The organism is Bacillus paramycoides, from assembly GCF_038971285.1.
Classification (GTDB): Bacteria; Bacillota; Bacilli; order Bacillales; family Bacillaceae_G; genus Bacillus_A.
In genome coordinates this window covers 173015-288357 of sequence record NZ_CP152429.1, presented here as the reverse complement: position 1 = coordinate 288357, position 115343 = coordinate 173015, and the positions used below count along the sequence as shown (strand labels likewise).

Here is a 115343-nt window from a genome sequence, read left to right as displayed (position 1 = left end):
TTTTTCTACAATTTCACAGCCTACATTCCTTGTTTGGGCAGATCCTGGTAGTTTACCAAATAGTGCAACTCGTTTTTATCGACCTGGGACAGCTGCCGTTTCAACTACAGAAGTCTTTCTACGATTAGGCCAAAAAGCAGTAATAAAATCTTTAGCAATTCAAGCCTTAACTGGACCTGGGGGTACAAACACGGTCACTTTGACAATTCGAAAAAATGGTGTAGATACACCTCTTACTGTTTCGCTAACTGGTAATCAAACTTCCAATGTAAATAATGATATTTCAGTGACATTTCTAGCAGGGGATCGTATTTCACTAAAAGTAACTACAGGAGGCGCAAGTGCTACAACGGATACTGTAGCTCAAGTTGAAATTTTTTAATATACAAGGAAACGCAGAAAAAAATTGTTGTTGTAAAATTGTACTTTTCCTATCTTAAACAGGGGAAGAAAAGTGTGAACAATATATTTATCGAGTTATGAGGTTTACATTCTCATTTAACGAATATTTTATAAGTTTATAATGTCGTAGCGAAAACCATTCTTGAATACTCAGTAAAAAAAGACCTGACGTCTTATATCAGGTCTTATTCTATACCAACTGCATCATAAGCCTTCGCTACAGCTTGTACTTCTTTTGAATTTTTACCATATAAATCTTCTGCGGATTGAAGTGCAGCTTGGCGCATCATTTTAAAATCAGATTTTGCCGTTAAATATTTTGTAAGAGCACGATAGTAAATTTTTTCTGTAGCTTCGCGCCCTACGCCATTTACTTCCACACCGTAATGCCAGCCACCTTCCGACAATAAATATGCTGCTTTATTATTGATACTACTGTTAATATGAACACCGCCATTATCATATGGTCCAGGATAATATTTTCTATATTAACAATGTTTTTATGATCAATTCGTGTTAGTGTCTATTAATTGATTATGGCTATTATTGAAGATGGTATATCAGCGATAATTTATGTCTATTTCGTATAAGTGTTAGCAAGTTCGTTTGCAAACTTGTTAGCACTTTTTTATTTCTTCTATTATACTTATTTTTTGTAATGCAAAGTAAATTTCATATAACACTGGTACCCTTTTACTATTCATGCCAATTTTCTGTATACAATCTAATATCAATTATGTAATTTTTACTCGTACTTCCTGTTCCTGCAATACGTTTCCATAAACATTTAAATCCTTTCTTACATTACTGCTTATAAAATCAAAAGGCGTACTTCCAATAGCGGAAGTAATAGTTCGACCAGCGAAATAATCTAAACATTTTGGACAGATATAAATTTGTATCACCACTTTCTTTTAAAATAAACCTTTCATTAAGTTCTATTCCCATATAACTCTTCCAATTCTGTTTATACTCTAACTGTACCTTGAAGTTACATACCACTTATATTAAAAGAATTATTTTATATAGACTACTATAAGCATCCATAAAGCCAAAGCACCAATGCTAGCGAGCACTATACGTGTAGATAGTACCCTTACTTCAAAGTCTGTTTTCTTGGAGGGTTCTGGATATGCAATTATGTAAATTCCCTTTAATAATGCAAGCCATGCAATAACCGTTAGGAATCCCTGCCAGTTGAATACCCATACATTATGTAGAATTACAGTGCCTAATCCTAGGAAAATCGATAGAAAACCATACATAATACCAAATCCTCTGTCTTCAAACACTAATTTTTTCAAGTCACGTAGCACCGATGGACGGACGAAAAGTATTCCCGATACGATAACCGTCATCCATCCCCAGAACAGCCCTAAAAAAGTACTAGTTTCCATTATTATTTCACTCCCCTCAATTATATTTATATTTCAAATATTCCTTTCTTCAGAACAATTCCAGCACTTTTATGTGTAGATTAAAGTCTGCTCTTTTTTAATACAAACATTCCGTATTCAATGCCCATACTTAATCACCCCATTTCCGGACCCTTTAAATCTAACTAAACGTTATGCTATCTCTATTGGACCTGGCAACTATATCGAACCATTAATTCATTTAAAAGCTAACGTTCAATTAGTAGGAACAAGTACTTTATTAACTAGATTACAAATTCCTTTCGATATAAATGATCCGTCTTGGTTTGATTTGAACTTTTCCCAGGATCCTAGATCTGGGTTTGTTAATCTGACATTACTAAGTGGGCCTCTTGATTTTAACTTTCAAACGGCGCAAAGTGTTTCAGGTAAATTATTTTTTGTTAGTGTTAATATCACCCCTACTCCTATATTCACAGCTTTATCGACTTCTGTGAATCAAGTGAATATCCGTGATTCAATGTTATCCGCTGGTTATACTCAAAATGGAATTAACATGGCGATGTTTGCTTCGTTCGTTTCTAGTGGCAATATTACTATTAATTCGCAAGCAACCACTGATACCCACGTCAATTTAGTTGGTGGAGGAATAAATGGTAATGTCATTATAAATGTACTACCTGGTCATATTCCAATTGACCCCTTAAATTTAACCAGCTTTGCTATTACAGAAAACATCTTCAATCCCAGCCCTAATTCAGGAAATTTATTTGTCAACGGCGCTAATAACGTTATTACAAGAGTTAGAGCGACAGTTGATTCATTACCTATTCGTTCTCGAATAAATCTTATAGGAACAAATACATCTTTAATTAGAGTTGATGATGCTTTCGATTTAGCTTATACACCTATTAATCCAGCAAACTGGGCTCCTCTTCCTCCTACAACAGTTCAGGAAGCTTTAGATAGAATTGCAGCATTGCTAGCAGTAACTATCGGTACGCCATAAACACCTTAGAAAGAACTCAAATCCTATTTTAATAAGAGCTAAATTGTATGACATGTGAAAGAAAAGTCTCTTCAAATCTTATGAAGTGCACCCCCATTGTTAGACACGGTTTAACAATGGGAGGTGCATTTTTTATGGCTAAATTTTCTTCAACAGAGAAAATCCAAGCAGTGAAACGATATTTAGATGGTACAGAAAGCGGAAAAACAATTGCTAAATCTATAGAAGTTACTCCTAGCTTACTTCGTGAGTGGATTAGACGATATGACTCTTCAGGTGAAAATGCTTTTGAAAAACGCTATACATCCTACTCTATCCAGTATAAACTAGACGTACTTAATTATATGAATGAACACGGGACATCTATCAGAGAAACAGCGGCACTTTTCAATATTCCGTCTTATGAAACACTCCGGAAATGGAAAATAGCTTATGAAACAGGAGGATTGGATTCCCTACATTCAAAGAAAAAGGGGCGTCCAACCATGAAAGATAAAAAAATAAAACCAGTAGTAGAGGGCTCAATAGAAGCACTACAAGCGGAAAATGAGCGTTTACGTATGGAAAATGCATATTTAAAAAAGTTGAATGCCTTAGTTCAAAACAAGAAACAATCACCAAACAAGACAAAGCCCAAGTAATCTATGAGTTAAGGCATGAATTTCCTGTCAAAGAGTTACTTCAACTCGCAAACATTCCACGTAGTACGTACTATTACTGGATCAAACGGTTCAATCGTCCTGATTCAAATGCGGAGGTAAAAGAACTGATTCAAGCTATTTATGATGAACATGGTGAGTGTTATGGGTATCGTCGTATTCGCGATGAACTGATGAATCGTGGGCACAAAGTGAATCATAAAAAGGTGTATCATCTTATGAAAGAATTAGGGTTAAAATGTCTGGTTCGTATAAAAAAATATCGCTCTTACAAAGGGACAGTTGGGAAAATTGCACCGAATATTTTAAATGGCAACTTCCAAGCTAAAAAACCAAATGAGAAGTGGGTTACAGATATTACGGAGTTTAAGTTATTTGGGGAGAATTTATACCTATCACCAATGTTAGATTTATTTAATGGTGAAATTATCACGTATACAATTGGTTCAAGACCGACCTATTCCCTTGTTTCAACGATGTTAGACCGAGCCTTTGAACGTGTAACAGATCAAGACAAACTCCTCATTCATTCTGATCAAGGGTGGCACTATCAAATGAAAAAATATCGTCATTCTCTTAAGAAATGTGGTATAACACAAAGTATGTCTCGCAAAGGAAATTGTTATGACAATGCCGTTATTGAAAATTTTTTAGGTATCATGAAATCCGAATTTCTGTATCGAAAAGAATTTGAAAGTATAGCACATTTCAAACAAGAATTAGCAAAGTACATAGACTACTATAATCATAAAAGAATTAAGGCAAAATTAAAGGGTATGAGCCCGATACAATACCGGACTCATACCCTAGAGGCTGCCTACTGAAACAACCTGTCTAACTTTCGGGGTCACTTCATTTTCTGAAGAGACTTTTACTTAAATAAAGTTTAATAAAAGCCGTGGGAGTTTAATGCCTACAACTTTGTAAAAGGATTTTGATTTACTATAAAAAATCCTCTAAAGGTTTATTCTTAAAATTTACTTTTAACTTGATGTTGATATGACATAACCTTAAATATTTCGAAATTTAAAAAGCTCCCTAATAATGTTAAAGGGGCTTTGCTCATACAAATGATCTGTATATCAAAGATGAATTGATTTACAGATCATTTGTATGATAATTTTTATAAATAATTGCTAAATAGTCAATTTACATAAATGCTTTTAGAAGTTCTTGAACTAATGGGATTGCTCCACCAATAAATTTTAAAACTGCCATTGCGATTTCCATATTATTTCCTCCTCTTTTGTTAGTACTGGAATGTGATTAATCTTTATGCCCTTATTATAGTAAGCGTTTACATATATAACAATACATTTCTTTATGCAATATTGCATATTTATACGTTTAGACAATATTTGACCTCTATTAGTCATCATTTAATGGTACCATAACGAGGTGAGAGTCTTTAAGGGCTCTCCTTAATAGGAGGAAATATGGAAAAAGCGCAAGATATTTACAGTAATCTAAAATTTAAGAGTTGGTTTAATCAAGTATTAGCTGTAGGAGGAATATTAGGATTCTGCTACTTGGTGTTATATGGTTTCTGTTTCTTAGTTGATATGTAAATATTATACAACTATACTAGTGGAGTCTTGCCTACAGAAGTAAGACTCTTTTATTGTACTCGGGATGAACAAACTACATACAATAGTTCGCAGGTTCTTCAGATTACTCTGTATGGTTCCTTGTTCCTCTATGTTCTAGAACCACTATCTCCTATCATTGGAAGTAAATAAACTTCTATTTAAAAATTTCCATTTATTTCAAAATACAATTGTATTGATAAAAAATGCTTTTTTACTAGACACATATTAAAAAGACAAGCATAAGTTGTATTACATTTTGGTACAACCTTTTTATCTTTAAAAAGGACTTAAATCTTATTAATAGATTTGAGTCTTTTTTTGCATACATATATATATGACAATATAAATATAATATATTAAAAACAATTTAAATGCAAGAATACTTGTAGGGGAACCGCCAGCACTTCGGAAAAAAACAAGCTAAGCCAAAAAATACAATAAGCTGCCCATATGGACAGCTTATTCACATAATTTTCTTTATTGGACGTACACTTAAGGTCATCTTTAACTTAATAGGAGTCTAATATCTCAAGTTTCTTAGCTAATACCCAACTATTTAGACCTAAAGATGCATAAATATTGTAATAAAAATAATTCCCGTTTATCAATGTTTCCTATAACTCTTTAATATCTTCATAGAATATAGGCCAACCTTGCGTTAACATATTTTTCATATATTACTTACTACAAATATAGACGGTATTATCCTTGTTGCAGTTTTAATTTTAATCAAGCCTATTGTAATTACACAGATTGAAATATCTATTCAATTTCAAAAATAGTACAGGGAATGTATATAAAAAAATCACTTGTCTTGGAAACAAGTGATCTTTTCATTAGATAAACTGCTACTTGCCAACAGCAGGTAATTGTTATCCTATTCATATGTTCAATAGATATTATAACACATTTTTTAGTTATATAGACGGAATAGTTTCTAATGAAATGAGGCCAAAAATATTTCAAAAGGTACCATTAATTATTTAGTATTTTAAAAATGCAATTTTGAATCTTTCGAAGCACTAAATCAGGTAGATTTTAATAAACTTCAAACTTTGTCAGCATCAGGATCTAACAATTGAGTCCTAGCAATTAATGCTGGTAACATAATAAAAAGAGTCCTGATTGAAACGAACTCTTTTATGAGTTTTTACAAGAGTAAACTTTTAAACACATAATTACATTTCTATTATTTATTTTACCACTTGTACAGATGCTGGTTTCCACCCCTGATTCTCTACCCAATCAATATCAACCTTATATTTTTTGTTACTTTGCTTATCTCGCACATTACCGTAGGCTTTATTATTACCATTATTCCCAATAAAATCGAAAATCAATTGGCTCTCTGGAACATCAACAGCATAAGAAATTGCTTTTTTCATCTCATTCCAATCTACTGTTCCTTCTTTAAATTTCATTTCAGGTTTAGCCCCTTGCTTTGTACCAATTGGCTTCCAAGAAGGATTAGTTTGAGAACCCTTTTCTTGAGATACCGATTTTTCTGCTTTTTGTTTCTCTTCTAACTGTGCTGCTTCTTTCTCTTCACGTTTCTTCTCTTCTAACTGTACCGCTTCTTTCTCTTCACGTTTCTTCTCTTCTAACTGTGCCGCTTCTTTCTCTTTACGTTTCTTCTCTTCTAACTGTGCCGCTTCTTTCTCTTTACGTTTCTTCTCTTCTAACTGTGCCGCTTCTTTCTCTTCACGTTTCTTCTCCTCTAACTGTGCTGCTTTCTTTTCTTGAGCAATTGCTTTCTTTGATGTATTAGAAGGGGTAAACAACTGGTATGTCACTATACCAACTGTCACTAAAATTAAAGTAAATGCAATATTAAAAATTGCCTTTTGACGACGATTCTGTTGTTTTTCTTGAAATCTGCTTACTTGTCCCATTCTTCAAACCTCCGTGTTTACTTTCTCCTCTACTCTTTATGTATTATCCCTATAATTCTTAATATTTTTATTAAATAATAGAAATAAACTACACTTTTCATACAGGATTTCATATCATAATAAAATTTTTGTTTTTTCAAGCATCTGACATATGTTATTCAAAATAGTTTAATACATTAAAAATTAATAAGTTTCTGCACTTAAGCAACCTTCAATTTTATTCAAAGTTGATTCCAATTACGTCCACTTTAGATCTCCTGTAGAAAGCTTTTTAACAATTAAACCTCTTCTTCCCTTATTTATAATTTTTAAATTAAATTTCCCTCTATAGTATAATAAAGATGTTTCATTTTCTAATGGGGTATGCCGTAAAATCAATAGGGATTTTATCTCTTTTACCTTCTTTTCAGAGTAAATTTCACCACTAGGAAATTCTATTATTCCTAATGTAATTTTTAATTCACTCTCATCAAAAGACCACTCCTTATTAAGTTCCCTTATCTTTTGTATAAAGCTTCTTTTGGTTTGTCCTATATAGAGCAATGTTACATTCTTAGCATATACTCTAGAAATTACAAATATCCCCTTCTTAGAAGCTTCTTCCCTATTATAAAAATCATTTATACTATACATTCCATACCATTTAATATGTACTGTTTCTATGAATCACACCTCATTTTCAGACAATATTATAATTTCTGAATGTTCAAATTATAATGAGTACATGGTCTTGATGACTTGAATTATAAATTGTGCTTTTCAATAATACATTTTATTATTACTAATTTCAATAATGAAGAAAAAATACAATATTATAGTTTAATTACAAAACTATATAAAAACAAAGTGATGTCGTACCAAATATTTTATTTTTTTCAATTTCAGACTATCGTGAACAAAAGTTAGAGAGTTATAGAATAAAATATAATGTGTATTTACATGCATTTCTTTTTAAAAGATGTTTTGAAGTTTGCAACTGAATTAAAAATATAGATTTTTATGACTCTTTCCGAGGGATATAGCAAAGTGGGATCTTTTATATGCACATTACTATATCAAACTAGATTTCGGTATAGTAATTTTTTGTATCTCATTGATTTTTTACCAAACACGTATAAAAATCAATAGTATGAAAATAAAAAAGAACCTGCAAACCTGCAGATTCTCCTGATAATGATTTATATAAGTAAGACTCGAAAATATAATACAATGATTCAAAAATAAGTTCAAGTAAATCAAAAGAACCCGCTGGAGTTCGGGTTCTTTCAGAAGTGATGATGTTTTCTCAGCTTCGCAAAGTGAGAAAATACAAGAATATAATACATCGAGATTTAGAGAATTTCAATAGTTAATAGATAAGGAATATTTTATTTATTATGCAATGCGTATACAATATGTATACGCATTGCATACGAGGTGTGTTGAATTTGCAAGTATTAATTTTGAAGTACAAAATTAATTGGTATTGTTTAAAAATTTATATTAAAGCTACCCTTAATTTTCTGCTTCTAATTTATCTGATGAATTTACGGTTCTGGTGCAAAGATAAAATAAAAGAGAATATAGCGCATATATTTCGAGCGGAATTGTATTTTATGCTGTTAGCCCAAACAATTGATGGATGAATTCTTTCTGATTTTGGACAGACTGGTCCCGTAAATCAATCTGTTCTTTTTTAATCATATGCATGGCTTCAACACCACTCAATATAGAAGTTGCAGTTTTAAATGACTTAAACCCCAACATAGGATGCACACGTTTCTTAATAAAACGATGATCTTGTTCCACTATATTATTGAGATATCTAACTTGTCTTAGCTTTATGCCTTCAGGCATATGTTTTTCTTCTTTCAACGCTTGAATTGCTACAGGATAGGCAGGGTTCTTATCTATTGTTATCACGCGAGGTTTAGAAACGTACGAAAAAGTCAGGGCTTTCTTGAAAAAACACTTGGCGGCTTGTTTATCTCTTGATTTACTTAGATAAAAATCAATGGTATTCCCTTCTGAATCAACGGCACGATATAAATACATCCATTGCCCTTTTACTTTAATATAGGTTTCATCGACTCTCCATGAATCATTTGTTGATTTTAGATGATGTCGTACTTTCTCTTCTAGTTGAGGTCCATATTGATGAACCCAGCGCATAATCGTTGTGTGAGCAATGGATAATCCTCTTTCCTCCATCATTTCCACCAGGTTACGGAAGCTCAAATTGTACCTTAGGTACCACCTTACTGTTAATAAGATTAGTTCCGGCTGATAATGCTTCCATTTGAACAAATTTCTCTTTTCCATACCGATCACACACCTTTTTTAGAGTAATACTATCAGTATGTCCAAGTTTAGGAGATTACTGGCAAGAGCTTTAGAGTTTTTGCACCAGAACCTATTTTGGTTCTGGTGCAAAAAATAATGTCATTGTGTACACTGAAATTATGCATAAAAAGTACGTCACTCTTTCTCGTTAATATAAAAGAATAGTAACGTGCTTTTAACTTTAAAAATAGCCTAAATGCTTAAGTTGATGGCGATGGGGTACCGCCACACATCCATCAACTTAAACTATATGTTTATATAAAAACTGATCTTTCCATGTAGTTTTTTATTATCTTTTATAGATATCATAAAAGTAGGCATATCAAATAAACCCTGACGGGTTTCAATTTTTTTACTATAACTATGCTACCTGATGGATTGAAGTGGTATACTCATAAACAACGCCCAAAATATCAAAGACCGTTTTTTTCTCATATCTGTGGGATTTTCGTCCGTTTCGCTGTAGGAGGTTAAACAGACGAAGAAGAATCTTTGATAATTCTTGGGTGTTCTTATGTAATGCTTGATAAAAAAGTAAGAAATAATCTTTAATCATGTACATCGCTTTATATTCACTTAGCTCTTTCTGTTTCTTACGTAACAGAAGTTCTCTCATTTTAAACATAGTAGAAGAACATAATAGGATACTAATGAGTTGTCCATAAAGGTGACATTCTAGTCGCTCTTGTTTAATAGATTTACAACGATGAATTTGAAACCAAGATTTCCATATTTTAAATAACAGCTCAATTTGCCAACGCAATGAATATAAATCATAGATTTTCTCTTTTGGCACCCATTCCGTAGGAATGTTTGTCATATATACCGTAATTCCTTGTAAGAGTTTCGTACGCTCTGTATATGTAATCCCTTTTTTCTTTTCGCGAATAGCTCGATCACGTAAGCGTTTCTGTTTTTGCTCCTCCGTACACCTATAAACCACAATGCGAGTAGGCAACTTGCCTTTACTCCCTACATATACATCATGTAACTCATACACTTGACCAGGTTGTAATTGTTTCATGATATCTTCTAAATGAATTTGTATATATACGGGTCTCAATTGAGCAGGTTTTGTTTTAAATACCACTGTTTCGAATTCTTTCCTATATATTTTAGTTGGTAATTTAAGACGTGATAAATAATATCCTTGCTTATCTTGGATAGACTTAAAGTCCTGTAAACGAAAGTATCCTAAGTCACGAATATATAGTTCATTCTTTTGTATCATGCCTGTTCGAGTTGCACCATATGCCTGATCACTTCGTTTTCCTGGTTCAATTTTCACATCAGGAAATTCTCCGCTCAACAAGTCATACTCTAATTGAATTTTTATACCAGCTTTATGACTACATCCTCCGGCACCAGGATAAGTAGATGCGAATCGATCTGGAACTTGAAAGGTTGTAGAATCAAGGATGCGAATGCGCTCAAAGTAAGCAGAAAGAGAATGAGAAATCTTAGATAACCCTCCAATCTTAGCTTGTAGAAGTGTAGTAAATACAGTTCGAAAGAAGGCTACCGAAGCTGAGTTAAAGCGTCGATTAAGTCCCTCTGGACTTAACAAAACCCCTGTTGAGGTTTCTAATTGACTACAAAGTTGAGTAAGAGAGGTAGTAGCGATTTGTTGATTTAACCATACACACAAAGATAGAAAATGGTGCCCATGGCACTTACGTTTTCGTTTCATTCCGCCAGCTTCTATAGCTAATCGATTAAGTGTAGCGGGAGACATATATCTATACAACTCTTCGGCAAATAAAGACAATTCTTGTTTTTGATGCATATTCATAAAAAGCACGTCACCCTTTCTCATTAATATAAGAAAATAGTAACGCACTTTCAATTTCAAGAATAGTCAAAATCCTTAAATTGATGGATGTGGGGTACCGCCACATGCCCATCAACCTAAGAAAACAAATCAACCCCAAAACAAAAAAATTCTTCAAATAATATATGAAAGAAAAGGATAGATAAAGGCATTTTAGCCTTATCTATCCTTTTCTGTACTACAAATGATTACGTTTACTACTCAAAAACTTCTATTACTATTTTTTATACACCATACAAATTTAATTAGGTTGTTGTGTACTTTAAAGGCGGTAAACTATCATATCTTAATAGTTCAGAATGTCTTCTAATAAAAGGAATAATCCACATTAATCCAATTGCTATCAGCACAACAGACATTAAAAGAATGATAGTTAATTCAGGTTGCGCTGAAGGTGTGCTTGTAGTTGTAGACTTTAATGCAGAAAAGATATCTCTTGAAGCTACAATTATATTATTAACCATGTGAGCTACTATAGAAGGGAATAAACTTTTCGTTTTCAAGTACATTAAACAAGAAATAATCCCAAATATTGTGGTTCCAAATACATTGTTTAGATGTAAAACACCGAAGCAGATGGAAGAGAATATAACTGCTTTTTTTATTCCGAATTTATATGTAAAACGACTAAGAATAAAGCCTCTAAACAAAATTTCTTCACAGATAGGAGCGACGAAAGAAAGAGTTATAGCTTTCATTAAAACAAACCATATGCTTTGTGTTTTAACTATTTCGTTTGTACCCTCTAGCGAAGTGCTCTTGGGTATTAATGAGAATACCATTACGATTAGCAATAACATACCTAACCCGAAAATCATAGTCATAATTGCTGATGCAAAAATTTTTCTGAAAGAAAAGGAAGATGGTTTTGACAAGTAAGTTTTAAACGAGATATTATATCTTTTAAATTTAAAACCAATCCAAAACATAGGAATAGCATAAATTGAAATAATAAGAGCAATATTCAACTGTACATCTTTAGGAATTTCTGTGAATATTAAAGGTAAAATAAACATCATTATTACAAAAGAGATAATGGCCCACATTAAAATGAACCTGGTTTTCATATGTTCAAAAATTTTATCCATTAATAGCCTCCTGTAGTTTTATGTATAGTATTCTATATTTTATTATATCATTTTAAAGGTATATTTTGGTATTTTATCTGATGTAGATTGTCCGCTATTTTGGGTCACGTTACATCGATATCAAGCTAAGATTTTACACTATCCATACAGCAAAAATGAAGTTATCCTTTCTGTAGAATTATAAGAAAGGATGGCGTTTTTTTATGAATCTTTCGATTCTTGATGAACTTCAACTGATTGCTGAAGAATTACAACGACATATGTCTTCTCATGTTCTAGAACACTTAGCCAAAGAAAAAGGATTCGTTCAGCGAAAGAGTAAATATCAAGCACAGGAGTTAGTTGCTTTATGTGTATGGCTTAGTCAACAGGTTGCAAGTACATCCCTCACGCAATTATGTAGCTGTCTTGAAGTATCTACAGGTGTTCTTATAAGTCCTGAAGGACTTAACCAACGATTTAATGCTTCCGCAGTAAAGTTTCTTGAACAAGTTCTAGCTAACCTTCTAACCCAAAGAATCCATTCAACACAAGAAATAATTCATCAATATACCACGATTTTTAAGCATATTCGGATTCTAGATTCTACAACATTTCAGCTTCCAGATCAGTTTTCTTCACATTATCAAGGTTCAGGTGGAAGCAGCCATACTGCAGGAGTTAAAATTCAATTGGAGTATGACCTATTGAGTGGAAAGTTTCTGCACGTTTATGTAGGAGAATGATAAAACTTTTAGTTCAACAAGCCTACAATCCATGCAACCAAAGGACTTGTGCATAAGAGATTTAGGTTATTTCGACTTACTTGATTTACAGAAGATCCATGATAAAGGAGCTTACTATATCTCACGTTTGAAATTAAATTCTCGAATCTATTGTAAGAATGATAATCCAGATTATTTTCGAAATGGGACCGTGAAGAAAGGAACAATATATATTCAGTTAGATATGGAAGAACTCATGAATCAATTGACCCCTGGTCAAACAATAGAGATTTCAGAAGCATACATTGGGCAGTATCAAAAACTACCAGCTCGTGTTATTATTCATCGATTAACAAAAGAACAAACAGAGAAAAGATTGAAGGAACAAGTCAAAAAAGAAAAGAAGAAAGGTATTACCTACAAAGAACGAAGTAAAAGGTTGAGTGGAATCAACGTGTATATAACGAATCTTTCTGCAGAAAATGTTCCAACGGAACATATCCACGACCTGTATTCATTACGCTGGCAAATTGAAATCTTGTTCAAAACATGGAAATCTTTCTTTCAAATTGACAAATGCAAAGAAATCAAGAAAGAGCGCTTAGAATGCCATTTATATGGACAACTTATTAGTATTTTACTTTGTTCATCAACGATGTTCAAAATGCGTCAGTTACTCTTGGATAAGAAAAAGAAAGAGCTAAGTGAATACAAATCCATCTATATGATAAAAAATTATTATCTATTGTTTTATGAAGGATTACAGCAGGGCATCTATGAATTATCAAAAGTTTTACTGCGTTTGTTTTATCTTTTAGAGAAAAACGGGAGAAAATCTCACCGGTATAAGAAGAAAACAGTCTTTGATATTTTAGGTGTCGTATATGACTTTACTATGTCTTACAATCCTGTAGCATAATCAAAAAAATTGAAACCCAATAGGGCTTATTTAGTATGCAAATCTTTAAAGAACTTGCAATGGATTTTTAGAAAAAAGAAAAAATCTCACATGAAATTAAACTTATATAAGCTTAGCTTGATGGCGATGTGGTGCCACCCCATTAATAAGAAAAATCGTAGGAATTGAATATTTCTACGATTTTTAAAATATTCAATTTAAATATTCATTTCCATGAAATAACCACATGCACTATCAACTTAATAGAAATTTATATTATTATTTTAAATACACACAATCTTTGCAGAAAAACATTAAATTCTATATGAATTTATATAGAAAACATAATTAAAGGAGAGCAGAACATGGTAAAACATATACTCAGTTTCATACTTGGAACATTTGTTATGATAATTGGTTCCTTTTGGGTTATTCCCTACATCCTCAAAACCATTGACAGTAATGTAAGCTATATTACTCAAGACAAAAAGTATTTTAGTAAGCTATATGACTATGACATTAACCTTTGGATGATTGCAATGCTTATATTCTGCATTTTTACTGCGATTTCTGTTCTTATATTTAAGTTACCTAATTATAATAGGGGCAAAAGCACTCATATAAAAAAATATAGTCAAACAAATCAGCAGAAAAAAGCGAAGAGAAGGCGTCGTAAATAATTGTTTTCTTATATTAAGTGATAATAAATTTGGTGCTCAATTCTTTTTAAACTAACTGTGCAAGATAGTTTAATAGGGGTGATGATATAATTAAGGGGAATGTACTTTATATTATAATTTATGAGGTGGAAAATGGACTCTTTAGAATTAAACAAATCTAAATATATTGTCTCTAACATCAAAGATATTTTGCGTAAAAGGCTTATTCTTGATAAACCACTAACTAAAGATGAGGTAAAAAATTTAAACCTGGTTAATCCTACTATATACGAATATGAGAAGTATCTCATTAAAGAACGGTGGTTTTGTAGTATCAATATCGGAGAATGGGAAGATGTAGATATTATTATTGAAGGAAATAATAAAAATCCAAATGTTGAGATTGTCGATATGGCAGAAAAAATATTCGATGAACTCTATCTCCATATAAGCTGTGCATTAAAATATTTACAGAAATTCTTCCCTAATCAAGAAATGAAGAATTACTACCTATCCACAATATCTTTTGGAAAGATTGCTAATATTGACGATTATATATTGCCAGGTTTTAGTTTAGCGTTTATTTATGAAGGTACCTATGAGTTTCAGTATAAAGTAAAATTTAAAGACAATGGATGGCCGATTGGTTTTGAAGGTGGGCCACTTTAATAATCATAGATAATTTTTCTTATTATGGGGATTTAAAATAAAGGTTAACTGTTTATAAAAAAGTTGCAATGCTTTTTCTCTTACAAAATAAAAAGTGTCCAATATATGAACACTTCATGTTATTATAGGTAAGCCATATTAATTCAGATTGATATGTAGGTGAGACAACGGAAAATAAAGATCCTAAACAAAAATACGATCTAAGCAAAATATACACATACATAGAGTTTCCTGATAAGATTAGCGGTCGCTGTCATAATTGTGGTAATACTTTATTTAAAAGTTCTGTTTAAGATTTATCTTTTTGCGAGAATGTCGTCAATATGGAATGAAGAAAATCATATAGCCCTAGCCAGGGCTTTTTTCATTTTATTTTATATGCTCATTTATAATATTCCTTTAATGATAAGATTGTTTAAATTGATCATCTCATTCAACTTGATGACAACTTGGTACTAAGCTTAAATTAATTCATATAACTTTAAAAAATATAAAATAGTTTCTTCTATTTGATTATTGGTCTCACTATAAGGAATATCTATAACTGGCAACCCAATGCCCCAACAAAAATTCCGCTTTATTTTGTCACGTAACATTCGCTTTCTCGAACCCTTAAAACCCCAAAAGTACTCAGATTTCATATATTTATAATGTTGTATACCATTATATTCTATAACAAATAAAGGATATTCCCCTTGGCAAACAACAAAATCCATTCGATAATCAAATTCAAATCCAAGTTTTTTAAGAGATAGTTCTTTAATAAAAACTATATTGTGTTTAATTAGAAATTGTGTAATAAATTCCGCTCCATTAGACTCTTTATACTTTCTGTTGCAGCTAGGACAATTTTCACCATCCTTTTTGATCTTAATGGGGGCTACCTTCCATTCATGCCCACGAAAGCATACATGTACCCCCTTAGTCCTCATTGATTTATAGGGCCCAATAAAAGTGATATCGGATCTATTCTTTGCTAAATAGTCTATATATTTTTGATGATTAGGTGATATATTTTCATTTATCTCTTTTCTTATTAAGTGAGAACACCATACATATTTACTATCATTATTCTCTTTATTAATGACATAAGACTGTATTAAATGTATGTCTTTATTCTTTTCAAGATTTTGAAGATACTCTCTGTATTGAGTTAATTCTGCAGGTCCTCTAGACTTTTTTTTATAAAAATGTATACAATCATAACGATCCTTTACTAAAAGAATTATTTTTTCCTCTAAACACCATAACTTTCATCCTTTTATTAAAAGTTGTATTAATTAAATGAAAGTTCATCATTAAATAATCAGTACTTGAATCTTTGCATAATCCTTACCCTATTCACTCCAACTTGCAACACGTTTGCGGTATCTTTGCCCTATTCCATCTAACTTACAACATGTTTGCGGTATTCTTACTCAAATCATAATAATCATGATATATCCAGCAGCTTAAGTCTTTTAATATATTATTAAAAAAAGGATATACTTAATTGCATATCCAGTATTAAGAATAGTATACATTTCACCTATTCCACACTTTCTTCTTATTTATATACTTCCCTTCGCTTCTCCAATATCCTGTTTTTTAATTAAATCTAAGTAAAAATGTGAGACAGTTGTGTTGTAATAAGGAGAAATAAAAATATATGATAGATTAAATGTAAACATTCCGATAAATGCAGCTAATAAAAACCAACCAATAAATGATAACCAAAGAACAAATAACTTTAGCTTTTGTCCTTTCATTATTCTTTTACTTTCTCTCAATGCTTCACTTGCTGTATAATCAGGATTCTCTACTAATATGTAATACGACATGGAATAAGAAAAATATTTAATAATACCTGGAATAATTAATAAGAGACTCCATAAAAAGAGAAAAATAGCTTGCAGTAGCCCCAATTTCATTGATTTAAACAAATTCTTCTTTTTAAATCCCGAAAATACATCGTCTACCTTAGCATCTTCTTTTTTCCCTAAGTGTAAAGTAAAAACAGAATATCCATAATTAAAGATACCTTGTATGACACTATAAATTAGGAAACAAACCCCACCTAAACCAATATAACTTAGAATAAGTACAGCAAGTGCTGTTGGATCTACTTGTGGTTGCCCACCAATTGAATAAATAAATAATGCATCAGGGCCAATTATACCGATAAACAGTACAAATATTAAATACATAAAAGTGGCGATTGCTGATGCACTTAAGGTTGGTACAAAATAGAATAAAGCTGATACTCCTATACCTACTCCCCATTTCCCATCTAACGAATTAAGTGCTGCTTTCTTAAAATTTCTTGTCATACTTGTATTCCCTCCTTTTTTCTTATTTTTCTTTACTAAAAAATAAAAGAACTTGTAGCAGGCCCCGCTACAAGTTCTTTTAGCCAAATACTTTAGCTCATCGAAAAATTATTTATTCTACACAATCGGAGGTAATGCCTAAAATATGGTTTGTTAACATCATTATATAACATAATTATGAATTTCCGTTAAAAATTCTATATATTCAGACAAATACCCCTCCACTTTTTTACTTATTTTCATGTAGTTTTATCTATTGAAAATAAGTAAAAAACTTCTGCACTATTTCAATCAAAAGATTATTTAATAAACATTAAAAGACCACCTATAAAATTTAACAGGTGATCTTTTTGTGATTTTGCACTTGTGCACTACTTTAAAAATATATCATAAGTTCATCTTTTTTGTTAAATATTTAATTCTATCAATTCTACAACAATTTTGGGAACTTAAAGTAATACTGCAATCATATAAACACTTCGATTATTAAATCACCCCTTATTTCTTAAATAAAGGTGCTATTTTATCAATGCGATTTGTCCAAATTCCACCTGTATATTCCTCGGGAAGACGTTTTATATCTTCAGGTGAGTCAAATCCACTTGAAAATCCAAATCCATTTCCTCCTACAATGATAACTCGAGTATCCGCTTTATCCATTCGATTAAGAAAACGATTTGGCCATCCCCAAAGCCAAGGAGCTACTTTGTCTGGTATATGCAACTCACCATGCTTCAGGCTTGAAGGCATGTAACCAGTCCATCCTAACGCAATATAAGTAAGAAGATCCTTTTTCATAGTTGCTTTTGACATTGTTCGTAAACTAGGGATACGCTCTTCAATCGCAGCTATTGGTTTATCACCACCATATACAGTTAGTTGCTCAAGGCGTTTTGCTGGTAGTTTCTTAAAATAAGCAGCCAATTGGATTCCTTCATTTTCATCATCACTTTTAATATGAATAAGAAAAGAACGATCCGGAAAATGGGTAAGTACTTCATCAAGTGTTGGCATAAGATTAGTCCCTTTACCACGAAACGGAAATGTTTTCCCCCCATCAGCTGTATAACCGTAACCAATATCTAGTGCTTGTAATTCTTTTGTTGTAAAATCTCTTGTAACACCTTTACCATTAGTACGACAATCAAGAGTCCAGTCATGAAAAATAACAAAATTATTATCTTTAGTTGGTTGAACATCAAATTCTACTAAATCAGCTCCAGCTTTAAATGCCGCTTCCATAGATGGAATTGTATTTTCTAAATAGGAATATTCAGGTTCATTTATACGTTCTGCTGTACATGTATCACCCTCAATCCCTTCCATACTAAATGTTTGCGAAAGTCCTCGGTGAGCAAGAAGAATTGGAGCCCCCTCGTCCCTCTTAGCAAAAAAAGAACTGTTATTTACATAAATAAATACGAAAAGGAAAAGAATTATCCAAGTCGTTTTACGTTTCAGTAACCTTTTTATTTTATTCATTGTATTCTCCTCTTAACTACTTATTGAGATTATTTAAATACTGATAAATGTTACAAGTTATCTTGCTACATTGCAATGGATTTCATTGGAAATTATAGGTTAGTACTTTGATATGAAGCGGGAGAAATTAAAAAATAATATATTGTGATACTTTTTCTATTAGGTAATTGTATGTCTTATGCATGGATTTGAAAAAAATCGTAGTGTTTTCTTCTCTTTCGATTAATGAAATTCAATTGATTTTTAATGAAACTATTTAAATTACGTTTTTTATTTGCTCTGACATCTGGATAGAAGTGTTTTTAAACAACATTATTTTCAAGCATTCATTTATTTGGAACAAAACAAAATATTTTATGTATTATGTGAAGAACAATAATTTTCAATTAAAAAAAGGGAGGAATAAGAATGAAAAAATTAAAAATGAGTATGATGGCATTTGTAACGACGTTGTTAGTATTGTTGGTCCCTTCTTCTACATTTGCAAACACAATAGAGCTTTTTAGTTCTGGATGGGATTACTTAGGAGAAGAAACGTTATATTCAAATGGTGCTGAAAGTTATGTATATGCCTCGACTGGTGGAGATTACAAGATTTGCCGAGCTGCTGAAGTAGGTTCAACTAGTAAGTTAAAAGTTGAATTATGGGAGTACGATCCTGATAGCTATAATGATTATGTAGGCGTACGATATTTAGGACCCGGTGAATGTGGCGTTTTCAGAAATATTGGTGGCTTTGTGGATGGAGGAAATGAAGCGGAATTTTTTGCGAAATCAAGATCTAGCAGTAAAATGCATTTAATCTTTTTTGATTAATTCACTAACAAAATGGTAAATAATCCGAGTCTAATACGTAAAAGTCAAAACGACAGATGGGCAAGATTAGGTTGATAGGTCACAATTCAACTTGCTTTAGATTTTTTTGGGGTCTATTGTTGATAATTTTTTCGAGTTAAGGTAAATGCATAGGTTACAGTATTATTAAATATAGTCGTAATGTGTACAAATCAGTTGCGACATTTTGATGTTTTTAACGAATTCTAAGGGAATTAAAATCAAACGGAAATTGTCAACTGGTGGACTGCTGTACCCTCTACTTGTTGCGCTTATTCTTTCGTTGTTATCTTCTTTTTCCTCAATATATGTCTTTGCACCTGTGCAGCAAGCTTTATCCTGTCCTATGATGTTTGAATCCCTAATTGGGTTTCTTTTCCCATCCCCTTAAAAAGGCTAAACTTTAAACAAACTTAATTGAGTTTTTACACTTTCTCAATATTACAGTATCAAATTTCTTATATAATTGAATTATTCTTTTTATTTATTTTCTGTATCTGTTCCCATTGAACCCTACTATTATAGGGTTTCTTTTTTTATAATCATATATTTATTAATTAATTTATCAATTTCCTGACTTAAATAGAGGACTTTCGTATGACTAAAGCCATATTTATTTACCAGTTCTACTAATTCTAATTTTTTATTTTCTATTAGATTATCTAACTTTGCCACTAACATAAACTTTTTTCTTTCACACTCCCTCTGAACAAAATAAAAAGAGCTGCTCCCAGCTCTTTTATACTAAAAATCTTTATTATTGCATTGTAAAACTTTCCATATCCTATTATAAATGAATATACATAAAGCCAACAACAATAATTTTAGTCTATTAAGAAATAAAAAAGCAGCAATATTTTATTACTGCTACAACTTCTATATAAATTCATTATTAATAAAAACATATTCTTCTGGTTCATCAACTTCACCATACCAAACTTCCAGCTTTATAATATGTTCTGCTACTTCTTTTAATATCAAATTCATAAATAATGAAATAGGTGTCACATTATATTCTGTATCTCTGTAATTCTTTAGATTGTCTATAAATGACCATTCATAACCTTTTAAATTTGTATAATAGTCATTCTCTTCTTCCCAGTTTCCTGTATTTATTAATTCCACCAATTCTTTATATTCATCCTTTATAATTACTTTACCTCGAAAGGCTGTATACATTTCAAAAGACAATTTTTTCACCCTCTTAAATTCATTATGAATTTAATTAACATATATACTTAACTACACAATAGAAGGTTTTAGAAATCGTAATACGTTTCCCTTTTCGCTAAATTCACTCTCATTGTTACAATTATTTGAGGTAAGGTCCACTATATAACTCTCTGAAATTTTAAAAGTTCTTTCCTCATTAAACATTGTCAAAGGAACTGATACTCCAACATTATTATCTAAATGACTTAGTACCATTACAGGGATAGTTTCTCCTTTTAATAAATCAACATATGAGGTCTTAACTTTATAATAATGCCCTTCTAAAAAATGCATTTTTCCATTTATTAAATCCACTGCAACTCCATTATTACAGTACGCTAAGCTTTGATTTGAAAAATGGATGTCATCCGATACTTTAATAAATTTCATTGTTTTATTATCAAATATATAGTAACCCTCTCTTACTACAAAGAGATTATGCGGATTGATAAACTCTAGCAAATAATGCGTGACTTCAAAGCTAGTATCTCCCTCAATCATTTCTCTGTATTCTACATAAAGTTTCTCTAATTTTTTAAATGTACTTAATTTGATCTCCTGATTTGGTCTTGATGCAAGTGTTAAGTCATCTAATACCCATTTAGCCACGTATGTTGACGTTGGAATCATTTACAATATACCCCTTCAAAATTCTATATATGAACATATAAACTATTTAAATTAAATAAATTAGGCTCTACTTAAAGTATAGGCAGAATCTATTTAATAACTAAGATAATTCTCTAACTTTTTCATATTTACTTCTTTTGAACTACCCCCACTTTCACTTCGTTTAGAAGAGGGGGATTCCTAAGTAAAGAGTTCTATCGAACTCTAATTTATTAGGCTAACCCCACAGTCCTTGCGGTTAGAAGCCTTATTGCTTCATTCTTTAGATTGATACTTGCGTTAATATCCCTATCATGATGTGCATGACAAGAAGGGCAATCCCATTTACGTAGGTTTAGATTTTTAACGTCTTTGTTTTGATATCCACAACAGGAACATAATTGGCTTGAAGCAAATGTTTTTGATACGACAATGACTTGTTTGCCATACCATTTTACTTTGTATTCCAACATGGTTCGAAACTGTGACCATGATACCTCACTAATCGCTTTTGCTAACTTATGATTCTTTAACATATTCGATACTTGCAAATCCTCTATACCGATAACATCGTGGTTTTTGATGATTTCGGTTGAGATTTTGTCCAAGTAATCTTTTCTAGCATTTGATATGTATTCATGAATTCTAGCTACTTTTACTCGTTGTTTATTCCAACGAGAAGATCCTTTCATTCTTCTAGAAAGAACACGCTGTGCTTTTGCCAACTTCTCTTCTAACGACCGAAAAAACTTCGGGTTTTCATAGGGTGTTCCATCTGACAAAATGGCGAAATTTTTTAGTCCCACATCCATTCCAATGTAAGAATTTGTTTTCGGAAGTTCTTGCACTTCTGTTTCAACTAACAATGACACAAAGTATCTACCAGAAGGGTTGCGTCTAACCGTAGCATTTAAAATACGTCCCTTTACTTCACGACTTTTGGCAAATCGAACAAGACCTAGTTTTGGCAATTTCATTTTGTTTCCTACAACGGCAATGTTTTCATTTGTTTGTTTTGTGGTGTAAGATTGTACGTTGTTCTTCTTAGATTTGAAACGCGGGGCATTGTTTTGTTTTTTGAGAAGGCGTGTATAAGCATCCGCAAGGTTGCGAACAGACGACTGAATCGCAATACTATCCACTTCTTTTAGCCAAACAAACTCTTTCTTCATGGCAGGGAGCTTGGCAGAGCATGTACCATATGTTAAACCTTTTCCTGTTTCTTTGTATGCATTATTCCATAGAGATAGGAAGTGGTTGAATACAAAACGAGAGCAACCAATCGTTTTATTCATTAGGGGCGCTTGTGCTTTATTTGGATAGATACGAAATTTATATGCTTTATTGATCATCATTCCTTTCACCCCCATATCGATATGTGTCTATTATACAACGAACATACATTCCATATGTAGTGAAGTAACAGTTTATGAATGTAGAACAATTAAGGTGGCTTCCTGCCATCCCTTGTCTGAAGCCAATTCATCTCCCACCTACTCACTTCGCGTTCCTTGAGGAAGGAGTCTTCTTGCCTAAAATGATAAATTATAATTATCAAACTCCTACTATGAAATTTTCAAGAATCAAAAAACTAAAACAATTTGATGTAGCTATTTGGCTGTATAAAAATAAATTAACTACCGTTTAACTGGATTTACACTTTAAAAAATATACAAGTTGTTCCTATTATGTCGAGACAATTGAACCATTTGAAAAGAAAACCATACACAGTAAATCATATAAGGATATATGTAGCAATTGTGATTATGTTTTACGTAATTACGTGTGAAATTCTAAATGATATTTCCGTCCTTTCAGGGACAGTATTCCCTTGATTACCTGATGTATAAAAATGTATTAAACATATGGTACGTGAAATTTTACAAAGAACACTTTAGGAGGTATTAAGCACATGGCAAATGTTGTGTTAATTATAAGGAATTCAGATTTATTAAGATCTATGAATAAAATATTAACTAATTCTGAATCAGTAGAAAAAGTGCAAGAATCACTGAATAAGGCAAAGACAAAAATACACTGCCACACGGTCTGTTATGGCATTGGACGGATTTTAAGTGGGATATGCCAGAGGAACTAGGAGAAAACATAAACAATACTAAAAATAGCGAATCTATTTTACTTTTATTTTATTGGCTAAATTGCATTGGAAGTGAAAACTATTATTTAGCAAGAATTGAGGAAAGATATGTTATAGATGAGCATGATCCATTAGATACATAGAGTAATTTACATGTACCATCATTAGATTTATCCTTAAATGTTTCAATCTCCTTTGGTTTTGAAAAGGAGGATACAATATGAAAATACGTAATATTTATCGTCATAGTTATGGAACTGCAAGTATAGATAAAATTCTTCCTTCAATAATAACTAAAAGTATTTGGGATTTTTTTAAAACACAAATACTTCTAAAAAACAATTCCTTATTAAGCTATAAACACATCTTTGATTTAAAATTGGAAGATAATTATTTGGTATTAAATTATCAACCAGAAAGTCCAGGTTTTGAGATACGTTCCAAAACAAATGTAAAAGTGGATTAACTTCCATTAGCACATCGTATATGGATTATTGATAACGGTAAAAGTTTTATTATGATGTTACCTACGGATTATTGATAGGAATTAGACTATACACTTATTTTACTTAGTAAAATAGGTGCTTCAAAATAACACCATTTAAAATACCGGTTCTTATTAGAACCAGTATTTTATTATGTATTAAGCTTTAGTATCCATTAATTATAGGATAGCCTATAGATATAACACACTCCCCTATAGTTAGGTTACTTAGATTTTTTCAATTCTTCGTTTGCTTTATCTATTAACTTAGAAGCAGTCTCTAATCTTTCAACCCCAGCATCAACTTCATATTCTTTACCCTTATCTAAACCTTCTTGTATGATTTCCACTCCATCTTTTACATGAATCATCGCTAAACCTACATTATGTTGTACTGGGTAATCTTTTACTTCATACTCTAACTTACTTATTTTGTCCGCTAACTCTAAATAAGGTTTAGATACTTCTTTTAACTCTTCTGACTTTTTCTTCATTGACTTGCTACTTTTTACAATACCGTCTATTTCTTTAGATTGTTCGGAGAAATCTTTCATTAAATATTCTAGGTTCTTACTGAAGTCTTCTTTTTTATTCTGTTTAACAGAAGCTTCCATTGCTTCATCTTTCTTAACCTTTGTCTCACATCCAACCCCAGTTAACATTAACATTGGAACTACTAAAAAAGATAAAATCTTACGTTTCATTGACATATACCCCTTTGTTTTAAAATGCTTTTTCTATTCTTTCCACTTTTTTATTTGTTTCCATTTTATTCGCCACTATGAATATCGTTTATTTTACCTATTTTCCTAATGTTTCAGCAATATCTTCAATCTCTTTTAAATATATATCGTTCACATCACTTATCCCCTCTAAATACTTGTCAAATGGTTCATTCATACTGTCTGTAGCTTCTTTAAGTTTAGTTGAATCTTCTTGTTTAATAGCGTCTAATTGCTTATTAAAAGATTTATCTATCGCTGTAGTTGCTTGAGATACCTTTTTATGGGCATCTTTATATTTTGAGCTTGGTGCTAATCTTCTCATTTGTGCTGTAACTGACTTTGCTTGTTTAAATTTCTCTTCAAACTCAGCTTTGGATGATTCAGAACTATACCCCTTTTCCTCAGCTATAGCTAGATCTTCAATAATAGTGTTAAACTCTTTATTTAATTGGAGTAGATTTCCTGCATAAATGTCTTCCTTTTTTGCATCTTCTTTCGAAACAATAGCGTGCTCTTCATCTATTGCATTACTTCCACAACCAACTCCTCCTATTAATAGCATGAAGGGTAAAGCAAGTTTTAGTGCCTTTTGTTTCATATCTTTTCCTACTTTCTTAAAGCTCATTTTCTAGTAGTTCAGAAGCTAACTAAATTACCAACTATTTAATGTCTTTCATCATCTCGTTTGCTTCGTTTATCTTCTTAGAAGCTTTGACTACTGCATCATTACCTAGTTCTATTAATTTCCTATCTTTTAATTCTAGACCGTCTCCAATTAATTTAATTGACATATCTAGTAAACCCATAGCAGTATCTATTGTAAACTGCACATCTTTATACTTTTCGTCATGCTTTAATTTTTTAACCTTTTCAGATGTTTCAAGTAAGTCCTTAGAAGCTAAATCAAATTCTTTTTTCTTCTCTTCTACTGATTTTTGGCTTGTTAATATGTCACTTACGACCTTGGACTGTTCAGAAACATCTTTCATCAGATAAGCCAGGTTTTCCTCATAGTCTTCTTTCTTATTTTGCTCAATAGAAATTTTACTATCTACTTGTTTTTCTTTTGTAGTACACCCTGCTGCTCCCCCTGCTACAAACATAAGTGAAAATGCTAATAATATTAGTCCCTTTACCTTCAAACTCCCATACCCCTTCTGAGAAATTGTAAGTAATTAACATATGAAACCATAACATAAATTACGTAAATAGACTATAAAAAATAGCAATTCTTACGGTGAATTTTGAGTGTTCTAACAACCTTAAAATATGCATTACAATTATAGAATATCTCACTCCATATACTTTTTTAATTTTCCTTTATTTAGCTTCTAAAGTTTAGTATTTTGTTGTTTTTTATGCTCCCTGGGATACCGTCAGCGTTTTTCAAAATAATCTATGCTATACGGAAAAATAAAATAAGCTGCCCGTGTGGGCAACTTATTTACATAATTATCGTTATTGGAAGTTAATTAATTTTTTCTATGTACCAAAGAAAGGAAATAACCTAGTAAAAAGAGAGGTTATCAATGCACTCACATTCAAGAATAATTGACCTTTCCTTATAAAAAATCCTTTTTATATTGGATAGCCATGTAAGTTCCAGCAGCTAAAATTGCTAGCGCATATTTGAATAAGAAAAAAATGTTCCACATGTAGTCTTTTGGAAAAATCATGTCACATAGTATAATTGCACACAGCATAAAGTAACTGCTTTTCAAAAAGATTGTATTTGTTCGTTCGTCGTCTTTTCCAATCTTCTTATAAAATACACAAGCAAAAATCAAACTACCCATGAGCAGTAAAAAACCAACTCCAACGAGAATATTCCAATTTCCTGTAGATTGTTCAGCCCAGGACTTTAAAGGGTAAAAAATTGCATTAGGGATATCTGAGATTGACTTAATTTCCATTTTTATCATTTCCTTTCAGATAAGTAAAAATATCGTTTACATCAACATTAAAAAATTCGGCAATTCGAAAAGCTAACAGCAGAGTCGGAACATAATTTCCTTTTTCCATTACGAAGATGGTTTGTTTGGAAACTCCGACTTTTTCTGCTAATTCTTGCTGAGACATTCTGGCAAGTACACGATATTCATAAACCTTATTTGATATCGAATCACCAAAATCTTTCTTCATGACCATCACCTCTTGAATTAAATTATAAACCTATTTTTTACAAAAAGTAAATTAAACTTATATAAAAGTATAAAATATTTTCATTTTTAATTAGATTACTTTAATTTAACAAGAGCCAGAACGCAGAAATAACCTGATAAAATTCATGATTTCGTCAGGTTCACATGCTTTTTATTTTGACTTATGAATAAAGATTCATGTGTAGTTCACATAACGTCTTATTATCGGTAGCAAGGTCAAGGAGGCATCTCTCCCTTACAAGGGAACCTCCTTTCTTTGTTCTATCGACCTATGCATTTTTTATACATTCCTATCCTGGCACGGTTTTAGTGTTCTTTTTTGTTGTTGGATAAATAAAAAACTGTATTAAATCTTGCATGCTCCTAGATGTCACTATATATGAACACTACGTATTTGATTTTCTCAATGACCAACATTACTTAACGTGGTAAAATAGTATTCGGATGGGAATCCAATGTTATTAAAATTAAAGTGGTTATCAAGTCGGAGGAAGGCACCTTAGGGTGTCTTTTCTTTTTAAAATATATAAACGTAACTAACCCTTTCCTAATAGAGGCCTTCCTCATGCCTCCTTACAGGGAGAATGATAAGGCTTTTTTTATTTACCCAATTACTGATTTCTCAAATGTTTTAAATAGTTACAATACATGTATTGCTTCAATAACATATGATCATTCTTAAGCATATCATTGAAATGTACCAATAGATGTTAGTGCAGTAAAATAAATTGTGTTATGATGTGAGCAAATATAAAGCTATCTAACGGAGGGATTCATATGCCACATGTTGTATTTCGTGGAATTACTACTGAACAATTAAAACGCATAAGCAAGCCATTAGTAGAAGAGCTCGCAGAGATTTGTGAGTGTGGTACGGATAATTTTACGTTGGAACTACCAAGTTCTACGTTTGTATTCAATGGAGAAGAAATAGAAGCGTTTCCTCTTATTGAAGTGAAATGGTTCGAGCGTGGACAGGAAATTCGTGATCGATTTGCCAAGTCAATTACTACATATGTAATGGATTTTGGACTTCCAGAAGTAGAGGTTGTATTTACGGTTTTCACAGAATCAGCGTATTATATTAACGGGAAGCATTGTGCAAGTTAGAGCTATTTGAAAGATTTTTGTAACATTTATAAGGGGTAGAACCACACATCCATCAACTTAAACTATATGTTTATATAAAAACTGATCTTTCCATGTAGTTTTTTATTATCTTTTATAGATATCATAAAAGTAGGCATATCAAATAAACCCTGACGGGTTTCAATTTTTTTACTATAACTATGCTACCTGATGGATTGAAGTGGTATACTCATAAACAACGCCCAAAATATCAAAGACCGTTTTTTTCTCATATCTGTGGGATTTTCGTCCGTTTCGCTGTAGGAGGTTGAACAGGCGAATTAGAATCTTTGATAGCTCTTGGGTGTCTTTCTGTATAGCTTGGAAAAGAAGAAGAAAGTAATCTTTAATCATATATATGGCCTTATATTCGCTCAGTTCTCGTTTCTTTTTCATAAGAAGTAATTGCCGCATTTGAAACATAGTAGAAGAATAGAGTAGAATGGCAATCAGTTGCCCATACAAATGGCATTCTAATCGTTCTCGTTTTATTTTTTTACAATGGTGAATATGAAAGAATGATTTCCAAGTTTTAAATAAAATCTCGATTTGCCAACGTAAAGAATACCAATCATGCACTTGTCCCATCGGGACAATCTCTATAGGCGTGTTTGTCATATATACATTGATACCACTAAGTCGTTTGCTACGGGGAGAATACTTCATTCCTTTCTTTTTTTCTCGTATAGCTTGATCCCGCAATCTTTTTTGTTGCTGTTCTTCTGTAAGTCGATGAACAATGACACGAGCTGGTACTTTATCGACCATTCCTACATAAGCATCATATATTTCATATGTTTGTCCTGGTTGAAGAGAATTCATTACTACCTCCATATCTACCTGTTTATATTCTGTTCCCTTCTTTAGTTTTCCATTTTAATAATAAGTAGGATTGGGATTTTTTTGATAAATACGTGTATTAGATTTAATGCGAGAAATATAGTAAGCCTTTTTATCCTGTATATATTGAAGATCCTTCAGATGAAAATAGCCTAAATCCCGAATACACAAATCATCTTCTTTTACAGTGGGTACGCAAAGGGAACCGTAAGTTCGATCATGTTGTTTCCCTGGTCCTGTATGAATATGTAGAAAATGCCCACTTAAAAGATCATACTCAAGTTGAATTTTCATTCCTGCAGTATGGCTGCAACCTCCCGCACCAGGATAAACGGAAGAAAATATATTTGGAAGTTGAAAAGCCGTAGAATCTAGAATACGAATACGCTTAAAAATTGAAGTACATGGAGAAGCAATTGACATAGATGAAGTTAATTTTTTGTTTAAGAGCTCAGCTAATATATGTTGTAAAAGTTGTACAGCTGCTGGATTAAATCGTTGATTCAGTCCCTCAGGACTGATAAGTATTTCTGTTGATGCCTCTAAACAACTAGATAGCTGAGCTAAAGAAGTTGTCGCGACATTTTGACTCATCCATACACATAAAGCGACTAAATCTTGTGCTTGATATTTACTAATCCGCTTTACAAAACCAACACTTCGCGCAACAGACCGTAAGGTGTTTGGAGATAGGGAACTTTGAATCTCTTGAGCAAATAGTTGCAATTCGTCAGACACAGAAACAGACATAAAAAACGCCATCCTTTCCTATGATTCTACAGAAAGAATAGCGTATTTTATCTTTTTATGGATACATTTTTTTGCTCGATGGTGATGTGGTGTTACCTCAAATATAATTATTTTATTTGAAGGTCTCTTTTAAATTTTTATCAAATCTTTTCATAGGTTGATATACAAGGACGTGTAGTGATAAACCTATCACTGCAGTAATGTTTAAAATAATACTTATAATCATTAAAGACCATTCTATAACTGGAGAAAAGTATCCGTTCGTACTTAATGTAGAAGAACTTACACCTAGTATTAAAATCACTATTAGTAAAGGTAAGTTTTTAACCAATTTGAATCCCCCCCCCTTAAATATAAGATAGTTATCTATGGGAATTTAACATATTTTCTCGTTTTGGGGTATTTGTTTTTCTTAGCCTGATTGTGATGGGTCTGTACCCCAGTTTATTAGGTACTAAACCTAAAAAGAATTTTTAATGTAAAGGAAGTTAAATTATGAAAATACACATTACAGGATCTACAGGGAGTGGCAAAACAACATATTCTAAAAAAATAGCTAAGGAATTGAATATTCCTCGATATGAACTAGATGATATCCATTGGATTCGTGATCAAAAAGGAGATACACGTCGTCCTATGGATGAGAAGCTAGCCTTGTTAACAAAAATTGTTAATCAAAATAATTGGGTTATTGAAGGTGTACAGTTTAAATGGTCTGATAATAGCTTTGAAGAAGCAGATGTAATTATTGTACTAGACGTTTCTCAACTGAAAAATCGTTACCAAATCATCAAGCGATTTCTTAAACAAAAGTTAGGGCTTGAGAAGTCTAAATATAAACCATCTTTAAAAGCACTAAAAAATATGTTTGAATGGGAAAAAGATTATCGAACATACGAGCGAGAACAATTACTTATAAAGTTGGAACCGTATAAAGATAAAGTATGTTTTATCAAATCTCAAAAAGATAAAGAAGAGTTAATACAAAAATTAATAAAAGGGTAGCACTTCGCTAAGAATGTCCAAAGAAATTCAATATAAAGATCGAAATAAAGATCGAAAACGATGGTTTTTTTGTAATCTGGCATATTTAAGTTTGTTTTTTATAAAAAAATCAATGTAAAATACACACTAATAGGGGTCACCATACATACCCATCAAGCTAAAATTTTATAGTACCCTCAGAACGAAATTTTGTACTAACTTGTAACAGGGATCTCGCCACATATAGCAATGGGATCATGTAGCTACAATCCTTACAAAATTGTAATACTAATGTCATGTAATTAGATAATTAAAAGCTGAAATACCTTTTATAATAAAAAAGAAATAGATGGGAATAGCGACACGCCTAATATAAGCTTTGATTTTTTACATGCTAATATCAGTATCAAAACAGATATTAAAAAATTGAAAATTAAAGGTGAATATTATGAATAGGCTTTCTCAAATTCGATAGGAGAAAGATAATCTGAGGTGAAGAATTTGTAATATAAAAAATTTGAATGTTTTAAGATTTCAGTAAAAACAAAAATGAAGAGTGGAGAATTTTCTAATAATATTGTAGGACTAGCATCACTAAATGGAATAATAAAGAGACAAAAACCACTGAAATTTGAATGTAGGAGCATAGAAAATAAGCATGAAAACTGAAATTACTAACAACAGAATAGATATATTAGATTATTTAAGAGGATTTGCTTTGATAGGGATTTTGCTAGTGAATGTTCCCTTTTTTCTTTTAAAAGTAGATTCTCCATCATCAAACTCTATTGATGCATCATATCACCGTTTTTTATATTTATTTGTAGAAGGACGATTTATGCCAATTTTCACTTTTTTATTTGGTATAGGATTTTATATCTTTATTACACGTGCAAAAGCAAAAAATGATAATGCATATCTCCTATTTATAAGAAGACTGGTTGTATTATTTGCAATGAGTTGGATCCTTGAGAGGTTTGACCATGGTGAAGCATTAATGGCATATTCAATATTCGGAATTTTCATGATCCCTTTTTATAGAGTAAACAAACATATAAATTTGATGCTAGCACTATTAGGGCTAATGTGCACAAGTTATCTAGGGGATAAAGCTTTATCAATAATCCCCTTATTTTTATTAGGACTTACAGCAGGACAATATCGTATATTTGAGAATATATCAAAAAATAAATGTAAATATAAAGTTTTTACAATCATAGCATCTGTTTTAAGTATAATTGGATTATGGATTCAATATACTCATGCACCTTCAACTATAGTCGATATGCCAACGAAGGGAGCAATTGACTCAAAAACTTTCATAAAAATTGGTATTATAATTGGTCCTATTGTTTCTGCAAGCTATGTAGGAATATTAATATTATTATTACAATATTCGTGGATACAAAAGCTATTGTGTCCCTTAAAAAACTATGGTCGTCTGGCATTAACAAACTATCTTTCTCAAGCTGCTTTAGTAATGATATTTGACTATTATCTTCAATTAACAGGAAATATCACTTATTCTCAGACTCTTGTTCTCTGTATTGGGATTTATGTGATTCAATTACTATTCAGTATGTTGTGGCTTCAATTCTTTAGAATGGGACCATTTGAATGGCTATGGAGAATATGCACGTATTGGAAAGTAGTTCCTAATAAAAAATAAAATGTAACTTTCACTAAAAGGAACTGTCCCATAAGTCGAATTTTTGACTATGTGACAGTTCTTATTATTTTAGAAACGTTGATATATCAATGTTTTTATTTTTCCATTTTGGAGGAGTTTACCCTTTGGGGACAGCTCCTTATTGTCGAAAAATTTTGGTTTAGGTGTAAATAATATCTGCCTGATAATGCTTCATTTGAATACATTTTCTTTTTCTATATCGATCACACACTTTTTATAGAGTAGTACTATCAGTATGTCCAAGTTTACTAGACCAGTTTCACATATTTTAAAATTTTTGCACCAGAACCAATTTTACAAACCTTAATATATGTTAAAAGTAAAAACACATAACAGATCTTTCTTGTAATATGCTTTTTTGTTTTTGCTAGGTAACTTCTATTGTCATAAAGTAAACAGTATAGTTATTTGTGGTCTTTTGACACTTTCATTTGATACGGTGCTGAATGTGTACTAATGTTTGCTGCGTGATTTGGTTATATTGCTATACTGATTACAAATTCAAAAAGACCTTTGAGTTCTACCTATTGTTTTGTGAGTGGCCCCAAAAAGAATAATGTTTTCTATGAATTATGGTATAAATTCATCTTAGATTGATAGAAATGTATGGTGGCCCCTTATAGATTATTTTTTCTCACAACATATGTGATTGCATTTGTTTTTAATAAAACAGACTTTTCATTTCGAATAATTTTATATTCGAGCGGTTTTACTATGATACTCAATACTTCCCAACCATCATATATTTGTCTTAATTTATTCATCATTTCTTCCGTTGGAATGTTTATCTCCATTAGTGCATCTAATTTTTTATTGGTATCCATATCAATTTCTTCAACTTCAGAATTTACAATAATACAATTTATTCCGTTGTACTTCGTTCCGTCTGCCATTCGTTGAACAACTTTTTCAAATATCTCTTCGGATCGGGCATGTTCTAAACTTGAAACTGCAACAATGAGGTCGAAGTTATTAGACTTAATGTCATAGTTTCCTATATCAGCTTTTTCAGTTTGAATTACTTCTTTAACTTTATATTCCTCACTATATTGATTTAATTTTTGCAAAGCAGAGTCTAATAAATCAACACACACAACTGTACCGCGATTTTCTTTTATAGCTTGAGCCAATGGGATACTATTTCTACCCACTCCAGAACCTAAATCAAGCACACTAAGATCGTCTTTTCCTTCAAACAATGGAATTTTTTACAGGTTTATGTAGCCACGAACCTTCTTCAAACAGTTTATAATTATCGTAATAATAGTCGTGATATTTTTTCTCCTCTTTTCTTATAAATTCAATTCTATTCATTGTTTTTCCTCATTTCTCAAATTATGTATTCTATAAATTACTGTAACAGATTTAATATAAATTTTTGAACTATCTTATCTTGTTACTTGAAGAAAGAATGATGAATAATATATACATGTGAAGTTGACATAACCATTCATTATGGATGTATCCAAAAAAATGAGCTGAATTCTTATAAATAACTGTAGAAGTATAAAATTTTCGTTTTGGGGGACATTCTGCTTTACTAGCTTGATGGCGATGGGGTATCGCCACACATCCATCAACTTAAACTATATGTTTATATAAAAACTGATCTTTCCATGTAGTTTTTTATTATCTTTTATAGATATCATAAAAGTAGGCATATCAAATAAACCCTGACGGGTTTCAATTTTTTTACTATAACTATGCTACCTGATGGATTGAAGTGGTATACTCATAAACAACGCCCAAAATATCAAAGACCGTTTTTTTCTCATATCTGTGGGATTTTCGTCCGTTTCGCTGTAGGAGGTTAAACAGACGAAGAAGAATCTTTGATAATTCTTGGGTGTTCTTATGTAATGCTTGATAAAAAAGTAAGAAATAATCTTTAATCATGTACATCGCTTTATATTCACTTAGCTCTTTCTGTTTCTTACGTAACAGAAGTTCTCTCATTTTAAACATAGTAGAAGAACATAATAGGATACTAATGAGTTGTCCATAAAGGTGACATTCTAGTCGCTCTTGTTTAATAGATTTACAACGATGAATTTGAAACCAAGATTTCCATATTTTAAATAACAGCTCAATTTGCCAACGCAATGAATATAAATCATAGATTTTCTCTTTTGGCACCCATTCCGTAGGAATGTTTGTCATATATACCGTAATTCCTTGTAAGAGTTTCGTACGCTCTGTATATGTAATCCCTTTTTTCTTTTCGCGAATAGCTCGATCACGTAAGCGTTTCTGTTTTTGCTCCTCCGTACACCTATAAACCACAATGCGAGTAGGCAACTTGCCTTTACTCCCTACATATACATCATGTAACTCATACACTTGACCAGGTTGTAATTGTTTCATGATATCTTCTAAATGAATTTGTATATATACGGGTCTCAATTGAGCAGGTTTTGTTTTAAATACCACTGTTTCGAATTCTTTCCTATATATTTTAGTTGGTAATTTAAGACGTGATAAATAATATCCTTGCTTATCTTGGATAGACTTAAAGTCCTGTAAACGAAAGTATCCTAAGTCACGAATATATAGTTCATTCTTTTGTATCATGCCTGTTCGAGTTGCACCATATGCCTGATCACTTCGTTTTCCTGGTTCAATTTTCACATCAGGAAATTCTCCGCTCAACAAGTCATACTCTAATTGAATTTTTATACCAGCTTTATGACTACATCCTCCGGCACCAGGATAAGTAGATGCGAATCGATCTGGAACTTGAAAGGTTGTAGAATCAAGGATGCGAATGCGCTCAAAGTAAGCAGAAAGAGAATGAGAAATCTTAGATAACCCTCCAATCTTAGCTTGTAGAAGTGTAGTAAATACAGTTCGAAAGAAGGCTACCGAAGCTGAGTTAAAGCGTCGATTAAGTCCCTCTGGACTTAACAAAACCCCTGTTGAGGTTTCTAATTGACTACAAAGTTGAGTAAGAGAGGTAGTAGCGATTTGTTGATTTAACCATACACACAAAGATAGAAAATGGTGCCCATGGCACTTACGTTTTCGTTTCATTCCGCCAGCTTCTATAGCTAATCGATTAAGTGTAGCGGGAGACATATATCTATACAACTCTTCGGCAAATAAAGACAATTCTTGTTTTTGATGCATATTCATAAAAAGCACGTCACCCTTTCTCATTAATATAAGAAAATAGTAACGCACTTTCAATTTCAAGAATAGTCAAAATCCTTAAGTTGATGGATGTGGGGTATCGCCACATACCTATCAAGCTAAAATTTTATAGTACCCCCAGAACGAAATTTTGTGCTAACTTGTAACATAAAATTTCGTTCTGGGTTAATTCCGAATTCTTAAGTTGATGGCATAAGGGCGAGCCCCTAAAATACAATTCCGCTAGAAATTTTCGCGCTATATTCTCTTTTATTTATGATAGTTGATTAACAACGCTTTCTAAAAATTTGTCTACCTTTTCTTTTGATGTATCCGGCGTATGATAACCAATTGTAAATGTAAGTCTTCCATTGTAAAAGCTTGCACCCATTGAAAAGAATGGCGCATACATAATGGGTGATGTCATATACCCGTCCTCAGCTTGAACTTCACCAAACTGAATAGGTTCATCAGCGATCACCCCGAAGTTTGTCAGTAATGGCAAAGCCATTCCCATCTGTAAAGCCTGTTCGTATTGCTGATTATACATTTCCTTCACTACAGATAGCTTCATACCTGCCAATAGCTCCATTCCTGCTGCTGAAGAAAGACCTGGATTTTGAGACTTTATTTTATCCATTGATTGTTTAATTCGAACGAGAGTCTGATTAAATGATTCATCATTTTCCATTTTTATCACTGGCATTTCCATGCCGGATAAGTTGCAAATAGCACCAGTTGTATAATTAGGCAGATATCGACGTAAATCAATTGTTAAACCAATCATTTTTTCTGCGGTGCGAGGTTCTGCATACACAGTGAAATGTGATAAAGCTCGGAAGTATGCAGTCATGATTACATCATTTAAGGTAGCCTGTTGTACTTTTGTCCAATGGATTAGTTGTAAAGTTTGCTTATGGCTCAACCGACGTACAGATATTTTTGGGTGTGTATTTTTGTTCGGGTGAGATGGAAAAGACCATAACGATACCTGTTGTTCTTTGTTAGGACGATACGCACTTTTTACGTCCGATATTCCAGCATATTTGAATACAGGTGATTGATCTCGAAAACTCTCATTTCCATCACCAAATTCCTTTATAATTTGATCCTTAGATCGTCCCAAGGAACGTTGAGTATAAATTGCTCCCAGCAAATTAATATATTCCTTGACTCCTGCACCATCTGAACATAGATGAGATAATTTCACAACTAACATATCTGTTGTATTGCCTCGTAATAATTTTGCTTGAACCATAGGCCCCTGGATACGATCTCCAGGTTCCTTAATAAAATCTATTGCCATCATTTCAAGTTCTTGATCATTTCCTTCTGCAAAAAGACAAATAGGTGTGTTAGTACCAGATGAATGTTCCTCCCAGTAAGGAATATCATTTTCTACAAAACGGCTGTTCAAAACCGGCTGCAATTGTAACGTTATCCTTATTGATTGTTCAAGTATTTTCTTTGATATACCTACAGGAAAATAAAGAACTGCATTAATTTGTTGATCTGCAGAATAAAGACCTAATAAATAATTCATTCGATCTTGAGGTGTTACTGAATACTTTCTTTTTTCCATAATTTTGTCCTCCTTTTAGGACTTTTTTGTATAACCTTATTCTCCATATGGTTGTAACTTTTCTGTACTAGTTCTATTCTTTTCACAGCTCTTTGTAGGTGATATGCCCATTATTTTATTGTTATTAATCCTTCCTTTCTTTTCCCGAAAAACAAACGTAAATAAATTTCGTTTACGTATATACAAACATATTATGATAAAGTTTGGTAATTATCAATAGAATAAACAAATCATTTTTATGTCTGTTAATAAAAAACAATAATAAAATACGTTAAGGAGTTACTTTATAATATTAGGGTGATTGTGATGGAGTCTTACCCCTATTAAGTAGACAATAAGAAAAAAGACTGCGTTATCAGTGTGTTTCGATATTCAATTGGGGCACACTGGTTTGCTTTTTTTGTAAATGTGGAACAAATTTATTACTTAGATTGTCTATTAATTGTAATCCTAAAAATATAGTCGAACAGTATAATGGGGTGATTTTTGCTAAAAGTAATGTGATAAGAACAATATTTGAAGTTAAATTACCTAAATAAAAGAGTTCAAAAATTTAATAAAAATTTAAAGTTTACCCTACTTTTTATTTTAAAAGTTCCTTCTATCCTATACGTATATATGTACAATTCTCCCGCTACACTAGTATAGCGGCCTTTATTAACAGTAAAATCTACAATTTACAAGGAGAAGACTTTATGAGTAAAAGAATAAAAGAATTAGATTCTATAAGGGGATTAGCAGCTATTACAGTCGTAATTGGACATTTTTGTTTGATGCTACCATCGTTGCCTAATTCTATTAAATTATCCCCTCTTAGGTTTTTATGGGCTGGCGGGGAAGCTGTAATCATTTTTTATGTGCTCAGTGGTTTTGTGCTATCTATGGCACTTTATCACTCAAAAACAAATTATTGGGGATATTTAATTAAACGATTTTTACGAATCTATATCCCTTATTATTTCTGGATATTCATCACCTTTGCTTTATTTATGTTATTTTCATCATATGAAGTTACGGGATTACGAGATTGGTTCTATGATAAATGGCAAGGGCCTATAACAAAATTAGATATTATCAATCACCTTGTACTTCTTAATAACTTTTTTACGGATAATTATAATCCGGTTATCTGGTCATTAGCTCAAGAAATGCGTATATCTATCGTGTTTCCCATGTTCTTCCTTCTGTTTTATAAACAGAGTTGGAAGAAAACGATACTCTTTGCTATAAGCTTTTCTTTAATTAGTATTTTTCTTAATATGTTCCATATTGGAAAAGCTGAGGGATTTTATAATGGTTATGCTGATACATTGCATTTCACATCCATGTTTATGATTGGAATGTTACTTTTTAAATATCAGGAAGAAATTACTCACTTATATAGAAGTATGAAAAACTTAAACAGAAAACTTCTTATCGCATTAGGGGTCTTTCTATATTTATATTCTACTGGAATTTTATTGATTTCACGTAGTGATACTGCTTTCCTATTAAAAGATTGGGGTGTGGTAATTGGCGTTAGTTTTCTTATTATTGTGGCTATGAATAACTTAAAGGTAAAAGCTATTTTAAATAAGAGTGTGTTTGTATACTTAGGAGAAATTTCATATAGTATTTATTTATGTCATTTTCCAATCATGATGGTACTCTTTAAAATTTTGTATGCAAAGGTACCTATCTTTTTCCTTTTTATCTTATGTATTACAATGACAATACTTTGTTCTATAGTATCGTATCATTTAATCGAAAAGAAATGTATCAATTGGGCGAAACAAAGAACAACAAAGTTTCAAAAGAAACTGTAATGTTTGGTGGATCTTACTTGTTTAGTAAATATAAGAATTCCAAGTTGTAAATATGACCTAGTTGTTAGAAAAGTAATCCTAAGCTATGTAAGACTTATCAGTACATTAGTCGAAACTTCGATTCGTAAAATCGCGTTGTACAAAATTTAACTGTATTTGATTCAACTTTTTCTTTGTTAAGAAATCTTGCAATAGAACCGCGAAAATATACATTATTCTAAAGAGGTGAAAAATGAATTTTATTAATGAACAAGAAAAGAAATTTACTAAACGACAGGTTATATTACTTATATTAATAATAGGCTATTATTCCCTTTTAATAATAGCTACCACATTTGGTCGTCCAGCTGAGAATATCTTTGTAAGAACAATTGATTTCGATGTACTGAGCCAGTATCAACAAGCATGGAATCAATTTTCATTTAATTCTTTTTTTCATATCATTGTTAATATCAGTATGCTGTTTCCGCTAGGAATTTTATTACCTTTATTTAGTGAAGTTTTTTTAAAAGCAAAATGGATGTTAATCAGTTCAATTACAACGTCTTTATTTATTGAAACTCTCCAATTTATAACACTTCGTGGAAGTGCGGAACTAGACGATTTACTTCATAATACCATAGGAATGATGCTAGGGTATTGTATAGTAAATATAGGTCGTATTTTTTTCGAAAAAAAGAAATCACACACAAAAATAGTCAAATATTTAATCTTACCCACTGCAGTAAGCTTCGTCGCGCTTGGAATAATTATTTCGTATCAAATGAAGGAATTTGGTAATATGCCATTTGATCCCTATGGAAAAATGGATATGTCTCATGTCACTATAAAAACATCACTGGAGTTAAGTAAAGAAGGTAAAAAAATGCCTGTTTATGATTCCGAAGGTCAAAAGGTGCGAGACGTCGAAATTATTTCTCCAAAAGAAGCATTTCAAAAACTGAAACAAGGAGACATTTATCCTATGGGACCTTTTGGGGCGGGTGAAGAATTTGAAGGTGAGACATTAGTCATTACAGAGTGTAATTTAGAGTACGCCACTGATACAAAAGGGTTTTCTCAACCTGTATATATTTTTCGCGTACAGTTAAAAGATAATGACGTAGTACTTATGACTCCACCTATTTCCGCAAAAAAATAATAGGAGGCGTTTAAGTGAACTTATCTCAAGAAAAAAAACTAAAATTAATGATGCATACTATTACTTTTGTATCTTTCATCATTCTCACTTTTTTTAGCATTACAATTTTTTATGTATCGTTTATTTTTTATTTCGTATTCAAATCAAAAGAACTTCGCATAATAGCTATTGAAACAGCTGTTTATCAGCTATTAACTTGGATTATTGTATTGATTTGGAATACTTTTGTAATGAGGATTTTAATGTTTTCTATGTTCCATTTCGATATGAATGCAAGTAATATGTCAATGATATTGTGGACAGCCCCATTATATATAACCCTAACTATTTTATTAGTTTTCGGGCCCCTTAAAGGAATTTTATATGTATTACAAGGAAAAGATTCTTATTATCCGATTATCTCCAAATGGATTAGCAAGTAAAAAATAAATAAAGAAGAATCCAGCAAATTATGGATTCTTCTTTATTTTGTATTTATTGTCTATTTAAGAAATATAAACTCATATTTTATGTTTATATGCTAGTTGTATTTATAATTTCATTATATATCTATTAAATATAGACTCTATCTTCCCATTGATTTTATAGGTCACATCTATAGTATTGGGTTGCTCAATAACTTCTGCCTTAAAGCTTGGTTTATGATTTTTTACAACTGTCATATATTCAGGATTATCAATTCTACATTGAAAACCGCATATCTGATTATATATATTTCTCTGCGGTATTAATAAAGAATCTCTCCTTCCTGCAAACGTGAAATATCTTCCATCCTTTGTTTCTTTTGCATAAAATCCTGGAATTCCAACAATATAGCTTGTTTTCCCCCTACTTTTTTTATTAGCTCTTTCGTAGTATCCCAAGGTTTAATAGGAAAACTTTTGTAATTTCTAACATTTATTACTTCTCTTGTAATCCTACGTTTTGATCCCATTAACATTTTAATATGTTCATCTCGTACGTCTAAAAATTCTAGGAATAAAGTGTAAATAATATTAAGGGTATAATCATTTTTCTTCCTATGTTCCTTAATCATCTGATCTTGAGAAAAGTCATATCCCCTTTTTTGATCTTCAGCTATTATATGTAAATAGCCTGCTTCCCCGAATACTGCTTCTGATGAAATTCGTCCACATATTATTTTAGTTTCAGAATCATTAACCATGCACCATCCTTGCTTACCACATATAGGGCACGTTGTTCTATAATATTCAAACCATCTCTCATTACTCCCCTTATTCATGCTTCTCACTGGCCTTAATATTCTACTTGCTACTAACTTTTCAATTGACATCACATATCCCCTTTTCCCTTGATCAAATAAAAAAGCCCTTTGGAATACGGAGGTTAAATACCACACAAACGTGTAATTTAATCCGTAACCCGAAGGGCTTTATGTAATCACTAGAAAATAAAAAAAATAACAAGTTATAATAAGAATATACTAAAAATTCTTTATTTAATCAAATAATCTTCTAATATTATTAAACTCCACACTATAATTATACATGGGCATCTCACTGCTTAACCCCTTTTGGACCTTTTGAAGCGAGAACTTCTTCGGAATTAGATACTATTTTAGCAATCTATATTTACTAATCTATAAGGACCCCCGTTATTAACGGTTCACTCATGTTTCTCTGCTAAATTTTTTTTGGTACAGTATATATACCCTACTAACCAATTAATGGCACTATCAAGCGTATTCTTGTTAACCATAAAATTAATTAATCCTACTTTTTAAAAATTTAGATGACGGACTATAAAACACTCATATAATTATCAATCTCATGTTGATATTAACAAAAAATCAATACATCTCATCCATATTTGACATTGACATATCAACTGAGATTAACATATCGACTATAGCACATCAACTTTATCACTAGTATTCACAGATTAACATTAACATGACATTAACAAACGGAAACTTTCAAAAAATGTTTGCACCTATCTAAACTTCAAGATTTATATTAATTGAACAATAGTCCATTGCGACAAATTGTACAGAAGTGGGTTAATTAACAAATAAACTTCTAAATTTTCCTAATGCTAGTAAGACATAAAAAGAAACATCATGAAACTATCAATCGTATATTAATACCAATGAAAAGATAAATGTTTTTCAATGTTTTATTTGTTATTAACATGTCAACTGAGATTAACATGTTAATTGATTATTTTCTTTTGCCATTGATATCACACCATTTAAGATTGACATAACATTAACAACCCGATGTTAATAAGAAGAAATGTTTATAACTTTCACGATCTCAAAGTCTATATCGGCTGATTTTTTCTTTTGAGGTAGTTTGCTCAAAGTGAATCTAGTGACGATTTATCCAAAAAAATGTTTCGGTGCTATCAAAACGTAGCTAAAAATTCAATTGAGTAATAAATGATGGCAGCAATTCAATGATTTTTACCCTTTATTTATCATTGACATATAGTTAAAAAACAACACATAGAAAGGAACACTATCTGTATTGTTAATGTTATATCAACAATTTTTTTTAACATTAATATAACATTAACAATTAAGTAGTTGAAATACGCAAAAATACAGATCTCGAAGACCTAAGATCAGTATTGGTTAAAAATTTATCTACCACAACAGATTTCTATCGAAATATCAAAAAACACTCTAACAGTACTATAATCGTGATTAGGGACTAACGAAAATTCCATACAATAGATAGTTTCTTATTAGTAACATCAAAAAAATAAATAGTTTTCCCTTTATTTATCATTGACATATAACCTGAGATTGACATGTTAAGCACTTATTTTATTTTGCAATCAATATTATTCTAATTCATATTGATATAACATTAACAATAAGGCGTCAAAAAAGAAGAAGTGTTTATGGTCTTCAAGATTTCAAAATCTATATTGGTGAAAATTTTCTTCTGTGATGGTTTGCTCGAAGCGAATCTAGTGATGATCTATCCTAAAAAATGTTTTCACACTATCAAAACATAGTTAAAATTTAATCGTAATAATAAGTGATGACAGGAATTCAATGTTTTTCACCCTTTGTTTATCATTTACATATAGTCTAAAAGTAAAGCGTAGAGAGAAATGCCATCTAAATTGTTAATGTTATATCAACAATTTTCGTTTAACATTAATATGACATTAACAATTTAAAAGTTGAAATGCGCATAAAAGCAGCTCTGGGGATTTCAAAACCCGTATTAGTTAAAGATTTATCTACCACAACAGATTTCTATTAAAAAATTAAAAAACACTTTAAAAGAACTATAGTTATGGTTAGAAACTAGCAAGAACTTCATACAATCGATAGTTTCTTATTAGCATCAGAAAATAACAGTTTTCTCTTTATTTATCATTGATATATAACCTGAGATTGACATGTTAATAGAGTTTGTTGTCCGTTAATAGTAGTGTCATATCAATTATCACTAACGCGTATTGACATAACGTTAACAATTGTTGATTCTACCGTTCAGAATATACATACAAATAGAGTTTTAGATTCTATATCTAGTAAGAGGTCTTTTTTATCGCAAAGTCCCCTGGATAAGTCGGGGAAGATATCATTCTTGAAGGCATTTTGATAGTAGCCAAAAATAATAAATCGCTTTTTATTACTTCCGATCTAAAAGTAGCAATTGTATGAATCAATTTTGATTATATAGAAATCCCTTGTAAAGGGCGGTGCCTCCTATAAAAAATGAGTTTATATTAAAAGTAATTCAATAACCTATAATAACCTTCATGTGCATTCTAAAGACCTACTGGAGCCAATAAACCATACATTTCTTAGCTTTCTACTACCGAGTATCATAAATCATTATAAATATAGCCCTTTATTCATTATTAGTATGGGCTTTTCGTTCTACATTTATACATATTTTATAGCTTTTAAATCTTTAAGTTTAATGCTATATCCTTATAATTTATTTACAAATCACTAATATTTTCTTATCATTAATATATTGTAGACTAATTTGTTAATTTCATAGCAACAATAATTATTAATAACTAACGGATTATTAACAGGACATTAACAATAGTTAATTTAAAAGCCTAATTTATCAACTTTATGTTAACAAGTGATGCTTTATATATCAATGACACCTTTCATGTGAATGTCAATCGATAAAGGTATTGAGGTTTATATCGTCGAAAGACACTTAACATGTTAATCTCACTTTATATGTTAATTACATTTTGCTATGGCCATTATATTTCAAGGAGGTATAACGATGATTGAACAAGATAACAAAAATACAACTGAACATATGGAGTCCAATAATACAAACTCTAGTCATGAAGATACTTTTGAAAAAGCTTGGCGAATAACAGAGTTTTCTAAATTAGTAGGCCGACATCATAACACTGTATACAATTGGTTCAATATCCTAGAGGAAAAGGGGTTACACGGAACATTAAGAACCAATAATACAAACGAAAAGTTATATAACACACTGGATTTAGACATAGCTTTATTTATCAAACTAAAAAGGGATGAAAAGTGGTCGCTAGATGCAATTATTGAGCTTTTACCACATCAATTTGAACTAAGACCAGTTTCTCCAGAAAATCAAACCAGTGAAGTCTCATCCCAATTAAACATGCAGGAAGCTGCAGCAACTATTGAAAAAATAGTAGAGCAAAAAATTCAAATGCATTTACAAAACATTGAATTAGAGTATCAAGGAAAGTTTGAAGATGCTATACGTGCGGTGCTACCTGAACCAGAAGACCCTGAGAGGTTAAAAGAGCGCCAAAGACAAGAAAGACTAGATAATATAATTATTCAACATAGAGCGCGTACAGAGTTAAGAAAACAAGCTGAAAAAGAGTGGAATACACAGCCAGAAGAAACTCGTATTAAAAAAGTTGGTTGGTTTAAAAAAGAGGAAGATCTTGCGAGAAAACAACTTTTCATAGAAAACTATATTGATGAGAACATGATTGAATACATGCAAAATGTAATGAAAACAGAAAAATAAGCCTGGAAAATTCCAGGCTTATTTTTTATTTTGTTCCGAACATCTTATCAGGATCCATAAATGCCGCTAATTCTTCATCATTTAGCGTTTGTGGTTCTTCACCTTTTTCTGGTTCTAATTCAAAGTAATCACCAAAGTTAATATTGAAATCATCGTCCGAGTCTTGCGCTTCAATAGTATTAATTTGAGACTTTGTATATTGAATTTGACTTTGTTTTTCCTTGAATTCATTATATTCTTCTACTAATCCTTTAGATAATCGAGATGGTAGTGCATCTGTCTTATAGAAAGTATACACGCTACCCATAAAGTCATTTTTGCTAACTAAATAACCATTAAAAACAGTTCCATTGATTGGTAGTTTATTTGTCACTTCTACTTTTGCATCATCCATAAATGAATCATCAAGGTTCTTCTGTTCATCTAAAATTGCCAACATCCCAAAATGATGTACCTTTGATGCCTCTAAATCTCCATTTTCATTTGTCTTCATCAGGTCAATAGGGTGATGGAATGAGCTTCCTTTCAATGATTCTGAGAACATATCTACAATTTCTTTACTGTTTTCAATTTGATTCATATTACGTGAAACCTTATTAATTACTAAACAGCCTGTTCTTTCTAGTAAAATTCGTTTAAAGTCCTGAGAATCTAGAATTACTGATGTTCCTGAACCGTTTGCAGCTGTATTTAACTCATGAATAATATCTCCAATACGCTGATTTGCATAGTCTCGTGAGTTTCCAATGCCTTTTTTCTCATTCTCGTTTAATCCCTTAAACTCATCATAGAAATGTTGGTTATCTGCAAATACAACAAATGCAACGCCTTTCGCTGGATCATTAGCTAACTTCCAAATTTCTTGTGAAAATTTATTCACCTGTCTTAGCACATCCGGCCCATCTGCTCTAACTGGAAGTGTAACCACAATACCCATTTTAATAAAATCTTTACGTTCAATTGCATTATTGAAAGCAATTCTTGCATACTTTTGTTGATTTTTGATTAATTCTTCTCTAGGAATTTTCATTGCCATACTTTTAAGTTCTTCAGCAATTACAGGTTTATTATGAAAAGCAGAGAATTCTTCAATTGCTTGAATAATTGTAGATGTACCTGTACCACCACCTAAACCTGCAAAAAATAGCACTAACTCATCAGTTGGTCTAACACGTTCCGTTATAAATTCTTTTAGTTTATCCTTAGCTTCTTCATTAGATTCTAACACCTTTACAGCACGCTCAGGATTCTTACCCAAACCACCTAATTTTAGTGAAACTTGGTTGCTTTTTGGCACGTTTTTCAGTTCTGCTAAATCCCCATCATTACTATTCAATGCTAGGCAATTATAAACTGCTGTACCGTCTGTATGCTTATACTCAGCAAACTTATCTACCATTCTAGTTCCAGCTTGACCAAAACCAACCATAGTCATTTTCACTGCTACTTCGTTTTTCAGAAAGTTTTTTGCCATTATTTTATCTCTCCCTTATTCTCATTACTTTTTTTACGTTTCCCTAATTCAACTAATACTTGTTGTCCCCTAATAGTTGAAATTAAAAACTTATACGGATGCATAATTTTTTCTGTTATTAATGACATTGAAGCTAAAGTAGCAACATTACCTTCTGCCGATCTTCTTGAAATGTTAGTTCTTTCAAGTTCTAATGAATAGGATTTACCCTTAGGTTTCTTTACTCTCCTATCAATAACAACACTTTCTACTATTTCATTTATTGAGATTCCTCTCATATACTTTGTTTCTTGGTATTGTTTGTTTACTTGAGATCCTATGTAATGAAATACATTGTAGAGTATTTCGTCTTCTTCAATAATGTCTGCAAACATTTCCACAACTTCTTCAGTGAATTTGTTTTGTTTATATTTTTCACTTAATACCTCGTTCAAGTTGTCCCCCCCCTTAAAACGTTGGTTAATTATTCCTAAAAACATATTACATCATTGTAAGACGTATATCAAGTCATTATATATAAGTCTTATATTAAGTTTTTATATACAAGACTTATATAATATTTACAAAATGTAAATTCGAAATAATGTCCTATATATCAACGTTAAATATATAAGACGTACATGAAAGTCGTTCATATAAGTAGTAAATAAAACATGTTAATATCAGGTTTCATATAACTAACAATAACTATTAAATAATAAATATGAATGCAGTATTTATGTATATTTTTATCTAGAATTATAATTACAATATATAATACTCCTAAAATAACGTACTATTATCATGTTCATTTTATTTATACGTCTTATATATACAAACTACATATAAGACGTATATACAAACACTTATTATTAAAGCTCTTATATGCTTTTATATTAATTTCATGTCAATAGAATGTTACCACGAATTATTACACGCCCTATTTAAAGGTCTTATATGAAAGACTTATCAATAAAAAGTGTATATAACCCTATAAAAAAAGAGTAATACTTCTTAAGTATTACTCTTTTAACTATATAGTTGTATATAAAACACTTAGTTTATTAAACAGATCTTTATGATCCTGCTTCTTTTTCAACAACTCATTTTTCTGTTGGTTGTCTACAGAAAGGAAAGGGGATGTCAATGTCATGTTATATTTCGTTATTTCTTTTATTAATTCCGTAGTTATTTCTGAGATTTGCAGAAATAACACATAAAATTGTGATTCATTTTCATTCATTTGTTTTTCTCTGAAATTAAGTTCTACAAACTTGTCAGTATAACTTGTCAACTTCATATCAATATAACTCACATGTAAAGCCATAAAACGATTAAACTCAGATAAACTAATTAATTTCTTTGTTAAACATAGATGTACTAAATAAATCTTGTATACAGCTTTAAATGAAATAATATATTTAGTTTCTTTTTTTATTAATTGGATGTATTCACCGTATCTGTTAATTAAATACCTTAATTTATTAGGTTTTAGTCAAAATATTCTACTAACTTGTGAAGTATTGTAGATTTTATAAGGATCTAGAGCCGCAAACTGTAATGGAATTATCTCATATTCGTTATTTAATGTGTTAATTACCTTGTTATAAAGAACGTCTGTTTCAAATTCACTTTGTATAATTGTTTTTATTAGCCCATATTCTGTGTTCAAATTCCGCATTTTTTCACCCCTTAAATCAGATTGTAACATGCAAAATATTAAATATACACAATTTTCATTTACTTTATCATATTTATTTACTTATTTCTTTTATGATGTGATTTTTCCTCCTGACAAACAGTTACATCTAAAAAAAGTCATAAGATTCATTTCAATATTTAACTTCATCTATGCAAAATTATATTCACTGTATATTTTATGTAGTTTAAGGACTCCACACAGATATGATGTAATACATATGACGTACTCTATTTTTATCTTTGGATTTCGTCACATGTCTTCTTATTTATGTCGAAGGATATATGACGAACTCTAATAATAAATAAATCCTTATTACATTTGGTTTTTATAACACATACCTAAAGATGTATTACATGTTTTTAAACCCAGAGTTTTTGCAGATAATACGTTGTTTTTTTGCAAATTTCAGTTAAAATATTTTTAAAATGATTTTATGTTCTCAAATATTTTATTTACCTAATCAGTCTCAGTTGACTTTTTGACAGTCGCAATCGATTTTATGCAAGTTTCCGTATTTTATTTCCATATCAGGGGAGTGTTTAAAATTGAAGAAATCATTTAATCATACAGTTAAATATATCGTCGGGGAAAATGAGCGTGGAGTTTATTTTAATCGTTCTGATATTTTTACAGTTTTATTTTTATATGAACAGCGAACAGTTTCTCAAATTCAATTACGTAAATTTTATGAATTGATAAATGGGGAGCCTATAAGCCGAACTACATTTTCATCAAAGTTAACTAAGTGGGCAAAAATGAAATTAATAAAAAAGGAAAATATAAGTGTGAGAAAAAAGCGAGGCTTCACACTGGATTTCGTTTCTATCTCTTTAAAAGGAGCTGAAATATTATATAAATTAAAATTGATTTCTGATCGTAATACTTCATTTGTTACTAAGAGGCAATCTGAACACAATATAGCTATTACACAATTTGTTTTAAATTTACTTGAAGCAGAAGCAAACAATGAACATACTGGTGCAATTGTAGGCGGTAATGGAGATTATCTCTTTCCACTAAGCCAAATTGTAAAGCAAAACTTACAGTTGCCCAACCTGATGTATTCCGATTCAAAAGATGTCTACTATTTATATGAAGATGAAGAATACCGTGAAGTGTTTCAGCCAGAACTTCAACCCGTTTCTTTCCTACCAGATTTACCTCAACTTGTATATTCATTTCGTCCATCTAAAGAATTTTATCCTGACTCAAAGGGAAACCCATTACTAATTCCTGATTGGATTATTACTTGTAACAATTCTATTATCAATATTGAAGTTGATACAGGATCGGAAAATATTCCGTTTTTAGAAAATAAATTAAAAAAATATCTCGATGTCGCTGCTGCTAACCCATCTAAGCAATATTACGTGTTATTTTCCATTATTGATGACTCCTACCATACCATTTCTACTTACAAAAAACGGACCACACGTGTTACCAATTTAAAAAAAGCTTTTGGTAATATTCCACGTTTAAGTGTGGTAAACAACCTCAATGTTTACGTATGCAATATGGGTAGTTCTGCACTTGTAGTAAATAATATTCTTCAAGAAATTCGCGAAACTAATAGTTTAAGCAAAAGTCACCTAATCAAAAAAATCACTGAACGTTTAAACATAAATTCTTCTTTCCCTTATTCGGTAGAGTGGGTATCTAATAAAAATGAAATGCAAGCAAAAGGGGTTCAGCATTCTAAACTACTTGAGCTAACAGATGACATTTTGGTATTACGAAAAAAAACATCTGATGAAGAAAAAAAATCTTTAGATTACTTAGAAATATTATGTATATCAACAATACTTAAGGTAGGGGAGGTTAACGCACACTTTAAATTACAACAATTATCAGGATTGTTGGCCATGCAAAATCAACACCGAACACTAAACCCAATTAAGATCTTGGGGATATATGAAGCGGATGAATTAGAGCGTGGGCAGCAAGCCATTTTTACTGATTTGTTTCACAATTCCATAGCACCAGAGAATATATTATTGGCTACTTCTGCTGAATTGCTTAATTTCACCGCTTCTTTTTATTCGTTAAAAGAGAGGGTGAAACAAGAATTTGGAGAATGCAGTTCAAAAGAATGCTGAACTCAATAATGCACCAGGTAACGGGGAGGATCCAAAAGCCGGAAAGAGCAAAAAAAATTCCTATACAGTTACAATCGACATTACAAAAAGCTGGAAATATCGTTTAGCAGCCCGCTCATCTTACTATGTTGTGACATTACTACTTTTGCTAGCTTGGTATTTTGCTTTTAGAGGAATTTATAAATACGCTTCTTTCTGGTTCATACAAATGGGGGCTCCATTACCTACTTTAAGTATCTTCGGTAATCCGTTTGAAACTAATTATTACATTGAAACCTTTTTTAGCTTTTAGATTTTAATTTATACTTGGCAGCTATCAACCAAAATTAAAACCTATCAGGAGATAAAACGTAGATGGTTTATTTTCTCGATAATGTTAATCGGTATAGTTGCCCAGTACTTATGGGCGTTTAGTGTTCCGTTAGCTAAGATATTTATTCCATTCTTAAATTCGAAAGCAGGAGAAGTTTCACTAAATGATAAAGGATTAGAAGATACTATACTTTCAAATTTTAGTAATATCATGCACCTTGTATTTGCAATACCTGTAATTATTATTATTCTCGTACTCTTATGGCTCTTTAAGATTTTTTATGAACATAAAAAAGAGCTTTTAGATGAATTTGGAAAATGGGAATATGTGTTTAAAATACCTGGTTGGATGCTTTCCTTTTTGAATGATGATCGTCAACGAAAACTTGCTACTTCATTACACAGATTTTTCACTGAAAAAAATCCATCAAAATTGCCAGAACCCGATATCTTTCTTGGTCCTAACAGTGCTACACGGGAAATGGCAGTAATACAGGGCAAGTCTTTAACACTTAATATTATGATCATTGGTAACATTGGTACAGGTAAATCAGCTGCACTTGGATTACCAATTGCTAATCAAATTCTTGACTATATGGTTTCCATGATTAATAACTTTAAAACCTTATATGCAAGAAAAGATTATCATTCAGAGGATGTAAAAGGAACGCAGGTTAATGGTCTTACAGTTATCGAGCCATCTAATGATTTCTGCGAAAAAGTATATAAATTGGTATTAGCACACAAGATTCCCGAAAGTGTTATTTTCTATTTAGACCCAACAAATCCTGATACCCCTTCAATAAATTTTGTACGTGGTCCAGTTGATAAAGTTGCTGAGATGTTATGTTCAGTATTAACGGGTCTCTCTGATAATGGAGCAGGAAATCCGTTCTTCGTTCAATCTGAGCGTTCCCATCTTAAACAACATATTTATTTGTTAAAACTCCATGATTCTAATTTTGAAGCTAGATTTGAGCATTTAATTGATATGTATAATGATGCTAATCTCGTTTTTGAGATGCATCTCAAATTAAAAGAACGACTTCCAAATGATATTGAATCTATTCCAGATAGAGATGAACGAAACCATTGGCGCATAATGAAACAGGTAGATGAATGGTTTGATTTAAAATTATGTTCCTGAAATTTCTGGTGGTCGTGGGGGAGGGGAAGTTGTTTATCATACTGAAGGGAAATACTATGGTCAACCAAAGATAATTGATAAACAAGAAACCTTTGTTCGCGGTTTACGCAACACATTAAATGATATTTCTGCTCAACCTCTGCTCCGACGTGTTTTATGTGGCCCATCGGATTTTGATTTTGAGAAACACCTGGAATTTGGAGGTATCCTTTTAATCAATACAGCAAAAGGGGAACTTTCTGATCTATCTGATGTATTCGGTAAATTATGTTTATATGCCGTGCAGAATGCTGTTTTCCGTCGTAAACCTAACGTATCTCCTTACCATCCTGTTTTAGTCGATGAGTTTGCGATTACATTTATAAAGCATTTAAAAGTTTTCCTGCTCAATCACGTAAATATAAAGCACCTTTAATTGTTATTGCACAAACAATTAGCCAATTAGCAATTGAACATGGACCAAGATTTATGGATATCCTATTAGGGACATTTCGTAACAAACTTGTTTATGGTGATGTTACTAATGAAGACGCAAAATTGTTTAGTAAGCTAATGGGTACGAAAACAATTTATGAAGCACGTGAAGGTGATCAAGAAATTGATATGGTAACAGCAGAAACGAAAACACAAAGTACACGTAGAACATCCTACTCTTATTCGAAAACAGAGGTACCCATTCTTTCTGAAAATGATATCTTAATTCAAAAAGCATTCCAGTGTGCTGCTAAAATTGTAAAAGGTAATGCTCCTCAAGGAGGAATACAAGTAAATGCAAACTTTGTTCCTGCCACTGAGTTTAAAACAGCTAAGATTCAAGTTGATGCAGAGGCAGCTGCTTATTGGCTAAAAATTCGTGAAGAGTCATTGAATACAGAAATTAAATATGATGATTATGTCACAGATACAGATGTTGATAGTGAAGAAACTGTAATTGAAGAATTGAGTACGCCTAAAACAGCGCCTACTGCAATAGAAGGTTGGTTACAAACGTTAAATCCTGATACTTACGATTTTTATAATAATGATGATACTGACAGTGAAGGTGAGTTAACAAATAATCAGTCTGTGCAAGATTACACAAGAAATTCTGCTTCTAAGCTAGAGAAGGCGAACGCTACAGTATCAATTGCTACTTCTACTACAACAGAACCCGCAAAAATTAATGAAGTAATCAATGTTCAAAAAGAAAATGTACCAGACACAAGTAAACATAGAGAACCTATTGAAATTAACAACAAAGCATCAGTTATTACTGAAACTCCAATAGAAGTGCCAAGGGCGAAGCATACACCACAATATAGAGAGTCTGCTTACACATCGACTGTAACTCATAATCAGCAGGAACAGGAAATTCAACGAACTGCAGAAATTAATGGTAAAAATACAACATCTAACTTAACAATGCAATGGTTACAGCAACAAATGGCTGCAACTGTATCTGAAGAAGGTTCTCGACTTCAAAATCGAAAAGTGGCAGAAGTAACTCCAGAAAGTGCAGCAATTAAGGATAAACTCATTCAATATATCGAAGGTGACATTGATCATGATTGATACACTAAGCATATAACTAATATTTCTACTGGTAAAAAGGTGTGGGGCGTAAACTCATACCTTTTTATTATTTCATATGCAACTTTCCCTAAGGAGACCATCTCTTTATGCTAAAATTTAATTAAGTTTGTGAAGAAACAGAAAATGGATTAAATAATAAGGGGGAGGAAGGACATTGGAAATAGCCAAGTTAAATTTGCCCATTGATGGTAAGCATTTTTTACTTAATCATCAAATTAAAGAAAATGAATTCGAATGTCTCAATATAGAATTTTACACCTATTATAATGGTTTTCTTTTAGATGTAGTGGAATGGACAAAACAAAATGATTTTTCTTTATCAATATTGGATAAAGAATTTACAGAAAAGTTTTTAGCGAGTTTAGAGAAGTTTAAACCATACCTTGTTATTGGGAGCAATATGGACTCAGGTAATCTAATTACTATCTACCAGCCCACAGGAGAAATATTTGAGCTAGAACATGAAATTACGGAAAGAGTAGAAAGATATTTTGTCAATTCTTCTATAGAGAAAATGTATTGCTGTTTCAATTATTTTAATAAGTGTTGGATTCAACTATTAGAGCAAGAACACTACAAAAATCATGATCTAATAAACACTTTTTATGAATTAAAGAACAAATTAGTGGAGTTTGATACTAATATATTAATAAATGATGATGACTACAATAGACAATTTTGGAATTGTTTATATCACGGCAATTTAAACTTTCTTTTGGAAAAGTCAGACGAGAAATAGATTATCTCTAATTGAGATAATTACATGAATTAAACGTTATTTCAAAGTAAAAAACGACTTTTTAAGAAACAAAAGCAGATTATGGAATAGCTCCTTACTGGTTAAAATTTCACTGAAAAAATAAAATAACAACAGTAAGGAGTGGTTTCTTAATCCCGCATTGCACCTGCTTCTCGGGAAGTCATTGCTCCTTGTCCTTCTCTTACATCATTTTGAATTTCTTGTTTCACTTTATGCGCATCAGTTTCTGCAAAATTTGGTTTCATAATAGAACCAGATGTTTCTATGTCTTTTTTATCATGTTGCATACAAACCCTCCTGACTTTAACATTTACCAATCTTATTATGTGCAAAAGTACACATGATATCCACTGAGCAATCGAGCACGTTTATGGAGTAATACAGGCAGAATATGAACAAACCAAAAAGAAGCAGGTACCTCTTCATTAAATAAAGGTATCTGCTTCTCTTTACATTGACTCTATAATCATTTGTCTTTCATACCACTTGTTTAGTTTTTCATTAACACTTTTTGAAATACGCTTCATTTTGTTATTACAGAATCTTGATAGTGTAGCAGGGGATAGACCTATTTCATCTGCTATCTCACGCATTGTTTTATTTTGATGCACATGCTGATACATAATTTTTTCTCGTATCACATCTTCTGATCCTTCAGGAGTTTGTTTTACTGTCTCTGCAATATAATGGTCCTCCTGCTTCTCTTGCATACCTATTACTTTTTTCTTTACCATACTATCTATATTATTCATCAATTCTTTTGGTGGTAAGATAATGATTCCTAATTTGGAATAGTAATTCTTAAACCAATTACGTTCTCCTATCTTTGTTTCATCCAATTCCTCTGCATACGCCCAATGTGAAATTACATTTTCTTTTTCTAAATCATTTAAAACATTTTCTAGTTGTTCACGAATTCGAGTTGGGCGACCCTTTGTAGTTGTAATACCCATTACAGATAGTAGACCTTTTTCTCCACCAATGGAGTATGGTCTTTTTAAAGTACTGTATTGCTGACGAATTCTCCACTGCCATGATAAATAACGAATTAAACGTTTATGAAACTTATGTCTATAGCTATTATACTCTAGTGCTTTTTTCGATAATAAAGCAGTTGTACTATTAGAGCCATACAAATAGCCTGATAAGAAACTACCTGGTTTAATCTTACAAGATTCTATTCCCATATATTCATTAGTATTCTTATCTCTCCATAACACTACTGAATCGAGTACGAATAGCCTTTTGATTACTTCACGTTTTACTTCGAATTTTTGCCCAGTTTCTGCTTGATCGTTCAGTACTACAACTTCATTATCATCATTCAAATAAATAAAGATACTAGCTAAAGCTGCTATACGTTGTGCTATTTTTATTTTATCTTCTGCTCGATAATACTCTACACCATTTGCAGATGCTTTTGGCATATTGCACAATTCCAATACATTTTCATAACTAAAATCTATGAATTCATCTGGTGATTTAGCTTGATTTAACCATTGTATTGTAATGGTATCCAAACAGTCTGCTGTAAGATCATCCATATTACTAATTACTCCATCAACCAATATAGACCATCTTTCTGCTTCGTTTGTATTCACTAATCTCAAATCCTCATCCTTATGTGAAGATAGTTGTGCAACTCCGCTTGAATTTTTTGTTTCTAATGGCAGTACCGGTTTTGCTACTGCTTCATCTTCCTCAAAATGATTTTTTGCTATTCCATCACGTAATTGATAGTACATTGCGTCATTGGTTACAGGATAGTAATCATCCGATATATCTTCTATATGTTCTGTTACCTGACTATCTTCAAAAATTGAAATTTGAGTTGGTTCAACTGCTTCAACTTTTTCTTCGAATTCCTGTTCAATGATCTTATCTAGTACATTTTGAATCTCAATTTTATATTTATTCAGATTGGCATAAATGTTTAACAACGATATTCCTTGCTCTTGTTTCTGACCTAACCAAGAAACAAGTGTCGAAAAGGAAGGGGACATATTAGCTGATGTTACTAATTTATCGTGATTCTCTTGTACTTCTTTATAATATTTATTCCATTTGGCCCATAACTGCTTGTTTTCTTCATAAATTGGAGCAGCAAGTAGGAGGGCATCACTAAACAATGCTAACACTTTCTCCATATTTAAATACCTCCTAACAATGTTAATTACAAATATAATTTGAATCTTAAAAATGTGAAACGCCATAGCTATATGATGGCTACATAGCTTTGAAGTTGAAATATTGTCAGAATAATTCGTATATTTATTGATTTTTACATATTTTCTTGTGGATCATTTAAATTATCTTTACTTGTCTTTAATTATATAAAACTGCTTCTATTTGTAAAATCACTACTTTACAATACAATTTCAATTTTTAAAAGTTTTTTATGTAGTTTTGAAATAAAGTCATACCGTTTAGAAGAAAGTTCTACTGTTTATAAAAAAGTTGCACCGCTTTACCTCTTTGTATAAAGGGGGATTTTTTATGTGTATTTTTAATTATAAAAAACAATTTGTCAAAAATACTTTACGAATTGTAAGAAATAAATTACAATCATCTCAAGAGGTGTTGCTGTTGTTGCATAATAAAATTGTAGTTTGTCGAGCAGAAAAAGGTTGGACTCAAGAAGAACTGGCAAAAAGGGTGGGTGTTAGTCGTCAAACTATCGCTACTCTTGAAAAAAATAAATATAATCCTTCTCTAATTCTTGCTTTTAAAATTGCAAATATATTTGAAAAGTCATTAACCGACGTGTTTGATTATCAGGAGGAGTGATACATATGTTGTGGTTAAAATCTTTATTTATTTTTTTAATATTCATCAGTCAGATGTATGTAATTAGTTTTCAATCAAGTGATGAAGGAAGAGATGAAAGAGGGAAAGAAATTCAATATAAAACAAATAATGTGTTATTCAACGTCTTATATTTAGGTATTATTGGACTTATTACTTTTCATTTGGTAGATATTATTTCTGCAGAACTTCTACCTAATATATTGTTATATTTTATGCTTTCATTAAGTGTGCTAGGTAGTGTTTTTATATTTATCAACAGACATAGAAAAAATTACTAATATATTGTAATAGTTAGGGCATTAAACAAAATATTTCTTTTGAAAAATGAATTTTATATGCTATATCATGAAGGAATATAGTTGAACTGACAACTGCATTTATTTAAGTAGGCCACATAAAATGATCAATCTTTTTTATAAAAACTTAAGGATTTCAAAATTAAAACCCACACATTTTGATCAAACTTGTTCAAAGCGTGTGGGTTTCTTCTATTTATAAAATCAATATTTGCAGAAATACTTTGATCAAACTTTAATTCAAACCAACATTTTAATACTCAAATTCAGTTACTGTTACATTTTTAACCTTTATATTTTTGATTCAAAAAGTTGTAAACCCTAGTGGTAAATATGTTGATGTAAGTCCTTGGATATCGTATTCTTCGGTTTTCCATTCCCTAAATCTTCTTCATCAACAATAATAGTTTTTGGAGCGACTCGATTTGTTAGCTTATTAATTATGGGGCTTTCCTCTAAAAGAACCAAAGCAAATAATAAAAGCGCTTGCATAATTAAAAATCCGAGTTATAATACTTGTATACAAGTATACTTGATTAACACGAGGTGAATTTATGACGAAATCAATGGAATTTCTTTATCCTGAAAAATGGCTTTCAAAAGCTTCTACAGGTGATCGTGTTGCGAGCGAACTGAGAATGCGCATTATTGCAGGCGAAATTGAAAGCGGTACCATCATATCGGAAAATAAATTAGCTGCCGATTTTTCTGTAAGTCGGTCACCCGTTCGTGAAGCATTAAAAGTACTAGCTTCTGAAAATATTATTCGCTTAGAAAGAATGGGCGCAGTTGTCATTGGTTTAACCGAGAAAGAAATCGAAGAAATATATGATGTTCGTTTACTTATAGAAACGTTTATCTTTGAGCGACTTGTAAAGATGGACACAAATGATTTAGTAAGAGAACTAAATAAAATAATGGAAATGATGAAAATCGCCATTAAATATAATGATGCTGATGAGTTTTCTTATCAAGATCTCTTATTCCATGAAACGATTATTCGAACCATTGAGCATTCCTACATCCTGATGATTTGGAATAATTTAAAGCCTGTTATGGAAAGCTTAATCCTTTTATCAATGCGTAATCGTTTCAAGGAAAAGTACGAAGACTTTGAACGGGTTATTAAAAATCATGAGCTTTATATAAAAGCAATCGAATCAAAAGATCGGGCCCTCATGATTGAGGCCTTACATCAAAACTTTGATGATGTTCAAGGGAAAGTTGAAGATCTCTGGATGTCACAACAAATGTTATCTAAAGGAGTAGAGCAAGGACATGAGTAGCTATATGTTAGGTATAGATATCGGTACAACAAGTACGAAAGCAGTTTTATTTACTGAAAAAGGCGAAGTCATCCAAACCGAGAATATTGGTTATCCACTTCGCACATCGGATATATCCACAGCGGAACAAGATCCAGAAGAGATTTTCCAAGCTGTTTTACAAGCGATATCAAATATAACGAAACAGCATTCAGATAAAAAACCATCGTTTATTTCATTTAGCAGTGCTATGCATAGTGTTATTGCTATGGATGAAAATGATCAGCCGCTGACACCTTGTATCACTTGGGCAGATAATCGTAGTGAGGCATGGGCACATAAAATCAAAGATGAACTGAATGGCCATGAAGTTTATAGACGAACAGGAACACCTATTCACCCAATGTCACCATTAAGTAAAATTACATGGATTGTAAATGACCATGCGGAAATTGCTATTAGAACGAAAAAATATATTGGAATCAAAGAATATATCTTCAAACAATTCTTTGATCAATATGTTGTTGATCATTCCATCGCCTCTTGCATGGGTATGATGAACTTAAAAACGCTAGATTGGGATGAGGAAGCTTTAAAAATTGCTGGTATAACATCAGCTCAATTATCTGAACTCGTACCAACCACCCAAATATTTAGCAACTGCAATCCAGATTTAGCCCAAAAGATTGGTATCGATTCACAAACACCGTTTGTCATTGGTGCCAGTGATGGGGTGCTTTCTAATCTAGGTGTAAATGCAATTCGAAAAGGTGAGATTGCTGTCACAATTGGGACAAGTGGTGCTATTCGGACCATCATTGACGAGCCACAAACAGATAAAAAAGGAAGAATATTTTGTTATGCCTTAACTGAAAAGCATTGGGTAATTGGTGGACCGGTAAACAATGGCGGAATGGTCCTTCGTTGGATTCGTGATGAACTTGCTTCATCAGAAGTAGAAACTGCAAAAAGACTAGGAATTGATCCATACGATGTATTAACTAAAATAGCTGAACGCGTGAGACCTGGTGCAGACGGATTAATATTCCATCCATACCTCGCAGGTGAACGTGCACCATTATGGAATCCAGATGTACGTGGCTCCTTCTTCGGTTTAACGATGTCACATAAGAAGGAACATATGATTCGTGCAGCTTTAGAAGGCGTTATATATAATTTATACACTGTATTCTTAGCGTTAACCGAATGCATGGATGGTCCTGTAACCCGTATTCAAGCAACAGGCGGCTTCGCAAGGTCTGACGTTTGGCGACAGATGATGTCCGATATTTTCGCATCTGAAGTCGTTGTTCCAAAGAGCTACGAAAGCTCTTGTCTAGGTGCATGTATATTAGGTCTCTATGCCACAGGAAAAATTGATTCTTTTGAAATCGTTTCCGAAATGGTTGGCAGTACCTACAAACATACACCGAAAGAAGAAGCAACAAAAGAATACAGACAATTACTGCCTATATTTATTAACCTATCAAGGGTACTAGAAGACGATTATACACGAATTGCAAATTATCAAAGAAATTTAATAAAGTAAAACTTTCATCAGTAATCCCCCACGCCTCGCTTCTATCTAAATCTCGAGGTGGGGGCCTTACTGCCCACGAATAGCGGGATAAATACAAATACAGCTAAGATTAGGGGGGAACTACGATGCCATTAGTCATTGTAGCAATTGGGATTTTAGCATTACTTTTACTGATTATGCGCTTTAAATTAAATACCTTTATTTCATTAATCATTGTATCCGTCGGGGTTGCTTTAGCACTTGGAATGCCGCCAGAAAAAATTTTTAAAACCATTGAAGCGGGATTAGGGGGAACACTTGGTCATTTAGCACTCGTTTTTGGACTTGGTGCGATGTTAGGTAAGTTACTTTCAGATTCTGGGGGCGCACAACGCATTGCCATGACCCTTGTGAAAAAATTTGGTGAAAAGAACATTCAATGGGCTGTTGTGACTGCCTCATTTATTATCGGGATTGCATTATTTTTTGAAGTAGGATTAGTATTATTAATTCCGATTGTATTTGCAATTTCAAGAGAATTAAAAGTTTCTATCTTATATCTCGGTATTTCGATGGCAGCTGCTTTATCTGTAACACACGGATTTTTACCGCCACACCCAGGACCAACTGCTATCGCTGGTGAATTGCATGCAAACATCGGTGAAGTATTACTTTACGGTTTTATGATAGCGGTTCCAACGGTTGTGTTAGCTGGACCTGTATTTACTAAACTTGCAAAAAAACTAGTACCTGAGGCGTTCACAAAAACCGGTAATATCAAATCATTAGGTGAGCAGAAAGTATTTAAACTTGAAGAAACTCCTGGCTTTGGAATCAGTGTTTTTACCGCTTTACTGCCTGTTCTTTTAATGGCAGTCGCTACAATTATTACTTTGCTGCAAAAAACAATGGGATTCAAAGATAATAGTTTACTAGCAACGATCGAGTTTATTGGGAATGCGGATACTGCCATGTTGATATCCTTACTAGTTGCGATCTATACAATGGGATTGGCAAGAAATATTCCAATCAAAAACGTGATGGAATCTTGTACAACAGCGATCTCGAATATTGGGATGATGCTCTTAATTATTGGTGGAGGCGGCGCTTTCAAACAAGTATTAATTGATGGCGGCGTTGGTAACTATGTAGCCGAATTATTCAAAGGAACTTCATTATCACCGATCTTGCTCGCATGGATTATCGCTGCCATCTTACGTATTTCATTGGGATCTGCTACGGTTGCTGCATTAACAACTGTCGGTTTAGTGATTCCGATGTTAGGTCAATCTGATGTTAACCTTGCTTTAGTTGTCCTTGCAACAGGGGCTGGTAGTTTAATTGCTTCACACGTGAACGATGCTGGTTTCTGGATGTTCAAAGAGTACTTTGGTTTAAGCATGAAAGAAACATTTGCAACATGGACTTTACTTGAGACTATCGTTTCTGTAGCCGGATTAGGGTTTACTTTATTATTAAGTTTATTTGTATAGATCTTTCTAAACAGTAAAAGGGATACGGAAGCTGTTTAATGTGATTTTTCATAATTAACCGGTTATTTTTCATGATTGATTAATAAGGATGAAAATTTCTCTTTATTTTTTAACTTGATAGTGATGTGCCGTGTCCCTATAACCTTTTGCACGAATACTGGCAAAGCCTATTGAAATGAAAAAGATTGATTATTTGATTAAAGTGTTATTTTAGGTATATATACTATAATACAGAGTAACATACATGGAAAGGAACGATGGAATATGGAAAAGTTACAAATTGGAGTTATTGGTGTGGGCGTTATGGGAAAAAGCCTCGCACTTAACTTTGAGGGCAAAGGGTATTCTGTTGCCCTATACGATATTTCAAAGGAAAAAGTTGATGAAATCATTGAGGAAAACCGTGGTAAAAACTTAGTTGGTACTCATATAGTTGAAGAGTTTGTTAACTCACTTGAATCACCTAGAAAGATTTTATTAATGGTTAATGCAGGGGAAATTACAGATAAGGCGATTGATTCTCTAGTCCCTTACCTCGATAAAGGTGATATTTTAATTGACGGTGGTAATACATACTTTGTCGATACAATTCGCCGAAACAAACGTCTTGCCGAAGAAGGAATCAATTTCATCGGGGCAGGTGTGTCAGGCGGCGAAGAGGGTGCATTGAAGGGACCATCTATTATGCCAGGCGGACAGAAGGATGCATACGAAAAAGTAAAGGATATGCTTGAAAACATCTCTGCAAAAGTGAATAACGAGCCTTGCTGTTCTTATATCGGACCTAATGGGGCAGGCCACTATGTAAAGATGGTTCACAACGGTATTGAGTATGGAGATATGCAATTAATTTGTGAAGCATATTTCTTCTTGAAACAAACACTTGATTTGACTGCAGAAGAGTTCCATGAAATATTTGCTGAATGGAATAAAGGTGAACTGAACAGCTATCTAATTGAGATTACAGCCGATATCTTCAAGAAGAAAGATGAAGAAACTGGTAAGCCATTAGTGGATGTTATTCTTGATACTGCAGGACAAAAGGGTACAGGGAAATGGACAAGCCAAAGCGCACTTGATTTAGGTATCTCTCTGCCTATTATCACGGAATCTGTATTTGCACGTTGCATTTCTGCTTTAAAAGAAGAGCGTGTGAACGCAAGCAAAGTTTTATCTGGCCCTAAAGATAAAACAGCAATTGGAGTTGAAAAAGCTGAATTAATTGAAGCAGTGCGCCAAGCTTTATATATGAGTAAAATTTGTTCTTATGCACAAGGATTCACGCAATTGAAGGCAGCTTCTGAGGAATATGATTGGAACCTTGATTTTGGCAGCATTTCTATGCTTTGGAGAGGCGGATGTATTATCCGTGCTGCTTTTTTACAGAACATTAAAGAGGCTTATGAAACAAACACTGACCTACCGAACCTTTTACTTGATCCATACTTTAAAGAAATTGTAGAGTCATATCAAGGTGGATTACGTCAAATTATCTCAATGGCAGTACAACAGGGCATTCCAATACCTGCATTTTCAGCAGCAATTTCTTATTATGACAGCTATCGTACTGCCAAACTACCTGCAAACTTGTTGCAAGCGCAGCGCGATTATTTTGGAGCGCATACGTATAAACGAGTAGATAAAGAAGGTACATTCCATACAAAATGGATATAAAATAATAAATGGACTAAGATTAAATTCTTAGTCCATTTTTCATTCCACAATTCGCAGGCTATAAGACTCCCACTGATGGAAGTTCACTTTAAACGAATGTATGAATCAAAATGCGTTTATTTTTCCCATTTAGATGAAAAACCACATAACCTTTAAGTTGAAATGTTATCTGAATAATACGAACAGTTGTTGATTTTTACCCGTTTTATTGTGGATCATTTAAATTCTATTTACTTGTCTTTAATTATATAAAACTGCTTCTATTTGTAAAATCAATACTTTACAATACAACTTCAATTTTTAAAAGTAAATTAGTTAAACACACTGATTTTTTGCTTAACGTCTAGAAAACTTGTTACTTTAAGTCACAAATTTAATACCCCAGCTGCTTCTTATTTGAAACTGTATAGCTTTATCATGGCTGTTACCTCTTACTTGAAACTGTATAGCCTTTTCATCGCTATTACTTCTTTCTTGAAACTACATAGCTTCATCATGGTTATTACTTCTTTCTTGAAACTACATAGCCTTATCACGGCTATTACTTCTTTCTTGAAACTACATAGCCTTATCACGGCTATTACTTCTTTCTTGAAACTACATAGCCTTATCACGGCTATTACTTCTTTCTTGAAACTACATAGCCTTATCACGGCTATTACTTCTTTCTTGAAACTACATAGCCTTATCGCGGCTATTACTTCTTATTTGAAACTACATAGCCTTATCACGGCTATTACTTCTTATTTGAAACTACATAGCTTCATCATGGTTATTACTTCTTTCTTGAAACTACATAGCCTTATTGCGGCTATAAGCCCTTATTTGAAACTGCATAGCCTTATCACGGCTATTACTTCTTACTTGAAACTATATAGCCTTATCACGGCTATTACTTCTTACTTGAAACTGCATAGCCTTATCATGGCTATAAGCTCTTATTTGAAACTGTATAGCTTTATCGGGGCTATAAGCCCTTATTTGAAACTGCATAGCCTTATCGCGGCTATTACTTCTTACTTGAAACTATGTAGCCTTATCATGGCTATTACTTCTTACTTATAATAATGAATAGCTATATTGTGGTTATAATTTCGTAATTTATGAAACGTTATAGCTATATGATGGCTACAACTTTAAAAAAATGAAACGAGAATATCCTGAAAATCATTCGACTAAAAAAATTTTTATTCTATGTAATTTACTAATAAACGTTGATATAAAGCCATTTCATTAAATATGAAAGAAAACACAATAAAATCATTATAGCTATATGATGGCTACAACTTTCACTTTAAAACTTCAAACAAATCTATATATACCAAGGGTTACAGCAGCTTTCAATAAAATATAACTTGTTTTAAAAACATGAAACGTTATAGCTATATGACGGCAGGAAACATGAAACGAAATGAAACGTTTATAGCGGTATGATGGCTACAACTTTTCATTTAAAAACAGTTATAACTCCCTATATATCAGTGTTTATACGAAATCTATGGGAATTTCTCACCCTACAAAAAACATGAAACGTTATAGCTATATGATGGCTACAACTTTAAAACGAAATTAGCTTAAAACCCTATGAAATCAATGGTTTAGAAAGATTTATCCTACTGCATGCCACGTTTCATATTCAAAAAACTTCATAGCCCTATGGTGGCAACAAACTTTTTTTCATGAAACGTCAAACCCCTTGTCGCACAAGGGATTGAGGCACGTTTCATTTTTTTATTTTTCCTCTTAAAGGGACAGATTTCACCAGTATTCGATTTGATATAATCAAAAATGAAATTCTATATCTAATTGTGGGGAAAACTGCAACTTAAAATAAAAGGAGGTGAAAAAGATGGCAAAACCTTTCGTTATAAAGAACAAACGTAGTTTGAATGGTGAAACAACAACACCAGTAATTGTAACAATTAAATCATGGCAAAGGTTAGTAGAAGCTTTAGAAGGTAAGTATTACAGTTTTAAAGGTACTTATCTAGAAGACATTGTGAAGTCAATGTCCTATGAAGAACGAATTGCAGATGAAGAAGGATTTGTTGCTAAAGCAAAGCCATCTTTTTCACTGAAAATGAAAAAAATTGTAGATAAAGTAAGTGAATTTGATAAAAACGAAGGCAGAAAACATAAGCTATATGGAATTACAAATGCTGATTTAGAAGTATTTCTATTTCTTCATAAAAAATGTAATACATATGGTGAGCTTTCACATGTATCGATCCACATGCTTTGGGAAGATTATAAAAATTATAAAGAAGCATTTGCACATATTCACCACTCACAATTTTATGTGGCTTTGAAGAAGTTAAGTTTCCATAACATCATTACAATCGAAAATGAGTACAGTGGTAAATATAAAATTACCTTAACTGATTTCATGAATAAAGAAACGAATAAAGCAAATGCTTATACTTTTATTAGCCCGATAGTATTTACCAAAGAATTCTTTGAGTTATCCATTGCAGCTAAGAAACTATTCATGGATGTAGCAATGCAGCAGAAACGCGAAACTACCCTGAAACGTTCTTTATTCAAAGTTGATGAGCAAGGAAGCTCAACTCATTTTGGTGGTATGTATCGTTACTTACATAAGAAATACCCACATCAGATTCGTGCTGTACTTGATGAATTAGAAACAAAACTTTCTGCTACTGGATCTCCTTTATTTAAAATTTGTAAGTTAGAAAAAGGGAAGAAGAATAAAAAGCAATACACAACATTGCATTTATCTGTACATCCTGATTTCTTATGCGCGAAAGAAGAAGGAGCAGAATACCGTGATCCATTTACACCACGTGATACATATAAACGCAAAGTAAGATTCATTGAAAACCTGCTAGTGGAATTGAATATTGCTGAATTTGCAAAGGATATGAACCAATTTATTAACGTTCTAAAACACTCTTGTCACCGTCAAATTCGCCAAGTAGTTCGTGGCTTACGAGAAATGATTGATCGACAAGAAGGATATCCTAAAAAGCTTGTTTATACACTAAGTAAGTTATTGAAGCAATCTTCTCAATATCGTGTATTAGACACAGCTGCTAAAACTGGTATTTATCCTTTAATCACACACAATGTACCTAAACATGATCAAGAAGAGGCCATTTTTAAATTTGGTACTCATTTTGCTATATACTCTTTACGCAATGTTCAAAAGCTATTCCGAAAAGCGCATGACCTGCTTCATGCAAAATATGCTGTACCTGTAACTATAGATGCTTACCATCGTAATTACATGCAGTATCAAGAGGAATCATTATTTAGAAAATATGCTTATGAACAAGGAGTAAATATTAACGCATATACAGCATTAGAAATTGAAATTCGCGAACTCTTAAAGTCCAGTGGACATAAAGGAAATCAAATCCCTAGCGATATTCGTGAACTGTTCATTGAAAAAATTGATAAATTGCCGAAGGAAAAGATTCGTGTAATTGAGGTCCCTGAAGACTTTAATTTAATTCAGTTTCTACAGTCCTTAGAAGCATATTACCGTTCAACCAGTGAAGTACCACATACGGTTGATCAGCTGCTTTCAGCAATGTAATGATACAGCTCTCTATTTTTGAAAAAAGCAAAAGTAGAGGGCTATTCGTGTTGGAGATAACATGTGGAGTGTATTACTTCAAGCAGAATAGAGAGTCAGTTTTTAATCTGAATGATTACTACTCTCTATTTTTTATACAATTTCATACATTGCACGTTTAACAAAATAAGATATTCACAATTTTCAAGTTTTGAAATCTGAAATTTTAATCTTTTTGTGGCATTTTATCTACAAAAAAGCATAAATATTTTTTATTATTCTGTTGATATCTTAATAATTTTGACCTGATGTGTATAATATAATGCCTTAATTACTGTTCTTATCCTCTTCTATCCTTTAATCTACTTAAAATCAGAAAAACATCTGTTAATTCTGTTTAAAAAGTTTATTCTGTTCTTAACTTTGACCATTTGTTAATAAATTGTGTGTAGTTTTTTTATAAATGTGGAAAATTTGTTCATAAGTCATAAATTTATGTACGTATTATATATACAGTTACTTGCATCAAATTAACGATGATTATATGTAGTTTTTATATACCTACTTTACGATATTTTGTAGTTTTAAATCCTCATTCAGCTCATTAAGTACGTTCCCAGTAATTACTTTTTATGATTTTTTACGGCTAGAGCACTTACGAACCCCTAGCACATCAATGTTTTAACATGATTTTCTCTCTGTATAAAAGTTTTATCTTTTTTCTTTATATATTTTAAAGATATATATTATATTAGGTTTTAATATTGTGTAGTCCTTACTATAGAGAATGGTTCCTGTGTAAAACCAATTTCATTTTTAATGGAATTGGTTTTTTTATGGACTTTAATAAATATAATGTTCATTTTTTAGCACTCTTAAAAACTTTGATATAAAAACATAAATTTTTTTTATTTCTCTTAGATTTCAGAAAAAAGTAAATCATACTTAAAGTAGATAGTTGATTAGTGGCAATTACAATGAAATTTGTAATCTCCTAACCATATAAAAAGAGAGGTGAAGACATGGTAAAAAAGAAATTTACATTCTTTAAAAAAGCAAAAAATAAAACAATCGAAATATTAGATATGCAACAAGAAAATTCAGAAGCTCTTAAAGAAAAGAAGAAACGTAAAACAAGGGAGAAAGTTCCAACGATAACAGGAAGAAAAGTAGGTAAGGTTACATTTTGGTGTGTCATGGGATTCGTGTTTGCAGGAAGCTCCCTTTCATTTATCCAACTTGCCGGTCCTCCTAGAGCATTAGCTGTTCTGGAAAAGAAGGAGGAACCCGTAAAAATTAAAATGTCAGAAGCAGAATTAATTGCATATGCGAATAGTTTTGCCGTTAATTATTTTAATTGGAAAGTTGATATGAATGTAGCTGAAGAACGAAAAAAACGATTAGAGAAATTTCTAGTTGAAGGATCCGATGAGCAAGGTGGATTAAATAGAGATACTTTAAAAAACGCTTCTAGTACTGTAGTTAAATCGGAAGCAGTAGAGGTCCGACAAAAAGGAAATGAAGCAGAAGTTACATTGAAAATTATTCAGAAACTAGAACCTGTAAATAATCCAGCTCCTGGAACGACACAAGCTCCAGACACACCAAAAGAACCAAAAGAAGTTACAAGGTACTTCTCTATTCCAATTTTAATGGAGAAAGGGAAGATGGTAGTCCCTAACAATCCTACAATCGTTCATGGAGAGAGAGAAAAGGCACCTTATAAGGTAGCCACTTTCAAATCAGAAGGACGAGAAATTAATACAGATGCAGAAATTAAAAAAGTAGAACACTTTTTACAATCTGTATTTAAAGTGTATACAGAAGGTACACCAGAAGAAATTGCTTACTACTTTGAAAAAAGTAATATAACAAATGGACTAAAAGGTATTATGACATTTAGCAAATTAGAAAACCTACGAATTTATGAAGATAAGGACAAAGGATACAGAGTTTTAGTGGACGCCAAATTAAAAGACAATGATAGCAGCTTAGAGTACACATACACATATGATTTAAATCTTGTAAATAAAGATAACAAGTTTTCAATTAGCTCTATGAAGAAATTTGAAAACACATTAGAGAAAGTGGAGGGTAAATAATTATGGAGCTTTTGGGATTAGATATGGTTGCTCAGCAATTACCTACTATTACGGATGCCGCGGTTTTAGGGAACATTAATTTTGGGGTAAATATTAAAAACTGGTTAGTAGCTCAGTTAGGTCCAATCTTTTTAGTTTGTGCAATCATCGGTGTAATTGTTCTACTTGTAAAACGACAAATGGCAGGTTTAATTGGTTGGCTAGTACTTTGTGCAATTGTTTCAGTATTTGTATTCTCACCAGACGTATTTAAAGACCTTGGAACAAAATTATATAACTTAGTTTTCAAATGAAAACTCTTAAAACTCATAAATTTTTAAGGAGTTGGTATAAGTGACTCAGAAACCGACTCGTAAGGAAGTAAGGACTTATAACTCTATTTGGGATATTCCAAAGAGTTTATATGGGATAAGGGACATAACACTCCCTTTCCCAGTCCCTTACAGACAACTGGGAATCTTTGTTGGGACACTTTTAGTAATTATATTTCTAGATCAGTTTTTACCCTTAGGAAGCAATGTCTTTTTCAAATATTTAATATTACCTGGTGGTATAGCGTACTTCTTTGGAAATGTAGAATTAGATGGAAAAAGCCCACACAAATTTATATATCGATTCTTTGTATTCACATTTGAAAGAAAAAATTTGAGTCGTTATAAAGATACAACTGGTAATATTGGAAGCTATCAATATAAGACGGTAGTTCGATTTAAGGATGATTCAATTAAGAAAAAGTAATTAATTAATCTATACAGAAGAATTAGTTTAGTCTCATATTCTTCTCTAAGGAGGCACAAATGAATCAGGTTGAATTTCCAGTCAAATATTTTCATGATAATTTGATTTTTAACCAAGACGGTTCTTGCTGGGCGTATTATGAGGCATACGGGATTCCTTACGAATTTAAAGGAGACGATGATAAAAATACGTTGTTTATGCGACAACTCGGTTTATTTTGGAATTATGAAGAAGAAAAACATCTATTAATGATTCCTGTTTATCAGAATTTCAAAGAAAAAGCCGATGAGTTTAAAGAAACAGTAAGTGGTGAACTAAAAGAGCTGGCAATAGATCATACTGATGACGTTGTCCATGAGTTAGAAAGAAAATTTGGTAAAAACGCTGTAGAATATCGTTATTTTATAGGTGTGAAATTAAAAGTAAGACACATACAAGAAGGACTTAAGGAAATGCTTTACACTGCATTCCATACCTTTAAAAACACTGCAGAACAGTTTGGATTACTTGGTGATACCAAAATACTAAAAACTGATTTGGAGATGTTTAAAAGGGAAGCTAGTGCCTTTAGAAACAAAATAAGAAAACATTTAGCCGTAAGAAGTTTAGAAACAAATGAAACACACTGGATTGTATTACGCAACTTCTATCGTACATTGGAAGCACCTGTTACAGCGGGATGGACGCCACCAGTAGTTGATGATGATTCTGCTATCTTTCCGAATCAAGAGAGTTTATTACGCTTAACAGAATCCGAAATAGACGTTAAAGGAAGACATATAGAAATATCTCAAATCGGTTCTGATGGATTAGAGTATCCAGCATATATGAGTTTCTTATCGGCATCGAAGATTCCATACACAATGGAATTTCCAGACCAAGAGTGGATGTATATGATCCAAAATATAGATTTCCCAATCGAACTAAGTGTTCGTACAGAAAATATTAACCATCGTAAAGCTCTATCTAAACTTAATAAAAAGAAAAAAGATTTAGAAGATCAAGAAGCACATGCAAGGGAAAATGCACAAACTGTTGGGTTAAACGTGTATGAAGGTGTTCAAGAAGCTACTGAATTACAAGCCCTTATACAAAAGACACGTATGCCACTAGTTAAGACATCAGTATCTTTCTGTATATGTGCTGAAGATTTAGATACAATGCGTCGAAATACCAATTCACTTATTTCTATTTATAGAGAGATGATGATTGAACTAGTAAGACCATATGGAAATCAGTTCCTGCTGTTTAATGAATTTATCCCTGGTGCTAGAAGATATGTAAATGATTATATACACTTTATGGAGCCTGGAGTTCTGGCGGCCGGTATGTTTGGTGCAACACAAGATTTAGGTGATAATATCGGATTTTATATAGGTACAACTGGTATTTTAAACAAAGCAGTTTATATGACACCTTCTCTCGCAGCGACAAATACCGTTGCAAATCAAAAAACGAGCGCACTTTCAGTTGCAGTAACAGGAAGTACTGGTTCTGGTAAATCATTTGGAACAAACTTAATTGTTTACCTAGCGGTACTAGGAGGAGCCCAAACACTGATAGTCGATCCAAAAGGTGAGAGGGGGAACTGGACAGAAGATTTACACGGCTTAGAAGGTAAGGTAAATGTAATTACACTAGGGGCTGATAGACGAGATGAAGGGAAACTAGACCCATTTATCATTCATAAACATAGCCGAAAAGATGCAATTGAGTTAGCAATGACAATTCTTACTTTCATTACAGGTATTAAACCAGATAACTCAGAAAAATTCCCGCGCTTAGCTTCAGCCGTAGAATTCGTAGCAGGAATGGAAGAGCCGTGCTTAACAGCTGTAACTCAATACCTTGAAGATAGTGAGGATAAAGTGGATCAACAATTAGCTGCTCATATTCAAGCATTTGAGAATTTATCATTTGCACACTTAATCTTTGGTGATGGAACAAATAGAGATATTGAACTTGATACAGCAGTAAATATCATACAAATTCAGCATCTTGATATGCCTGATATTCAAAAAGATCCGAAAGATTATACCTTACAAGAAAATTTATCAGTTAGTATGCTGATGTCTCTATCTTCTTTTGCAAGAAAATTCTTTCAAAAGGACCCTACTAAATTCAAAATTGTTCTATTAGATGAAGCATGGGCAATCATGGGAACTTCTCAAGGGCGAGAGTTAGCTCGTAAGCTAGTTCGTGAAGGTCGTGCTTTAAACTCTGCAGTATACTTTGCTACTCAAAGTGCAAGTGACCTGGGAGATGAGACATTTAAGAATAATATCGGTATGAAGTTCTCATTCCGTAATACCGACAGTAAAGAGATTTCTTCAATCTTAGATTTCTTTGGATTACCTGATAATGAAGAAAATCATGCGATTATTACTAATTTAGAAACAGGACAATGCTTATTCCAAGATATCCAAGGAAGAACAGGTGTTGTCACAATGGATGTAGTGTTTAAGGATTTATACGATGCATTTGATACAAGACCAAATGCAAGAAAGAATTATAGAAAGTCAAATGATGATGAAAAGCAGGAAGTTAATGCAACCTTTGTCGAAGAAGGGGGAGAAAAAATAAATGTAGGAGTGAGTTAACATGGTAAAAACTAAACTAAAAAAATTAATACTATCTAGCCTATGTGCGGGCGCTCTAATTCTGAGCGCAGCATGTGGAAATAGCGAAACAAATGTAGGAGAAGAAAAAGATAAACAGGGGCACACTCCTAGAGAAATAATGCTAGATTTTGTAAAAGCCGATTTACAAAGGGATCATAAAACAATACTTAAGCTTGTAGTGGATGGAGAAAAAGATACTATATTAGATAAAAATCAAGGTCCTAAAAATAATTTGTCTTACAAAGATTATAAAGTAAAAGAGTATGTAGTCGATAAGGATACGATTATGTATAACTTTATATCAAAAAAACCCCCTAAAAATATTGATAAAGAAATAAAGTGGATAAGGGTGGTTCGAACAGATAAAGGTTTTAAAATACGTAGTTATGCTGCCCCTTATCGAAATGAAATCGATGAAGTAGCAAATACTAAACCGACAAATGAGTTTAGTTCAAAAGATTAATAGGTTCCCATAAAAGGGGGAGTAATATGTAATGAAAAAGTTTATTACCCTATTGTTATTGGTCTGTACATTTCTTTTAGCATTTAATTTACTCTTTAAAGCTGCTCCAGTATATGCAGAGGAAGAACCCAGACCTTCACTTATAGACGATATTATTCCAAAGAGTAAGGAAAAATTAAAATATGAAGAATACCCTCCAAGTAGCTATGGGATTGATATTTATACACCAGAAGGTGGATTTGGTGAATCCCTTAAGTTTTGGAAATGGGGGGATAAAGTTAAAGAACAAATGGTTGCTGTATTATTTAGTCTTATAAGTATTGGATGGACCATTAATCTTGGAATTAGTACTTTTGTTACAAGCATGGTTGGCCAATCTATGAGTTTCAATATTGTAGCCGATGTAGGAGATAAATTAGGCGATGTAATTTCTAAAGCAGCAGGGTTCAATGGTTCTTGGGGTAATGGAATATATAGTGAATTGATTGGACTCATGTTAGCTTTATTAGCCTGCTGGGTTATCTGGGTAGGTTTTGTACAACGACGCCAGTCAGAGATGCTAGGAGGATTGTTAAAGGCATTAGGTATCTTAGTTTTTACTTTAGGTTTTTTCGCAAATTCAAGTTATATTATCAAAGGACTAAACACTTTCTCTGAACAAGTAAATAAAACGGTTCTTGATTCCACTCAAAGTATCAGTGGAGCGAGTGAAGGATATTCAAGTGGTGTCGATTCCATTACTGATTTAACACACACTCTGTTAATAAAACAACCGTATACATTACTGCAGTTTGGTACAACGGATATGAAAAAAATCGGTGATGAGAGAATTAAGAAAATGTTAACAACAACTAATGCAGATGAAAGGCAAAAACTTTTAGAACATGAAGTGAAAGATGAAAATAATAAAATTCTGGTGTTAGACGCTACTTTTGAGCGTGGCGCTTTAGTATTATTACTTTTCCTAATCAATGGACCATTATGGGTTGTTTTAGGCTTATGTAGTATGGCGATGTTATTTTATCAATTAATGTTTATCATCGTAGCGCTAATGTCACCAGTAATGTTATTGATGGCTTTAGTACCTGCATGGACTGGGACAGCAAAGAGATTTTTATCTGAATTGTTCCGAACGCTGCTTATGAAAGTTGCAATTGGCTTTCTTATAACTTTAATGTTTTGGGTTTCTTCAATCTTATTTAGCGCAACTGATAAGTATGGTTATTTAGTAGTTGCTGCATTACAAGTACTTTCGTTCTTAGGTGTTTGGTTATATCGTAAAACAATTTTTGATGCTATTACTACAGTACCAGCAAGTGCAGGAGCAGCAAGAGCTTCAGATGCTATGAGTAATATTAGGCAGAAATATCGTGATGTTAGACGTGGATCTAAGACAGTTGGAAGAGGTGTAGCAGTAGCTGGAGCCGCGGGTGTTGCAAGTGCGGCAATGGCCGGGAAAGTGGGGAAATCAGGTTATAGTAAGTTTAAACAGTTGAAAGAAAACTATGCTGATAGAAAAGAAAAGGTAGCAGATGGTAAACGCAAGGAAAAAGAGAAAATGCAAGCAGAAAAAGAAAAAAATATTAATCAAATGAAAAAAGAAGAAAATTTAGGTGTTTGCGATAGAAAAGGAAATCAGGAGCAAGAAAGGGTTAAAGAAGAAGTAGCCGCAACTAAAGAGAATCCAGAATTAGCAGTACGAGGGAAACATCAAGATAATGACCCTGAAATACAACAAGCAGAACTAAAAGATAAAGAAGAAGATGTAAAAGCGGATGTTAAACCAGTAGGACAATCAAACGATGAACTAAATAATAAAGAAGATGTGAAAGCTCATGTTAGACCGGTAGCAAATCAAAATAATGGTGGACTTGAGAATAAGCAAGAAGATGTAAAGGCGGAAGCAAAACCAGTAGCAACAATTAAAACACCAACGGGTCAAACAAAGCCAGTTATAACACCACAGTCAGGAACAACACCATCACCAACGAATCCGATTGAGAGCAAACCAATCACAACACCACAGTCAGGAACAACACCATCACCAACGAATCCGATTGAGAGCAAACCAATCACAACACCACAGTCAGGAACAACACCATCACCAGCGAATCCGATTGAGAGCAAACCAATCACAACACCACAGTCAGGAACAACACCATCACCAGCGAATCCGATTGAGAGCAAACCAATCACAACACCACAGTCAGGAACAACACCATCACCAGCGAATCCGGTTGAGAGCAAACCAATCACAACACCACAGTCAGGAACAACACCATCACCAGCGAATCCGATTGAGAGCAAACCAATCACAACACCACAGTCAGGAACAACACCATCACCAGCGAATCCGGTTGAGAGTAAGCCAGTCACTACTTCCCATGTGAGTACACCACCAAAACAAGTAGAGGTAAAACAAGTTAATCAACAACAAACTAAAAATGTTCCTAAAGTGAATAATCAACAACATGTAAAAGAAGGAGCAGATATTAAGAAAGTTAACGCAAAAACGCAAACACAACAAGAAGCTTTAAAAAATGTAAAAGCAAAAGAAACGATAAAACCAAAATAATTCAGCTCGTGAGGGAGGGTTTATACATTGAGTGCGGAACCAAATCGCGACTTTGAAAATGAACATCATCCTGAAGCTGAGCTAGGGAATGCTAAGCCTGCCTTGAAAAAGGCAGGCCATTCTTTAGGGAAGGCGGCTGGTAAAGGAACAAAAGTAGCGGGTAAAGCAGTTGCACAAGTAGGGAAGAAAGTAGCAGTTAAAGTAGCTCAGAAGGCAGCTACAGTTGCTGTTGCAAAGCCATTATTAATAATAGCCGGTGTTATTCTGGCTGTTGTTGCAGGTTTAGGCATTGTGATATTTTTATTAACTGCGAGTATGAGTGAAGATGAAGTCAGCCCTGGAGGAATTGGTGGTCCTTTTACACCAGGTACTGCAAGTGTTAGTCCTGAAGTAATGAGATGGGAGCCTTTGGTAAGGAAATATGCAGCCCAACACGGCATAGAAGCGATGACCTCATTAATATTAGCTCTTATTCAGCAAGAAAGTTCTGGAACCCAGTTGGACGTTATGCAAAGTTCTGAATCACAAAATCATCCTCCGGGTTATTTTACAGATTCAGAAGAAAGTATTAAATATGGTTTAATGCATTTTGCAGATTGTCATAAAAAATCCAACGGCGATCAAAATATTACATTACAGTGTTATAACTATGGTACTGGTTATGCAAATTATGCACTTTCTAATGGTGGATATTCACACGCGAATGCAAGAGCATTTTCAGCAGAACAGACAGCAAAAAATCGTTATAAATGTGGTTCTTGGCGAAGTGCAGAAGCAGTAGCCAATAATTGGTGTTATGGTGATCCAGACTATGTTCCACATGTACTAAGATATTATCAAGGTGGTGGCGGTGAAGGACCTGTAGCCGGCGGAGATGAGTTATTTAAAAAGCTAATGGATGAAGCTATTAAATATCAAGGATGGCCCTACGTTTGGGGAGGAAGAACACCGCAATCATCATTTGACTGTAGCGGACTCATTCAGTGGGTATATGGGCAAGCGGGTATTAATTTAAATGGTACTGCAGAAACGCAATATAAAATTACACAGCGAACCAATGATCCACAACCAGGAGATTTAATATTTTTCCAAGGTACTTATAAACCAGGTATTTCACATGTTGGAATTTATGTTGGTAACAATCGTATGTTCCATGCAGGCGATCCAATAGGTTATGCAGATTTAAATACACCATATTGGCAGCAGCATTTTGCGGGTTATGGTAAGGTGGCAAGATAGGAGGGGTGAAATGAAAAAAACGACAATTTTATTAATCGTATTGCTTATAGGTAGCATAGGATTAAATTTTAAAATAAATGCAGATAATGCCCAACTTAAAGATGAAAAGGCAAAGCTGTCTAAGAAAATACAAAAAGTAGAATCACAATATAAGGATGCGGAGAAAGAATTGCAAGCTTTAAAGAGTAATAACCAACAGCAGGTAAAGGAAGCTGCTGAGAGATTTTTAAAAGCATTCCGGACATATGATACTGGTAAAGGGGAATCCTATCTTACGAATGTTGAAGCTTATATAACTCCAAATGCGAAGAAAGAATTGACACCACCAGGGCCACCTAATCCACCTGCTTCAAGTACCGCAGAAGAAAAAGATAAGAAAAAGGTAGCCTTTAAATCAGAGTACATTGGTGGCGAATTGTACTATGCATTTATAGATACTACCAAAGCAAACGTACTTGCTAAGGTTAAAAGTAAAATGATTATCAATGGTGTATCATCTGAAAATATGTCATTAATGCAGATTAATTTAATTTATGATGGAAATAAGAAGTTATGGCTCGTTGACAAGGTTCTACCATTAGCTGATTTAAGAGATCAGATGCCATAAGCTAAAAAGTTAATAATAAAAGAGCCTTTTCTATCATTCTTGAATAGAGAGGGCTCTTTTGCTTTAGTAGTTATTTTTGATACCTAACAAATTTATGTAATGAAGACTTTTTCTTTTTTCTCTCATATCAACAGCAAATTGCATCATCTCTTGCTCTGTTAGAATATCTTCTTGTATTTCCTTTTGCGGTGCTGTACCTACAAATACTAAATCATCCCATTTTGAGAATGGCTTTTCCCCTTTAAAAACCATTTCGCTATACCTTTTTAATTCTCCATCAATATTTACTACATTAATTTTTCCCCCATTATTTAAGAAGCCTAATGCAAACATCTTGTCAGAGTAGTAACAGTATATGTATGTCGAACAATTAAGATGGCTTTCTGCCATCCCTTGTCCGAAGCCAATTCATCTCCCACCTATTCACTTCTCGTTCCTTGAGGAAGGAGTCTTCTTGGCTAAAATGATAAAATTTTTAGAAAAAATTTCTAAAAAACTTAGTTTCTCATTTAAAAGTAACAATAATTCAAGTAGAAGTATTATTTTTGAATTTTATAAATATTGAACGAGGGAGAGGAGATATTTTTATGGATTCAAAAACTTATGAAAAGCTACAGGCACTACGTAGATATAAAGAGCCAATTCAAGCAGTATTAAGAACGGTTAAAAAACATGATAAAGACGATCCAGATACTGAATATGCTGAGTTTGCCCTTGAAAACGGTAAGATTATAGGTATTTGTAAAAAAGAGGACTTCTCTGATTATTCTTTTAGAAGTATTACACAATTCACAGGTAATATTTTTAACGTAGTAATTACTCAAATGTCTGATGAACTGGATGTAAATAAAGTTCAGGTATCAGTAAAAGAAGCAAGTAGAAGATCAGCAGATGCTTTAATTCGTGAGCTAATAGAATTGGAGCAAGATGAAAGACTGCAAGAGCCAACCTACGAAGCTGAAGTAAGTGGATACAATATGAATGCTCAGGTTCCAACTATATTCTTACGCATCTATGGTGCGGAATGCTTCATGAAATTACATGAACTAAACTATGGAAGAGTGTATAAAAACGCGGTGGATCGTTATGCACCTATTGGTGAACGCATCCCAGTTAAGGTTCTGCAATTTAATCCAGAGCAACGATTAATCCACGTTTCTAGAAAAGCAGCCGTGGAAAACCCTTATCAGTTATTATCTGAATTAGCTGAAGGGGATACAATTGTAGGAAGGGTAGTAAATGTTGACCCGCGTTTTGGAGTTTTTGTTGAATTGGACCAAGGCTGCACAATTAAAGGAATTGTCCCTAAAACAATCGAACAGCCAGTATTGGATGAAGTAGTTAGTATGAGAATTGTAAATGTGGATGTAGAAAAAGAGAGAGGGTCGGGGGTTATCTTCAAGTTTCCTTTTGGACGCAAAAAAGTTAACGACCCAACGGCGTTTTTATATAATTAATGAGTGCGCCGCAGGTTTCCGTACAAGAGAATGGAAAGGCGGTTCAATATTGGCTTAATAGGGACCAATCTTTATCACTTTGGGATGACCCCTCTTTGCAGGGGGGACCAATTCTTCCAAATAAATTCAAACCACTCACAGATTTACGTAGTATTTATGACAGAATTAATTCAGGTTTTATAAATGAAAAAGATAATTTAATACTAAAGCTTATTTGGGATTCATTAGCGATTACTGAAGCTCAAATTAAAAATTTTGTGGAATCTAAAATTAGTAGGTCACAGGTTTCAGAATCGTTGAAAAAACTGGTACTGTATGGATTTGTTAGTCGATGGGAGATAAAATCTGTGCTATTTCCGGATCAACCCAAAACATCTGCTCCAATCACATTAAATACTGCTGGTCATTTAATGATGTGGGCTTACCATAATCGCAATACAAACTATTCTTTGAAGCCAGAACAGTGGTTAAAACTTGGAGTAGCGGGGGTACAAAGATTTGTCACTATGAATCAAATAAAATATGAGTTTGCAATAGGCCAACAGTTATTAAAAAACTGGTGCTGGTATCCAAAGCTAAAAGGTACTGGTAATGGATATAATCCAATTGCTGTTGGAGAAATTAAAACTCCAATTGGAAATCAAAACTTCATATTTGAAAGGGTACAACAAGGTCAGCGATATGCACAACATTTGAAATCGAGATTGAGGATTTGGGAAGATCAAATTCAAAATGGACCAAATAATTTATTGAATTTCGAAAACACGAAGAGTTTACCAGGAATTTTTATATTATCTATATCTAATCTCGCTTTAGCAAAACATGTTAGAAATGAGCTAATGTTAGACTTACGGAAGATTCCTATAATGCTTTTAATAGACGAATGCATTCACAGTGAGGGATTCGCAAAATCCTTTTATATCTCAACTCAAAACGGAATTCAGCAAGCATCATTACCATTTTTGAGATAACAAGAGCTGCTTCAGGTAAATACGCTGAAGCGGCTCTCTGTTGTTCTAACGATGAATCGATATTCAACAGTATATTTTACTTGCTCAAAACTTCACCGTGCTATCTATAGTTTAAAATACAAACATAAAGAAAGTAGGGTGAAAATTCTTAAGGATTCTTAAAAATTGATTAAAGTATGTAATGTTTTCCGTTACAAATCTTTTGAAATTGGACCATATATTGAACTAATGGATTACATTGAATGATAGTGTGAGATGTAATTTTTATTTGCTAGATACAATGAGTTATTTATACAAAAATATACTCATTCATTTTGTTTAATCTTTTTTACAAAATAGGGGTTTCTTAAATTGTTAAATCAATATTTCCAACTTCCTATTATTGAGATTTGTTCTAATTCAATGGTTTTTGTCCTTCTAAAGGTGAAATATATGAACTGGATGATTGATTTATATGTAGAAAAAATGATTTGCTAGGATAATATACAACATTTATATTGTGTCGTGTTTTGTATGTATAATGTCTCCTTAAGCTAGTGATTAAAGCATTTGCAAACTATAAAATAAATACATGAGGTGTGGGATATGATAAACAATGGTCTGTGGCAGACATTTGAATCTTTAGGAGTATCGTATGAACAATTTGTTAAAAGTAGTCAATTGCCTGTAAACATTATTAATGAGAAAAGTATATCTTTAGAGACATATGTTACGATTTGGCATAACTATTCATCTTTAGTTTCTAATATTGAAAGTAGCATAATTAAAATGGCAACAGGTTTTGATGTTACACAATATCCGCCAACAATTATGGCAGCATATTATGCTCCAAATTACATGGAATGCTTAAAAACAATTTGTAAATACACAAAGTTATGTCCACCTTTAAAAATTGTTATAGAAGAGGAGGATAACATAGGTATAACTGTATCTTCATGTTTCAACAATATAGCATTACCAGATTTAATGGCGGGTAGTACCTTGGCATTTTTAATAGAAATCGGTCGTCTTGGGACAGGAGAGGTTATTACTCCCTTGGCATTATACACAACGATTAAAGATTCAAATTCACAGGAACTGAGTCATTATTTTAATTGCCCAGTACTTTATGGCAGTGAGATGAACAAATTATTACTAAAAAAAGAGGATGGCTATAGAGTCTTTAATTCTTACAATGCAGAATTAATAGAACTAGTTGTTCCACAGTTAGATAAACAGATTGGAAATTCTACTTCACCAAATACTTTAGAAATTGTGCAATGGCACATTAAAAGAAATTTAACCCGTAATGAGGCAGGGATAGAACAGATTTCTAAGGAATTAATGTTGAGTAGCAGAACATTGCAACGACAATTAAAGACACTAGGAACCACTTATAATTTAGAAGTGAAAAAAGTGAGGATGGAATTAGCGAAACAATATTTACAAGAAGAACGATTGAGTAATAAAGAAATTGCTTTTTTATTAGGTTATAGTGATGAAAATTCATTCTATAGGGCTTTTAAGAAGTGGGAAAAAACAACAATATCTGAATGGAAAAAACGAAAGAGAGTAGGATGATTTATGGAATTAAATTTAATAGGAAAAACAGCATTAATAACTGGATCCAGTAAAGGAATTGGGAAAGCAATTGCAAAGGAGTTAGCTAATGCGGGTGTTAACGTATTAATTAATGGTAAAGATTATGACGAAGTTGAATCGGTAGTTATGGAAATTCAACGAAAATATCCAGATACAAAACCACAAAATGCAGCAGGAGACTTACTCAATGCTGCACAAAGGCAGAATTTATTAGGGAAATTCTCTAGAGTAGATTTATTAATAAATAATTTAGGTATTTATGAAATGATGAAAATGTCAGATGTTACGAATGATATTCTTTTAAAATACATTGAGACCAATGCTTTGGTAGGGCATTATTTAGCGCAACATTACCTACCATCTATGCAGAAACAAAATTTCGGTAGAATAGTTTTTGTTGCGAGTGAAGAAGCAGTAATGCCATCAGGAATGATGCCACAATATAGTATAAGTAAAACGATGTTACTTGCAATAGTAAAAAACTTTTCTATGGAAACTGCTGGTTTAGATGTGACTGTAAATACGGTTATGCCAGGACCTACACTAACAGAAAAAGTTATTGATATTATTGATACTATGATAAAAAAAGAACTTCCTTTTATAGAAAAAGAGAAAATTTTCATGCAACAAAATTTACCTCAATCACAACTACAGCGTTTTATTCGACCAGAAGAGATTGCTCGTCTTGTTAGCTTTATGTGTAGCCCTGATGCTACAGCTTTTAGAGGCTCTCCGATTCGAATGGATGGCGGCATGGTACCAACAATATATTAAAAGTATTTATATTGTCAATATTATATATATATAGTTTTAAAGTTATTGTGTGATTATGATCTTACATGCATTTATTCGGCTTACAGTGACATGCGAAACAGTTGAATGATTAAAATAGCTTACTCTGGAATCGCAATTTTCAAAAAGTAGTTTTACCTATTAATATATTATACAGTATACTACCTGTGAACGTTTCTTAAACAAGGAAGGAGTATAAGAGATAATATGAAAAGAATGAAATATATATGGTTGTTCGTGTTATGTTTCTTATGTTTGAGTGGATGCAATTATGAAAATGAAGATCAGGTAAAAAAATATATAAAAGAAAAACACGGGTTCGATGTTGTTGTAACAAATTGGGGCGGGATAAATGAAGGAAATATGGGACATACATACCATACTGTTCAAGCAAAAGATAATAAAAATATTCAATTTCGAGTAGAGGTAAATGGCATCTTCTATTCCACAATACAAGGTGATGAATACGAATATGGGAAAAACACATACGAGGAATATAAGAAATTCAAACCCATTCTTGAAGAAATGAAAAAGTTAGGCTACGAGGAATCTGAAAATAAAAATGTTCTTCAATATATAGTAGATTATAACAATACAGCAGGAAAACCAACAGATGAGTTGTTATTAACCTTAAAAACGAGTAAGGAAATCGATTATAGTCAATTTGAAACAATAGAATTAGATCGTTTATATTCATTATTCCAACTTATTCAAAAGAGTAATAGAAAGATAACAGAACTTGAGATTGAGGATCATAATGGTAAATCGATTGGTCTTCCTTTCGAAAATGTGCAAAAGGATATAAAGAAAGGAGAACTTCTACTAACAATGAAAGATACAGTAAGCAGTTATTGGACATATATGATTGAAACACAAACAAAAGTCTTTGAAAGATTAAAAGAAATTCAAAATGACCGCTTTGTAATTAAAGATATTACTTGTGCACATCCGAAGGAAGGGAAATGTCCAAAATATGAAGCTACGATAGTTTTTAATGACAGTTCTATGGAGTATAAAAATGATCCCAATGTAATGGAGGATCTGACAAAGGTGGTCACGATTTTTAAAGAAGAACTACATAACGAGAAATTTGATATATTTGTATCCAACAAAGATAGAACAAGTTATTCACTCTGGCTAACGTCAGAGAAAATTCAAAACAGTAATAACATCAATGAACTAATAAAATAATTGTTTATCAAAAATAATATGTAATAATTTTTTAATAACTAACATACCCATCTAACTCTTTAACGATAGATGGGTACGTTAGTTATTAATGTTATATTTTAAATGAAAGTCGTATCGTTTGAAAGAGTATAGAGTTATGAACTAAGTTGTACTGTTTATAAAAAAGTTGCACCGTTTTGCATCAGCGGATAAAATTCCTAAAGCTTTAATCAAAATGTATTCCAAACCAAAAATCAGAACAATATCTATTCTAAAACAAAAAAATAGGATAAATCTATATAAATTGTGATTAGATAATATATGCAATGTTGAAAGTATTATTTGTTATAGGAAGCAGGTGTACTGAGAGTGAAGAAAGTAATAGCAACTCTATTTATAGTAGGATTTAGCGGAATATTACTATATTTATTTACTGATGTTTTTACAAAAATACAAATTCATAAACCAGTAGGAGATAACTTAAAAGAAAAGTATGGGGATTTTAAAATACTTTCTGCATATGATAACCGACTTGGAGGAACAGGTATTCAAACTTATATAGAAATAAAAAAACCATATTATACCACTACGTATGTAACTGTTGACCGAAATTCTTATGAGATAGATGAAGATGATGATAAGTATGTCTTCTTAGATATATTTAAAGGCGCTTATGTCCAACAACATAGTGAAGTTATAAAACAATCAAATGAAATTATTAAAAAGTATAACTTATTAAGTGAATCAAATAACGCATTTGATAAGGAGAAACAAAATTTTTATTACTATTTAAACTTTACTATCGATAAAAAAACAGGAAAAAGAATTGCTTACAAAGTTTAAACAAACCCAACAATTAGATACGACAAAATTAATCCAAACTTTGAAAATGAATGAATCTAAGATCTATTCTTATCATATGGGAGTAGTGAACTTTAATTATTATTATAGTGTAGAAAAAAATAAGGGAAATATACCAGATATCCTTAGCATTATGAATGATTTTCGCAGAGGTAATGTTTTAACGGAAGGCATTTACAATATAGTACTGCAGCCAGGTAGCTCTTCAGGTATGGATTTTGGCAAGGAGAGTTATGTTTTGTTTAGCGTAGATAAATCAGGTGAATTTAAGGTGATTAAAAAAAGTGAAAATGGAAGATGATTCACACATGGCCCAGTACCAGCGTTGCTATAATTAGAGACAAAGTAATGCTGGTACTGGGCCTACATATAAGGTTTAAAAAGTACGTATATCAAATAAATCCCAACTACATAAACGGGCGTAATTGTATAGGAACATAAACAGAAAATGAACAAACTTTTTTATAAAAATTGTTCTCGCAATCCTAAGGAAAGAGTCGGTTTTAATTAATCTTTTTTCAAAATCAATTCTTTTTGTAAGTCATAGAATCTGATTTGGTAAGAGATTTTTGAACAAGCTTTATTTTAAAGTAACGTTTAAAAGGAGTAAAAAATGAATACAATTAATAAAATCTTAAGCGATTTTGCAGATATAAATGCAGACGAATACGTAAATAATTATTATGAGCTTAGTATTATGTCAGAAAATAAAAAGGACAATATTTTTGAACTTGCCAATAAGGCGACATACGCTACTAGTAATGACATATTAGAACTCATCCACTTGAAAGAATGGAAAAAAGAATTCCTAATTTGTCAATATCCCAATGGAGAGTCTTCTTGGTTTGGGAAAATACCGTACGGATATGATTTAAATGGATTGACGCCCAAGGAATTTATAATAGAGCAGTTATTAAATGTATTCAAACAAGAACCAGATGAGGTTTATTGGATTAAATTAGATCCAGGAGGTTATTATGCATGCTGTTATGAAGAATATTTGTTTAAGACAAACAAAAGGATTTATTTTTTTAGTATGCAAGTACACGATTAAATAATCAGGATTTGAAATATAGTTTTATTAATAAAAAAGATTGATAAACTAATAATAAAGAAGAAGTCTCCATGTCAAAGGAATAAGAATTAAATGAAGAATACAGATAGCCCAGGTGAATTTTGTATTCTTCTTAATTCCTATTATGTTTTTAAAAATAAAGTTAAAAAACCAAGCACCTAAAATTGTAACTGTTACTTCAAAAATTGCAATTACCTATTCTAGTATAGTATGTTCTACATCAGGAGAGGCACCAGCCATACTAAGAATAACTATAACTGGAAATGAAGGTATATAAACAAGCAAATAAGAAAAAAAGTAAAAAATATATTTTAACAATGTTTTTCCTTCCATAAGAACGACTCCTTATATAGAACTTATAATTAATGTGGAATTTTTACACTAACTCAAAAGTTACACATGATATTTTTTTAGTACATAAAATTAAAAGTTCTATAAATGAATGAAGCCCACTAGATAATGTCATTTTAGAGGGCCTCAGTGCTAAAATATCATATAAAATCAAGAAGTGGTAAGGAACTATAGCAAACAATTAGTCTATATTTCAATCTAATTATAGCGAAAAAGCTAAGAATTGGAATCTTGACTTTTTTTGCTATATACATATCAGAAGGTAATAAGGGACTATAGCACAATTCAATCAATATTTTAAAATATATAATATTTAAAATAGATGGTAATATACTATGAAATCATATCAATAGTAATAAGGAGCTATAGCTTAACCCTTTAAAAATATATCCATATTATAACAAAAAAATAAGGTGAACACATAATGTAATTTGAATTTTCTGTTGAATTAAGAATTAAAATATTATCACAGTTTTTATAAAAAAAATGCAATGTTTCAATAAAAGTTACGAAGCTTCTCACATTAGATAATTATATCTATAGGGAGAAGCTTGTTAAAGCAATCAAAAAAGATTTTATTTGAAACAAAATTTATTCCGTTATCTTTTAAATTAAATTGATATAAGAATAATTTTTACTGCACCTTCATCTGCTATCCGGATGTATAGGTTCGTAATATCCTGTTTTTAAAAAAATTCTGTATTTCTCATAAATAATTTAAATCTAGAGACTGTTGCATAAGAAAGACATCTTCAACTGAGGAAGACGTCTTTTTACTTACTAAGCCAATTATATAGAAGCAGCTTCTTTAACTCTATCAGCTTCATCTTTATTTAAAACTGTATGTTCGCCTTTGAAGTTTATTACATCAGCACCATTTTCATTAAAGTACACTGTTACAATTAATGCTGAGAAACCTTCATTACTTTTACTTATTTCAAGGATTAAATCTGGTATCTTCTCTCTAACATCAAATTCTTTATTAGCAGACCACTTTTTTTCTTTAAAAACATCGTTAATAATTTTTATTTTTTTACTATCATTTGTTTTTTTGAATTGTGAATCGTGAGGATTTGTCGCTTTACCTACAGATAGGATGGTATCTGAGGAATTATTAACAGTGCATCCAGCGATTATTACTACTAAACTTAGCAAAAGTAATAATCGGATAAATATCTTCATTAAATCACCTTCTTTTAGTTAAATATATGATATTATACGGACAATATTCTAGTCCGTTGACCGTACCTCCTTTTTTATGCTTAAGGAACTATCTTCATATACCCTTGACCACTATGCCAATATAGATAATGGTCAGATCTTGAAGTAACTGAATAACCGAAAGAAACGCTTGGCGTATTAACACCATAATTATATGTTTTTGTTGTATTTCCATAGTTATAAAAATCACCAGATACAAGATAGTTTAACCCTTTTTTATCATTATTCCATGCTTTTACTTCACCTTCAAATTGCTTAGTTGTTCCCCAAAGGTCTTTTCTAATTAAACCTGCATGATTTATGTTTCCAATCCACCCGAAACTTCCATCACGACATTTTTCAACAATTGTATATAGATATGGGTAATAAAATTTTCCAGTATCTAATTGTTTAGTAGCTTCACCATAATCACAAGTCCCCAATGTTTGCAGGTTATTTGGATTTTCTGCCTTTACTTCTTGAATAGGACGTCCACTACGTTTTGCTATACGTTCCATTGCCTCTTCGTATGTTAATTCTTCAAATGTAGTTGTACTGTCGATTCTTTGGATATTACCAGCGGCTGAGGCAGGGTCAATACCTAGTAGGTACCAAACAAACATAAACGCTAATGAAATACTAATAACTTTTTTATTTTTCTCCTCCTTTTATAAAATTAGAACTTAAATAATTGATATGCTAAACTTCCCTTAAAAAGTAATATTTTACATTAAAACCAATTATTTAATTTTAAATTAGGTATGATTGCTTATTTTCTATTCAGAAAGATACAGGAGGAATAGAAAGTGTTTTGATATTAGGAAAAATAGATATAATTTGATTGCTTATTACAATATCGCTATGCATACCATTTTGTACAACTCTAATTAGTCTTGAAATATTTGAAAATAGAGAAAAGAAGGGTTGCAAGATACTAATTAAGATTTGAATGAAAATTAGTAGGTAGTGGGTTTCTTGTATGGGAAGACTTAATAAATAAAACTGTTTATACTGTAGCTAAAATAATAAAGTGATTAAGATTTTTTATGAAAATTGAATATGAGCTTATTGTAGAAGAAAATATAAAATAAGGATCCAATAAACATTTTTAATCAAATATTAATTCTAAATCAAAATGAAAAACAAATTGAATATCGTACTAATTGTTTATATAATGTACCTAAGAATTACTTTTTTCTTTTTATCATCCATAAATACTACAACCCTTTCGGGGAAATGACTTTGTAAAGCAGCATTGCTTGCAAAATTCATATACTCGAAAGGGTTTTCTGTGTTTAAAAACAATTAGGTTTATGCCGTTCATATAGATATTTTTATAAAGAAAGGATGAAAGTAGTTGTATATATTTGAAAGGGAATTTTAATATGCAGTTATTCTAAAGGACTTGTAACACTTCCACTAACTTATTAAACAAATTTCATACTAAGTAGTAGGAGGAAAAATAATGCATGTTACAACTAAAACGAATGAACTAAATGGATTTGAGCGAATAGCTAAGTTTTTAGAAGAAGTTGAGATATCTGATACTCATCCGCGGATGATAGAAGTTCTTGTAGAAGGTAAAACATATCAGTCTGCCTTTTGCTTAGTACATGTCGTTGCTGATATAGGGCATTACTACTTTGCACAATAATTTGGGGCTTTGATAGTACAGTACAAAGTATAGAAGCGGTAATTGATAATGGAATTTCTGGTTTGAAGTTTGGTACTGGAGAAAAAAGCTCAATAAGTTATCAATTTGAATCACGGTTTCGGTTTTATGCTGAAAAGGGAAAATATACAACATTTCCAATTACAATTAATGGCCGTAAAGCAATCATTATGGTACATGATTTAGTAAGAAAGGGATCGTATACCTTTTCATTTGAAGAGTCACCAGCTGTTGCAATTCGTAACGTTATAGGTGGGAAAAAGTATGGAATTGGTACTTTAAAGGAAGGGGAAGAATCTATTTATCAAGGATTATTAGATAAATAGGGGATTGAGACTTTGAGTCTATACCTTGTTACTATACAAGTATACAAGAAGTTATTTAAATATTTCCAGGTGTTAAAGTTCAATTTCAATGAATATGAAATGGATCATTGTATTAGTGAAATGGTAAAAGAGAAGAAAAATCTTGTTTCAGAAGGCTGGTTGTGGAACCGCGTTAGAAGAGGTCAATAGTTTAACTGATTACATGTTTAAATATGCAGAAATTATATTAGAGAAGGTGTCACATGTGGTGAAACAATTCTATATCCCTCTAATAAATTTGCCTTTAGAACATTTTCTTTCATAAAGGGAGGAAATTATAATGATAGGTGAAACTTTTAAAAATTTGTTAATAAGTCTGGCTGGTTTAATAGTGGGGTTAAGTGCTATATATTTAATAATTAAATATAGTTTCAAATTAACAGTAGAAAAAGCTATACCTAATTTAATAGCCTATGCTAGCTTATATTTACCGGGAGTTATAACATTTGGTTTAGTTGGATACTTTTCTAATTCATGGATTTTTGGAATTGTAATGGGTGTTATAGTTGAAGCAATTCATTTCTATGGGTTAGGAAGAATACTAAACCAAATATCCTCTTCTTTAAGAGCGATGAAGGTGAAAATTGCTATAGCAAAAGCAAATAAAATAGCAAATGCTAAAAACAAACCTTTAGAGGTAATTGAAGCTGCTGAAGTTAATATTGAAAAAGAGAAGATAGTGCAAGAGCAACCAGTAATTGAATTGAAAAAGGAACAGAAGGAACTTATAAAAACAGAAGAGCCAGAAATAATTGACGATGCAGATGATGTAGAAGATTTAGATGAAATGGAAGGATTAGAGCGTGTAGCGGTACTTGAGCACCTGGAAATGGTCGCAGAAACTAAAGAAGAATTACTAGTTAAAAATGGTTCTACAGTTAAGCGTGAACGTAAACAAGCAAAAACTACACCGGATACACAGGAAATTTATAAACAACTACAACTGGTTTTAGTTGGTGGGGATTCAGAAAAAAATAATGAAGAAATTAGTTTGGATTAATATAAGAGCTATCATCATGTTTAATGATGATAGCTTTTTGCATCTAGAAGTAAAAAGCTTTTTTTTAATGAGCTAACTACTGTCGCTTTTAAATAGATGTGGATTTGAAATAAAGATTAACCGTTTTGAAAAAAGTTTAACTGTTTATAAAAAAATTGCACCGTTTTGCCCCTTTGGATATGCTTTATCTGAAGGGGTTTCCTATGGTAAAAGTAATATAAGGTTATACGAACGGGCCATTTTGTTGTACTATTAAGGGGAAACAAGTAATTGCGTGCGTCGTAAAAAGGGGTGCTGGGGTGAATGTAATTGCGTGGTTAATCGTTGCATGTGAAATAGGGTTTTGGGTTGTTATCACTTTAGGTCTATTCACACGATATATCCTTAAAAAAAATAAATTAGGATTGTTTTTCTTAGCTTTAACACCTGTTATTGATTTAATTTTATTAGTTGCTACGGGTGTCGACTTGTATCGTGGTGCAATTGCTACCCAAGTACATGCAATTGCTGCTGTTTATATTGGAATCTCAATCGCATTCGGTAGGAGTATGATTGAATGGGCTGATATACGCTTTCAATATTATGTGATGAAACAAGGATCAAAACCAGTTAAAAGATTTGGCATCGATTACGCGAAATACTACTTTAAAAGTTGGGGACAACATGTGCTTGCTTTTCTAATAGGTGCCGGAATTTTATCCATCTTAATCTATTTAATTAACGATTCTTCTCGAACAGAAGTGTTGGCTGGATTTCTAAAAGTATGGACACTTGTGTTAGGTATTGATTTTCTGATTGCCATAAGCAATTTTATTTGGCCAAAAAGGGCAAAGGGGTAACAATTTAAAATACCGCAAACGGGCGCGATTGTTTAAGATCATCGGTAGAAAATGATCAAACTTTATTATAAAAATTGCATAGTATTTCACAAAAGCTTAACCCGTTTTGATCAATCTTTTTTTCAAAACGGGTTCTTATCGTTTAACTTAAAATACGGGTTTGGGGGATATTTCTGATCAAACTTTATTCCAAACCAACAATAGAGTCACGATGTTTTGAAAAATGATGCGATAATTATAATAAAGTCGCGAAGGCTTGAAGAAAGTTGCGATAAAATATAAATGTTAAGAGATAATAAAGTTGTTTAATGTAGTGTAGTGCTATCCTAAGGGGAAGTGAAAAACTCCTCTTGGTGATAGCACTATTTTTATACCGTAAACAGTTGTTTTGTATTTTTTAAAACACTTACAGGAAATTCAAGTCTTAATCTACCTCTGTTTCAATTTAACACGGATTGTTTGCTTTTCGCGGCTATTAAGTGACAATAAAGTTGTTTATTTATAATAAAGTTCTTTAAAAAATAATAAAGTTGTTTAATTTCTATACATTTAATTTCATTTGCACTCAAAAATTAATAATAAAGTTATTTAATCCTTATTGAACGAAAGCACCTGTTAGTTGAAGAGCAACAGATATGGAAGTTTGGTTGAAAAAAATATTGATTGTATTTACTCACTTGATTCGCAAACCGAATTGCTCCTAATTAGCCAGTCTTTGATTAGTTCTTGAACTATTTTACGTTTTTCTATTTGAAGCATATGACCAGCACCATCTAAAATGGAAAACGTAGCATTCGAAAATTTTTCTAGAAGAAAAAAGTGATCTTTATAACCACAGATGGAATCTTGTTTCCCTAGAATGATGAGTACAGGTTGTGTAAGTATACCTACATCATTAAGCGGTTCTTCAGAAAGAAAATACCCTTTCTCTCTCCAATTTGACATTAAAAAATTTTTTTAGCTAATAATCGTCCAGGTTGGATTTCGTTTAAAAAGTAATTAAGGTTCTCTTTATTTTGATAATTCATTAATGTTTCAAAAGCCATTCTTATATCAGAATCCAATTCTGTTAATAAATCTTCATCATTTGTAATAACTATTTTTTTAGGAAGATTCCTATCTTTCAAATGAAGTGAAGTAGCCAGCAAACAAATACTCTTTACATTTTTATGTCTATGGTGTAAAACACCTTGTGCCAAATATCCTCCATATGAAAAACCAATAATAGAAAATGCTTGGTTAGGAATTGTCACATCAACAAAGTTCAGAATATTTAAAAGTATATCATCTGAAGAGTTGAAATTTTCGTCAATTAAACTTCGACCGTGAGCAGGTAAATCTATATATATCCTCTGAAAACCCTGAATCTTATCAAAAATTGGCTCTATCCAAGCTTTCATAGATTTATGGTCTGTACCCATTGAATGCATTATTAATATTGGAAAGCCATTCCCTATGATTTCATAATAAATACTACCCTTTGCAACTAAGCAATTCATTGGAATTTTTCTCCCTATTCATATCCATTTTATCCAACCTATTTTATGTCAACCTACTATGATATAGTTCTGTACTAAGTTGAAAATACCTTTTGACCGCTTGTTAGAAAGATTTTTAAATAACTTTATTATTTTTTAAATGACTATGTTGTGAATTAAACAACTTTAAAGAGCCTTACTACAATATGATTTGTAACGAGGCTCTTATATTTTTAAATAAAAGTTAAATAATCTAGTGTATGGGGTTTAAAAGCAAACCCTTTATTAGTATGTTTATTATGAGTGTTCATTTTCATTATTTGGCTCACAAATTAAGCAACTTTATTATTCATCCAAAAACCCATTCTCTATGACACGACTAGATTTTTAAACGAATTTAATAGCCATCTGTCATTTACATAGACAGATGGCTATTGTATTTTTGGTGGCAAGATTAAATAACTTTTTATCTTTACATTTGCCACCGAGTTCAAGATTAGATCACTATATACAATGTTGTATAAATGCATACGAAAATCTTAACAAAGATGAACCATTAGATGAAGAATTCAACGACATGGATTCTTGGAGAGAGGTAGTCGAAAATATTGAAGTTAATGCAAATATATAATCGTAATGTTTTGAGTGTGGGATGCGAGAGACTTCTAGAGATAATAATTTAGAGGAATTATAAGAGGGAAATCTAGATCATATAAACGAATTAAACAATTATTGGACAAACAGGTTAAGAGATATGTTGGTTAAATATACTTATTTTGAATTAGCAAAGTAGGTTTTAGTTTGATAATAATGTGATCAAGGAATAGACGAATAATAAAGATTTTGGCACAAAACGAAGTTATTTGCAATCGCTTTTTATTGGAATCACAAGTTTTTATAAGTTTAGAAACCCTGATAACATAAGAGTCTGTTTGCATGTGCTACCTTTTTTTATGTACAATAGTAATAAGACATGATATAGACAGGGAGAGGAAATCCATGTCCACTAAATTAGTGAATTTACGCATTGATTTTGCTTTTAAACAGTTATTTGGAACAAAAGGAAATGAGGAAATTTTAACTGGTTTCCTAAATGCAATTTTAGAGGAATCTTTAGATGCACCTATTACTTCGCTACAATTAGATGATCCACATCTCCATAAATCTTATGAAGATGATAAGTTATCGATTTTAGACCTATTAGCAACGCTAGATAATGGAACGCAAGTGAATATTGAAATTCAGCTTCGAAATACACATGATATGGTAAAGAGATCATTATATTACTGGAGTAAACTTTATACATCCCAAATGCAAGAAGGAATGCCATATCGTTCACTTCGGAAAACTATTACCATTAACTTACTAGATTTTATTTTATTTTCTCAGGATGATGCATTTCATACCATCGGGCAATTATGGAATACTAAAATGCAGCAACTCCTAAGTGACGACATTGAAATACATTTTGTAGAGATACCGAAATTGGTAAAACAATGGCGTGAAGAAAAAGTAAACCCGTGGGAAAATACATTTGTTCGTTGGATGTTATTATTACCAGCGCATGAAGATGAACATTTAACTCAAACATTGGAGGAGATTGCGATGAATCAAGATCCAATTTTACAAAAGGCAATAAATAAATGGGAAAATATGAGCCATGATTCTTCTTTTAGAACAGCGTACGAAGCTCGAGAGAAATTGCTTTTAGATGAACAAGCCAAGCTAGCACATGCAGAACAAGAGGGCATGGAAAAAGGTATTGAGCAAGGTAAGATGCAGATGATCCGAGGAATGCATGAAATTGGTGTACCACTTGAAACTATTGCAAAAGCAAGTAAGTTGAGTGTGAAGGAAATAGAACGTATCTTAAATCTAAAATAAATATATGTGAGTATATAAAACTCATGAGTAGAAAAATTAGACGTTCATTATCATATACGGTTAATGGGAAAGTATTGCTTAAGATTTTAGCAGTGCTTTTTCTATATCATTTAAGGCAATTGATCTTTTGTAAAAAAAGTCAATTGCCTTTTTATGATTTAAAAATATTTTAACTTTGTAATAAAGGAACCTAAATCATAACCTGTTTTTATTATAGCTATAGCTGAAATCACAGCTAATGGATATTTAATATATGGATTGTTGAAGCGTTCTATTATGTTTTTCATGTTGTAAACCTCCATGGCATTATTTATATGATTGTATTTATTATACTTAATATAATGATTAATGGTAAACATAATGTAAAGAAAGACACTTAATTGAAGGAGAACTAAACAAAATAATAGATAACAAAACCTTCATTTTTATCATTCCTTTTACAAGTAATTAGGAGTCAGTATAGCATATAGAAACAGTTCTTAGGAAAGAAACTATTAGGCAATTGAAATAAGCCACTACTTTCATCATATTTATTTTAAGAATTGATTATCTAATTCTTTTGAAACATAACTATAATAATTCAATCTCAATATTATAAGCAATCCAATTATTATATAGAAATACAAATTCAATGACTTGAATTCAATGTTTTGTTACGCTATAGATAGCTTGATTTGTTTTTAACTTAAACATATTAAGAGTACTTAATAATTTTTAGGAGGCTTTTTTGAATGAAGTTATGTAAGGCGAAAACCTGGTTACCATTATCTGCTGCAATGATTACAGTAGTATCAAATCCAGTAGGGACTGCGGCTTCAACGGTTTATACGGTTCAAAAGAATGATACCCTAGAAGCAATAAGTAAACAATATGAGGTGTCCGTACAATCACTTAAACAAGAAAATAATAAAGCAAATGATCAAATTAATATTGGAGAACGTTTAACAATTCCGATATCGTCAACTGCAAACAAATATGTTCCAAAAAATAATTCACCAGTTTCAAATAATACATATCAAGCAATTTACCAAGTAAAAAGTGGGGATACATTAAGTTCTATATCACAACAATATAAGGTTTCAATACAGTCAATAAAACAAAACAATAACGTAGATGAAAACCATATTTTTGTCGGTCAGCACTTAAAGATTGATACTGGTATTTCATTACAAGAAGTGGACTTAATGGCCAGGTTAGTAAATGCAGAAGCAGGAGGAGAACCGCATGCAGGAAAGGTTGCGGTTGCAAAGGTAGTATTAAATCGTGCTAACGCAAATGGTTTTCCAAATACAATTACAGGTGTAATTTATGAACCCATTAAAAATGGTTATGCATTTACTCCTGTTACAGACGGTAGAATTAATCAGCCTGCTACACAGGAAGCAAGAATGGCAGTAGAAGAGGCTCTCACTTCAAAAGGAACAAATTCTGATTGGCTTTATTTCTACAATCCCAAAACCTCGACTGATCAATGGATTACAACACGTCAAACCGTTGCACAAATTGGAAACCATCTGTTTGCTAAATAAAATAATCGTACATTAATAGGTTTCCAAAGAGATAAGGAGAGGTTATTTTTGCGTGTAGTTCATTCACTATCAGCAATATTAGCAGTTATATTTTTAATTTGTGGTGTTATTATTCACGAGTATGTATTGGTGTTTTTGGTAGGGATTTGTTGCATGGTGATAGTAAGCTTTATAATTTCCAGTATACGTAATTGGAAAGAGAATAGAAAGCGTATTTCTATCGTGTATTTTACCTGTGTATTAATATTATTGCTATTAACAATATATCTTTTGTTTGTCACCTTTTACACACGTTCTTTTGAATTTTAGTACTATTATATAAGCTAACGCGGCCCAAAAATCAAAAAATGATGAATTCCTCAAAAAATAACCAGCTCGATTTATCGAGCTGGTTATTACATCCAGAAATCCTCAAAGTCTTCGCTGTAATTTTACTTTATGAAGATTATCCCCTTATGGAACTACTCCCACTGTTATCTCGTATAGACGAGGAAAATTAATAAGTAAGGGGCTCAATCGAATTCTCACTTATTAGTAGGTTATCACCATAGTTATTGTGGTTAGAAGCCTTATCGTTTCATTCTTCCAATTGATACTTGCGGAAATCTCCCGATTATGGTGTGTACAACAAGAAGAGTACTCCCATTTTCGTAGGTTTAGATTAGTAACGTCTTAGTTTTGATATCCATAACAAAAACATAATTGATTTAAAGCAAATATTTCCGATACGATAATGGTTTGTTTGCTATACCATTACGCTATCCAGCTAACAAAGAGAGTAAAAATATTAAAGAGGAATTTTTTAAATGGAGGCGCTTTATCAGTAAGAGAAATATGTAATTATACATATCCCTTTTTTATAATGTTTTTATATGCAAAATCCTTTACATATGCATTATCGATTATATTCAAAATGTCACAGGCCTTGATATGTCTGTAAAAATGTATCAAAATTTTACTTTAAGGCACACGGTATATAAATTTTTGATTGGGCAAATTCCTCTTTTTTAGGAAGAGTAAAAACACCTACTATAAAAATTTTCACAACAGAGCTAGATAACGTGATAAAGTATGTATTGCTGTGCATGTAAATATCAAAAAAAGCTTTACAAAATGATGTTTGTAGTGGTTTAGCTTATACGATTTTAGGAAATTAATAGCATTTTATGACGTTATTATTAACCTAGTTTTCAAGAAATAGAGGTGAATGTAGGATGACTAAACCTTTTAAAAAAAATAGTCGTTATATGGTAGGGTTGGACAGTCTAAGAGGTCTAGCTATACTAGGTGTTATTTTGTATCATATTAATTTTAATTGGATGCCTGGAGGATTTTTAGGAGTTACAGTATTTTTCGTACTTTCAGGTTATTTAATTACAGATATTCTAGCCATGGAGTGGAAGAGAAATAAGAGAATTGATTTGAAAAAATTCTGGCTTAGTAGGGCAAGAAGATTGCTTCCAGCAATGCTTGTTATGCTCGTTATAACATTGGCATGGATTACGATTTTTCATAGCTCTTTACTTGAAAAAATGCGTGGAGATTCATTAGCGGCATTATTTTATGTTAGTAACTGGTGGTATATTTATCATAAATTATCGTACTTTGATAATTTCAACCAGATTTCTCCATTAAATCATTTTTGGTCGTTAGCAGTTGAGGAACAATTCTATGTTGTCTGGCCGTTTATTATTAGTTTAGGACTTTACTACATAAAAAAACAATCCCGTATGATTTTATTGATTTGTCTAGGAGTATTTGCTTCAGCTTTAGCAATGGCAATTTTGTATGAACCTGGAGTTGATCCGAGCAGAATATATTATGGTACAGATACGAGGGCCTTTTCCTTACTTATTGGAGCGGTACTTGCTTTAGTCTGGCCAAGCAATAGGCTTGCTAATAAAATTATCCCGAAGGCGCGTTTCATCCTTGATGTAGTAGGGGGCATTGCTCTTATTATTATTTTGGTTATGTTTTGGAAGACCAATCAATATGATCCATTTCTATACAAGGGAGGAATGGTTCTTTTATCAATTGCAACAGCATTGTTAGTGGCAAATCTAGCTCATCCAGCTAGTCGTATTGCTCAATTTTTACGATTTAGACCTTTACGTTGGATAGGGGTAAGATCGTATGGCATATACCTCTGGCATTATCCAATTCTCACATTAACGACTCCAAAAGTAAATGCAGGGGATTTTTCAATAATAAGAGCAATCCTTCAATTTCTTTTAATAATATTGATTGCGCAAATTTCATGGAAGTTTATCGAAAAACCAATCCGACAAGGTGCGCTCCGGAACATTCAGTTTAAGAACTTAAGACTTCAAAATGTCACTTTAGGTGTTAAGTTAGCTTTAGTTTGTTCATTATTCTTTTCGTCAATAGCAGTTTTAGGGTTATCAAATGCTAGTAAGGCTAAGGAGAATTATCAACAAGATAAGGTGGAAGCAGTACAAACACAACCGGCGCCACATCCAGTTGCTGTTTGGGAAAAACCAAATCAAGAAACGCCTCTAAATCAAGGGGAATCAAAAGAAGTAAATTCTGCACACCCTAAAAATCCACTCACAGTTACTGCGATAGGCGATTCCGTTATGATTGATATTACTCCATATTTAAAAAATACTTTTCCTGATATTAGGATTGATGCGCAAATTGGCCGTCAGCTGTCAAAAGCGATTCCAGTAGTTGAACAGTTAAAAAATGAAGGGAATTTAGGAAACTATGTCATTATCGGATTAGGTACAAATGGAGCCTTTACTACTGAGCAACTTGTTTCATTAATAAAATTAATTGGAAACGAACGTAAAATAATATTTATTAATACGAGAGTGCCACGTCCGTGGGAATCAATTGTGAACGAGAGACTGAAAGTAACAGTAACTAAATATCCTAATGTAACTCTAGTTGATTGGTATGCAGCAAGTGCTGGAAAGAGGGACTACTTTGCACCTGATGGTGTGCATTTAACCAATGTAGGTGCAGAAGCATACACAGTCCTTGTGGCTAAAGCGGTTAATCAATAATTAATTATATTTGATCAAATTCTTTTGCAAAGTTAGCTGCAATAAAAAAGATTTATGTTTGGAGAAATAAACTTTTGGCATTTAGCAATAATTCCTGTAATTCATAATACATTGAAAAGCGAAGTTTAGTTGAAGACTTCGCTTTTTTGTACGGGACATGAATGATGTCGATGCCTTTTACTATACGTACGGCATAACGAAAATGTTGAATTTCTGTGGTTTTGAAAAAGTAGTTGTCACTTTACAGGTTAATAAATAAGTTCTGTAGGGTTCTTTAACGGGCTAATTATATTTTTCTTACTAGATAATGTATCAGTTCAATTATTGACACTCCCACGGCTAAAGCCATAAGCTGACTAACGTTATTGGGATTCTTGCTACCAAAGGCGAAGTCTATTTCTAGTATCGCTGACGTGCGCAAGACTGTGGTGTGCCATTACTACTCTCGTAATTGACTGTATGAGTTCTTAAAATATAGAATACTAGAATGAAAGTACACTTACTTAGAATGGCTCATAATATAGGAGCTACGATAGGCCCTATAATTGGTGCAGCAGTTGTGGTTGTATCAAAAGATGTCATATTTTTGATTACTTCTGGAACCATGCTATTTTATACAATATTAATGTTATTGTTTCTAAAGGAAACAAAACCTAAAAATATAATGATACATGAGGAAACACATAAACAGTCAATAAGATTTACGTTAAGAGTTGTTATAAGAGATAGAATATTTCTATTTTATATAGTGACGGGAATCATTATATTTATGAGATTCTCACAATCGGAAGGTATGTTACCACTTCATTTTAGTAATGAGGATACAATTATTTTTGGAAATATTAATTCATTTCCATATTTAAGGACTTTAAATGGCTTATTGGTTGTATGTTTCCAATTTCCTATTTCAAAGTGGTTTGATGTAATAGACGCAAATGATTTAATTATTCTAGGCTCATTATTAATAGCTTATACAGTAGGGGAAATGATTATGTCACCTGTCCAAATGACATTCGTCGCTAATATAGCTCCAGAACATTTGAGAAGGACTTATATGCAATGAATCACAGGTAATGTATTTGGACCTCTACTAGAGGGTGTATTACTGGAGCAGCTTTTAGGACATATGTTATTTACAATCTTAGGTGTGGGTTGTATTATTTCTGGATTTGTTTACTTACTATTAGATAGACTTATTGAGAATAGAAGTAGAGAAATACCTATAAAACAAACATCTTAATTTTAATATTGTTAATGAGTTGAAAATTAAATTTTATGTTTTAAGAATTAAGCAAAGTGCACGTTTATTAGTAGTAAATGTGCACTTTATTTATTAGTATTTAAAATTAATTCATATATAGTAATTTTTTAGGTTAAAACCTAAGTATATAAAAGTAAGTTACTGCTTCTGTTAATCAATTACAACTAAACTCCTTGACCTATCAATATGATTAAGTAACATACGATACTCTTCTTCATACATAGTTAAACGTTGTAGAAGGGATTGATTCTCAGCTTCTAAATCTTCAATTTGATTTTGTAAAATTGTCAATTCATTTACATCTTTATAATTTTGTAGAAAGAGAATAATGTCATCTAATGTATTAGACAAAGAGTTTGTTTCTTTTTCTGGTTGGGAGAGAGGAATGCTGTTTCCCACTTTTCGGTGTTGTTTGGCTTGTTGTATTTCGTCTTGGTATTGTTTTCTCACATATGAATTCCAACGAAATCCACAAGCTGCGGGTGTTCTAGCTAGTAGTTTTGCTACTTCTTTGAATGCAGCTAACTGTGTTCCACCGTTACGAATATACTGAAGTACTGTTGATGCGAGAAGTAAATCGTTATCATTAGTCCAAGAATCTTGTCTTGAAATTACCACGTTTTAACCCCCCATATATGTTTTATATTACATATATGCAGTTACTTAAAATGATAGAAGCTCAATCGTTCTTACAATAATTAGGGGTAAGTTTATAGAAGTATCTATGATTTTCAATGCAAAATTACATATAAGGTTGACTATTCATTAAACCTGTAACTATAATAGTTGCAGGTTTGTAACTGAATTAATAGATTGGATTGACATGAGCTAGTTCTATGAATGATGTATAAACAAATATTTAAGAATGAATGGAGTTGAAAATATAGACCTACATATAAAATATATTTCTAGAAAGAAATTAGGTAATATACATTTTTTTATAATTACATATTAATAAAAAGAGGTGCGCGTTTTGAAAATTTTTAAGGGAATTCTAGTTTCTTCAATTGCATTAACAGCATTTAATGGAGTAGGTGGTATACTTCCAAGTGAAAAATCAGAAGTTGCCTACGCAGCTACTTACAATTATTCAAATAAGCAATTGAATTCTACTGTACATAAGCAAGCTACTAAACAATTAATTTTAAAATTTAAAAATGAAGTGAATTTACCATATCAGGATGGAATAGAAAAATTCATTAGAGAAGAAAAACAAGATCCTGAATTCATTGGAATTTTAGCTGAATATCCAAATGTAACTATAAATCGACTTTTTAATTCTTTAAATCCTAAAGAAATTAAAAATCTAGGTAAAGAAATAAAAGATTCTGATCATATTTCTTCTAATTTGCTAAACTACTATATTGTAGAAACTCAAGATGGTATTGATGTACAAGCGTTACTTACAAAAATTGAGAAATCATCTCTTGTTGAAACAGCGTATTTACAGGAAGAAGAGGCGTCACCAGCAGAGCGTTTACCAAATTTATCTGTTAACCCATATGATGAGCCTAGACTTACAAGACAAGGTTATCTTGAACCAGCACCATTAGGAATTAATGCACCTTATGCCTGGAGCATAAAAGGTGGGGATGGAAAAGGGACTACATTCGTAGATATGGAGTATGGGTGGTTATTTAGTCATGAGGATTTAGTGAATCAAAAGATTGAATTGATATCTGGACAGAATAAAAGCGAGCACCATGATCATGGTACTTCAGTCTTAGGAATTGTTTCGGCAGAGGATAATAACATAGGCGGAATTGGAATCGCACCCAAAGCTAAGGTAAAGGTTGTATCTCAAATTAGGGATAACGGAAATTATAATACAGCTGATGCTATATTAAGTGCAGTTAACAATATGCAAGCTGGAGATATTCTTTTATTAGAAGCCCAAGCAACTTACGATGGATATGGAGATAAGAATTATTTCCCTGTAGAAGTAAAACCGGATATATTTGATGCAATTCGTCTGGGAACAAATAAGGGGATTATTATTATTGAAGCAGGTTCAAACGGCGGAAATGATTTAGATCAATTTAGAGACCGTAATGGTAAACAAGTTTTAAATCGTAATAGTCCTGATTTTAAAGATTCAGGGGCAATTATGGTTGGGGCAGCTTCTGCAAGAGTTCCTCATAAGCGTTCATATTTCTCTAATTATGGTAGTAGAGTAGACGTGTATGGATGGGGGAATGCAGTAGATACAACAGATGCTAAACCAAGTGAATTTACAACAAATCTATATACTTCTAGCTTTAGTGGAACATCTAGCGCATCACCTATTATTGCTGGTGCTGCTGCATCAATTCAAGGAATTGCAAAAAATAATAAGGGAAAAGTATATACACCAAGCCAGCTTAGGAATATTTTAAGCGACCCTAGTACTGGAACGAAATCTAACGATCCAGTCTCTGATAAAATTGGTGTTTTACCTGACTTAAAAGCCATTTTATCTAAACTTGGTTTTTCACCAAACTTAGGGAATGATTCTTCCATTGTATTTCCTGAAGAACAAGAAATAAATAAAGGAAATCAAGGTTCTACTATTACGTTCCCGAAAGAGGAGTCCGAAAATAGTGAAGGGAACTCTAATTTCATTTTCCCAGAATAATAAAAATACCTCCTATTTAGAATGAGGTAAAATAGTTTACTCAATAAGAACAAAGGATATGGATTCAATAGAAATATGAATTCATATCCTTTTAATTTTATGCTGTTTTTACTACCTTACAAAAACGTAATGTTAGCGTAATGGAAATGAATTTTGGCAGCAAATAGATTAGGATATAATTTTTGTGAGAAAAGATATGAGGTGAGTAATATGAAACGAATAGTACTTATGTGTAGTGTTTTTGTTTTCTTGACAGTAATATTAACAGGTTGTAACCTAAACCGTCTTGGTACAGATACACATTATGTACAAATTACCAAAGATGGTGAAAAATTAAAAGAGAAAAATGTAAATGGGGATACGACTTACCAATATAAATTAACTGGATTTGATAAGGATGGTAAAGAGAAAGAAATGGAGTTTACAGCGTTAAAAAACCTTCGTAAAGAAGCATTTTTACGTATATATTACTCTGAGAAAAAAGGTGTGAAATCTTGGGAAGAGGTTAAGAAAGACGAACTCCCTACAAAGGTAAAAGAAAAATTAAAGGTGGATTAATATATATAAGTCTTTGTTAGAGCAATATATCCTCAAATTATTAGAATGTATATTAAAATAGGCTAAAGTTCTTCAGAGTTATAAAGGTAAGAGGCTGACAGTTATTGTCAGTCTTTTGCTTTTGCAAGAAGAAAATATAAAAGAAATTTAAAAGGCGAAGTGTTGGATTATAAACAATTATTTAAGATTCAAAGCTACAACATACCTATTCCTGAACTATAATAATTTTAGGCCAGAAATAAGCTTCTAGTTTTGTTTAAGTATTTGTAGTAGTTTAAAGGCTTGATGATTGGTTATGATATAATAAAATTCAAGTATACTAAGGGGGATTAATGAGATGATTTTTCAAAGCATGATAACAGCTATTATAGAAAAATTACAAGAGACGGTGAATCCCTATTGGATAATTGTGTTTGGCTCAACGGCTGAGAACAGAGAACGAGAAGATAGTGATATTGATATAGCTTATTTAAGTGACACAACTTTAGGGAACTATGAACGTTTTTTATTAGCACAGGATTTAGCTAACATTGTTCATAGAGATGTTGATTTAGTTGATTTATCCGAAGCTTCTACAGTTTTTCAAGCTCAGATTATACATACAGGAAAGACAATATTTTGTTCGGATGAAAAACGTAAGGTTATTTTTGAAATGAAAACCTTAAAAATGTATTCAAAGTTGAATGAAGAACGACAGATTGTATTTGATAATATAAAGAAAAGAGGTTCTATATATGAAGAATGAGGTTATTTTAAATAAAATTTCTACAATAGAGCGTTGTATAAAAAGAATCCAAGATGTATATGGAAATGACCCTGAAAATTTAGAGGACTTTACAAAACAAGATTCAATAATATTGAACATACAAAGAGCTTGTGAAGCGAGTATTGATTTAGCAATGCATATTGTTGCAGGGAAAAAATTAGGACTACCCCAATCTAGTCGAGAGGCCTTTGACTTATTGGTTACAGCAGGATTACTTAGCGCAGATCTAGCAAATAAGTTAAAGGCGATGGTTGGATTTCGTAATATTGCTGTTCATGATTATCAAAGTGTAAATTTAGATATTGTTCGTCAAATTATCGAAAAACATTTAACTGATTTTAAAATATTTACGAAAGAAGTAATGGGGATATTGGAATTTTAGGTAAAAGAACAGAATAATAGGGCTGAGAAAGAAAGTAATTCTATGATTCCCAAACCAGCTATCTTAATTTCGCAAGAAGAAACGCGGTCATAAGATGAATCTGTTTATGTTGTAGTGAGGCTTTGCATGAGATGTGTGTAGATAATAGTAGGAACAATATCCATATACAATTTTATCAACAAATAAGTAAATATTTTTAAAACTAATTTTTATACATAGAATGTATACCCAAAACAAAAAAGTTTCCAAGAGGAAACTTTTTTTGTTTTGGGTAAATTTATAATGATTAATTAATATACAGTTTTTGAAAAAAATGATGAATCATGTAAAATCATCTTCATTTACATGAACATAAACATGGTATAAAAATGAAGCATATCCAAAATAATTAAAGGGGCTGAAAATATGATTAAAAAACTTATTATTGGTTCTATAGTTTTAGGCACAACAATAGGAGTAAGCAAACCTACATTTGCTGCTACAATACATTCTTCATCACAGTTTAAAGAAATTCAAAATATTCATGTGCAATCCCTACAATCCCCATGGCAGTATTTAGGGCAAACTTCAAGAGAACTTCAAATTAAAAGTAAGGATCCAAAAGTACTAGCTTTTGAACTAGCAAAAGAAGCGCCATTTTACCAAGAAGAATTAGTAGGAATATGTTCGGTAATTTTAGATGCAAATGTAGATGTTGTATATTGGACAAGTAAGGAATGGGTTAGATTTGAAGAAGGAAATTATGAATTCAAACATGAAATTAAAATTTTTAGAGATAAAGAACGTCAGCAATTAATTACTGCACTAGAATCGTAGATCTTTTACAAAAAAGAAGCTATGCTATACTCCCCCTTATAGTAGATAGGAAAAAGAAAACACATTAACCTGTTTACTATGAAGGGGATTTTTCTATGAGTTAAATTAGAATTACTCGCTATATAAAATCCCCCAAAAAAGAAGTGCGTTTATACTTAAAAGAAGGTATAAGGGATAAACCTGTTGCGAAAGAATTAGAGATTTAATATCCTATTGTAAGTCGTTGGATGAAATAATTCGAAACTGTAGGTATTAAAGAACTAGAAGAAATTAAGCCACCTGAGTCTATATTTGTATGGACTCAGGTGGCTTAGTTGCGCTTTGAAAATACTGTCTACCTGACAGGGCACTCTCTAATATTTATTTCGTGTCTCTTACCTTAAATAAGTACAAACATAATTCATTAATCTATATTATCTTTAAACTTATAAATTTGATGCTATAAAAGCAATAGAATTATGTAATAAGTGAATCAAAAAAGCAACTCCAAAAGCAGACATTGTAACCTGATATTTTTCATTCTTTTTTTTATATACCCAATAAGCATAGTTATATAAAAGACCAATTATTGTTGTACCAACTATATAAGTGATTCCATATTGATGATTTAATCCAAATATAATTGATGCCATTAAAATGATAAGGTAATCGCGATCTTTAATATAAGGAATCCAACTTAATACCCAAAATAAAAATACTTGAAAAACTATTGTTTCATATATAGGTGCCGCTAATACCCCCAATAAAACTTGCAGAATAAGAGGTGCTTCTGTTATTGGGTTTTTTTGTATTTCAGGTAAGAATAGATCTAATGGTATAACAAATAAAAATGTTCCTAATAAAATAAGAAAAACAAAAGAAATTGTAGGTAAAGCAAACATAAATCTATTTCTTTTTTTTAGCATATATATTTCTCCTATAATCTTTTAATACATCTATACAAAAAGTAATAAATAGTTGGGTTTCTTTTTGTTTGACATGTTTTCGTTTACTATTGATGAAAATCGTTCTGTAATTGAATCCTTGGCTTATATATAGGTGTAGCTATAAAGTAGGGATATTTTAACACCATATTGTTAATATCAAAATATTAAAGAGCTAAGTGAGATATTAAGGTCACACCAATTCTATGATAAATAATATATCAAGCTTCTTAAGGAAATCTGTTGTATAGGGCACTCTTGTATTAATTATTTTACTATATGAATATTTAAGTGCATATAGTTTTGGGGGGAGTATGTATTTTTGCATTTTTTTAATACAAAAATTTTTTGTTAACACTTATTTACTGCGCTACTTCATATGAATTTAAGACAATTGCAGAAATAAGGCTAAAAGGGTCTAAGTTTACAGCTTAGGTATATATGTAAAATGGCTAAACGAATAATTTTTTTGCATATTTTGTTGGAAATAGAGCATGATATTACCAAATTCAACGGAGGTGTTTAAAAAATGCAAATACGTGAAAATAATAATTCAAACGAAATCTTAATAGCAGCTGCAGCAAGTGCAATTGAACAAATGAAATATGAAATTGCTCAGGAGTTTGGTGTTACACTTGGACCGGATTCAACAGCAAGAGCAAATGGTTCAGTAGGTGGAGAAATTACAAAACGTTTAGTTCGTATGGCGCAAGAGCAGTTATCTGGTCAATATAAAATTCACTAAAGTTAAAGGTATATCCCATGGAAGGGATATACCTTTTTAATTTGTCTTTAAAGAGGATAGTGAAAATTTTTACTGCTAGTTAAATTTAGATACTGCAAATTTGGCTGTGAAATTCATCTTCTTCATGTAAGAAGAATTTACTCCTGCTTGAAATTGAACAGAAATATTACCGTCTTTTTGTGCTTTGAAGACGCGACCGTATGGTGAATTAGCATTGTATGTGCCAATTACTTGATCATCTGCATCAAAGACTGTATAAGAAATTGGGAACCCGGAATTTTGTACAAAGACTGTAAGTTCTTCCCCTTTATTAAGATTAAATGATTCTTTTTGAGAAACTTCATAGGAACTCATAGAGTAATATTTTGTAACTTCTTGAATGTCTAAATTTGTAGTTGCCGCACTCGCTTTAGGTGCCTCTGCTCCTGGTAAGTTCATACCTGATAGTACTGCAATTCCTAATGCCCCTGCTAAAATAACTTTTTTCATAATGCTAGTTCCTCCTTTAATATATTGTGGGATTTGAAAAGGAAGTGAAAATATCACTTCTTGAAACTATTATAGTTACAACGAGAATGATTTTCAATGAGATTTGATATGTAATTCTGCATACATAAGATGTCGATATAAGGTAATCTATCCGAAGTTTAAAGTATTCTTAAAGAAGGAGAGGACAACTTTTCAAAACTATGAATGGGATGGTGGCTGGTTTTTATATACGTTGGTTCTATAAGTAAATATTTTGTTGTTTTCTATCGTGCATTGTATGTAAACAAACAATCAAATGTTGATAAAGTTGTATAATATGGAATTATTAAACAAAAGTAAATGATTATATGCTATAATAAAGCTGCAATAAGGTTCAGCATCCTAATCTTATTGTGTATATTTAGCCTATGTATGTCGTTTGTATTAAAAATAAGAAGTCTCTCAAAAAGAGGCTTCTTATTTTTTTGATAGAGGGGGAATACGGATGATGGATTATTATCAAATTTTTTTATTTGCGATGGCATGTATTGCCTTGTTTTTTATATACTACATGCTGGGAAACCAACGAAAAGAAGTAAATGGAAATTTATTGGTATAATATTTTTATTTTTCCTTTTGAATTATTTATTTCTTAAATTCGTATAGGTAATTGTAAGAGGGAATACGTTTTTTGTTCTAAAATTACAGTAAGAAGAACTTTTAAGACAAAAAGAGGGTTATAGGAAAAAGTCCAATAACTGTCATAATTTCTGTGCGAGTTTAATAAATTGGTATGCGATAATTTAACTATAGGGTTATTTGAATGTAATGAAGGTAAATAAATAGTTGAGTATGAAATTATGAGATTTTGTATTCAATTGTTAATTTTAGTTATACGTGTTTAGCCTTCACTTACATCCATGCTCTTAATATAGTAAGAAATTCAATAGGAGGGGACTAGTAGTATGAATAAAAAAATTCTAGGGCAGTTTAGAAAAATGGCAACAAATAAAAAAGGATTAAGTGCTGCTGCAGTAGCAGTGGGAATTATGAGTACAACTCTTATTCCTCAAAATGCCTATGCACACGGGTTTGTTGAAAAGCCAGGTAGCCGTGCAGCTTTATGCAGTCAAAATTATGGAGCGCTGAATTCAAATTGTGGAAATATAATGTATGAACCGCAAAGTTTAGAAGCTCCTAAAGGATTCCCACAGGGTGGACCAGCAGACGGGAAAATTGCTTCAGCAGGAGGCCTGTTTGGTGGGATTCTTGATCAACAAACAGCTGATCGATGGTTTAAGAATACGATTAAGGGCGGAGAAAATACCTTCACTTGGAAATACACAGCTCCTCATTCAACAAGTCAATGGCACTATTACATCACGAAAAAGGGATGGGATCCAAATAAACCTCTAACAAGAGCAGACTTTGAGTTAATTGGTACTGTAAAACACGATGGTTCTAAAGCATCTAATAATTTATCACATAAAATCAATGTACCAACTAATCGTAGTGGGTACCATGTTATTTTAGCTGTTTGGGATGTAGCTGATACTGTAAACGCTTTCTATAATGTGATTGATGTGAATCTAATAAATGATGAAAAACCAGATAAAGAGGCACCAACCAAGCCATCTGAACTACAAGTAATAAAAGCTACTTCAAATAGTGTAGAATTTAATTGGAAACCTGCAACAGACAATGTAGGAGTGAAAGAATATCAAGTACTACGTAATGGAGAACTAATTAATACTGTAGTCGGTACAAGTGTAATTGATAAAAAATTAAACCCAAACACAGAATATACGTATACAGTAAGAGCAGTAGATGCTGCAGGAAATATATCTGAGAAAAGTGAAGCATTAGTTATTAAAACAACAGAGGAAAAACCAGATACAGAAGCACCAACCCAGCCTAAAGGATTACACAGTATGGGAACCACTACGAGTAGTATTGATTTAATGTGGAGTCCATCGGAGGATAATGTAGATGTGAGCCATTATATTGTATACAGAGAAGTTGGAGGGGCCATGAAAGAAATAGGTACTGCTAATACAACTGCATTTATGGACAAAGATTTGCAAGCGAATACAGTATATAAGTATGTAGTATCTGCTGTCGATACATCTGGTAATGAATCAATGAAAAGTGATGCCATCACAGTTACAACAAAAGGACAAGAAAACTCTTATGAACAATGGGATGCGCGTAAAGCGTATAAAGCAGGAGATAGAGTAGTTCATGAGGATAAGGTGTATGAGGCAGTTCAGAGTTATCAAGGGAATGGGGATCCAAATTGGATTTTTGCATTGTCATTATGGAAAGAAGTAAACTAATAATGGCAATAGTGAATCCCTTTAGTTTTTAAACAATGGGACAATTATAAGAGAGGGTATTCCTATTTTTTAACTCTTAATATTGTTTGAATATCAATTTCTGCATTTTCAATACCTATTAATAGGGAACGAAACCAAATAAGAAAACTATTATTCAAAGTACCTAACACGAATAAAAAGATTAGGTACTTTGAATAAATATTTGATAGATAATAAAAACAATAAGATATAAAGCAACCTTATTATTTAATTTGCTAATGTAATTGGCGCTGTTTACAGTATATCAAAGTGTCCATCTGCATGTGTTACTTCAATTTTCATGCGATATGTTCCTGGTTCAGAGATTGCTCTATTATTGCCAGTCTTAGTATCAAAATCTTCATATAAATTTGTTCCAGCTACTAATAATGAACCATAGTGAAAATCAGCATCATAATAATCCCAACCAGTATCGTAGTGTTTTTCAAAAGATGCTGTGTAATGTACATCATATGCATTATCATTTATTGCTCGTAGAATGATATTTTGTCCCAGTCTGTATGTCGTATCTGAAAGTTGAATTGTGAAATTATTTAATGTTTCTTTAGGATCGCAAATGTAACGACAATATTCGCTCGCCCCATCAGCATGAGCTTTAGGTGTTTCCACATTCATTGCGGCTAAACTGCCAAGAGCCAATATGCCCGCTAATACAACTTTACTAAATGTTTTCATTTGAAATTCCCCCTGAGTATGTTTTTAATTCATTCAACAGATGTCACATCAAGTAGTTTTATAACATTAAGCAAATTGAATGCTCTTTTTTCTTGAGTACATTTGCTACCAACCTTCCATCTTGTAGTAATTCAATCTGTACATAAAATTACATGGTTTTAAATCCTATATATGTACCTTAATGTACATTGAATAGATCATTTGTTAATTTAGCATCTCTAAATGGAGGAGTGTAAAAGAGATTTAATACATTAAAGGAGGCATACATATTATTAGGGTTAACTAAAAAACGAAATATAAAGGATATTTTAGGTTAGGAAAATTTAAAAGGCCTTGTCATTATAGACAGGGCCTTTCAAAAAAGGGACACAATTGACAACTGAAGGTGACTTCATATTACTATTTTTGGTATTTTAATTCCAGAAATCCATGTTGAGAAATAAAATGATTATTTTGTAGAGTATGAGATGGGGGATACTGCTTATCAATTTTTCAGGACGGGAAGGCAAAAGCAGAATTTTTTATTTGCTTTAAACAAAGGGTAGGAGAAGTACTTTTGCTTAGTAAATCGTGTTAATCATAGATCAAAGTTATGTGAAAAAATGTTTTCAGGATAGGTGTCCTTTTTGTTTTAAGAAGAGAAAATATTTTCACAACAGGACAAATCGCAATCATCTATAAGTACTATTTATAAGGATAATAAGAAAAATAGAGATTAATAATAAAGGAGAATGCGAAATGAAAACAGTAGTAACTGATAGAGATCTAGCTGAAATTCGCGAAGAAGACGTAGATGTTTTAAAAGTAATGGCACACCCGGTCCGATTACAAATTGTAAATGAATTAATGCATCATAAAATGTGTAATGTTACGCAGTTAACGGAAATGTTAGGACTCCCACAATCTACTGTTTCACAGCATCTATCAAAATTAAGGGGAAATGTACTTCGTGCAGAAAGAAAAGGATTAGAGATACATTATTATATAGATAATGCTAAAGCTCTTCAGATTGTAGGAATCTTAGTGTATAGAGATAATAAAGTTGTTTAATTTACAATAAAGTCGTTTAAAACATAATAAAGTTGTTGTAAAAATGCCGGTCATGTTATTCAGCAATTGGACCAGATTATGGAGTGATTTTATTAATCGTTTCATTAAAATTGTGAAGAAGTGTACTTGGGGTACAGCCGAGATACGTGTAAAAATAGATCATAGCGATACATTTTTTCCCAGACGTTATTTTTCGGAGATATTTGTAACATAAACGTTCGTTTTTGTTACGTTTTGTGTTTGAAAATATGAAATATCCTAATCGTTGAACTAGCTGTAACAAAATACAGTATCAAAAATAATTCCTAACATTATTAGTAAAACAGCTTTTTGTTACACCGAAATCTGATAATGGAAATAAAGTATAGCCCATAACCTTAAATTACATACATCTCGACTGATCCCTTTTTTATTTGCATTTGACATAATATTAAGATGTAAAATTTTCTTGTTTGTTGTAATATTAGGAAGTTTTTACTTAAAGGAGTAGACAGATGAAAAGATTAAACGATACAACTTTTGGGATTGCCGTAGGAGCAAATTTCATATTTTGTATAGCTTTGTATATTTATTTTGCTTATCATTATGAACTTATTTATATTCATTCTGGTGAACCCTATTTAGATACTGGACGTGATCTTACATATATAATTTATGCCTTAATGCTCCCATTAATTATCGCCATTATTTCTTCAACCATGGCATTGAAAAAAAATAAAGATCACGCAAAATTTTTGGTTCCTAATATACACTTTTCCGTAATATTTTTGATATTCACTACCGCCGGGTTTCTTTTTATGTGTATTTATGGTTAAGCGCTACAAGTCTTAACATTGCCCCTTTTTATTTTCTTTCGACAAAATAGTTGAAACTGGGTACAGCCGAGATACATGTAAAAATAGGTTATGGGCTGTATTTTATTTCTAAATAAAACCTATTGAACTTATAACTAGATTTCGTTTTGTCTATTATGGGTTAGCCCAAATCAGCCATTGATTAGTTGCTGAAAACACTTTGTTTCAATTGTGTAATTAGGGTGTATGATAATAAGTAAAAAAATAATAGATAAAAAAACCAATTTTAAATCAGATTGGAAATAAAAGTAAGGCTATGACCTATTTTTACACGTATCTCGGCTGTACCCCTACTTAAGTCAACGTGGCAGTTTAGTTGAATAAAAAATGTTATAATATTATTAAAATTTTAGAAATGTAGGGAGCAAAATGAAGCGTATTAAAAGATTGATTCAAGTCATCTTAGTAAGTACATCATTCCTAATTCTTAATGGATGTTATTTCCCTAAAGATCAACTGACTCAACCAATACAAGAATACTTAAAAACAAACTATGGAATACAAGATGAGTTTTCTGTTATTAGGACAGATAATAATTGGTTTGGAGGGATTGGCCATCAAACTTATGTAGAAATGAAAACGCCATATCGTGCTTATCCGTTCTTAATGATTGAAAGAGATACTTTGAAAATCTTAAAAGATGATAGTGACGATATCTATCTCGAACAATTCAAGGGTGCATATATTGAGCAACACCCAGAAGTAGTTCAAGTAATGAAACAGATCATTAAAAAATATGGGTTAGTGAAATATCCTGATAAAGTTGTCCTAGAAGGGCATAACCCTATTCGTATCTTTCCTTACGATAACATTAAGTTAAATATAAATAATTCTCAAGAGCTACTTGATGATTTTAAAAAGACTCAAAAGATTGATACTATTGGACTTTTACCTACATTAATGCCAAGTGATCCCCGACGTGAAAATTATAATATCAGGTATGTAGGTGTGGTGAATTTTCAATTTGAATTTGACATGAATAAAAATAAACATCCTATTCCAAAGGCCAAAGATCTAATTGAGGACTTTCAAAAAAGTGGGATATTAAAAAAAGGGATATACAACATAGATATGTTAGTAGATGATTCAAATCCAGATCATTCTGTGGGATGGGAATATAATAATGTAGTTTTGTTTGAAGTCGATGAAAATGGTAAATATACCATAATTGCTACTCCTAAATATGATGATTTAGATAGAACTTACTATTATGGTGATTACGCAGCTAAAAAAATATAAAATAAAACTTTGGGTTGAATTATTTAATTGGAATTGACTAAAAATACACGTGATTCTACCCTTATTAAACGACTTTATTGTTATATTTTTGAGTACAGTTAAGTACCTTATATCGAAAATTAAACAACTATATTTTAACCCCGTCCTAAATTTAGAACGGGGTTATGCTTGTTTTAGGTTTTAAAATTTAATAGCTTTATTGTCTTTTTACACTTAGGTTTTTAGGTTAATAACGCGTAAAAGGTTTCCTGTTACATGGCAGGAAACTTTTTTATATATAATTGGGATGATCGATTGGAATTAAATGGTATAATATATAATTTTAAGGGAGTAAAAATGTATGAGAGAACAATTAAGTTATCCAATTATTACAAAAAACAAAAGGGGGATTTCAAATGAAAATTAGTATTGAAAAACTAGATGGAAAAATAGGTAATCGAGAGCGTATTAAAGAAATAATAGAATTATGGAATCTAAACGCAATAGAAACTGCAGATTGTGAATTAGAAGAAGGAGATAAAAAAGGAATTGAAGAGCAATTAGTGGAATTGATTCAATCCAGATATGGTACAGTTTTTGTAGTAACTGATGAAAGTAATAATCTAATTGGTTATGGAATTGGCTCAATAAAGAAAGATCTAGTTACAGATATGTTATATGGTCAAATAGAGGAAGTTTATGTGAAATCAGAATATAGGAGGCAGCAAATTGCGCAAAGTTTAGTCGGAAATTTGAGAAATTGGTTGAATCAAGAAAATGTCTCTCTGATTCATGTCTATGTAGACTTAGATAATAAGTTAGCATTGAATTTTTGGGAGAATACAGGATTTGAAAAAGAATTTTTTCTTTTATCAAATAGCTAATTTATATAATTAAAGTTTAAAATAGGATTACTATAATAATAGCATTGGACTACTATAGTAGTCTTTTTCATATATAGAAGAAAATAAAGGTTAAAATCATCATTTTTAATATATAGGTATATTGTTAGTTTATTTGATTCCGTTTATTCCCGCACATTATGTGTTGTAGTTGAGTTGTAGAAGTAAGTTTTGTTCTTACTTTAATTTTGGAAGGGCTTCTTTGAGCCGATTAGTGTATTTAGCTTATTTTGTTATGCACAATTAATCAACTTGAGGAGGCCGTTTTTGTTTGGCTTTAAACAGGTATAAATGTATATTTCTGTATAAAACAATAGATTAAAATAGGAAGTTTATATAAGCGGAGAATAAATATGAGTAATTGATTTGTACATCAGGAGAGTTGGAGAGATATGTAGTTTTTTAACGTTAAATGAATACACAAATACATGAAACATGGAGATATTCCGACAAAGCAGTACTTGGATATATTGAAAAGATTAGGTAGGGATCAATCTTTTATGCTAGATATTTTGGAAAGAAATAAAGATTTAATTACTCAAAAAGCATATAGGGTTTCTAAAGAAGCAATTGCAAAACTACAGGAAAATGAGGATTTTACTTCTACACAGATTACAAAAATCGAGGAAGTTGCTAACTATTTGCCGTATAAAAATGATGATATTACTCCTTTAGCTCTTCAAAAGCTTTTATACTATGCGCAGGGATTTTGTAGGGTGTTTACTAGAACATATTTATTTGAAGATGATTGTGAAGTAGGAAGTCACGACCCGGTATATCGAGTTATTTTTAATAAATACAAAGGATGTCAGTACGACAATCTTGAAGTTAATTATAATAGTACAAATCAGTTAACTCAAATAGAAAAGGAACTATTAGATTGTATAGTTAATACTTTAGGCTGTTATAGTGGAAAGAGTTTAGAGAAAATGATTCTATTTGACTTACCATGGGCAGTAGCTGATCTAGAATTAGAAGATAATAATTCTAGTAAACCTATCATGGAAAAAGAGGAGATAGATAATTGTTTTAGTACAATGGAACAGGCATATAATTTAGTTGCTATTTCTGATATTAAACAATATAGCATAAGGGTATTTAGTAATATGAATAATTAAGTGTTGTAGCTATATCATTTTTAATATGATTGATATATACATTTTTTTACTTTTAATCAGATCTCTGTAAAGGTACTAAAAGATAGTACTAATTATAAAATATTAGGAGTGCAGAATATAAACAATTTTAACACGATGTAAATGTGCATATTAAATAAAAAGTAAAATGAATTGATACATTATATGGTAAAATGATATATGTGAATACGCTTTATGAAGTAAATTTTATTCTTTGGACCTTTAGCTCAGCTGGTTAGAGCAAACGGCTCATAACCGTTCGGTCGTAGGTTCGAGTCCTACAAGGTCCACTTATAAACAAGGGGATTGTGAAATGAAA

Annotated in this window: 93 protein-coding genes, 1 tRNA gene and 15 pseudogenes (2 of these 109 running past the window's edge); 68 read left to right on the top strand and 41 right to left on the bottom strand. The window is 31.9% G+C overall.

Features of this window, described 5'->3' with window-relative positions:
• Nucleotides 1–382, top strand: partial view of a hypothetical protein gene (locus AAG068_RS29060; protein WP_342719992.1) — the 3' portion only. 788 nt of this gene lie to the left of the window's left edge; the window shows 382 of its 1170 coding nt (coding positions 789–1170); its start codon lies off the left edge, out of view; the stop codon is at nt 380–382.
• Nucleotides 383–587: 205 nt separating this feature from the next.
• Here the strand turns inward: AAG068_RS29060 and AAG068_RS29055 are convergent.
• Nucleotides 588–890, bottom strand: a pseudogene (locus AAG068_RS29055) (M4 family metallopeptidase); the annotation flags it as partial.
• 528 nt (nt 891–1418) lie between these two features.
• A complete protein-coding gene (locus AAG068_RS29050; RefSeq protein WP_342719991.1) occupies nt 1419–1799 on the bottom strand; it encodes a hypothetical protein in 381 nt (126 codons plus the stop codon).
• 133 nt (nt 1800–1932) lie between these two features.
• On the opposite strand from AAG068_RS29050, the pseudogene bclF reads away from it, so the two are divergent.
• Together bclF and AAG068_RS29040 are read left to right on the top strand one after the other, a co-directional pair.
• Nucleotides 1933–2787, top strand: a pseudogene (gene bclF / locus AAG068_RS29045) (exosporium-associated protein BclF); the annotation flags it as partial.
• A gap of 134 nt (nt 2788–2921) precedes the next feature.
• Nucleotides 2922–4270, top strand: a protein-coding gene (locus AAG068_RS29040) for an IS3 family transposase (protein ID WP_342719990.1) whose coding sequence is annotated in 2 segments (ribosomal slippage) — nt 2922–3363 and nt 3363–4270 — 1350 coding nt in all. Because the reading frame shifts where the segments join, the coding sequence is not laid out codon by codon here.
• A 325-nt stretch (nt 4271–4595) separates the two neighbouring features.
• Here AAG068_RS29040 and AAG068_RS29035 read toward each other — a convergent pair.
• Nucleotides 4596–4783, bottom strand: a pseudogene (locus tag AAG068_RS29035) (hypothetical protein).
• Between the two features lie 99 nt (nt 4784–4882).
• On the opposite strand from AAG068_RS29035, the gene AAG068_RS29030 reads away from it, so the two are divergent.
• Nucleotides 4883–5014 carry a hypothetical protein gene (locus tag AAG068_RS29030; RefSeq protein WP_342719989.1) on the top strand — a complete coding sequence of 44 codons (132 nt, stop codon included), beginning with the start codon at nt 4883–4885 and terminating at the stop codon, nt 5012–5014.
• A 1214-nt stretch (nt 5015–6228) separates the two neighbouring features.
• Here AAG068_RS29030 and AAG068_RS29025 read toward each other — a convergent pair.
• The 5 genes from AAG068_RS29025 to AAG068_RS29005 form a co-directional block, all read right to left on the bottom strand.
• Nucleotides 6229–6927, bottom strand: a complete 699-nt coding sequence (locus AAG068_RS29025) for a YrrS family protein (protein ID WP_342719988.1) — start codon at nt 6925–6927, stop codon at nt 6229–6231.
• Between the two features lie 237 nt (nt 6928–7164).
• Complete coding sequence (locus AAG068_RS29020) at nt 7165–7560, bottom strand: sodium:proton symporter (RefSeq protein WP_342719987.1); 396 nt, start codon at nt 7558–7560, stop codon at nt 7165–7167.
• A gap of 960 nt (nt 7561–8520) precedes the next feature.
• Nucleotides 8521–9228, bottom strand: coding sequence for an IS6 family transposase (locus tag AAG068_RS29015; protein WP_033717956.1), 708 nt, complete (start codon nt 9226–9228; stop codon nt 8521–8523).
• A 382-nt stretch (nt 9229–9610) separates the two neighbouring features.
• Nucleotides 9611–11041 (bottom strand): IS4 family transposase, encoded by a 1431-nt coding sequence (locus tag AAG068_RS29010; protein ID WP_342718372.1) that lies wholly within the window; start codon nt 11039–11041, stop codon nt 9611–9613.
• Between the two features lie 284 nt (nt 11042–11325).
• Nucleotides 11326–12168: a type II CAAX endopeptidase family protein gene (locus AAG068_RS29005; protein ID WP_342719985.1), complete on the bottom strand. Its 843-nt coding sequence runs from the start codon at nt 12166–12168 to the stop codon at nt 11326–11328.
• A 203-nt stretch (nt 12169–12371) separates the two neighbouring features.
• Between AAG068_RS29005 and AAG068_RS29000 the strand changes: the two are divergent.
• The 4 genes and pseudogenes from AAG068_RS29000 (at nt 12372) to AAG068_RS30030 (ending at nt 15444) form a co-directional block, all read left to right on the top strand.
• Nucleotides 12372–13791: pseudogene (locus tag AAG068_RS29000) on the top strand (IS4 family transposase).
• 344 nt (nt 13792–14135) lie between these two features.
• Nucleotides 14136–14450, top strand: a complete 315-nt coding sequence (locus tag AAG068_RS28995; protein ID WP_342719984.1) for a hypothetical protein — start codon at nt 14136–14138, stop codon at nt 14448–14450.
• 132 nt (nt 14451–14582) lie between these two features.
• Complete coding sequence (locus AAG068_RS28990; protein WP_342719983.1) at nt 14583–15098, top strand: hypothetical protein; 516 nt, start codon at nt 14583–14585, stop codon at nt 15096–15098.
• 209 nt (nt 15099–15307) lie between these two features.
• A pseudogene (locus AAG068_RS30030) lies at nt 15308–15444 on the top strand (hypothetical protein).
• 115 nt (nt 15445–15559) lie between these two features.
• On the opposite strand, the gene AAG068_RS28985 reads toward AAG068_RS30030, so the two are convergent.
• From AAG068_RS28985 to AAG068_RS28975, 3 genes are all read right to left on the bottom strand, one after another.
• Nucleotides 15560–16030 carry a DUF2726 domain-containing protein gene (locus AAG068_RS28985; RefSeq protein ID WP_342719982.1) on the bottom strand — a complete coding sequence of 157 codons (471 nt, stop codon included), beginning with the start codon at nt 16028–16030 and terminating at the stop codon, nt 15560–15562.
• Nucleotides 16031–16648: 618 nt separating this feature from the next.
• On the bottom strand, nt 16649–17407 hold the full coding sequence (locus AAG068_RS28980) for a DUF975 family protein (protein ID WP_342719981.1): 759 nt from the start codon (nt 17405–17407) through the stop codon (nt 16649–16651).
• A gap of 498 nt (nt 17408–17905) precedes the next feature.
• Entirely contained in the window at nt 17906–18889 is a 984-nt protein-coding gene (locus tag AAG068_RS28975) for a glycerophosphodiester phosphodiesterase family protein (protein ID WP_342719980.1), read from the bottom strand.
• A 408-nt stretch (nt 18890–19297) separates the two neighbouring features.
• Between AAG068_RS28975 and AAG068_RS28970 the strand changes: the two genes are divergently transcribed.
• A complete protein-coding gene (locus AAG068_RS28970; protein WP_342719979.1) occupies nt 19298–19705 on the top strand; it encodes a hypothetical protein in 408 nt (135 codons plus the stop codon).
• 537 nt (nt 19706–20242) lie between these two features.
• Here AAG068_RS28970 and AAG068_RS28965 read toward each other — a convergent pair.
• The 4 genes from AAG068_RS28965 to tnpB all read right to left on the bottom strand — a co-directional run bounded on the left by AAG068_RS28965 (nt 20243) and on the right by tnpB (nt 22899).
• Nucleotides 20243–20404 carry an aspartyl-phosphate phosphatase Spo0E family protein gene (locus AAG068_RS28965; RefSeq protein ID WP_342719978.1) on the bottom strand — a complete coding sequence of 54 codons (162 nt, stop codon included), beginning with the start codon at nt 20402–20404 and terminating at the stop codon, nt 20243–20245.
• A gap of 195 nt (nt 20405–20599) precedes the next feature.
• A complete protein-coding gene (locus tag AAG068_RS28960) occupies nt 20600–20902 on the bottom strand; it encodes a hypothetical protein (protein ID WP_428846016.1) in 303 nt (100 codons plus the stop codon).
• A 63-nt stretch (nt 20903–20965) separates the two neighbouring features.
• The gene (locus AAG068_RS28955) at nt 20966–21565 is read right to left on the bottom strand and encodes a hypothetical protein (protein ID WP_342719976.1); all 600 of its coding nucleotides are present in this window, start codon (nt 21563–21565) and stop codon (nt 20966–20968) included.
• 212 nt (nt 21566–21777) lie between these two features.
• Nucleotides 21778–22899 (bottom strand): IS200/IS605 family element RNA-guided endonuclease TnpB, encoded by a 1122-nt coding sequence (tnpB, locus tag AAG068_RS28950; RefSeq protein WP_342719975.1) that lies wholly within the window; start codon nt 22897–22899, stop codon nt 21778–21780.
• 557 nt (nt 22900–23456) lie between these two features.
• On the opposite strand from tnpB, the pseudogene AAG068_RS28945 reads away from it, so the two are divergent.
• Nucleotides 23457–23866 (top strand): annotated as a pseudogene (locus tag AAG068_RS28945) (hypothetical protein).
• Nucleotides 23863–24108, top strand: coding sequence for a hypothetical protein (locus AAG068_RS28940; protein ID WP_342719974.1), 246 nt, complete (start codon nt 23863–23865; stop codon nt 24106–24108). Before AAG068_RS28945 ends, AAG068_RS28940 begins: the two are co-directional and overlap by 4 nt.
• A 242-nt stretch (nt 24109–24350) precedes the next feature.
• Here AAG068_RS28940 and AAG068_RS28935 read toward each other — a convergent pair whose 3' ends face one another.
• From AAG068_RS28935 to AAG068_RS28915, 5 genes are all read right to left on the bottom strand, one after another.
• Nucleotides 24351–24836, bottom strand: a complete 486-nt coding sequence (locus AAG068_RS28935) for a hypothetical protein (RefSeq protein ID WP_342719973.1) — start codon at nt 24834–24836, stop codon at nt 24351–24353.
• 91 nt (nt 24837–24927) lie between these two features.
• Nucleotides 24928–25449 carry a hypothetical protein gene (locus AAG068_RS28930; RefSeq protein WP_342719972.1) on the bottom strand — a complete coding sequence of 174 codons (522 nt, stop codon included), beginning with the start codon at nt 25447–25449 and terminating at the stop codon, nt 24928–24930.
• A 61-nt stretch (nt 25450–25510) separates the two neighbouring features.
• Nucleotides 25511–25993, bottom strand: coding sequence for a tungsten formylmethanofuran dehydrogenase (locus tag AAG068_RS28925; RefSeq protein WP_342719971.1), 483 nt, complete (start codon nt 25991–25993; stop codon nt 25511–25513).
• 420 nt (nt 25994–26413) lie between these two features.
• Entirely contained in the window at nt 26414–26764 is a 351-nt protein-coding gene (locus tag AAG068_RS28920; protein WP_134189579.1) for a DUF2178 domain-containing protein, read from the bottom strand.
• The gene (locus tag AAG068_RS28915) at nt 26754–26993 is read right to left on the bottom strand and encodes a helix-turn-helix transcriptional regulator (RefSeq protein ID WP_025118318.1); all 240 of its coding nucleotides are present in this window, start codon (nt 26991–26993) and stop codon (nt 26754–26756) included. The genes AAG068_RS28920 and AAG068_RS28915 overlap by 11 nt, the downstream gene beginning before the upstream one ends.
• A gap of 797 nt (nt 26994–27790) precedes the next feature.
• On the opposite strand from AAG068_RS28915, the gene AAG068_RS28910 reads away from it, so the two are divergent.
• The gene (locus tag AAG068_RS28910; RefSeq protein WP_193672508.1) at nt 27791–28123 is read left to right on the top strand and encodes a DUF1904 family protein; all 333 of its coding nucleotides are present in this window, start codon (nt 27791–27793) and stop codon (nt 28121–28123) included.
• Nucleotides 28124–28300: 177 nt separating this feature from the next.
• On the opposite strand, the pseudogene AAG068_RS28905 reads toward AAG068_RS28910, so the two are convergent.
• Nucleotides 28301–29731, bottom strand: a pseudogene (locus tag AAG068_RS28905) (IS4 family transposase).
• A gap of 112 nt (nt 29732–29843) precedes the next feature.
• A complete protein-coding gene (locus AAG068_RS28900; RefSeq protein WP_000240391.1) occupies nt 29844–30062 on the bottom strand; it encodes a hypothetical protein in 219 nt (72 codons plus the stop codon).
• Nucleotides 30063–30226: 164 nt separating this feature from the next.
• Here AAG068_RS28900 and AAG068_RS28895 point away from each other — a divergent pair, with 164 nt between their 5' ends.
• Together AAG068_RS28895 and AAG068_RS28890 are read left to right on the top strand one after the other, a co-directional pair.
• Nucleotides 30227–30736, top strand: a complete 510-nt coding sequence (locus AAG068_RS28895; RefSeq protein WP_342719970.1) for a DNA topology modulation protein FlaR — start codon at nt 30227–30229, stop codon at nt 30734–30736.
• A gap of 637 nt (nt 30737–31373) precedes the next feature.
• Nucleotides 31374–32384 (top strand): DUF418 domain-containing protein, encoded by a 1011-nt coding sequence (locus tag AAG068_RS28890; RefSeq protein WP_342719969.1) that lies wholly within the window; start codon nt 31374–31376, stop codon nt 32382–32384.
• Nucleotides 32385–33022: 638 nt separating this feature from the next.
• On the opposite strand, the pseudogene AAG068_RS28885 reads toward AAG068_RS28890, so the two are convergent.
• The 3 genes and pseudogenes from AAG068_RS28885 to AAG068_RS28875 all read right to left on the bottom strand — a co-directional run bounded on the left by AAG068_RS28885 (nt 33023) and on the right by AAG068_RS28875 (nt 37116).
• Nucleotides 33023–33719 (bottom strand): annotated as a pseudogene (locus tag AAG068_RS28885) (class I SAM-dependent methyltransferase).
• A 387-nt stretch (nt 33720–34106) separates the two neighbouring features.
• On the bottom strand, nt 34107–35537 hold the full coding sequence (locus AAG068_RS28880; protein WP_342718372.1) for an IS4 family transposase: 1431 nt from the start codon (nt 35535–35537) through the stop codon (nt 34107–34109).
• A 271-nt stretch (nt 35538–35808) separates the two neighbouring features.
• On the bottom strand, nt 35809–37116 hold the full coding sequence (locus tag AAG068_RS28875; protein WP_342719968.1) for a condensation domain-containing protein: 1308 nt from the start codon (nt 37114–37116) through the stop codon (nt 35809–35811).
• Between the two features lie 695 nt (nt 37117–37811).
• Between AAG068_RS28875 and AAG068_RS28870 the strand changes: the two genes are divergently transcribed.
• The 3 genes from AAG068_RS28870 to AAG068_RS28860 all read left to right on the top strand — a co-directional run bounded on the left by AAG068_RS28870 (nt 37812) and on the right by AAG068_RS28860 (nt 40484).
• Nucleotides 37812–38921, top strand: a complete 1110-nt coding sequence (locus tag AAG068_RS28870) for an acyltransferase family protein (RefSeq protein WP_342719967.1) — start codon at nt 37812–37814, stop codon at nt 38919–38921.
• Between the two features lie 232 nt (nt 38922–39153).
• Entirely contained in the window at nt 39154–40062 is a 909-nt protein-coding gene (locus tag AAG068_RS28865) for a VanZ family protein (protein ID WP_342719966.1), read from the top strand.
• Between the two features lie 14 nt (nt 40063–40076).
• Nucleotides 40077–40484: a hypothetical protein gene (locus tag AAG068_RS28860; RefSeq protein ID WP_342719965.1), complete on the top strand. Its 408-nt coding sequence runs from the start codon at nt 40077–40079 to the stop codon at nt 40482–40484.
• Between the two features lie 132 nt (nt 40485–40616).
• Here the strand turns inward: AAG068_RS28860 and AAG068_RS28855 are convergent.
• Nucleotides 40617–41356 (bottom strand): annotated as a pseudogene (locus AAG068_RS28855) (DNA primase); the annotation flags it as partial.
• 2941 nt (nt 41357–44297) lie between these two features.
• Between AAG068_RS28855 and AAG068_RS28850 the strand changes: the two are divergent.
• Nucleotides 44298–45047, top strand: a complete 750-nt coding sequence (locus AAG068_RS28850) for a MerR family transcriptional regulator (RefSeq protein ID WP_098562076.1) — start codon at nt 44298–44300, stop codon at nt 45045–45047.
• Between the two features lie 25 nt (nt 45048–45072).
• Here the strand turns inward: AAG068_RS28850 and AAG068_RS28845 are convergent, their stop codons facing one another.
• The 3 genes and pseudogenes from AAG068_RS28845 to AAG068_RS28835 all read right to left on the bottom strand — a co-directional run bounded on the left by AAG068_RS28845 (nt 45073) and on the right by AAG068_RS28835 (nt 48211).
• The gene (locus AAG068_RS28845; protein ID WP_342719964.1) at nt 45073–46521 is read right to left on the bottom strand and encodes a cell division protein FtsZ; all 1449 of its coding nucleotides are present in this window, start codon (nt 46519–46521) and stop codon (nt 45073–45075) included.
• Nucleotides 46521–46955: a hypothetical protein gene (locus AAG068_RS28840; RefSeq protein ID WP_342719963.1), complete on the bottom strand. Its 435-nt coding sequence runs from the start codon at nt 46953–46955 to the stop codon at nt 46521–46523. Before AAG068_RS28840 ends, AAG068_RS28845 begins: the two co-directional genes overlap by 1 nt.
• Nucleotides 46956–47533: 578 nt before the next feature.
• A pseudogene (locus AAG068_RS28835) lies at nt 47534–48211 on the bottom strand (hypothetical protein).
• Nucleotides 48212–48747: 536 nt separating this feature from the next.
• On the opposite strand from AAG068_RS28835, the gene AAG068_RS28830 reads away from it, so the two are divergent.
• From AAG068_RS28830 to AAG068_RS28820, 3 genes and pseudogenes are all read left to right on the top strand, one after another.
• On the top strand, nt 48748–50298 hold the full coding sequence (locus AAG068_RS28830) for a replication-relaxation family protein (protein ID WP_342719962.1): 1551 nt from the start codon (nt 48748–48750) through the stop codon (nt 50296–50298).
• Nucleotides 50270–53308: pseudogene (locus tag AAG068_RS28825) on the top strand (type IV secretory system conjugative DNA transfer family protein). Before AAG068_RS28830 ends, AAG068_RS28825 begins: the two are co-directional and overlap by 29 nt.
• Nucleotides 53309–53483: 175 nt before the next feature.
• On the top strand, nt 53484–54068 hold the full coding sequence (locus AAG068_RS28820) for a hypothetical protein (protein WP_342719961.1): 585 nt from the start codon (nt 53484–53486) through the stop codon (nt 54066–54068).
• A 149-nt stretch (nt 54069–54217) separates the two neighbouring features.
• Here the strand turns inward: AAG068_RS28820 and AAG068_RS28815 are convergent, their stop codons facing one another.
• Nucleotides 54218–54376, bottom strand: coding sequence for a hypothetical protein (locus tag AAG068_RS28815; RefSeq protein ID WP_327937076.1), 159 nt, complete (start codon nt 54374–54376; stop codon nt 54218–54220).
• Nucleotides 54377–54538: 162 nt separating this feature from the next.
• Nucleotides 54539–56236: a helix-turn-helix domain-containing protein gene (locus tag AAG068_RS28810; RefSeq protein WP_342719960.1), complete on the bottom strand. Its 1698-nt coding sequence runs from the start codon at nt 56234–56236 to the stop codon at nt 54539–54541.
• 439 nt (nt 56237–56675) lie between these two features.
• On the opposite strand from AAG068_RS28810, the gene AAG068_RS28805 reads away from it, so the two are divergent.
• From AAG068_RS28805 to AAG068_RS28735, 15 genes are all read left to right on the top strand, one after another.
• A complete protein-coding gene (locus AAG068_RS28805) occupies nt 56676–56876 on the top strand; it encodes a helix-turn-helix transcriptional regulator (RefSeq protein ID WP_025151352.1) in 201 nt (66 codons plus the stop codon).
• Between the two features lie 5 nt (nt 56877–56881).
• A complete protein-coding gene (locus AAG068_RS28800) occupies nt 56882–57175 on the top strand; it encodes a hypothetical protein (RefSeq protein ID WP_342719959.1) in 294 nt (97 codons plus the stop codon).
• Between the two features lie 572 nt (nt 57176–57747).
• The gene (gene gntR / locus AAG068_RS28795) at nt 57748–58479 is read left to right on the top strand and encodes a gluconate operon transcriptional repressor GntR (RefSeq protein WP_222655480.1); all 732 of its coding nucleotides are present in this window, start codon (nt 57748–57750) and stop codon (nt 58477–58479) included.
• On the top strand, nt 58472–60007 hold the full coding sequence (gene gntK, locus AAG068_RS28790) for a gluconokinase (RefSeq protein WP_342719957.1): 1536 nt from the start codon (nt 58472–58474) through the stop codon (nt 60005–60007). Before gntR ends, gntK begins: the two co-directional genes overlap by 8 nt.
• 116 nt (nt 60008–60123) lie before the next feature.
• Nucleotides 60124–61470 carry a gluconate permease GntP gene (gntP, locus tag AAG068_RS28785; protein ID WP_001131719.1) on the top strand — a complete coding sequence of 449 codons (1347 nt, stop codon included), beginning with the start codon at nt 60124–60126 and terminating at the stop codon, nt 61468–61470.
• A gap of 264 nt (nt 61471–61734) precedes the next feature.
• Nucleotides 61735–63144: an NADP-dependent phosphogluconate dehydrogenase gene (gene gndA / locus AAG068_RS28780; protein WP_342719956.1), complete on the top strand. Its 1410-nt coding sequence runs from the start codon at nt 61735–61737 to the stop codon at nt 63142–63144.
• Nucleotides 63145–64993: 1849 nt separating this feature from the next.
• Nucleotides 64994–66703 (top strand): hypothetical protein, encoded by a 1710-nt coding sequence (locus tag AAG068_RS28775; protein WP_342719955.1) that lies wholly within the window; start codon nt 64994–64996, stop codon nt 66701–66703.
• A gap of 1001 nt (nt 66704–67704) precedes the next feature.
• Nucleotides 67705–68784, top strand: a complete 1080-nt coding sequence (locus AAG068_RS28770; protein WP_342719954.1) for a conjugal transfer protein — start codon at nt 67705–67707, stop codon at nt 68782–68784.
• Nucleotides 68785–68786: 2 nt separating this feature from the next.
• Nucleotides 68787–69077, top strand: a complete 291-nt coding sequence (locus AAG068_RS28765) for a hypothetical protein (RefSeq protein WP_342719953.1) — start codon at nt 68787–68789, stop codon at nt 69075–69077.
• Between the two features lie 40 nt (nt 69078–69117).
• A complete protein-coding gene (locus AAG068_RS28760; RefSeq protein ID WP_342719952.1) occupies nt 69118–69522 on the top strand; it encodes a TcpE family conjugal transfer membrane protein in 405 nt (134 codons plus the stop codon).
• A 59-nt stretch (nt 69523–69581) separates the two neighbouring features.
• Nucleotides 69582–72122 carry an ATP-binding protein gene (locus AAG068_RS28755; protein ID WP_342719951.1) on the top strand — a complete coding sequence of 847 codons (2541 nt, stop codon included), beginning with the start codon at nt 69582–69584 and terminating at the stop codon, nt 72120–72122.
• Nucleotide 72123: 1 nt separating this feature from the next.
• Nucleotides 72124–72606 carry a hypothetical protein gene (locus tag AAG068_RS28750; RefSeq protein WP_342719950.1) on the top strand — a complete coding sequence of 161 codons (483 nt, stop codon included), beginning with the start codon at nt 72124–72126 and terminating at the stop codon, nt 72604–72606.
• A 31-nt stretch (nt 72607–72637) separates the two neighbouring features.
• Nucleotides 72638–75181 (top strand): CD3337/EF1877 family mobilome membrane protein, encoded by a 2544-nt coding sequence (locus AAG068_RS28745; RefSeq protein WP_342719949.1) that lies wholly within the window; start codon nt 72638–72640, stop codon nt 75179–75181.
• Nucleotides 75182–75208: 27 nt separating this feature from the next.
• A complete protein-coding gene (locus AAG068_RS28740) occupies nt 75209–76420 on the top strand; it encodes a bifunctional lytic transglycosylase/C40 family peptidase (RefSeq protein WP_342719948.1) in 1212 nt (403 codons plus the stop codon).
• A gap of 10 nt (nt 76421–76430) precedes the next feature.
• A complete protein-coding gene (locus tag AAG068_RS28735) occupies nt 76431–77027 on the top strand; it encodes a hypothetical protein (RefSeq protein ID WP_342719947.1) in 597 nt (198 codons plus the stop codon).
• A gap of 63 nt (nt 77028–77090) precedes the next feature.
• On the opposite strand, the pseudogene AAG068_RS28730 reads toward AAG068_RS28735, so the two are convergent.
• Nucleotides 77091–77375 (bottom strand): annotated as a pseudogene (locus AAG068_RS28730) (hypothetical protein); the annotation flags it as partial.
• A 239-nt stretch (nt 77376–77614) separates the two neighbouring features.
• Here AAG068_RS28730 and AAG068_RS28725 point away from each other — a divergent pair.
• The 9 genes from AAG068_RS28725 (at nt 77615) to AAG068_RS28685 (ending at nt 84913) form a co-directional block, all read left to right on the top strand.
• A complete protein-coding gene (locus AAG068_RS28725; RefSeq protein WP_342719946.1) occupies nt 77615–78484 on the top strand; it encodes an RNA-binding protein in 870 nt (289 codons plus the stop codon).
• The gene (locus AAG068_RS28720) at nt 78484–79455 is read left to right on the top strand and encodes a hypothetical protein (protein ID WP_342719945.1); all 972 of its coding nucleotides are present in this window, start codon (nt 78484–78486) and stop codon (nt 79453–79455) included. Before AAG068_RS28725 ends, AAG068_RS28720 begins: the two co-directional genes overlap by 1 nt.
• A 351-nt stretch (nt 79456–79806) precedes the next feature.
• The gene (locus AAG068_RS28715) at nt 79807–79932 is read left to right on the top strand and encodes a hypothetical protein (RefSeq protein ID WP_342719944.1); all 126 of its coding nucleotides are present in this window, start codon (nt 79807–79809) and stop codon (nt 79930–79932) included.
• A gap of 108 nt (nt 79933–80040) precedes the next feature.
• On the top strand, nt 80041–81015 hold the full coding sequence (locus tag AAG068_RS28710) for a helix-turn-helix domain-containing protein (protein ID WP_342719943.1): 975 nt from the start codon (nt 80041–80043) through the stop codon (nt 81013–81015).
• Between the two features lie 3 nt (nt 81016–81018).
• The gene (locus tag AAG068_RS28705; protein WP_342719942.1) at nt 81019–81810 is read left to right on the top strand and encodes an SDR family NAD(P)-dependent oxidoreductase; all 792 of its coding nucleotides are present in this window, start codon (nt 81019–81021) and stop codon (nt 81808–81810) included.
• 225 nt (nt 81811–82035) lie between these two features.
• Entirely contained in the window at nt 82036–83019 is a 984-nt protein-coding gene (locus AAG068_RS28700; RefSeq protein ID WP_342719941.1) for a hypothetical protein, read from the top strand.
• A 348-nt stretch (nt 83020–83367) separates the two neighbouring features.
• Nucleotides 83368–83841: a hypothetical protein gene (locus AAG068_RS28695; protein WP_342719940.1), complete on the top strand. Its 474-nt coding sequence runs from the start codon at nt 83368–83370 to the stop codon at nt 83839–83841.
• Nucleotides 83842–83887: 46 nt separating this feature from the next.
• Nucleotides 83888–84160: a hypothetical protein gene (locus AAG068_RS28690; RefSeq protein ID WP_342719939.1), complete on the top strand. Its 273-nt coding sequence runs from the start codon at nt 83888–83890 to the stop codon at nt 84158–84160.
• A 312-nt stretch (nt 84161–84472) separates the two neighbouring features.
• A complete protein-coding gene (locus AAG068_RS28685) occupies nt 84473–84913 on the top strand; it encodes a hypothetical protein (RefSeq protein ID WP_342719938.1) in 441 nt (146 codons plus the stop codon).
• A 216-nt stretch (nt 84914–85129) separates the two neighbouring features.
• Here the strand turns inward: AAG068_RS28685 and AAG068_RS28680 are convergent, their stop codons facing one another.
• From AAG068_RS28680 to AAG068_RS28670, 3 genes are all read right to left on the bottom strand, one after another.
• The gene (locus AAG068_RS28680) at nt 85130–85267 is read right to left on the bottom strand and encodes a hypothetical protein (protein WP_342719937.1); all 138 of its coding nucleotides are present in this window, start codon (nt 85265–85267) and stop codon (nt 85130–85132) included.
• Between the two features lie 807 nt (nt 85268–86074).
• Nucleotides 86075–86467 carry a hypothetical protein gene (locus tag AAG068_RS28675; protein ID WP_342719936.1) on the bottom strand — a complete coding sequence of 131 codons (393 nt, stop codon included), beginning with the start codon at nt 86465–86467 and terminating at the stop codon, nt 86075–86077.
• An 80-nt stretch (nt 86468–86547) separates the two neighbouring features.
• On the bottom strand, nt 86548–87108 hold the full coding sequence (locus tag AAG068_RS28670) for a hypothetical protein (RefSeq protein WP_342719935.1): 561 nt from the start codon (nt 87106–87108) through the stop codon (nt 86548–86550).
• Between the two features lie 842 nt (nt 87109–87950).
• Between AAG068_RS28670 and AAG068_RS28665 the strand changes: the two genes are divergently transcribed.
• The 5 genes from AAG068_RS28665 to AAG068_RS28645 all read left to right on the top strand — a co-directional run bounded on the left by AAG068_RS28665 (nt 87951) and on the right by AAG068_RS28645 (nt 90361).
• A complete protein-coding gene (locus AAG068_RS28665; protein WP_342719934.1) occupies nt 87951–88139 on the top strand; it encodes a hypothetical protein in 189 nt (62 codons plus the stop codon).
• 62 nt (nt 88140–88201) lie between these two features.
• Nucleotides 88202–88483 (top strand): hypothetical protein, encoded by a 282-nt coding sequence (locus AAG068_RS28660; RefSeq protein WP_342719933.1) that lies wholly within the window; start codon nt 88202–88204, stop codon nt 88481–88483.
• Between the two features lie 12 nt (nt 88484–88495).
• Nucleotides 88496–88672: a hypothetical protein gene (locus AAG068_RS28655; RefSeq protein WP_342719932.1), complete on the top strand. Its 177-nt coding sequence runs from the start codon at nt 88496–88498 to the stop codon at nt 88670–88672.
• 130 nt (nt 88673–88802) lie between these two features.
• Entirely contained in the window at nt 88803–89522 is a 720-nt protein-coding gene (locus tag AAG068_RS28650) for a hypothetical protein (protein ID WP_342719931.1), read from the top strand.
• A 299-nt stretch (nt 89523–89821) separates the two neighbouring features.
• On the top strand, nt 89822–90361 hold the full coding sequence (locus AAG068_RS28645) for a hypothetical protein (protein ID WP_342719930.1): 540 nt from the start codon (nt 89822–89824) through the stop codon (nt 90359–90361).
• 669 nt (nt 90362–91030) lie between these two features.
• Here AAG068_RS28645 and AAG068_RS28640 read toward each other — a convergent pair.
• Nucleotides 91031–91860: pseudogene (locus AAG068_RS28640) on the bottom strand (alpha/beta fold hydrolase).
• A gap of 978 nt (nt 91861–92838) precedes the next feature.
• Between AAG068_RS28640 and AAG068_RS28635 the strand changes: the two are divergent.
• Nucleotides 92839–93723: an Rpn family recombination-promoting nuclease/putative transposase gene (locus AAG068_RS28635; protein WP_000104999.1), complete on the top strand. Its 885-nt coding sequence runs from the start codon at nt 92839–92841 to the stop codon at nt 93721–93723.
• 158 nt (nt 93724–93881) lie between these two features.
• On the opposite strand, the gene AAG068_RS28630 is transcribed toward AAG068_RS28635, so the two are convergent.
• Nucleotides 93882–94010: a hypothetical protein gene (locus AAG068_RS28630; protein WP_342719929.1), complete on the bottom strand. Its 129-nt coding sequence runs from the start codon at nt 94008–94010 to the stop codon at nt 93882–93884.
• Nucleotides 94011–94454: 444 nt separating this feature from the next.
• Here AAG068_RS28630 and AAG068_RS28625 point away from each other — a divergent pair, with 444 nt between their 5' ends.
• The 3 genes and pseudogenes from AAG068_RS28625 to AAG068_RS28610 all read left to right on the top strand — a co-directional run.
• Nucleotides 94455–95252, top strand: a complete 798-nt coding sequence (locus tag AAG068_RS28625; RefSeq protein WP_342719928.1) for a cell wall hydrolase — start codon at nt 94455–94457, stop codon at nt 95250–95252.
• A 1214-nt stretch (nt 95253–96466) separates the two neighbouring features.
• Nucleotides 96467–98281, top strand: a complete 1815-nt coding sequence (locus AAG068_RS28615) for an acyltransferase family protein (RefSeq protein ID WP_342719927.1) — start codon at nt 96467–96469, stop codon at nt 98279–98281.
• Nucleotides 98282–98780: 499 nt separating this feature from the next.
• A pseudogene (locus AAG068_RS28610) lies at nt 98781–99521 on the top strand (MFS transporter); the annotation flags it as partial.
• 171 nt (nt 99522–99692) lie between these two features.
• On the opposite strand, the gene AAG068_RS28605 reads toward AAG068_RS28610, so the two are convergent.
• Nucleotides 99693–100160, bottom strand: a complete 468-nt coding sequence (locus AAG068_RS28605; protein WP_342719925.1) for an RsfA family transcriptional regulator — start codon at nt 100158–100160, stop codon at nt 99693–99695.
• Between the two features lie 355 nt (nt 100161–100515).
• On the opposite strand from AAG068_RS28605, the gene AAG068_RS28600 reads away from it, so the two are divergent.
• The 5 genes from AAG068_RS28600 (at nt 100516) to AAG068_RS28580 (ending at nt 104678) form a co-directional block, all read left to right on the top strand.
• On the top strand, nt 100516–102156 hold the full coding sequence (locus AAG068_RS28600; protein WP_342719924.1) for a S8 family peptidase: 1641 nt from the start codon (nt 100516–100518) through the stop codon (nt 102154–102156).
• A gap of 210 nt (nt 102157–102366) precedes the next feature.
• Nucleotides 102367–102714, top strand: a complete 348-nt coding sequence (locus AAG068_RS28595; RefSeq protein WP_342719923.1) for a YxeA family protein — start codon at nt 102367–102369, stop codon at nt 102712–102714.
• A 337-nt stretch (nt 102715–103051) separates the two neighbouring features.
• Nucleotides 103052–103459, top strand: coding sequence for a type VII toxin-antitoxin system MntA family adenylyltransferase antitoxin (gene mntA, locus AAG068_RS28590; protein ID WP_342719922.1), 408 nt, complete (start codon nt 103052–103054; stop codon nt 103457–103459).
• The gene (hepT, locus tag AAG068_RS28585; RefSeq protein WP_342719921.1) at nt 103449–103862 is read left to right on the top strand and encodes a type VII toxin-antitoxin system HepT family RNase toxin; all 414 of its coding nucleotides are present in this window, start codon (nt 103449–103451) and stop codon (nt 103860–103862) included. Before mntA ends, hepT begins: the two co-directional genes overlap by 11 nt.
• 405 nt (nt 103863–104267) lie before the next feature.
• The gene (locus AAG068_RS28580) at nt 104268–104678 is read left to right on the top strand and encodes a hypothetical protein (protein WP_342719919.1); all 411 of its coding nucleotides are present in this window, start codon (nt 104268–104270) and stop codon (nt 104676–104678) included.
• A 425-nt stretch (nt 104679–105103) separates the two neighbouring features.
• Here AAG068_RS28580 and AAG068_RS28575 read toward each other — a convergent pair whose 3' ends face one another.
• On the bottom strand, nt 105104–105583 hold the full coding sequence (locus AAG068_RS28575; protein ID WP_342719918.1) for a CPBP family intramembrane glutamic endopeptidase: 480 nt from the start codon (nt 105581–105583) through the stop codon (nt 105104–105106).
• Between the two features lie 547 nt (nt 105584–106130).
• Here AAG068_RS28575 and AAG068_RS28570 point away from each other — a divergent pair.
• Entirely contained in the window at nt 106131–106346 is a 216-nt protein-coding gene (locus tag AAG068_RS28570) for an alpha/beta-type small acid-soluble spore protein (protein ID WP_001167047.1), read from the top strand.
• A 75-nt stretch (nt 106347–106421) separates the two neighbouring features.
• On the opposite strand, the gene AAG068_RS28565 is transcribed toward AAG068_RS28570, so the two are convergent.
• On the bottom strand, nt 106422–106835 hold the full coding sequence (locus AAG068_RS28565) for a hypothetical protein (protein WP_087995131.1): 414 nt from the start codon (nt 106833–106835) through the stop codon (nt 106422–106424).
• Between the two features lie 944 nt (nt 106836–107779).
• On the opposite strand from AAG068_RS28565, the gene AAG068_RS28560 reads away from it, so the two are divergent.
• Nucleotides 107780–109150 carry a lytic polysaccharide monooxygenase gene (locus AAG068_RS28560; protein WP_342719917.1) on the top strand — a complete coding sequence of 457 codons (1371 nt, stop codon included), beginning with the start codon at nt 107780–107782 and terminating at the stop codon, nt 109148–109150.
• Nucleotides 109151–109423: 273 nt separating this feature from the next.
• Here AAG068_RS28560 and AAG068_RS28555 read toward each other — a convergent pair whose 3' ends face one another.
• Entirely contained in the window at nt 109424–109864 is a 441-nt protein-coding gene (locus tag AAG068_RS28555) for a hypothetical protein (RefSeq protein WP_342719916.1), read from the bottom strand.
• A gap of 738 nt (nt 109865–110602) precedes the next feature.
• On the opposite strand from AAG068_RS28555, the gene AAG068_RS28550 reads away from it, so the two are divergent.
• The 7 genes and pseudogenes from AAG068_RS28550 to AAG068_RS28520 form a co-directional block, all read left to right on the top strand.
• Complete coding sequence (locus AAG068_RS28550) at nt 110603–110914, top strand: ArsR/SmtB family transcription factor (RefSeq protein ID WP_342719915.1); 312 nt, start codon at nt 110603–110605, stop codon at nt 110912–110914.
• A 494-nt stretch (nt 110915–111408) separates the two neighbouring features.
• Nucleotides 111409–111729: a hypothetical protein gene (locus tag AAG068_RS28545; protein ID WP_342719914.1), complete on the top strand. Its 321-nt coding sequence runs from the start codon at nt 111409–111411 to the stop codon at nt 111727–111729.
• A gap of 408 nt (nt 111730–112137) precedes the next feature.
• Complete coding sequence (locus AAG068_RS28540) at nt 112138–113007, top strand: hypothetical protein (protein ID WP_342719913.1); 870 nt, start codon at nt 112138–112140, stop codon at nt 113005–113007.
• Between the two features lie 395 nt (nt 113008–113402).
• Entirely contained in the window at nt 113403–113870 is a 468-nt protein-coding gene (locus tag AAG068_RS28535; protein WP_046956037.1) for a GNAT family N-acetyltransferase, read from the top strand.
• Nucleotides 113871–114322: 452 nt separating this feature from the next.
• Nucleotides 114323–115006: pseudogene (locus AAG068_RS28530) on the top strand (Panacea domain-containing protein); the annotation flags it as partial.
• Nucleotides 115007–115240: 234 nt separating this feature from the next.
• Nucleotides 115241–115314: transfer RNA gene (locus tag AAG068_RS28525), tRNA-Ile, on the top strand.
• 23 nt (nt 115315–115337) lie between these two features.
• Nucleotides 115338–115343, top strand: the 5' portion of a protein-coding gene (locus AAG068_RS28520) for a hypothetical protein (RefSeq protein WP_342719912.1). The gene runs 147 nt beyond the window's last position; 6 of the gene's 153 nt are visible here — the first part of the coding sequence; it begins with the start codon at nt 115338–115340; its stop codon lies beyond the right edge, outside the window.

Excerpts from the sequence above, each read along its gene's own strand:
- AAG068_RS29050 (WP_342719991.1), bottom strand. The coding sequence starts at position 1,799 with ATGGAAACTAGTACTTTTTTAGGGCTGTTCTGGGGATGGATGACGGTT.
- AAG068_RS29030 (WP_342719989.1), top strand. The coding sequence starts at position 4,883 with ATGGAAAAAGCGCAAGATATTTACAGTAATCTAAAATTTAAGAGTTGG.
- AAG068_RS29025 (WP_342719988.1), bottom strand. The coding sequence starts at position 6,927 with ATGGGACAAGTAAGCAGATTTCAAGAAAAACAACAGAATCGTCGTCAA.
- AAG068_RS29020 (WP_342719987.1), bottom strand. The coding sequence starts at position 7,560 with ATGTATAGTATAAATGATTTTTATAATAGGGAAGAAGCTTCTAAGAAG.
- AAG068_RS29015 (WP_033717956.1), bottom strand. The coding sequence starts at position 9,228 with ATGGAAAAGAGAAATTTGTTCAAATGGAAGCATTATCAGCCGGAACTA.
- AAG068_RS29010 (WP_342718372.1), bottom strand. The coding sequence starts at position 11,041 with ATGAATATGCATCAAAAACAAGAATTGTCTTTATTTGCCGAAGAGTTG.
- AAG068_RS29005 (WP_342719985.1), bottom strand. The coding sequence starts at position 12,168 with ATGGATAAAATTTTTGAACATATGAAAACCAGGTTCATTTTAATGTGG.
- AAG068_RS28995 (WP_342719984.1), top strand. The coding sequence starts at position 14,136 with ATGGTAAAACATATACTCAGTTTCATACTTGGAACATTTGTTATGATA.
- AAG068_RS28990 (WP_342719983.1), top strand. The coding sequence starts at position 14,583 with ATGGACTCTTTAGAATTAAACAAATCTAAATATATTGTCTCTAACATC.
- AAG068_RS28985 (WP_342719982.1), bottom strand. The coding sequence starts at position 16,030 with ATGAGGACTAAGGGGGTACATGTATGCTTTCGTGGGCATGAATGGAAG.
- AAG068_RS28980 (WP_342719981.1), bottom strand. The coding sequence starts at position 17,407 with ATGACAAGAAATTTTAAGAAAGCAGCACTTAATTCGTTAGATGGGAAA.
- AAG068_RS28975 (WP_342719980.1), bottom strand. The coding sequence starts at position 18,889 with ATGAATAAAATAAAAAGGTTACTGAAACGTAAAACGACTTGGATAATT.
- AAG068_RS28970 (WP_342719979.1), top strand. The coding sequence starts at position 19,298 with ATGAAAAAATTAAAAATGAGTATGATGGCATTTGTAACGACGTTGTTA.
- AAG068_RS28965 (WP_342719978.1), bottom strand. The coding sequence starts at position 20,404 with ATGTTAGTGGCAAAGTTAGATAATCTAATAGAAAATAAAAAATTAGAA.
- AAG068_RS28960 (WP_428846016.1), bottom strand. The coding sequence starts at position 20,902 with ATGTATACAGCCTTTCGAGGTAAAGTAATTATAAAGGATGAATATAAA.
- AAG068_RS28955 (WP_342719976.1), bottom strand. The coding sequence starts at position 21,565 with ATGATTCCAACGTCAACATACGTGGCTAAATGGGTATTAGATGACTTA.
- tnpB (WP_342719975.1), bottom strand. The coding sequence starts at position 22,899 with ATGATGATCAATAAAGCATATAAATTTCGTATCTATCCAAATAAAGCA.
- AAG068_RS28940 (WP_342719974.1), top strand. The coding sequence starts at position 23,863 with ATGAAAATACGTAATATTTATCGTCATAGTTATGGAACTGCAAGTATA.
- AAG068_RS28935 (WP_342719973.1), bottom strand. The coding sequence starts at position 24,836 with ATGTCAATGAAACGTAAGATTTTATCTTTTTTAGTAGTTCCAATGTTA.
- AAG068_RS28930 (WP_342719972.1), bottom strand. The coding sequence starts at position 25,449 with ATGAAACAAAAGGCACTAAAACTTGCTTTACCCTTCATGCTATTAATA.
- AAG068_RS28920 (WP_134189579.1), bottom strand. The coding sequence starts at position 26,764 with ATGGAAATTAAGTCAATCTCAGATATCCCTAATGCAATTTTTTACCCT.
- AAG068_RS28915 (WP_025118318.1), bottom strand. The coding sequence starts at position 26,993 with ATGAAGAAAGATTTTGGTGATTCGATATCAAATAAGGTTTATGAATAT.
- AAG068_RS28910 (WP_193672508.1), top strand. The coding sequence starts at position 27,791 with ATGCCACATGTTGTATTTCGTGGAATTACTACTGAACAATTAAAACGC.
- AAG068_RS28895 (WP_342719970.1), top strand. The coding sequence starts at position 30,227 with ATGAAAATACACATTACAGGATCTACAGGGAGTGGCAAAACAACATAT.
- AAG068_RS28890 (WP_342719969.1), top strand. The coding sequence starts at position 31,374 with ATGAAAACTGAAATTACTAACAACAGAATAGATATATTAGATTATTTA.
- AAG068_RS28880 (WP_342718372.1), bottom strand. The coding sequence starts at position 35,537 with ATGAATATGCATCAAAAACAAGAATTGTCTTTATTTGCCGAAGAGTTG.
- AAG068_RS28875 (WP_342719968.1), bottom strand. The coding sequence starts at position 37,116 with ATGGAAAAAAGAAAGTATTCAGTAACACCTCAAGATCGAATGAATTAT.
- AAG068_RS28870 (WP_342719967.1), top strand. The coding sequence starts at position 37,812 with ATGAGTAAAAGAATAAAAGAATTAGATTCTATAAGGGGATTAGCAGCT.
- AAG068_RS28865 (WP_342719966.1), top strand. The coding sequence starts at position 39,154 with ATGAATTTTATTAATGAACAAGAAAAGAAATTTACTAAACGACAGGTT.
- AAG068_RS28850 (WP_098562076.1), top strand. The coding sequence starts at position 44,298 with ATGATTGAACAAGATAACAAAAATACAACTGAACATATGGAGTCCAAT.
- AAG068_RS28845 (WP_342719964.1), bottom strand. The coding sequence starts at position 46,521 with ATGGCAAAAAACTTTCTGAAAAACGAAGTAGCAGTGAAAATGACTATG.
- AAG068_RS28815 (WP_327937076.1), bottom strand. The coding sequence starts at position 54,376 with ATGCAACATGATAAAAAAGACATAGAAACATCTGGTTCTATTATGAAA.
- AAG068_RS28810 (WP_342719960.1), bottom strand. The coding sequence starts at position 56,236 with ATGGAGAAAGTGTTAGCATTGTTTAGTGATGCCCTCCTACTTGCTGCT.
- AAG068_RS28800 (WP_342719959.1), top strand. The coding sequence starts at position 56,882 with ATGTTGTGGTTAAAATCTTTATTTATTTTTTTAATATTCATCAGTCAG.
- gntR (WP_222655480.1), top strand. The coding sequence starts at position 57,748 with ATGACGAAATCAATGGAATTTCTTTATCCTGAAAAATGGCTTTCAAAA.
- gntK (WP_342719957.1), top strand. The coding sequence starts at position 58,472 with ATGAGTAGCTATATGTTAGGTATAGATATCGGTACAACAAGTACGAAA.
- gntP (WP_001131719.1), top strand. The coding sequence starts at position 60,124 with ATGCCATTAGTCATTGTAGCAATTGGGATTTTAGCATTACTTTTACTG.
- gndA (WP_342719956.1), top strand. The coding sequence starts at position 61,735 with ATGGAAAAGTTACAAATTGGAGTTATTGGTGTGGGCGTTATGGGAAAA.
- AAG068_RS28775 (WP_342719955.1), top strand. The coding sequence starts at position 64,994 with ATGGCAAAACCTTTCGTTATAAAGAACAAACGTAGTTTGAATGGTGAA.
- AAG068_RS28770 (WP_342719954.1), top strand. The coding sequence starts at position 67,705 with ATGGTAAAAAAGAAATTTACATTCTTTAAAAAAGCAAAAAATAAAACA.
- AAG068_RS28765 (WP_342719953.1), top strand. The coding sequence starts at position 68,787 with ATGGAGCTTTTGGGATTAGATATGGTTGCTCAGCAATTACCTACTATT.
- AAG068_RS28755 (WP_342719951.1), top strand. The coding sequence starts at position 69,582 with ATGAATCAGGTTGAATTTCCAGTCAAATATTTTCATGATAATTTGATT.
- AAG068_RS28750 (WP_342719950.1), top strand. The coding sequence starts at position 72,124 with ATGGTAAAAACTAAACTAAAAAAATTAATACTATCTAGCCTATGTGCG.
- AAG068_RS28745 (WP_342719949.1), top strand. The coding sequence starts at position 72,638 with ATGAAAAAGTTTATTACCCTATTGTTATTGGTCTGTACATTTCTTTTA.
- AAG068_RS28735 (WP_342719947.1), top strand. The coding sequence starts at position 76,431 with ATGAAAAAAACGACAATTTTATTAATCGTATTGCTTATAGGTAGCATA.
- AAG068_RS28725 (WP_342719946.1), top strand. The coding sequence starts at position 77,615 with ATGGATTCAAAAACTTATGAAAAGCTACAGGCACTACGTAGATATAAA.
- AAG068_RS28720 (WP_342719945.1), top strand. The coding sequence starts at position 78,484 with ATGAGTGCGCCGCAGGTTTCCGTACAAGAGAATGGAAAGGCGGTTCAA.
- AAG068_RS28710 (WP_342719943.1), top strand. The coding sequence starts at position 80,041 with ATGATAAACAATGGTCTGTGGCAGACATTTGAATCTTTAGGAGTATCG.
- AAG068_RS28705 (WP_342719942.1), top strand. The coding sequence starts at position 81,019 with ATGGAATTAAATTTAATAGGAAAAACAGCATTAATAACTGGATCCAGT.
- AAG068_RS28700 (WP_342719941.1), top strand. The coding sequence starts at position 82,036 with ATGAAAAGAATGAAATATATATGGTTGTTCGTGTTATGTTTCTTATGT.
- AAG068_RS28690 (WP_342719939.1), top strand. The coding sequence starts at position 83,888 with ATGAATGAATCTAAGATCTATTCTTATCATATGGGAGTAGTGAACTTT.
- AAG068_RS28685 (WP_342719938.1), top strand. The coding sequence starts at position 84,473 with ATGAATACAATTAATAAAATCTTAAGCGATTTTGCAGATATAAATGCA.
- AAG068_RS28680 (WP_342719937.1), bottom strand. The coding sequence starts at position 85,267 with ATGGAAGGAAAAACATTGTTAAAATATATTTTTTACTTTTTTTCTTAT.
- AAG068_RS28675 (WP_342719936.1), bottom strand. The coding sequence starts at position 86,467 with ATGAAGATATTTATCCGATTATTACTTTTGCTAAGTTTAGTAGTAATA.
- AAG068_RS28670 (WP_342719935.1), bottom strand. The coding sequence starts at position 87,108 with ATGTTTGTTTGGTACCTACTAGGTATTGACCCTGCCTCAGCCGCTGGT.
- AAG068_RS28665 (WP_342719934.1), top strand. The coding sequence starts at position 87,951 with ATGCATGTTACAACTAAAACGAATGAACTAAATGGATTTGAGCGAATA.
- AAG068_RS28650 (WP_342719931.1), top strand. The coding sequence starts at position 88,803 with ATGATAGGTGAAACTTTTAAAAATTTGTTAATAAGTCTGGCTGGTTTA.
- AAG068_RS28635 (WP_000104999.1), top strand. The coding sequence starts at position 92,839 with ATGTCCACTAAATTAGTGAATTTACGCATTGATTTTGCTTTTAAACAG.
- AAG068_RS28630 (WP_342719929.1), bottom strand. The coding sequence starts at position 94,010 with ATGAAAAACATAATAGAACGCTTCAACAATCCATATATTAAATATCCA.
- AAG068_RS28625 (WP_342719928.1), top strand. The coding sequence starts at position 94,455 with ATGAAGTTATGTAAGGCGAAAACCTGGTTACCATTATCTGCTGCAATG.
- AAG068_RS28615 (WP_342719927.1), top strand. The coding sequence starts at position 96,467 with ATGACTAAACCTTTTAAAAAAAATAGTCGTTATATGGTAGGGTTGGAC.
- AAG068_RS28595 (WP_342719923.1), top strand. The coding sequence starts at position 102,367 with ATGAAACGAATAGTACTTATGTGTAGTGTTTTTGTTTTCTTGACAGTA.
- mntA (WP_342719922.1), top strand. The coding sequence starts at position 103,052 with ATGATTTTTCAAAGCATGATAACAGCTATTATAGAAAAATTACAAGAG.
- hepT (WP_342719921.1), top strand. The coding sequence starts at position 103,449 with ATGAAGAATGAGGTTATTTTAAATAAAATTTCTACAATAGAGCGTTGT.
- AAG068_RS28580 (WP_342719919.1), top strand. The coding sequence starts at position 104,268 with ATGATTAAAAAACTTATTATTGGTTCTATAGTTTTAGGCACAACAATA.
- AAG068_RS28575 (WP_342719918.1), bottom strand. The coding sequence starts at position 105,583 with ATGCTAAAAAAAAGAAATAGATTTATGTTTGCTTTACCTACAATTTCT.
- AAG068_RS28570 (WP_001167047.1), top strand. The coding sequence starts at position 106,131 with ATGCAAATACGTGAAAATAATAATTCAAACGAAATCTTAATAGCAGCT.
- AAG068_RS28565 (WP_087995131.1), bottom strand. The coding sequence starts at position 106,835 with ATGAAAAAAGTTATTTTAGCAGGGGCATTAGGAATTGCAGTACTATCA.
- AAG068_RS28560 (WP_342719917.1), top strand. The coding sequence starts at position 107,780 with ATGAATAAAAAAATTCTAGGGCAGTTTAGAAAAATGGCAACAAATAAA.
- AAG068_RS28555 (WP_342719916.1), bottom strand. The coding sequence starts at position 109,864 with ATGAAAACATTTAGTAAAGTTGTATTAGCGGGCATATTGGCTCTTGGC.
- AAG068_RS28550 (WP_342719915.1), top strand. The coding sequence starts at position 110,603 with ATGAAAACAGTAGTAACTGATAGAGATCTAGCTGAAATTCGCGAAGAA.
- AAG068_RS28545 (WP_342719914.1), top strand. The coding sequence starts at position 111,409 with ATGAAAAGATTAAACGATACAACTTTTGGGATTGCCGTAGGAGCAAAT.
- AAG068_RS28540 (WP_342719913.1), top strand. The coding sequence starts at position 112,138 with ATGAAGCGTATTAAAAGATTGATTCAAGTCATCTTAGTAAGTACATCA.
- AAG068_RS28535 (WP_046956037.1), top strand. The coding sequence starts at position 113,403 with ATGAAAATTAGTATTGAAAAACTAGATGGAAAAATAGGTAATCGAGAG.